Raw genomic sequence first — 86495 nt, 5'->3', positions numbered from 1 at the left:
CAGCCAGCATGGTGAATCAGAAACCGCCTGATTTGGGAATCCCAAATCGATTCAAGCTAACTTCATTCCGCTTTAGTGCGCGGTCCGCCTGGCCTTGGTCGCCTTCTGCTGCCGGTAAGCTTTGAATTGAGTCAGTATCTGCTGCGGATTCAGCTTTTCCGCCTGCCTGACCTGCTCTCTCAACCATTCCAACTCGGCGAGCTGTTCGAGTAGATCAGGTGAAAATAGTTCCAATAATGATCGTCGGTTCCTGGAAATCCGGAGCTTCTGCCGCAATTACGCAACTCCCATACGCACGCGTGCATTCTCTGGATACCTTTTACGCTGAGCTGTGATCGCGATATATCCGGAAAACCACTGCCACTACTTAAGGCTGAGATTCCGCGTTGCAGCGACCGGATATCTCAGGAGCGAGCGGGTTAATCCCCTTCCGTAGTAGCTCCCGCTTGTCGACCTTTCCCGAAACTCGCCGGAAAGGCCAATAGCCCGAACCGGAGGCTTCGCGGATCGAACAGCCCCGTCCGGAGACGGATTGGGAGGGAACTTCGAACCACCAGCAGGTGCCTTCGCTTGCTTGCGGGAGCCACTCTAAGCGATGTCGTCGATATCGACGCGCAGCGCGGCGGCGATCTTCTTGAACGTCTCGATGGTCCCATCTCGCTTACCGGTCTCGAGCTGCGAGATATACGGCGCGGCGAGACCGGTTGCTTCGGCCAATTCCTTCGCGGACATGCCGCGGTACTCGCGCCAAACGCGAAGCTTGTTCTCGCCGTCGATGAGTCGGTCCACGACTTCCGCGGGGATCAATTCCTCTTCGCCGGATGCAAGGCGACGCTTGATCTCGTCAATATCACGCGTATCGGCCGTATCCTCGGCGGCTTCGACCAGGCGCTCATACTCCTCGAAAGGAATGAGCACCATGCGGTCCCCGCTCGGAGTGGTGATAATATTCGGTTTGCTCATAGACCTAGTCCTCGTAAGCGCTGCCGCGCGGACGCACCTTCAATACATCCAGAACAACGCCGTCCTGGGTGAAGATGACGCGCCAATCCCCCACACGCAGCCGGTATTCGTCCTCTCGCCCCTGAAGCTTCTTGACGTTGTTCGCTAAGCTTGCGGGGTCCGCCGCATATTGTCGAATTTTTCCCCGGATCAGTTGGGCCGTGTTGGTCGGCATCTTCATCAGGGCCTTAGCAGCGGCTTTGGTATAGCGAATTTCCATGTGCTAAATAATTAGCATATCGCTAATGTATGTCAATGTAGGTATAGCATATCGCTAATCATCTGAGTGCCGTTCCTCGACATATACGGCTTCCATGGAAGCAGCCGATATCGACTCTTGCAGGCTCGGGCAATGCTCCCGACAGGAGGCAATCAAGCTTTGCCTGCGAGTATCCCATGATGAAAGTGGAGCGGGTGCGAGATTATAGATCCTAGGATCTCGTCGACTCGGTCGCGGTATTCCGGCGGCGGAGTCCAGTTGGATAGCTCTGCCTCCTAGGCGCATCCACAGGCTGCTTCGAAATTCGATCGATCAGAAGTCGGTCACGCGGGCGGATTGCCATTTGTCGAACGCGTACGCTCCGTCCTCCCAAAACCTGTAGAGCGTGCCCTCCCATAGGACAAAAAGATGTCTGAATGCATCTTTTGCAGGGAAGGTACCTTTACGAAGTATCGGCAGCCCTTCATCGACATAGGCTCCGTAGCAGCCAAGATTGATGTAGATTACTTGGTTGGTATCTGGTCGATATTCCTTGCTCAATTTCTTGCTGATCACGCGATCGAGTGCTGCCGGAATTGCCTCGAATCTCTTGCGCCAATCCTCGACCGGGTCCTGCCTTATAGCCGACCCATTTGGTTCATCGCCGCGACGACGTCCATCCATGTCGGCCTCAGTCGCTTCGAACTGATCGATTTGCCCTTTGGTCTGAACTTCGAAGTCCGGTCGGTCGGCGGACACTAATCTGACGGCGTCCGATGACAGTGCGTCAGCGACGCGGCTGGCAATCCAGGCGTCACGCAGAAATGTGAGGCCGGCTTGCCGGAAAAAGATCGATCGAGGGATAGATCGAAGAATCTCATCGAGACGGTGACGGTATTCCGGCGGCTGCATCCAGTTGGCGAGCTCCGCTTCCCAGGTGTCGAGGGTTCGATTTGGAATCCGATCGATCCGCTTCGTCATTTTTCGCTTTCAGTTGCTTGAGGCGTTCGGCTCCGTTTTGCCATCCGATCTGATGCCGAGCACGCAGCCCGTTGGGGTGCACGCAGGACGCTCTGCTCTAGGTCGCCCCATCGTTTTGGGGCAACAGCGGAAGGCCCCGAGGCCCGGGCACCCCACTTTGTAAGTTAGCGAGGCAGTCCTTCATCATTGTCAAAATCGCCTCCTTACTCTCGCGGCCCTTGTCCCAGACGTAGCCATGGGCGAGGCTAATCACGATGCCGCTACTAAGGTGCACCAAGAAGCCACCCGGTATGACGGTGATTAGCAGAACGGTAGCGCCGCTGCGCGCCAGACCTTTCAATGCTGGCTCAATCAGGTCTTGGAGATCATCGTGCTCAGATTTCCTAACCAGGAAATAGGCTCGCCCGAGGGCGATTAGACCAACAAGCGGGGCCACTACGTTGGCGTAGACAATGCCGCTGCATTGAGTCGCCGTGGCCGATGCCACTAATTTGGCCGGGTCGTTCCAGTTGCAGTAGATTGACACGCCGCAAACGTCGCCACCTACAAGCTGAGCCACGTTTACACAATCTAAGTGCTTGAAGTATTCGCTGACTTGATCGGCATGATCGAGGATTATGATCGGCATACCGCGAGCCGTGATTAAGTCTTTCCAATATTCGTTCGCCCAGGTGCCAAGTTGCTCCAGCGCGCCAAGGTCGGGCAACGCCGTGCTAACGGCCTTCCAACTACCCGCAAGGGTATGGCCACCGTCGTAGAGCCTGTGCCAGCTGCCGCCGATGTGTGTGCGAAGATACTCAGCATCCATAGCCTTACTAGCAATGGTCGCGTACTGGTTGCTCAAGTGATCTGCCAGCCAATTGCTGAATTCGCTGTTGTTCTCCAATCGAGCGCGGCCGTATACGCCTCGCCGGCAACAGAGGCCGTCGCGGTCAGTCCGCTTGTTATTGAGCTACGGACGCGTTCCGAGGCCACGCGTCCGGCGTCCCGCCAGCCGGATGTGACTTGCATGGCGCGTTGGCGCCAAGCATCCAGAAAATCCATCTTGCCCCCTAAACGCGAGTGGAATCTTACTGAATGTCAGTCAAAGGCCGGCGGCACCGTCCTTGTGGTCGCGCAATCGGTAAGCGCTCCGAAGAAATGGATATTGCGTGCTAGACAAGCCTTCGAAACCGGGATCGCGAGAACCTCGTGGGTTTCGTTTTCTGCGATGATTCGTGGCAATGCGGTGAACTCAAATTGTGCTCGCCCCATAGATGGATAGATGGATAGATGGCCTCCAATTTTTTCAACTATTGGCTGCTCCTTCGGATGCAGCAACCCTAAAACTAGGTCTCAATCTGATATCAAGCAACGCGCGATGCTGTCGCATCGAAATGTGATCCACCGAACGGGCGTCCGAAAAGGTGGTCAATCAGAGTTCTTTTCTTCAATGACTTTAGTGACCGTTTGGACGATGGCGATCCCGGCAGGATTCGAACCTGCAACCCGCGGAGTAGAAATCCGCTACTCTATCCGGTTGAGCTACGGGACCGTCTTGGCGAGGCATCTCGCCATCAGGCCTTTCTTTAATATAATCATAGGCCTGTCGCCAGCATGGCACAGCGCAAAATAACAGGAAAAACAGAAGGCTGGGGTACCGATTGGGGCCACTGGCCAGCCGTCTTGAAATCCGGCAGGCTGGCCTTCCGAGCCCGGAATGCGCCCACTCGGGGCGAACCGACAGGGCCGAATCGCGGCGTTCACGCATTTGCTGGAAATAGCGCCCGGACATTAAGACCGGGACTCCACGGCTTTAGCCGTCGGTATCATTGGCTGGCTGCATCAGTTACCGGCGCGGCGTCCACCGCAAGGCTCGCAAAGGCCTCCTCCTGCGCCGGACGCAGGTAAGGGCCGCGACCGTAATTCGCACCCGGTCGAATTGTTTCCAAATGTTTCTGACAGTAGGGAGGTGAGCGCTGCCGAAAAAAGCTTGGACGGGAGGGGTCGATGACCTTGATGCAGAGAGTAAAACGCAAGCTGTTCCCGCCTCGCGAAGTCATCGAGGGGTATGAGAGCGAGGAGTTGGTCGAGACGATCTTCCACAAGACCATCGCTTACGATCCTACCGGCGACTGGCCGCTCGTGGCCGGGATCAATTCAGTGCTCGATTTCGGAGGCGGCGCCGGCCTGCATTACAAGCTCGCCCGCAAGCAGGCGCCGGACATCCGCTGGGCGGTGGTGGAAACGCCGGCCATGGCGCGCCGCGCGCGTCAGTTGGCGACCAATCGGCTGATGTTCTTCAGCGATATCCGCGAAGCCGCCGACTGGCTCGGAGACATCGAGCTGATGCACTCGAACGGCGCCATCCAATACGTCCCGGAAGCGATCGAGACCATCCGCACTTTGTGTGCCACGCGGCCTGCGGCGATGGCATGGTATCGCGTGCCGATCAGCGACGCCAATGCCAAGGCAGAGGTGCAGACATCCTTCCTCAGCGACAATGGACCGGGAGCGCTGCCGACGTCGAAGGACAAGCTCGTCAAGTACGCCAGGAACTGGATTCCGGCGCAATCATTCCTCGCTGCGCACGAGGGCTATCGCGTCGCCGAGCACGGTCCGGATCCGCGCGAGCACGGCACCCAGCAGTTCCGCTTCGTTCGACACTAAGGCTGGGTAGCCGCCCAGCCTGCCGATGCGAAAGATCCGATTTTTCGGTAACCCGATCCGAACCATTTTCTCGTATCGGGCGACAAAGCCGTGCGGGTGGAGCGCGGGTTGCGGTCCACGGTCACCGCCTGCCGTGCCGGCGCTCCGCCGGCCGGGGATAATGACTGGTTTGGCAATGCCTGTTTGCGACTTCTTCGCTACGTTGTTTCCGCGCCATCAGTCTGTCACCTTTTCGCGCCCTTTTATTCGTCACGCGGCGTTCGTTCGCTGCCCCGGGAGATCCGTCATGATTGGTTTGGTTCGTGTCGCAGCTTTTTGCGCAGCGCTGGCGCTTGGCCTCGCGACGGCGCAGGCGGCTGACAAGGCGTTCAAGCGCGACGACCTTGCCGATTCCGCGATCAAGCTGGAGGCGCAGATCAAGAGCGAGGCGGGGCCGGTCGCCAAGAGCACGGCGACGCTGAAGACCGATGCGGATGCCGCCTTCCGCCGCGCCGACTTCCGCTCCGGCTTGCAGATCCTCGGCCAGATCGCCGCCACCACGCCGGAGGACAGCAACAACTGGCTGCGGCTCGCCCGCACCATCTTCCAGATCCGCACGTCGACCTCGAGCGAGCAGACCTTCCTGCTCGAGCGCGCCTCGACCGCCGCCTACATCGCCTACCAGCGTGCTGGCAACCAGGCAGAGGAGGCCGATGCGCTGGCCGTTCTCGGCCGGGCATTTTCGGATCGCAAACTGTGGCGGCCGGCGCTCGATGCTTTCAGGATGTCGCTCGACATGCGCGAGGTCGCCGACGTCCGCGGCCAATATGAGAAGATGCGCGACGAGCATGGCTTCCGGCTGCTCGACTACAGCGTGGATTCCGATGGCGCGACGCCGCGGGCCTGCTTCCAGTTCTCCGAGGAATTGGCCAAGCGCGTCGATTTCGCGCCGTTCGTGGCGCTTGCCGGCACTGACAAGCCGGCGCTCTCCACCGAGGGCAAGCAGCTCTGCGTCGACGGGCTGAAGCACGGCGAGCGCTACAACATCAACCTGCGCGCCGGCCTGCCGTCGACCGTGAAAGAGGTGCTGCCGAAGTCGGGCGAATTCAACATCTATGTCCGCGACCGCAAGCCGTTCGTGCGCTTCACCGGCCGCGCCTATGTGCTGCCGCGCACCGGCCAGCGCGGCATCCCCGTGGTCAGCGTCAACACGCCGGCCGTCACCATCAACGTGTTCCGGATCGGCGACCGCAACCTGATCAACACGGTGATCGACAGCGACTTCCAGCGCACGCTGAGCAGCTACCAGCTCTCCGACCTCGGCGACCAGCGCGGGATGAAGGTCTGGTCCGGCGAACTCGCGACCGCGACCACGCTCAACCAGGACGTTGTCACCGCGTTCCCGGTCGACCAGGCGCTCGGCGACCTGCAGCCCGGCGTCTATGTCATGACCGCCGCCGCCAAGGGGCCGAGCAGCGACGATGACGGCACGCTGGCGACGCAATGGTTCATCGTCTCCGACATGGGGCTGACGGCGTTCTCCGGCAATGACGGCATCCATGTCTTCGTCAATTCGCTGGCGTCCACCGAGCCGGTCGCGAAAGTCGACGTGAAGCTGGTCGCCCGCAACAACGAGATCCTGGCCACGCGCAAGACCGATGAGACTGGTCACGTGCTGTTCGAAGCCGGGCTGGCGCGCGGCGAGGGCGGCCTGTCGCCGGCGCTGCTGACCGTGATGAGCGAGAAGGCGGACTATGCGTTCCTGAGCCTCAAGTCCAACGCCTTCGACCTGACCGATCGTGGTGTCGCAGGTCGCGCGGTGCCCTCGGGCGCCGATGCCTTCGTCTATGCCGAGCGCGGCGTCTACCGCTCCAACGAGACCGTCTATCTGACCGCGCTCTTGCGGGACGGGCAGGGCAACGCCATGACCGGCGGCCCACTGACGCTCGTCATCGAGCGACCCGACGGCGTTGAATTCCGCCGCGCCGTGCTGCCCGACCAGGGCGCCGGCGGCCGCACCATGGCCGTCGCGCTCAATTCGGCGGTGCCGACCGGCACCTGGCGCGTGCGTGCGTTCACCGATCCGAAGGGCTCTTCGGTCGGCGAGACCACCTTCATGGTCGAGGACTACATCCCCGAGCGGATCGAATTCGACCTGACCGCCAAGGACAAGGTCATCAAAGCTGAAGTTCCAGTGGAACTTAAGGTCGACGGTCATTTCCTTTACGGCGCGCCGGCTTCCGGGCTGCAGCTCGAAGGCGACATGCTGGTGACGACGGCGGCCTCGGGCCGTCCCGGCTATCCCGGCTACCAGTTCGGCGTCGCCGACGAAGAGAGCGCCAGCAATGAGCGTACCCCGATCGAGAACCTGCCGGAGTCGGACGCCAAGGGCACGGCTGTCTTCCCGGTGAAGCTGGAGAAGGCGCCGACCTCGACCCGGCCGCAGGAAGCGCAGATCTTCGTCCGCATGGCGGAGACCGGCGGTCGCTCGGTTGAGCGGAAGATCGTGCTCCCGGTGGCACCGGCGAGTTCGCTGATCGGCATCAAGCCGCTATTCGGCGACAAGAGCGTGGCAGAGGGCGACAAGGCCGAATTCGACGTCGTGTTCGTCGATCCCGACAGCAAGCAGCTCGCGCGCAACGGTCTGCGCTACGAACTCCTGAAGATCGAGTCGCGCTACCAATGGTACCGCCAGGGCTCGTCCTGGGATTTTGAACCCGTGAAGTCGACGAGCCGTGTCGCCGATGGCGATGTCAATCTCGCCTCCGACCAGCCGTCGCGGCTGTCGTTCGCGCCGCAGCCGGGCCGCTACCGCCTCGACGTCAAGTCGAGCGATGCCGACGGTCCGCTGACCTCGGTGCAGTTCGATGTCGGCTGGTATTCCGACAGCAGCGCCGACACGCCGGATTTGTTGGAGACCTCGATCGACAAGCCGGAATACCAGTCCGGCGACACCATGGTTGTGTCCGTCAACGCTCGTTCGGCGGGGCGGCTGACCGTGAACGTGCTCGGCGATCGCCTGCTGACGACGCAGACCGTTGACGTCAAGGAAGGCACGCAGCAGGTCAGGCTCACCGTCGGCAAGGACTGGGGCACCGGCGCTTATGTGATGACGACCTTGCGCCGTCCGCTCGATACCGCCGCGCAGCGCATGCCGGGCCGCGCGATCGGCCTAAAATGGTTTGGTATCGACAAGAAGGCTCGCACGCTCGCGGTGACGCTCTCGCCGCCGTCGCTGGTGCGGCCGGGCTCGGCGTTGAATATCCCGGTCAAGCTCGACGGGCTCAATCCCGGCGAGGACGCCAAGGTCGTGGTGGCTGCCGTCGATGTCGGCATCCTCAACCTCACCAACTACAAGCCGCCGGCGCCTGATGATTACTATCTCGGCCAGCGCCGCCTGACGGCCGAAATCCGCGACCTCTACGGGCAGCTCATCGACGGCATGCAGGGCACGCGTGGCCAGATCAGGACCGGCGGCGATTCCGGCGGCGCCGAATTGCAGGGCTCGCCGCCCACGCAGAAGCCGCTTGCGGTCTATTCCGGCATCGTCACCGTCGGCGCCGATGGCACCGCCGAGATCAGCTTCGACATTCCGGAATTCGCCGGCACAGCGCGGGTGATGGCGGTCGCATGGAGCGCCACCAAGCTCGGCCGCGCCACCACCGATGTCATCGTGCGCGATCCCGTGGTGCTGACCGCGACGTTGCCGCGCTTCCTGCTCAATGGCGATCACGGCACCATGAGCATGGATATCGACAATGTCGAGGGCGCAGCCGGCGACTACATCATCAATGTCAAGGCGTCCGGTCCGGTGAAGCTCTCGGGCAATCCTGCCACCACGGTAAGACTCGCCGCCAAGCAGCGCACCTCGTTGTCGCTGGCACTCGATGCCGGCGGCGCCGGCGCCGGCAATCTCGACGTCGACATCACAGGCCCGAACGGACTGACGCTGGCGCGCCATTACGCGCTCGACGTCAAGCCGGCGACGCAGGTACTCGCGCGTCGCTCGGTCCGCACGCTGGCGAAGGGCGACAGCCTGACGCTGACGTCTGACATGTTCACCGACCTCGTGCAGGGCACAGGCGGCGTGTCGGTGTCGGCGAGCCTGTCGACTGCGCTCGACGCCGCGACCATCCTCAAGGCGCTCGACCGCTATCCGTATGGCTGCTCGGAGCAGATCACGAGCCGCGCGATGCCGCTGCTCTATGTCAACGACCTCGCCGCCGGGGCGCATTTGGCGATGGACACCGCGGCCGACCAGCGCATCAAGGACGCGATCGAGCGGCTGCTCGCCCGCCAAGGCCCGAACGGCTCGTTCGGTTTGTGGTCGGCCGGCGGCGACGACGCCTGGCTCGATGCTTACGTTACCGACTTCCTGACCCGCGCCCGCGAGAAGGGGTTTGTGGTGCCGGACGTGCTGTTCAAGAGCGCGCTCGACCGCATCCGCAACGCCGTTGTCAACGCCAACGAGCCGGAGAAGGACGGTGGCCGCGATCTCGCTTATGGCCTCTACGTGCTCGCCCGCAATGGCGCGGCCCCGATCGGCGACCTGCGCTACCTCGCGGACACCAAGCTGAACAACCTCGCGACCCCGATCGCCAAATCGCAACTCGCGGCCGCGCTGGCGCTGGTCGGCGACCGGGCGAGGGCGGAGCGGGTCTATGCCGCCGCGCTCGAGGCGCTCAATCCAAAGCCGGTGCTTGAGTTCGGCCGCACCGATTACGGCTCGGCGCTGCGCGATGCCGCCGCGCTGGTCTCGCTCGCCGGCGAGGGCAACGCACCGCGTGCGACCATGATCGGCGCCGTCGCGCGCGTCGAGGCGGCGCGGGGGCTGACGCCTTACACCTCGACCCAGGAGAATGCCTGGCTGGTGCTGGCCGCCCGCGCGCTCGCCAAGGAAACGCTGAGCCTCGACGTCGACGGACAGCCGGTCAAGACAGCGGTGTTCCGCAGCTACAAGGCTGAGGCGATGGCCGGCAAGCCGATCAAGATCACCAATACCGGTGAAGCGCCGGTGCAGGTCGTGGTCTCCGTGTCGGGCTCGCCGGTGACGCCGGAGCCGGCCGCTTCGAACGGCTTCAAGATCGAGCGCAATTACTTCACGCTCGACGGCAAGCCGGCCGGCGTCAGCAAGGCGAAACAGAACGATCGTTTCGCCGTGGTGCTGAAGATCACTGAAGCCAAGCCGGAATACGGCCACATCATCGTGTCGGACTATCTGCCGGCCGGCCTCGAGATCGACAACCCGCACCTCGTATCCTCCGGCGACTCCGGCACGCTCGACTGGATCGAGGACGGCGAGGAGCCCAAGCACACTGAGTTCCGCGATGACCGCTTCACCGCAGCGATCGACCGCGCCAGCGACGCCAAGTCGGTGTTCACGGTGGCCTATGTCGTCCGCGCGGTCTCGCCGGGCAAATACGTGCTGCCGCAGGCCTATGTCGAGGACATGTACAACCCCTCGCGCTACGGCCGCACCGGCACCGGCACCGTGGAGGTACGCGCGGCGAAATGAGTGGTGGTGGGATGAGGGACGGTGCCATGAAGGGGACGGCGTCTCCACAGACACCATCGTCATGCCCGGGCTTGACCCGGGCATCCACGCCTGCCGCGGAGAAGAACGTGGATGGCCGGGACAGGCCCGGCCATGACGTCCGTGGTAGCAGGCGGCGCGTCATACGCATCGCTGCGTTTGCTGCGGCTGTTCTCATTGTCACTGCATCTGCCTTCACCGTCTGGGCCATCTCCCTCGGCCCGTTGCCACTTGCAGACGCGCGCAAGGTCTCCACCACAATCGTCGACCGCAATGGAAAACTGCTGCGCGCCTACGCGATGGCCGACGGCCGCTGGCGGTTGCCGGTCGATGCGAAGACATCAGTCGATCCGACTTATCTGAAGCTGTTGCTCGGCTACGAGGATCGTCGGTTCTATTCCCATCGCGGCGTCGATCCGCTGGCGCTCTCGCGCGCCGCGTTGCAGCTCGTTACCTCCGGCCACATCGTCTCCGGCGGCTCGACCATCACGATGCAGCTCGCGCGGCTGATGGAGCCACGGCGCGAGCGTTCGCTCTACGCGAAACTGCGCCAGATCGTGCGCGCCGTTGAGATTGAACGGCAACTCGACAAAGACGAGATCCTCAACCTCTATCTCGCGCTGGCGCCGTTCGGCGGCAATCTCGAAGGCGTGCGCGCGGCATCGATCGCCTATTTCGGCAAGGAGCCGAAGCGGCTGACGCTGGCGGAAGCGGCGCTGTTGGTCGCACTGCCGCAATCGCCGGAGCGGCGGCGGCTCGATCGCTATTCGGACGCCGCGCGCGAGGGGCGCGACCGCGTGCTCGATCGCATGGTGGAAGGGGGCGTGCTGCCCGTCGATGATGCGGCGCAGGCCAAGTCGGAAGCCGTGCCGAAATATCGCAAGCCGATGCCGATCCTGGCGCCGCATTCCGCCGACCAGGCGCTCGCGACGATGAAGGATGCGAGCCTCATCCGGCTGACGCTCGATGCCACGCTGCAGAAGAATCTGGAATCGCTCGCCCGCGATCGGGCCGTCGCGCAAGGGCCGAACATCTCGGTCGCCATCATCGCGGTCGACAATGAAAGCGGCGACATCCTCGCCCGCGTCGGTTCGCCCGACTATTTCGACGAGCGCCGGGCAGGGCAGGTCGACATGACGCGCGCGGTGCGCTCGCCCGGCTCGACGCTGAAGCCGTTCATCTATGGCCTCGCCTTCGAGGACGGCTTTGTGCACCCCGAGAGCCTGATCGACGACCGCCCGATCCGCTTCGGCTCCTACGCGCCGGAAAATTTCGACATGACATTCCAGGGCACCGTGCCCGTGCGCAAGGCGCTGCAATTGTCGCTCAACGTGCCCGCGATCGCGCTGCTCGACCGCGTCGGCGCGAGCCGGTTGTCGTCGCGCCTGAAGCAGGCGGGCACCAGCCTGGTGCTGCCGAAGGACGAGGCGCCCGGGCTGGCGATGGGGTTAGGGGGCGTCGGCATCACCCTGCAGGATCTGGCGCAGCTCTATGCCGGCTTCCCCCGGCTCGGCACCACCAAGCCGCTCCGCGAGATCATGCTCGATCAGGACGAGCGCGAGCCGATGCGGCTGATGGACCAGGTTGCCGCCTGGCAGGTCGGCAATGTCCTGATCGGCACGCCGCCGCCGGAAAATGGCGTGCACAACCGGATCGCGTTCAAGACCGGCACCAGCTATGGCTACCGCGACGCCTGGTCGGTCGGCTTCGATGGCCGCATCACCATCGGCGTCTGGGTCGGCCGTCCCGACGGCGCGCCGGTGCCGGGGCTGGTCGGGCGCAGCGCGGCGGCGCCAATCCTGTTCGACGCCTTTGCGCGGACCGGCAGGATTCCGGCGGCGCTGCCGAGGGCGCCGAAGGGAACGCTGGTCAGCGGCAACGCCAAGCTGCCGCTCCCGCTGCGCCGGTTCCGTCCCATGGGGGAACTCGTGCGCACGGGCAGCGATCAAGCGCCGCACATCCAGTTCCCGGTGAACGGCTCGCGCATCGATGTTGATCGGGCGGCCGGCGGCGAGGTCACGCCAATGCCGGTCAAGGTCGCCGGCGGTGTCCTGCCGTTAACCATGCTGGTCAACGGGGTCGCGATTGGCGATCTCGATAGCCGCCGCCAGCGCCTGATCGATCCGCCGGGCCCCGGCTTTGCGCGATTGACCGTGATCGACGCCACCGGGGCCGCCGATACGGTGGTCATCCGGGTGCAGTGACCCGGAGCCCACACAGGGGACAAAACGGAACCTCTGCGGTTGTTTGGCCTACGGTTTCATCGTATGCGAAGCCCATGGTTGAGACCGTCAATGTCAGACGTTTCGGAGCAGGGCAACAGCCTGTAAAACCTGCGCATTCCAGCCGCAGGCTGGCGCTCGCATTCGAGTTTGCGACCGCCAATCATAAGCGCTCGGTCCTGTTCCTGGTGCTGTGCTGCCTGATCCTGTTCCTGCCCGGCTTCTTCGCCATCCCGCCGATCGACCGCGACGAGGCGCGCTTTGCGCAGGCGACCAAGCAAATGGTTGAGAGCGGCGATTTCGTCGACATCCGCTTCCAGGACGATGTCCGCTACAAGAAGCCGGTCGGCATCTACTGGTTGCAGGCCGCAGTCGTTGAAACGGCGTCCGCCCTTGGCCTGCCGCGGGCGCAGACACGGATCTGGCTCTACCGGGTGCCGTCACTGATCGGCGCGATCGGCGCCGTGCTTTTGACCTATTGGACCGCGCTTGCCTTCGTCACCCGGCGCGGCGCGGCGCTGGCGGCGCTGATGATGGCAAGCTGTGTGCTGCTCGGGGCCGAGGCGCGTCTGGCGAAGACCGATGCGATGCTGCTGCTGTCAGTCACGGCCGCGATGGGGGCGCTGGCACGGGTATATCTGTCCTGGCAGCGCGGCGAGGATCCCGCGCATCCGCCGTGGGCGCCGCCTGCGATCTTCTGGACTGCGCTGGCCGGCGGCATCCTGCTCAAGGGGCCGCTGATCCTGATGTTTGTCGGGCTCGCCATCGCGGCCCTGGCGATCCTCGACCGCTCGCTGGAGTGGTTCTCCCGCATGCGCCCGGTCTGGGGCCTGATGTGGTGCCTGGTGCTGGTGCTGCCGTGGTTCGTCCTGATCTTCTTGCGCGCCGGCGAAACCTTCTTCGCCGACTCCGTCGGCGGCGACATGCTGAGCAAGCTCGGCGCGCAGGAATCCCATGGCGCGCCGCCCGGGCTCTATCTCGTCCTGTTCTGGATCACGTTCTGGCCGGGCGCGCCGCTGGCAGGTATGGCGGCACCGGCGGTGTGGCGGGCGCGGCGCGAGCCCGGCGCGCAGTTTCTGCTGGCCTGGCTGATCCCGTCCTGGATCGTGTTCGAGGCGGTGCTAACGAAATTGCCGCATTACGTGCTGCCGCTCTATCCCGCCATCGCGATCCTGACCGTCGGTGCGCTGGAACGGCGCGTGCTGTCGCGCTCCGTCTGGCTGATCCGCGGCTCGGCCTGGTGGTTCGCGATCCCCGCGATCGCCGCCGTGATTGCGGTGGCTGGCGCGATCAAGCTGACCCATCAGCCGGCGTTTCCGGCCTGGCCGCTCCTGGCGGGTGCGATGATCTTCGGCCTGGCCGCCTGGTGGATGTTCGAGGACAGCCGCGCCGAGCGCTCGTTCCTGAATGCGGTGATCGCGGCGATGCTGCTTGCGATTGCCATCTATGGCCTGGTGGTGCCGTCGTTGAAGCCGCTGTTTCCAAGCGCCGAGGTGGGGTACCTCCTGCGCTACGCCAATTGTCCAAGTCCGAAGCTGGCCTCGGCCGGCTATCACGAGCCGAGCCTGGTCTTTTCGACCGACACCTCGATCGTCCTGACCGACGGTTCGGGCGCTGCGGATTTCCTGGCGCAGGGCGCATGCCGGTTTGCGCTGGTGGAGGCGCGTTCCGAGCGCAATTTCGTGCAGCGGGCCGAGGCGATCGGTTTGCGCTACAGCGCGGCGATGCGCATCGATGGCTATAACATCTCGCAGGGCAGGCCGATCTCCATTGGCATCTACCGTTCCGAGGACGTGCAGTAGAAAATGTCGGCGCCGGTCGTTCGCCATGAATCCGCAAGCTATCCGGCGCGCTTGGCCACGCTGACGGGGCGGTCGCTTGCCCAGCTTGTGCGCGCGCCGTCGCATTCGCGTCGCGCCGAAGCCGGCCGGCGCGCGGCGCGGCACGGGCTGGCGCTGATCGCGATCATCGGCGCCGCCATCATTGTGCTGATGCTTGCGTTCGATGTGCCTGAGATCAAGCTGATGCCGCCGCGCGGTACCGCAAGCCTGTGGTGGGTCCGCATTCTCACCGATTTCGGCAAGGATGCCTATGTGCTTTGGACCGTGGCTGGACTGTTGATCCTGGTTGCGATCATTGCGCCGGCGCTGCACGGCATTCGGCGATCCCTGCTGTTGGGACTAGGAACGCGGTTGCAGTTCCTGTTCTTCGCGGTGTTGTTCCCGGTCCTGGTCGGCGACCTCCTGAAATGGGTCGTCGGGCGCGGCCGGCCGTTTGTGGGCGGCGAGCCCAACGCCTTCAACTTCTCGCATTTCGCCGGCAGCGAGGCCTATGCGAGCTTTCCCTCCGGGCATGCGACCACTGCCTTTGCGCTGGCCTTTGCGGTCTCCGCACTGTGGCCACGGCTGCGGTTCGTGATGCTGATTTATGCCCTCGTGATCTGCGCCACCCGTCTGGTATTGCTGGCGCATCACCCGAGCGACGTGGTCGGCGGCGCGCTGGTCGGCGTGATCTGCGCCATGGCGGTGCGCTACTGGTTTGCGGCCCGGAGGCTTGGCTTCGCGATCCAGCGCGACGGCACGATCTACCCCCTTGCCGGCCCGTCACTGGACCGCCTCAAAAGGGTTGCCGGGCGCGCTTCCGCCACATAAAAGCGGGCGCCGTCCCGCCCTATCAGGCGGTTCCGGCCGCAAGGCCGTCCAGAGAGCAAAAAATCCAGCCAAGAGTGCCGAATTGCCTTCTTCCGACCAGACCGCGGTGGCCGTCTCCATCGTTGTGCCCGTGCGCAACGAGGCCGAAAACATCGCGCCGCTGATTGCGGAGATCGCCGTCGCGCTCGGCCGCCGCTGGGTCTACGAGATCATCTATGTCGATGACGGTTCGACCGATGCGACCGCGTCGCGGATCGGCGCGGCCATGAAGGAGCGCTCCAATCTGCGCCAGCTCCGGCACGTGGCCTCTTCGGGGCAATCGGCGGCCGTGCGCAGCGGCGTCCGTGCCGCGCGCGGCGCGATCGTCGCGACGCTGGATGGCGACGGCCAGAACGATCCCTCATTCCTGCCGGATCTGATTGCCGCGGTTGAGAACGGGAGCGGCCGCATCGGGCTTGCCGCCGGCCAGAGGGTAGGGCGCAAGGATACCGGCTTCAAGAAACTGCAATCGCGCATCGCCAATGCCGTGCGCGGCGCGATCCTGCGCGACGGCACGCGCGACACCGGCTGTGGATTGAAGGCATTTCCGCGCGAGGTGTTCCTGATGATGCCCTATTTCGACGGGCTACATCGCTTCCTGCCGGCGCTGGTCCGCCGCGAGGGCTTTGAGATCGCCTATGTCGACGTGGTCGACCGTCCCCGCCATTCCGGCGTCTCGAACTACGGCTTCTTCGACCGGCTCTGGATTGGGATCATGGATCTCGCCGGCGTCTGGTGGCTGATCCGCCGCAAGAGGCCGACGCCCGTGGTCACGGAAGTGACCGAGGTGACCGAGGAGCAGTGATGCTGATTCAGTACGGTGAGGCGCTCGGCAACTACCTCTACGACGTCTTCGTCGCCAAGTTCGATTTCTGGCTTGCGTTCGGCCTGGTCGCGCAATTGCTGTTTACCGCGCGTTTCCTGGTGCAGTGGATTTCGAGCGAGCGCGCCGGACAGAGCGTGGTGCCGATGGCATTCTGGTTCTTCTCGATGGGCGGCGGATTGATGACGCTGATCTATGGCATCGCCAAGCGTGAGCCGGTCATCATTCTTGGCCAGGGACTGGCCACGATCATCTATGTCAGAAACATCATGCTGATCGTGAAGAGTCGCGGGAAGGGATCGAGGACGCTGGATCGCTGAGGGAGCCCGGTAACCGCACGACTCTCACTTGAAGCGCTCGATGATCCCGCAAAGACGATCGCAGGATTTCGCCAGGTGCTTGTTTGGCACCGTCGCGATGCCCAGAAGAAGCCCCGATCGTCCGGAATCCGGCCGTGCGTACCAAGTTGATAAAGCGGATGGTGCCATTCCGAACGCGAGGGTTTCCCTGGCGATGGATGTGTCCGGCGCGCCGTCGGGCAATCGTAGCAGCACCGCCAATCCCGCCGTTGTGATGCTGGCAGCCTCGACGTGCGGCCGCAGGCACTCCAGCAAGGCGTCGCGCTGAGCAAAGTAGGCACGTTTGGTGCGCCGAAGATGGCGCAGGTAGTGGCCTTCGCGCATGAATTCGGCGGTCGCGAGCTGCACGGACGGCCCGGGCGGCGGCGCCAGGCACGCGGCGACCTCCGCGAAGCGCGACGAGAGCGAGGCGGGCGCGACGAGGAAGCCGAGCCGCAAGGTCGGACTGATGGTCTTGCTGAAGGAGCCGATGTGGATGACGCGCCCGGCGCGATCAAGTGAGGCGAGCGCCGGCGCGGCTCGCCCCCTGAGCTGCAGTTCGCTCAGATAGTCGTCTTCGATCACCCATACGCTTGCTTGAGCGGCCCAATCGAGCAGACGCAATCGGCGTTCCAGTGATAGAGTAACCCCGAGCGGCGCCTGCTGCCCGGGGGTGACGACAACCAGCTTGGCGTCCGGGGCGTGGCGCAGCCCATGGTCGACATCGATGCCGCTGTCGTCGACTGGTATTGGTACAAGCGATAATCTTGCGAGCTCCAGGCCGTGGCGGGTGAACGGGAAGCCGGGGTCCTCTGTCCAGGCTTTCTGTCCCTCGAGGCCAAGGACGCGGAGCGCCAGTCCGAGTCCGCCGCTGTATCCCCCGGTTATGATGACCTGCGAGGCCGAACATTCGATACCACGGGCGATGGCAAGATAGGCGGCGATTTCCCGCCGCAGTTCAAGTTCACCGCGAGGGTCCGGGTAAATGGGTGCTGCGCGCGCCTCAGTGCGAATGGCATGGGCGCGGATTCGTGCGAGCAGCGTGGCCGGAAATGTTTCCTTTGCAGGTACCCCCATCTGAAAGATGGCCGGTCCCTGGGTCATCTCCCGATACATCTCCATGAACGAGCCCGGATCAGGCGGCTGCTCGGAGCGGGTGACTGCGCGAGGCCGATCCGCGACATGGGTGCCGGCGGCCCGCGAAGCGACGATGAGCTGCGCTGCGGACAGCTTCTCGTAAGCCGCGCGCACAGTGCCGCGGGCGACGCCAAGCTGCGCCGCAAGGTCCTGCCAGGACGGCAGGCGCGCGCCGGGTGCGAGCACGCCGCTCTCGATCGCCGCGCCGATACCCTTTCGGATCTGCTCAGCCAGCGGCGTCTTCGCAGAGCGGTCGAGTTCCAATTTGAGCGGCTTGGTCACGTGGCTCGTAGTACACGATTTTCGTGCGTTCTTGGTGCTTTTTTCCGACCTAAGGGGAGGACATTTAATGGAGCGAAAGGAGAAGAGCCATGAAGATACGAACTGTCATTGCCGCAGCATCCGCTGCCATTGCCATTGCCATTGCATCTGCTTCGCCCATTTCCGCCCAGGATGTCGGCGGCAAGGTCACGACGAACTTCGAGCAGACGATACCCAACATTCCCGGCAAGTCTCTGATCGCGGTGGTCGTCGACTACCCGCCGGGTGGAGCCTCGGCTCCGCATACCCACGCAAAATCGTCCTTCATCTACGCCTATGTCATTTCCGGAAGCATCGAGTCGAAGGTGAACGACGGAGCAACGCGGGTCTACAAGGCGGGTGAGAGTTGGTCCGAACCACCCGGCGCCAGCCATTCTATCAGCCGCAATGCGAGCAGGACCGAGCCGGCAAAGCTGCTCGCTGTCTTCGTCGTCGATACCGACGACAAGGCACTGACCACACCAGTCAAATAGAGCCTGAAGACCAAGGAGAATAACGATGACCAAGCGTCTCGATTACAACCAAGTCGCGCCGAACGGCGTAAAAGCCCTTGGCGGCGTCTATGGCTATATCATGCAGAGCGGTCTTCCCGCCGAGCTGGTTGACCTGGTTTACTTGCGGGTTTCGCAGATCAACAACTGTGCCTATTGCCTCGACATGCACACCCGCGACCTCATCAAGAAGGGTGTGAAGGTCGAGAAGCTTGCGCTGGTGCAGGCTTGGGCGGAGGCTGGCCATCTCTTCAGCGAGCGTGAGCGTGCCGCGCTTGCCTGGGCCGAAACGGTGACACGTGTGTCAGAGACCGGCATACCGGATCAAGCATTCAACGCCGCGCGCACAGTCCTCGAGGAAAAGGAACTGGTCGATCTCACGATCGCGATCGGCTTGATGAATGTCTACAACCGGTTGGCCATCGGCTTCCGGAACACGCCACAGGCAGTACTCGAAAATAACAGGGCTCTCGTTCAGTAATCGACGCCCGGATGTCCATCGCAAAATAGTCACCCGCGCCTGCCAGCGCAGGCATATTGATGCAAGCAAATGGTTCGCTCCCGGTGATCCCCTTATACTTCCCGGTACCGCCGGTGATGATATGAGTGCCGCAATCCATCTTCGCCTGGGACTTGTCGAGATCGCGCGTATCGAAGGTCGAGAAAATCTTGTCGCCCTCACTGTCGGCCAGCACGCAGGCACCGTCAATGTACTTCTTGTCGCCGGCGCGACGTTCAGTGCCACGCAACGTGCTCGCAAAGCGCAGCACGTATTGTCAGTTGTCCTGACGTTATTGCGCCATGCGGAATCTACGCGCTGGTCGATCTCTCATCGGATGAAATTACGTCGGAGATGATTGACGCACTTCTGCGTGGCTCGTAGCGTTTGCGGCCTCACGGTGCACACCTCCGAACGTATGGCAATCGTGTCTTCGGGCGACGCAACCTGTTTCCCAGGTGCGTCAGATCACGTAGAATGCAGTTGCCCTTCAGGCGGGACGTGCCGAAATCACCGTCCGGGGCGAACGAGCAGCACTGGCGCCATCGGCAGGCACGCGCTCTTAAGAGACCGTTTTTTTCGGTTCGCACCACCATTCACCACGAACTTTGCGCGCCGCTTTTGCAGCGGCTCGTTGCGCAACGTCGGGAGAAAAGCGATGAGCAAGATCGATCGAAGGTCCGCGCTGGGAATCGGCTTGGCAGCGGCTTCGGCGGCTATGATGAAGCACGCCGCCGCTCAAACCTCGGGCTACAAGGACACCACGCCGTGGCCAGGTGTCGTGGTCCGTGCCTACGACGGTGAGACACCATCCATCATTCCCGGCTTTAAGACCGTCTCAATGCGCGATGTCATTATGCAGCCGGGATCGAAGACGATGGGTCCCCCGATGATGAATGCCATGATCTGTCATATGCCGGAGGGGGAGCTTCGGATTGAACAGGAAGGAAAGACCTTTACGGCCAAGAAAAACTTTGTCTGGACCTGCAACAAGGACACAAAAGAGCAGGCGTACAACGACGGGAATGTGGTCGCGATAATGCGGATCACGGACCTGAAGGCTTAAGGCTCGCTTGTTCGCAAAAGATCAATTGCAGGAGCGGATGGCGCACGAGACGAGGCGCCATCCGCTCGGAGCCGATCACCTCGTCCCGTGTATGAACGCTTGCATCTCCTCCAGGGTAAGCGTGCCATCTCTATTGCTGTCCATCGCCTTGAAAATCCGTTCGTGAGCTGTCTGAAACTCCTGCAGTGAGATGGTCCCATCGCTGTCGGCGTCCATCAAAGCGAACATCATACGCATCATAAAAGGTGGACCCATCGCGCTCCCACCCATCATGCCGCGCCCCATCATATGTCCTCCCATCATGCCGTGCCCCATCATACCGCCTTGTCCCATCGTGCTCGCGCCGTCCTGGCCGGTGGGATGGGATTGCATTTGTTGCTGATCTGGCTGAGGCGTCATTCGGTCCTGTGCAATCGCACCGACAATGCCGTTCGCCAAAATGAGAGCAGATACCGTGAATCCTAGAACGCGCGTGTACATTTCGAGCCTCCTCGGAAACTTGTGTCCCCCGTCACATTAATACCGCACGAGAGATATTGATCCTCTGATCTCGGCTTCGCCGAGGCAGCTGGAGAGGATGGAAAGTGAAGCAGAGCTCGGACGCAAAGCGCCGCGAGAACGTAGACTCATATCCCGACGTTGCTTGACATTTGAGTCAGACCTCACCCCGTCATTGCGAGCGCAGCGAAGCAATCCATGCCTCCACTTGCGGCGCTATGGATTGCTTCGCTGCGCTCGCAATGACAGCGTCGTTCTGGCGAAAGCGGGGACGAAGCCGGAGTGAGAGCCGGCGGGGTAGGGCCTGACGCAGCGATCAACTACCGCGGCGTCGGCTGTGCCACGGTCCCCGGCAGCGCACCGACATCACTTTCGGTGCTGCGATCGGCGGCGAGTTCGCCGGCGGAGACGAGCGCGGTATAGGCGACCGAGCAGATGTGCGAATGGATGCGGCGGAGGTCGCGCAGCACGTCGAGGTGCAGGGACGTCGTCTCGATGGTTTCTGGGCGACCTTCGCGCAGGCGTTCGAGGTGCCGCTCGGTCGCGGCGAACTCGGCACTGCGCAGCGCGGCTTTTTCCGCAACCAGCTTGCGCGCCTCATTGACGTCGCCCGACATGAAGACGCCGAACGCGATCCGGAGCGAGTCCAGCGTGCGCCTGTGGAACGCCTGCAATTCCTCGGTGCCCTCGGGCGAGAACTGCAGCCGGCGCTTGATCTTCTTGGTGGCGAGCTCGCTCAGGTTCTTGTCGATGATGTCGCCGATATGTTCGAGGTTGATCGCAAACGAGATGATCTCCATCGCGCGTTGGCCTTCGCGCTCGTCGAGACTGCCGCGGGTGAGCTTCGTGACATAGAGCTTGATCGCCTCGTCGAGGCTGTCGACGCTGTTGTCCATCCGCGACACCTGGTCGACCAGCACCCGGTCACCCGTCATCATCGCCGCCATCACCTTGCGCAGCATCTCTTCGACGATATCCCCCATGCGCAGTGCTTCGCGCGCGGCGTCGGCGAGCGCAAGCGACGGCGTCTCCAGCGCACTCTCGTCGAGATGGCGCGGCCGGGCCGGATCGGCATCGCGGACGCGCCTAGGCAGCAGCATTCCGAGCAGCCGTGCCAGACTGTCGAGCACGCCAATGAAGAGAACCGCTGTCGCGACGTTGAAAGCGATGTGGAACAGCGCAGTTGCCTTGGCGAGATCGGGCTGGAAAGCGTACAGATGCGCGGCGATCGGACCGAGGAACGGGGCGACCACGAGGATGCCGATGACGCGATTGATGAGATTGCCGAGCGGCAACCGGTAACTCGCCGGATCGTCGCGCCGCGCGCCTTCGAACAGCGGATTGATCGCGCTGCCGAGATTGGCGCCGAGCACCAGCGCGAACGCCGCATAGGGCGTGATGAACTGCGAATAGGCGAGCGACATCACCAGAAGCACGCTGGCGACGCTGGAATGCACCAGCCAGGTGACGACGGCGCCGATGAAGATGCAGAGCACGGGATCGCCGGTGATCGCATTCATGACGACGCGCACGCCGGGCGCATTCTCCGCCGGCGCCAGCGTGTCGAGCAGGATGTGCAGCGCCAGCAGCATCAGTCCGAGCCCGATCGAGACGCGGCCGATATCCTTGATGCGCGAGCGCGGCCCGCTGCGGAACGCGACGAGCCCGATGATGAAGAGGAGCGGGGCGATTGCGGCGATGTTGAACGACAGGATCTGCACGATCAGCGTGGTGCCGACATTGGCACCCAGCATGATTGCCAGCGCCGGAACCAGGCTCACGAGCCCTTCGGATGCAAACGAACTTGTGATCAGGGCGGTGGCGGTCGAGCTCTGAAGCAGGGCGGTGAGGCCGAGGCCCGCGGCGAAAGCGGTGAATCGGTTGTTCAGTGCTTTTGCCAGCAGGATGCGCAGATCCGGCCCGAATGCGCGCAGAATCCCGCTGTGGACCATGTGCAGGCCCCACAGCAGCAGTGCCACGCCACCCATCAGATCGAGGAGAACCATGCTTCCCATGCTCGTCAGTTTCCTGGAAGTCCGGACAAAGGGTCAGGCTATCGCCAAACGACGGCGGATCAACCCATTTGTTCCCAAGGAATGGATGCGGGAGTTCATCTGTGCCAGCGCGCCGTTTGCCCGAGATTACGTCATTTCGAGGAAAAGGCCCGCAGAGCCGGTAAATGGAGTCTGAAGCCGACAGTTCAACTGCGAGCAGTCCCGCTAGCCGGATTCCAACGATTTCTCGCTACAGCAGAAGAACAAACGGGCTAATCAATGAGCAGGGGCCGGGGTCGACATGTTCGTCAATCGACGTAAGAGCGAGCGTCGTCTGTGCAGGAGTCTCGCCAAGATCCAGTTCGGCACCGGCACCCTGCCGCGGGACTGCATGATCACTGATATCTCCGATGGCGGCGTCAAGGTGATCGCCGAATATGCGGAAATTCCCTCTGAGTTCACCATCATCCTGTCGAACGGCAGCCCGCGCCAATGCCGTCTCGCCTGGCGGATCGGCTGCGAGTTCGGCGCACAGTTCGTCGATTAGACTGCAAGTTGTGCGGCTGTCGATGATGCATGTCGTCGGTAGCAACAAAGGCGCGAAGATGGTTCGATATCGGGTCGAACATCCTGTGTAGCGCGCCTCCTTAACCCGGATTTAGGGTTAAGCTGCGAAGCATTCTGGGCAATCGCCGACCGTGGTCAGGGTACATGTCCCAGAAGTTGCTTCACCGATCTTCCGCCGCAAGGCTCCTCGTCGGCGCGGCAGCATCGGCGGCCCTGGTGCTGGCGCTTAGCGGCTGCCAGACCTCCCTCCCTTCCGACATCACGGGATCGCTCGGCGACACGGCCGAGGACAGCCGGCCAAGCGCCGACCCGCGGCGCGACCTTCAGACCTATCACGAGCGCTTCAAGGCCAATCCGAAGGACGCTGCCGCAGCCTTGCAATACGCCAAGGCCCTGCGCGCCACCGGGCAGCGCGCGCAGGCGGTCGCGATCCTCGAGCAGGCCTCGATGGCGCAGCCGAACAACAAGGCGCTGCTCGCCGGCTATGGGCGTGCGCTCGCCGACAACGGCAATTTCCAGCAGGCCTTCGATGTGCTCGGCCGCGCCCACAGCCCGGATGATCCGGATTGGCGGATCCTGTCCGCGCAGGGAGCCGCGCTCGATCAGCTCGACCGCCACGACGAGGCGCGGCAATACTATGCGAGCGCGCTCAAGATCGCACCCGACGAGCCGTCGGTGCTGTCCAATCTCGGGCTGTCCTACGTGCTGTCGAAGGAATTGCCGCTGGCCGAGGAGACGCTGCGCAAAGCCCGCACCCGCGCGCCGAACGATCAGCGGATCAAGGTCAATTTGGCGCTCGCAGTCGGCCTGCAGGGCCGCGCCGGCGAGGCGGAGAGCATCGTGAAGGCGGATGTGCCGCCGGAGGAAGCCGTCGCCAATGTCGCCGCATTGAAGCGTGTGCTGGCCCGCAAGGAAGGACCGCGGGGAGGTACCGAGAAGATCCCAGTGGCGGCGGTCGGCAGCTCCGATTGACGCGCGGTGCCTACTAGGCTGAGGCGCCTTTCGATCGGGCGCCGACCGCGCGCAATTTCTTCATGATCGGTGACAACAGCGAATTGCGCTGGGCCCTTGTGTCGGCGCGCCCGGTCATCCGTTGCGCGATCTGCAGGAACGTCTTGGTGATGCGATGATTGGAGGCGATCTCCGCGATCATCTGGCCGTTATTGGCGGCGGTGCCGAACAGTTTCGAATCGAAAGGAATGGTGGCGATCGGCTGGCTATCGATGGTCTTGGCGAAGGCGCGCACCTCGATCTCCGGCCGCTTGGTCATGCCGACCTGGTTGAGGCAGTAGAGCGGAGGACGGTCGTTGGGCCGCGCCGCCTTCAGCGTGTTCATCATATTCTTGGTGTTGCGCATGTTGGCGAGATCGGGCTCGGCGACGATCAGGATGTCGTCGGCGCCGATCAGGGCGCGGCGGGTCCAGGCGGTCCATTGGTGGGGCACGTCGAGCACGATGCAGGGCGTCGTCATGCGCAAGGTGTCGAAGATGGCATCGAACGCGTCGGCGCCGAAGTCATAGACTTGATCCAGCGTCACCGGCGCCGCCAGCAGGCTGAGATGGTCGGTGCATTTGGCAAGCAGGCGCTCCATCAGTGCGCTGTCCGGGCGCTCCGGCTGGAACACCGCATTGGCGATGCCCTGGACCGGGTCCTGGTTGTAATCGAGGCTGGCCGTGCCGAATGCGAGGTCGAGATCGATCACGACCGAATCAAGCCCGACGTCGCGCGCGATCGCCCAGGCGATGTTATGCGCGACCGTGGACGCGCCGACGCCGCCCTTGGCGCCGCAGACCGCGATCATCCTGCCGACAGTGATTGCATCGGACGCCGAGAACAGGCCGCAGATCGAGCGCACCACGTCGAGCACCTCGACCGGGCCGACCACATAGTCGTTGACGCCGCGGCGCACCAGTTCGCGATAGGGCGCCTTGTCGTCGGCCCTGCCGATCACGACGACGCGGGTGCCGGCGTCACAGACGGCTGCGAGCTCGTCGAGGCCGGCGAGGAAGTCGCTGCCGCTCTCGGTCTCGAGCACGATGACGTTCGGGGTCGGTGCCGTATGATAGGCGTCGATCGCCGCAGCGATGCCGCCCATATGCACCGAGAGGTGCGCCTTGGCGAGACGGCGGTCCTCGCTCGCGGCCTTCACGGTTGTCGCGGTTGCCACCGTCGCGCAGAACGCCTGCACCGACACGCGCGGGGCAGGAGCGATATAGTCGTCGGCATGCGGCGCGGCGTCGGTCTCGTGGTCCGGATGTTGTGCGCGGCTGATCATTTGCCTGTGTCGCTGAGCTTGGCCTTGTCGGCTTCGGGGTAGGTAGTAGTGGTCGAAACACCCTTGCGGTACCTCTCGAACGCCACGTCACGCCGCGGCGAGTAGGCTGGCGTCTCGACGCGGGGCTGCTCGAGGTCGGCGGGATTGTCGATCATCGCCGCCAGGTTGCGCTGGCTCGCGCAACCCAGATTGTAGTACGGCCTGTTCTGGTTGTAGCCGAAATCGTCGATCGAGGGGCCGAGATCCTCCGGCCACAACCCGCAGGGGCCGGCGACCGCGGCGATCTTCGGATAGCTCAGGCGGATCGTCGCCAGCGTGCGCGGATCGTCGGGATGATAGTTGCGCAGCGTGATGGCGCGCGCGGGCACGCCGCCGGCCGCGAGCAGCGAGCGGATTTCCTGATAGGTCGCGCCGGCCGTCCGCGCGTTCGCCGTATCGACGGGCACCTCGGCGATGATCGCGCCGGTGCCTTCGCGGGTCCAGGTTCGCGCCAGTCCCATCACATCGGCGCGCTGCGGGGCGGTCAGACCGGGCCGGCCGTGCCCGACAAAGACGACCATCGAGCGATCGGCCTCGGTGACGGCAATCGGATGCCGCAGACGGTAGTCGTTAGGAACGGTCGCGGTCGTGAGCTCGTCGCCGCCGCTGCGGCAGGCGGCAAGCGCAACCGACACACCGACAAGGGCGCCCAGCCGGTACAAGGTGCGATGGTGATCTGCTCTGCCCGTCATCGTTGCGCCCCCAAGCTCAGTCAATGATGAAGCCGAAATTGGCGGGATAGGCTCCGACCGGCTCGGCGCGGGCCGCCACGCCGTAGATGCGGTTGATGCGGGCGAGCAGCGTCGATTGCGAGTCGGCGGCCGGCGCGAACCCGTCATCGGGCCGCGACAATTCCTTCTGGGCCACCGCACGCACGACATAGGGCGTGACCAGCACCATCAGCTCGGTCTCGTTGTTGACGAAGTCCTGGCTCCTGAACAGCGCGCCGAGGATCGGCAACTGGTCGACGCCGGGCATGCCGTTGATGGCCTGCTTGGTCTTCTGCTGGATCAGGCCGGCCATCGCCATCGAGCCGCCGGAGGGGATCTCCAGCGTGGTCTCTGCGCGGCGGGTGGTGATCGAAGGAATGGTCAGCGACGCGCCGCCCTGGTTCAGCGTGATGGCGTTGTCGGTGGAGAGCTCGGACACTTCCGTCATGACGCGCAGGCTGATCCGGCCCTCGGTCAGCACCACCGGGGTGAAGTTGAGGGAGATGCCGAACTTCTTGAACTGGATCTGGGTCGTGCAGACATGCGTGACCGGATCGCAGGAATAGCCGGCGGGGATCGGAAATTCGCCGCCGGCGATGAAGGTCGCCGATTCCCCGGAGATCGCGGTCAGGTTGGGCTCGGCCAGCGTCCGCGCCACACCCGCGCTTTCCATCGCACGCAAGGTGGCGGTGACGGTCGGGAGGCCCTTGGCGACCGCCGAGACGGCGGCGCCGTTGTCCGCCACCAGCGGGCGGCCAAAGGCCGTGAACGGGGTGGAGTTGTTGAAGTTCACGATCGCCGTGCCGTAGTTCATGTTGGCCGAAAGATCGACGCCCATCTGCTTGACGATGTCGCGCCGCACTTCGGAAACATTGACCTTCAGCATCACCTGGTCGCGGCCGCGCACCGTGATGGAGTTGACGACCTTGTCGGCGCCGCCGACCAGCCGCGCCGCGAGGTCGCCGGCCTGCTGGGCCTCGATCGGAGACGACACCGAGCCGGTCAGGATCACGCCGTCGCCGACCCCTTCGATCTGGATGCCCGGCAGCGTCTGCTTCAGCGCGGCGCGCACGCCGTTGAGATCGCGCTTCACCGCGATGTCATAGGCGGCGACCTGCTGGCCGTCGGCATCGAAGAACACGACGTTGGTCTGCCCGACCGCCGCGCCGATGATGTAGGCACGCTGCGCGGAGCGAACGACTGCGTTGGCGATCTTGGGATCGGCAACCAGCACGTCCTTCACGTCGCGCGGCAGGTCAATGATCACCGATTTGCCGACGCCGAGCGCCAGGAATCGGGTCTTGGCCGGCGAACCCGCAACCGGTTGCGCGCCTTCGGTCTCGGGATCGGCGGCAATGACCGGCGAGAGAGTCAGTGCGGCCGCGGCCGAAAGCAAGAGGATGCGGACCAGCGAAGACCGCACCGCAAATCTGGTTCGACCGCATTTCATGGCAGGCGTCCTTCTCACTTCTGTGTCGTTGTCGAGCTCGGGACGCCGTAGCGAACCACGTTGATGCTCTGGCCCCGCTTCGGGGGCTGATCTTGTGAGGCGTTGTCGGCCACGTTGACGTCGGCGATGCTGCGTAGCGCGAGCGACAGGACGCCGGATTGGCGCGACCGCGCCAGCGTCTCGGTCTGCTCGGGCTTCAATTCAAGCGTGACGGTCTTGCCGAGCAGGGAATTGGCACCGTCTTTTTCTTTCGGCGCCTGGTCGATGGCGAGCACGCGGATATTGCTCAGGATGATCTCCGAACGGACGAGATCCGCGCTGTGCTGGTCCGGGTTCTTCTCGCGCCTGCTGAGGATGACGTCGACGCGGTCGTTCGGCAGGATGAAGCCGCCGGCAGCAGTCTCTGCCGAGATTTCCGTCGAGACGGCGCGGCTGCCTGAGGGCAGGATTGCCGCCATGAAGCCCGATCCGTCCGCCTTGACGAGCTTCTGCTCCCGGATCGGCTCGCCGGCGATGAGCGGCGCGCGCGCGATCGAGCCGATCACGTCCTTGATGGCATCTGGCCTGTTGTTACGGCGGATGAAATTGTTGCTTGCGGTCGCAGCCGGCCAGGCCTGCCATTGCAGGTTCTCCTGCTTGACCGACTGGCCGAGGCCGATGTCGGACTGCGCGACCAGAACTTCGACGGTCGCCAGTTGCTGCGCGACCGGCGCGGCCGGACCAGGCTTGGTCTCGAACTGGGGAACCAAATAGACCACGCCACCGCCAGCACCAAGCGCGATGGTCAGTACGACGATCTGTGCGGTCTTCATACGCTTGACTGCTTACGCTTACCCCAGACTGCCAACGCAGCACGGCGATGGCAGCCCAACCCGGGAGCATGACTAAGGCAGCAAAGGTGTAAGGGAACTTGATGAGCGGGATGATTTGCCTGACGAGGATTGGAGTTCTTCGTCATGGTGAACGCGCGGTTATTTGGCCGCGCCGAAAGCCCGCAAAATTCCGGTACTTGCGCGCTTACATCGCCGCCTTGAGCGCCGCAAAGCCACGATCGAGATCGGCCTTGAGGTCGTCGATGCTCTCGAGGCCGATATGGAGCCGCAGCGTCGGACCGCCCGGCGCCCATTTGGTAGCCGTGCGATAGTCGCTGCAGTCGAAGGGGATAACCAGGCTTTCGAACCCGCCCCAGGAATAGCCCATGCCGAACAGCTTGACGGTGTCGAGCAGGGCGTCGACTGCTTTCTGTGGGGCCGGCTTCAGCACGATGCTGAACAGCCCGGAAGCGCCGGTGAAATCGCGCTTCCAGATCGCGTGGCCGGGATCGGTTTCGATCGCGGGGTGCAGCACCCGCGCCACTTCCGGACGTGCCTGCAGCCAGCGCGCCATCTCCAGCCCCGAACGATAGTGCTGCGCGAGCCGGACCGAGAGCGTGCGGAGGCCGCGCAGCGCCAGATAGACATCATCAGGCCCGGCGCAGACGCCGAGCAGGCGGATGCCCTCGGCGAGCAGTGGCCACGCCTGGGCATTCGCCGAAATGGTGCCGAACATGATGTCGGAGTGCCCGCCGATATATTTGGTCGCGGCCTGGATGCTGATGTCGACGCCTTGCTCCAGCGAGCGGTGATAGAGCGGCGTTGCCCAGGTGTTGTCGTCGATCACGAGCGCGCCCCGCGCATGCGTGACGGCAGCGATGGCAGGAATGTCAGGCATCTCGAAGGATTGCGAGCCGGGCGCTTCGACCAGCACCGCGCGGGTGTTCGGCTTGAACAGCGCTTCGATGCCGGCACCGATCAGCGGATCGAAATAGGTGGTCTCCACCCCGTAGCGCGCCAGCATGCCGTTGCAGAAATTGCGCGAGGGGCGATAGACGTTGTCGCAGACTAGGAGATGGTCGCCAGCCTTGAGCACCGACAATAGTGCCGTGCTGATCGCCGCGAGGCCGGACGGCGCGAGTCCGACGCCGGCGCATTGCGGCCCCTCCAGCCCCATCAGCACGTCCTGCAGCGCCCGCGTCGTCGGCGTGCCGTGGCGGCCATACTGATACTCACCGCGATGGGCATGGAGGTCGTCCGCGGTCGGATAGAGCACGGTGGAACCGTGGACAACCGGCGGATTGACGAAGCCCTTCTGGGCCTCGGTGTCCCGGCCCGCGGTCACCAGGCGGGTTTCGGGCTGTTGTGGGGGGACCGGTCCGTCGTTGGAAAAGCTCATGCGCTCGCCGTTAAAGACTTTTTGCCGCAGCAGCCATGACGCGTCGGAAGAAGCGGGCCTGGGCCGGGTTTTTAATAACAGGACAGGGAAGAGCTACGTCAACCCCTTGACCCGGCTCGCCAGTCACTATGTGATGCCCCCAACTTCTAGTCGCCGCACGTTGAGGGGCCTGCCGCGACCTTCGATCCAACGCTTGGCTGATTGGCACGCAAGATGCAGGCCAGATCGGCGATTCGCTGGGGATCATCGGTCGGTCCGTTAACGTTTGAGGCGACCGCACGCAAACCTTCCCGGACGACCCCTTGAAAGGCCCTGCCATGAAACGCGTATCGCTGGTTCTCACTCTTGCCCTTGCCGCCGGCCTCTCGGCGCAGGGCGCTTCGGCGCAAACTCTTAAGACGGTCAAGGACCGGGGCATGCTGTCCTGCGGGGTCAGCCAGGGCCTGCCCGGATTCTCGTCCCCCGACGACAAGGGGAACTGGACCGGACTTGATGTGGATGTCTGCCGCGCAATCGCGGCGGCGATCTTCAACGATGGCACCAAGGTCAAGTTCGTGCCGCTGTCGGCGAAAGACCGCTTTACCGCGCTGCAGTCCGGCGAGATCGACGTGCTCTCGCGCAACACCACCTGGACGCTGTCGCGCGATACCTCGCTCGGCGCCAACTTCACCGGCGTGACCTATTATGACGGGCAGGGCTTCCTGGTGAAGAAGTCGCTGAAGGTCAATTCAGCGCTGGAGTTGAACAGCGCCTCGGTTTGCGTGCAGACCGGGACCACGACTGAGCAGAACCTCGCCGACTACTTCAAGGGCAACAACATGAAGTATGAGGTGATCGCGTTCGCCTCAGCCGACGAGACGGTGAAGGCCTATGAATCCGGCCGCTGTGACGTCTTCACGTCCGACGTCTCCCAGCTTTATGCCGAGCGCCTGAAACTCGCCAATCCCGCCGACCACGTCGTGCTGCCTGAGGTGATCTCCAAGGAGCCGCTCGGCCCGATGGTCCGCCACGGCGACGACCAGTGGTTCGACATCGTGAAATGGACGCTGTTTGCGATGGTCGATGCCGAGGAGCTCGGCGTCACCCAGAAGAATGTCGACGAGATGGCCAAATCCGACAAGCCGGAGCTGAAGCGCGCCTTCGGCACCGACGGCAATCTCGGCGAACAGCTCGGCCTGACCAAGGACTGGTTCGCACGGATCGTGAAGGCGACCGGCAATTACGGCGAGGCGTTCGATCGCAACGTCGGCGCGGGCTCGAAGCTCGGCATCGCCCGCGGCCTCAACAACCTCTGGAACAAGGGCGGTATCCAATACGCGCCGCCGATCCGCTGATCCGACAGGCGTGCGGCGATGGCCATCGAGCCCCGGAAACCACCGTCGCAGTTTGTGCTCAAGCTGCAACGTGCGCTTGGCGGCCGTGCAGGGTGGGGAGGATTCGTCCTCCAGCTCCTGTTCGTCGCAGTGCTCGCCTGGATTGCCTATGAGATCGTAGCCAATGCGCGCGCCAACCTGCAGGCGCAGCGGATCACCGCGGGCTTTGGCTTCCTGCAGAACACCGCCGGCTTTGACGTCAGCCAGAACCTGATCCCGTATACGGGCTCGGACACTTATACGCGTGTCTTCTTCGTCGGACTGCTCAATACGCTGCTGGTCTCGGTGATCGGCATCTTCTTCGCCACCGTGATCGGCTTCATGGTGGCGCTCGGGCGGCTGTCGCCGAACTGGCTATTGTCGCGGATTTCCGGCGCCTATGTCGAACTGGTGCGCAATCTGCCGATCTTGTTCCAGATCCTGTTTTGGTATCTGGCGGTGCTCGCGGCCCTGCCCAGTCCGCGGCAGAGCGTCTCCGTGTTCGGGATGTTCTTCCTCAACAACCGCGGCCTGGTGATTCCGAGGCCGATCGGCAATCCCGGCTTCGAGCCGTTTGTCGTCGCGGTCTTGGTTGCGATCGTGGCGGCGCTGGTGCTTTGGCGCTACGCGCGGCGGCAGCTCTACCAGTATGGCAGGATGATCACGATCTGGCCCTACCTGCTCGGCCTCCTGATCGGGCTGCCGCTGGTGACGTCGCTGATCTTCGGCGCGCCCGTGACCTTCGAGATGCCGGTGCTGAGGGGCTTCAATTTCGCCGGCGGCGCGCGCCTGATTCCGGAGTTCGTGGCGCTGACGCTCGCGCTGTCGACCTACACCGCCGCTTTCATCGCCGAGATCGTGCGCGCCGGCATCCTGTCCGTGCACAAGGGGCAGATGGAGGCCGGCTCCTCCCTCGGGCTGCACCGCGGAGAGGTGCTGCGGCTGATCGTAATCCCGCAGGCGATGCGCGTGATCCTGCCGCCGCTCACCAACCAGTATCTCAACCTCACCAAGAACTCCTCGCTCGCGGTCGCGATCGGCTATCCCGACCTGGTGTCGGTGTTCGCCGGAACGACGCTCAGCCAGACCGGCCAGGCGATCGAGATCATCGGCATCACCATGGGCGTCTATCTCCTGATCTCGCTGGTGACGAGCGCGATCATGAGCTTCTATGGCTGGCGGATCAGTCGGAGCATGGGCTGATGAGCGATATCGTCGTTTCCAATTTCGTCCGCGAGGAGCTCGTTCCGGAGCGGCCGGCACCGGTGAGGACCACGGGTCTCGTGGGCTTCCTGCGCACCCGGCTGTTCAATTCGCCGACCAACATCCTGATCACGATCGTCAGCGTGCTCCTGCTGTGGTTCGTGCTCGTCCCCACGGTCAAATTCTTGTTTGTGGATGCGGTCTGGACCGGCAAGGACCGCGCCGCGTGCTTGGCCGAGAATGCCGGGCATCCGGTCGGCGCCTGCTGGCCGTTCATCCACGCCAAGCTCAGCCAGTTTATCTATGGATTCTATCCGGAGCCGGAGCGCTGGCGGGTCAACCTGACGTTCTTCCTGGCGGCTGTGCTGCTATTGCCGCTGTTGATTCCTCGGCTCCCGGCCAAGGGCATCAATGCCAGCCTGTTCTTCCTGGCTTTTCCGGTGGTGGCGTTCTTCCTGCTGCGTGGCGGCGGGCTCGATGGTTTTGCCGTGAGCTGGGTCACGTCGCTATTGTCGGGCTTCAACGACAGCATCGGCGACGGCGGGCGTAAGCTCGCGGCGGCTGGCGAAGCCTCCGCCGTGATCGGGCCGGCGCTCTGGGGACTCGGAAAGCTGATCGTCCTGATCAGCACGGTGATCTCCTGGGTGCTGTTGCCCCTGCAATGGCTGCGCGACCAGATCCAGAGCGGCGGTCAGCCGGTCTGGACTGATTTTGCGCTCACTGCCGCGATCGTCTCGCTGCTGCTGTTCTTCCTCGGCGGCGGCTTCCGCACCGGCTGGCGGCCGCTGGCCGTCAGTCTCGCGACCTTCGCCGGGATTGGTCTGGTGATAGCCGTCATGAAGCTCGACCGCGGCGGCTTCCCCGTGGTCGACACCAGGCTATGGGGCGGCTTGCTGGTGACGCTGGTCGTTTCGGTGACGGGCATCGTCACTTCGATGCCGGTCGGCATTGCGCTGGCGCTCGGCCGACGTTCGACCATTCCCTTGATCCGTATCTTCTCGATCGCCTTCATCGAGTTCTGGCGCGGCGTGCCGCTGATCACGGTGCTGTTCTTTGCGACCTACATGCTGCCGCTGTTCGTGCCGACCGGCTTCACCATCGACGGTCTGGTGCGCGCGCTGATCGGCATTGCGCTGTTCGCCGGCGCCTATCAGGCCGAGGTCATCAGGGGTGGGCTGCAGGCGATCCCGCGCGGGCAGGGGGAGGCGGCAAGCGCGCTCGGCCTGTCCTGGTGGAAGACGACGGCGCTGATCGTCCTGCCGCAGGCGCTGCGCCATGTCATTCCCGGCCTCGTCAACAGCTTCATCGCGCTGTTCAAGGACACCTCGCTGGTGTCGATCGTCGCGCTGTTCGACCTGCTCGGCCAGTTGCGCGCTTCCTTCAGCGATCCTACGTGGGCGACGCCGACCACGGCTTTCACCGGCTTTGCCTTCACCGGGCTGATCTATTTCGTCTTCTGTTTCGGCATGTCGCGCTATTCTCTGTTCGTCGAGAACAGGCTGAACGCGCACCGGCGCAACTGAGTAAATTCACCATGAGTTCGAATCCGATCGTCAGCATCAAGGGCCTCAACAAGTGGTACGGCGAGTTCCACGTGCTGCGCGACATCAATCTCGAAGTGGCCCGCGGCGAGCGCATCGTGATCTGCGGCCCTTCGGGCTCCGGCAAGTCGACGCTGATCCGCTGCATCAACGCGTTGGAGGAGTTTCAGGAAGGCGAGATCATCGTCGATGGCATCGAGCTTGGCCCGAACTTGCGGCGCGTCGACGAGGTCCGGCGCGAGGTCGGCATGGTGTTCCAGAGCTTCAACCTGTTCCCGCATCTGACGGTGCTCGAAAACTGCACGCTGGCGCCGATCTGGGTACGCAACATCCCGAAGAAGGACGCGGAGGCCTCCGCGATGAAGTTTCTGGAGCGGGTGAAAATCCCGCATCAGGCCAGCAAATATCCGGGCCAGATGTCCGGCGGCCAGCAGCAGCGCGTCGCGATCGCGCGTGCGCTCACGATGAATCCGAAGGTCATGCTGTTCGACGAGCCGACCTCGGCGCTCGATCCGGAAATGGTGAAGGAAGTCCTGGACACCATGGTCGACCTCGCCAAGGAAGGCATGACCATGCTGGTCGTCACCCACGAGATGGGATTTGCCCGCGAGGTCGCCGACCGCGTCATCTTCATGGACGCCGGCCAGATCATCGAGTCGAACACGCCGAAGGAATTCTTCGCTCATCCGCAGCACGCGCGGACGAAGCTGTTCCTCAGTCAGATTTTACGGTGACTGTCTCCCTCATGGTGAGGAGCGCGCGATAGCGCGCGTCTCGAACCATAGAGCCCGTGGCCCATCCTTCGAGACGCGGCCTTGCGGCCACTCCTCAAGATGAGGTTCGCGAGTGTTGCCAAGTCTTAGACAAACGGCACGTCGATCTTGGTGCGCTTCTCGAGCCATGCAGGCATCGGCAGGTTCTTCGAGCGCATGAAATCCGGATTGAAGAGCTTGGACTGATAGCGGTTGCCGGAGTCGGCGAGAATCGTGACGATCGTCTTGCCGGGCCCGAGCTGCTTTGCCAGGTGGATCGCGCCGGCGATGTTGATGCCGGTCGAACCGCCGAGGCAGAGGCCCTCATGCTCCAGGAGTTCGTAAATCACGGTGACCGCTTCTTCGTCGGAAATCAGGAAGGCGTCATCGACCTTGGCGGTCTCGATGATGGACGTGACGCGGCCAAGACCGATGCCCTCGGTGATCGAGTCGCCCGGCGTCGATTTGGCTTCGCCATGCTTGAACAGTTCGTACATCGCAAAGCCGTGCGGATCGGCGCAGGCAGTGACGATGGCGTTGTTCTTTTCCTTCAAATAGCGGCTGGTGCCGGCGAGCGTGCCACCGGTACCGACCGAGCAGATGAAACCGTCGACCTTGCCGCCGGTCTGCTGCCAGATCTCCGGGCCGGTCGAGTCGTAGTGCGCCTTGGCATTGTCGAGGTTGTTCCACTGGTCGGCGAACAACACGCCGTTCGGCTCGGTCTTGCGAAGTTCGTCAGCCAGCCGTTTGCCGACATGCTGATAGTTGTTCGGATTGGAGTAGGGCAGCTGCGGCACCTCGATCAATTCGGCACCGCATAGCCGCAGCATGTCCTTCTTTTCCCGGCTCTGGGTTTCCGGGATCAGGATCAGGGTCCGGTAGCCGCGGGCGCTGGCGACAACCGCAAGCCCGATGCCGGTATTGCCGGCGGTCGATTCCACCACCAGCCCGCCCGGCTTGAGCGCGCCACGTTTCTCGGCCTCCAGGATCATCCATTTGCCGGCGCGGTCCTTGACCGACTGACCGGGATTCATGAACTCGGCCTTGCCCAGGATGGTGCATCCGGTCAGCTCGGAGGCACGCTTCAGCTTGATGAGCGGCGTATTGCCGATGGCTTCGACGACGTCGTTGTTGATTGTCATGTCGGGGGTATTCTTTGCCGGTTATTTCGCTCCCGACTGACCCTAGTGCGGGGGCGGCAAAAGGGAAAGGCCCTTGCGCCGCGGTGCGCGACGGCCCGAATCGACCCACCGGTCCGCGGCAATCTGCCTCGCGACTCTCGGTCCGCGAAATGGGCCGCCGGATGGCGTCGGAGCATTGGGGATTTGGGGCAACAGGCGCTCGGAAATCCCCATGAAATCTTCGTAAGATTCCGGCAGCTTCCGGTGCCGACGAAATTGAAGTAAGGCCCGTAACATAAGGACAACTTGCTATTCGGCGGTTCCCTGGTTGAACTTGGCCGGAGTGTCTCGTCGGGTTGGCAGGACTGTCCGCTTGCCATGCCCTCGGAGTAGTATGACGGCGCGGTTCCATTGGAAGCATCACTCCGTGAACGTTCGACAGACCATCCCCCAACGCGTTGCGAACTCATCGCGACTTGATTCGGCGCGCGGAGGAGAACGGAGGTGACCCAACGCATCCGGGGGGCTGCTGTCAGCGCACGGCCGCGCGCGCCTGTGCCAAGCCTGCGAGGCGTGTTGCGCATGTTTGCGGGTTTTGTGATTGCCGCGAGTTCGGCCGGCTGCATCCTAACCAAGGATATTCCCGATCCCGCGCTGGATATTCCCGGCGGCTACAAGGCGGCGCGGCCGGCAAAGGCCTCCGACGCGCCGCCGACGCTCGACTGGTGGCGCGGCTTTCGCTCGACGGAACTAACGACGCTGATGGAAGAAGCCCAGCGGGTCAATCTGGACATTGCGGCGGCAGTGGCGCGTTTCAAGCAAGCGGACGCGCAGGCGCGGATTGCCGGCGCGGCCTTGCTGCCGACGCTCTCCGGCTCTGGGTCCGAGACGTATTCACGTACCTCCGGCTCGAGCGCGAGTGGCCTCAGCATCGGCGGGCGCGAGGTGGTCAATTACAACGCCTCGCTTGCCGCGAGCTATCAGCTCGATTTCTGGGGCCAGAACCGCGATGCCGCGCAGGCGGCCGAAGAGACCGCGGTCGCCAGCCGCTTCGACCGTGAGGTGGTGGCGCTGACCACGCTGACCGCCGTTGCCAACGCCTATTTCCAGGTGCTGACGTCGCAGGATCGAATTCGCACCGCCCAGCGCAACATCGCCAGCGCCGAGCGTGTCCTCAACGCGATCAAGGATCGCTTCAAGGCCGGCACCGGCACCGATCTCGATGTCGCGCAGCAGGAGAGCCTGGTGGCCAATCAGCGCGCGCTGGTGCCGCCGCTGCGGCAGACCCTCGACCAGAACATCAATGCGCTGGCGACACTGGTGTCGCGGCCGCCGGAGAGCGTGCGCGTCACCGGCGGCTCGCTCAACAACATCGCCATTCCCCGGGTGACGCCGGGCTTGCCGTCGGCATTGCTGACGCAGCGTCCCGACATCAGGCGACAGGAGGCGCAGCTCGCCGCCGCCACCGCCAATGTCGGTAGCGCCCGCGCGCAGTTCTTTCCGAGCATCCAGTTGACCGGACAAGGCGGCTATCAGAGTTCGGCGCTGTCGGCACTATTCCAGCCGCATGCCGCCTTCTTCAGCCTGGTCGGCGGCGCGACGCAGCCGATCTTCGACGGCGGGCGGATCCTCGGCAATTTCGAGTTGACGCAGGCGCAGCAGGAAGAACTGCTGCAAACCTATCGCAGGACAGTGGTGCAATCCTTCGCCGACGTCGACAACGCGCTGGTGGCGATCCGCGAGACCACGATCCGGCTGAAGCTGCAGCGTGACGTCGTGGCGTCGTCACAGCGGGCATTCCAACTGGCCGAACAGCAGTTGCGGGCTGGAACTGCTGACATCGTAACTGTGCTACAGACTCAACAGACTCTGTTCCAGGCCGAGGACGCGCTGTGGCAGGCGCAACTGGCGCGGCTGCAGGCGATCATCAGCCTGTATCAGGCCCTGGGCGGCGGCTGGGAGCCAAAGGTGGAGAGATCGGTCGATGCTCTTTAAGCCGGAAGCAAAGGACAACGCGAAGGCTGCGGAGGTGAAGAAGCAGAGCCTGTTGCCGCGCCTGCTCAAGCGGATGGTATCGCTGATCATTGCCGCCGTGATCCTCGGCGGCCTCAGCTATATCGGCTGGCTCGCCTGGCAGCCGAAGAGCGGCGGTCACAACCCCAACGCCCGGCCGGACCTGCCGGTGCCGGTGCTGGCGGCCATGCCGCGCGTGCAGGACGTGCCGGTCTATCTGGACGGCGTCGGCTCGGTGCGTGCGCTGAATACCGTTACGGTTCGCTCGCAGGTCGACGGCAAGCTGATCAAGGTGAACTTTGTCGAGGGGCAGGACGTCAAGAAGGACGACGTGCTCGCCGAAATCGATCCCGCGATCTATCAGGCCCAGTACGATCAGGCCGTCGCCAAGAAGGCGCAGGATGAGGCGCTGCTCGCCAATCAGCGGCTCGACCTCGCCCGCTACCAGCAGCTCGCCCAAACCAACGCGGGTTCGAAGCAGCAAGCTGATACCCAGAAGGCGGTGGTTGCGCAGCAGGAAGCGCTGGTGAAGGCCGATCAGGCCGCGATCGACAACGCGGCGGCGACGCTGAGCTACACCAAGGTCATTGCGCCAATCTCAGGGCGCGCGGGCCTCCGCCAGGTCGACCAGGGCAACATCATTCATGCCTCCGACACCACCGGCCTCGTTGTGCTCACCCAGTTGCAGCCGATCGCGGTGTGGTTCAGCCTGCCGCAGCAGCAGATCGTGCGGGTGAATGCCGCCGCCGGCCAGGGCACGCTCGCGGTCGACGTGTTCGGCAATGACGGCGTGACTGTGATCGATACCGGCAAACTGACCGGCATCGACAATCAGGTCGACCCGACCACCGGTACGCTGAAACTGAAGGCGGAATTTCCCAACGGCAATTTCCAGCTCTGGCCCGGCCAATTCGTCAATGTGCGGCTGAAAGTCGAGACGCTGCCGAAGGCGATCGTGGTGCCGACCTCGGCCGTGCAACGCGGGCCAGCCGGAACCTTCAGCTATGTGATCGGCGAGGACAATATCGCCACTGCAAAACCAGTGACGGTTATTCAGCAGAACGAGCATGACGCCGTGATCGGCAAGGGGATCACGGCCTCCGACCGCGTCGTCACCACGGGGTTTGCCAATCTCGCCGATGGATCGAAAGTCATCATCGGCAAGGACGATGCCGCGCCGACCGCCGATCTCGCGCCGCGCAAGCGCAGCCGCAGCCCGGATGCCAAGAACGGCCAGGCCAAGGATGGTCAACCCAAGGACGGTCAAGCGAAGGACGGCGAGCATCGTTCGCGGCGCGAGCGCACGCAGGGCGAAGGCGATCAGAAGAGCTCGAGCGGGGCAGCAACGGGGGGTGAAACGTCAGGCGGCGCAGCGAAGTCGCAGCCGTGACGCAACGACTATCCCAGAGCATGATCCGGAAAAGTGGAAACCGGTTTTCCGAAAAGATCATGCTCCAGCAAAGAGATCACTTCGCAAGGACGAGTACGCAAAGCCATGGGCGTCTCTGAACCGTTCATCCGCCGGCCGATCGCGACCTCGCTGCTCGGGATCGCGCTTTTGATCGGCGGTGCTCTCGGCTATTTCGCGCTGCCGGTCTCGGCGCTGCCGCAGGTCGATTTCCCGACAGTGCAAGTGTCGACGCAACTGCCGGGCGCCAGCCCCGACGTCATCGCCTCCCTGATTACGGCACCGCTCGAACGCCAGCTCGGACAAATCCCGTCGCTGTCATCGATGAACTCGACCAGCTCGTTCGGCGTCAGCCAGATCTCGCTGCAGTTCGATCTCAACCGCGACATCGATGGCGCGACCCAGGACGTCCAGGCCGCGATCAATGCCGCCGCGGGGGTATTGCCGAAGAACCTTCCGTACCCGCCCGTCTACGCCAAGGTAAATCCAGCGGATGCGCCGGTCATGACGCTGGCGCTGACGTCGGAGACGATCTCGCTGCGTGCGATGAGCGACCTCGCCGACACCATCCTCGGCCAGCGGCTGAGCCAAATTTCGGGCGTCGGCCGCGTCGCCGTATTGGGCGGGCTGAAACCGGCGGTGCGGGTGCAGGCCGATCTGGCGCGGCTTGCAGCCTATGGCATCTCGATGGAGGACCTGCGCAACGCGATTGCCGGCGCCAACGTCTCGGGCCCGAAGGGATCGCTCGACGGCGCGCAGCAGGCCTATACGATCGCCGCCAATGACCAGATCGCGGTGGCGGAAGCCTACAAGCCCATCATCATCGCCTATCGCAACGGCTCGCCGGTGACGATCGGCGACGTGGCCGTGATCGTGGATGGGCTCGAGAACGACCGCACCGGCGGTTGGTATCAGGGCACACCGGCTGTTATTATCGACATCCAGCGCCAACCCGGCGCCAATGTCATCGAGGTCGTCCGCCAGATCCGCGACGAGATCCCGCGGCTGCAGCGGCTGATTCCGGCCGGCGTCAACCTGACCGTCGTCAGCGATCGCACCGTCACCATCCGCGCCTCCGTACGCGACGTGCAGTTCACGCTGATCCTGAGTGTCGTGCTGGTGACGCTGGTCGTGCTGCTGTTCCTGCGGTCACTGCGCGCCACGCTGATCGCGGGCGTCGCGCTGCCGTTGTCGCTGATCACGAGCTTCGGCATCATGTATTTTGCCGGCTTCAGCCTCGACAATCTGTCGCTGATGGCGCTGACGATCGGCACCGGATTCGTGGTCGACGACGCCATCGTGATGATCGAGAACATCGTCCGCCACATGGAGGAGGGCGAGTCGGTGATGGAAGCGGCGCTCAAGGGCGCGAGCGAGATCGGCTTCACCGTGATCTCGCTGACGCTGTCGTTGATCGCGGTCTTCATTCCGCTGCTGTTCATGTCCGGGCTGGTCGGGCGCATGTTCCGCGAGTTTGCGCTGACGCTGACGATCGCGGTCGTGACCTCGGCGGTGGTCTCGCTGACGCTGACGCCGATGATGTGCTCGCGGCTCTTGAAGCGCGTCGACGAGGAATTCGTGCTGCCGGGCCTTGGCGCCATCAGCCGCTTCATCGACCGCATGGTCGAGTTCTACCATCGCACGCTGTTGTGGGTACTGCAGCGCCAGCGCGCGACGCTGCTGGTGACCTTCGCCACCATCGCGCTCACGCTGTTCATGTATGTGATCGCGCCGAAGGGCTTCCTGCCGCTCCAGGACACGTCCTCGATCACTGCGGTAACCGAGGCCGGCCCGGACGTCTCTTTCGCTGAAATGCAGGCGCGACAGAGCAAGGCGGCGGACCTGATCAAGTCGGACCCGGACGTGACCGGCGTGGTTTCCGTGATCGGCGCCGGTTCGGTCAACCCGACCACCAATGTCGGCCGGCTGGTGATGACGCTCAAGCCGCTCGGCGAGCGGCGCGACGACATTTCGAAGGTGGTGGCGCGGCTGAAGCAGAAGACGGCCCTGATCCCCGGCATGACCATCTATTTCCAGCCGGTGCAGGACGTGCAGATTTCGACACAGTCGAGCCGGTCGCAGTACCAGTACACGCTGAACGGCACGGACGCGAAGGAAGTCTCGCGCTGGGCGGGCAAGCTGGTCGCCGAGATGCGGCGTGATCCGATGTTCCGCGACGTGTCGTCGGAGGCGCAGGAGGCCGGCCTGCGGGCGGCACTCGATATCAATCGTCAGCGCGCCGGCCAGCTTGGCGTCAGCCTGCAGGCCGTCAACGATACCCTGAACGACGCGTTCGCGCAGCGGCAGATTTCGACCATTTACGGGCAGGCCAACCAGTACCGCGTCGTGCTGGAGGCGCTGCCGATGTATCAGCGCGATCCGTCGATTCTCGACAAGCTGTATTTGCCCGGCGTGAACGGCGCGCAGGTGCCGTTGTCGGCGGTGGCGACGCTGACGCGTACCACGGCGCCGCTTGCCATCTCGCACCAGGCGCAATTCCCGGCGGTGTCGCTCAGCTTCAACCTCGCGCCCGGCGAGGCACTCGGCGATGCTGTTGCAGCGGTGAAGACGATCGAAACCCGGATCGGCATGCCCAACAGCATCGTCGGAGTCTATACCGGCGACGCCGCGGAATTTTCCAGATCGCTCGCGGGCCAGCCCTGGCTGATCCTCGCCGCGATCATCACCATCTACATCGTGCTGGGCGTGCTTTATGAGAGCTACATCCACCCGATCACGATCCTGTCGACGCTGCCCTCGGCGGGCGTCGGCGCCATCCTGGCGCTGATGCTGTTCGGGCAGGACCTTTCGGTCATCGGCCTGATCGGCATCATTCTCCTGATGGGCATCGTCAAGAAGAACGCGATCATGATGATCGATTTCGCGCTGGACGCGGAGCGCCATCGGGGCATGTCGCCCTACGACGCGATCGTGCAGGCCTGCCTGTTGCGCTTCCGGCCGATCATGATGACGACATTGGCGGCGCTGTTCGGCGCGCTGCCGCTCGCGATTGAAAGCGGCACCGGCGCGGAGCTGCGCTTTCCGCTCGGCATTTCCATCATCGGCGGCCTCCTGCTCAGCCAGTTGCTGACGCTCTACACGACGCCCGTGATCTACCTCGCGCTCGACCGGCTGAACCGCAGGATCGAGCACGCGCTACCGGACCCGGGTCCGCAAGGCCCGCCGGTCGCGGGAGCGACCGAGGGCATGCAGTGATGGCGTCGATCTCGATCTCGGAGCCCTTCATTCGTCGTCCGGTCGGCACCACGCTGATGGCGATCGGGCTGTTCCTGATCGGGATCGTTGCGTATGGGTTCCTGCCGGTGGCGTCGGTTCCGAACGTCGATTTTCCGATGATCAGGGTGTTCGCGTCGCGGCCGGGCGCCGACCCTTCGGTGATGGCTGCGACGGTGGCGGCGCCGCTGGAGCGCCGGCTCGGCGAGATCGCGGACGTGGAGCAGATCACGTCGGTGAGCTCGCTCGGCAGCACCAGCATCCAGGTGCAGTTCGCGATCGGACGCAACATTGATCGCGCTGCGCGCGACGTGCAGGCGGCAATCAACGCCTCGATGGCGGATCTGCCGACCGACCTGCCGACATTGCCGATCTTCAGGAAGGCCAATCCAGCGGCGGCGCCGGTATTCGTGCTGGCGCTGACATCGAAGACGATGTCGACCAGCGCGATGTACGACGTCGCGGATACCGTGCTCGCCCAGCGCATCTCGCAAGTGCCGGGAGTGGGCGAGGTCACGGTCTCGGGCGCCGATCAGCCGGCGGTGCGGATCTCGCTCAATCCGGTCGCGCTGTCGAATGCCGGCATTGCTACCGAGGACGTCCGCCAGGCCATCGTCAACGCCAATCCGCTCGGACCGGTCGGCATCTTCAATGGCGGCCGCCAGAGCGAGACGCTCTCGATCAATCCGCAGATGCGGACCGCCGCCGAGTTCCGCAACATCCTGATCAAGAGCTCGAGCGGCAATTTCGTCCGCCTGTCGGATGTCGCCGAGATCGAAGACAGCGTACGCAACGTCCGCTCGGTCGCCTGGTTCAACAAGCAGCCGGCGGTCCTGATCCAGATCACCAAGCAGGGCGATGCCAACGTCATCGATACCGTCGACCGGGTGACGGCGATGCTGCCGGAGCTGAAGCAGTGGATTCCCGCCGGTCTTGAGATTTCCACCCTCGTCGACCGCACCGGCACCATCCGCGCCAGCGTGCTCGACATGCAACTGACGCTGCTTGCCACCGCCGGGCTGGTCATGGTGGTGGTGTTCGTGTTCCTGCGCCGCTTGACGCCGACGATTGCGGCGGGCGTCTCGGTGCCGCTGGCGCTGGCGGGCACGTGCGCCGGCATGTGGCTCGCCGGGTTCTCGATCGACAATCTGTCACTGATGGCGCTGGCGATCTCGGTCGGCTTCGTGGTCGACGATGCGATCGTGATGATCGAGAACATGTACCGCAATCTCGAGCAGGGCATGGCGCCTTATCCGGCGGCGCTGGAGGGGGCCAAGCAGATCGGCTTCACCGTGGTTTCGATCTCGCTGTCGCTGATCGCCGCCTTCACGCCCCTGATTTTCATGGACGGTATCGTCGGACGGCTGCTCCGCGAATTCTCGCTGACCCTGACCTTCGCCATCCTGGTCTCGACCCTGGTGTCGCTGACGATCACCCCGATGATCTGCGCGCACTACATCAAGGAAGCGACCTCCGCCCGCGCCACCTGGTTCGACCGCCTGATCGAGGGAACTCTGTCGCGCATCGTGCGCTTCTATACGTGGACGCTGCGCGGCGTGCTCGATTTTCCGTTCCTGACCTTGCTCGTGTTCTTTGCCACCATCGCGCTGACCGTGACGCTCTACATTAAGACGCCGAAGGGCTATTTTCCGACCGACGACAGCGGCTTCGTCATCGGCGCGACGCGGGCATCGGCTGACACCTCGTTCCAGGCCATGCTCAAGCTGCAGCAACAGGTGGCCGACATCGTGATGGCCGATCCCGCGGTCGCCGGCATCGGCTCATCGCTCGGGAGCGGCGGGATGGGCGGCGGCGCCAGCCGTGGCACCATGTTCATCAGCCTGAAATCGCCGGAGGAGCGGGGGGGAGTTTCGACACAGCTTGTGATCGATCGCCTGCGCCGCAACCTGTTCATGGTGCCGGGGATCCGCCTGTTCATGTTCGCGGCTCAGGACGTCCGCGCCGGCGGGCGACAGAGCGATTCCGACTACCAGTACACGCTCTCGAGCGCCGATCTCGATTTGTTGCAGAAGTGGGCGCCGATCGTCGCCAAGCGCATGGAGACCGTCGAAGGTATCACCGACGTCTCCAGCGATCGCGACCCCGGCGGATTGCAGCTCAACCTGGTGATCGACCGCAAGACTGCCTCAAGCCTCGGCGTCCGTGTGCAGGATATCGACAACGCGCTCAACAACGCTTTCTCGCAGCGGCAGATCTCGATCGTCTATACCCAGCGCAACCAATACATGGTGGTGCTGGAGATCGATCCGAAATTCCAGACCGATCCGTCCAATCTCGAGCGAATCTACGTGGCCGGCGCCAACGGCGCCCAGGTGCCCTTGTCGGCTGTGGTCCACTATCAGCGAGGGCTGGCGCCGCTCGCCGTCTATCACACGCAGTCCTTCCCCTCGACCACGGTATCGTTCAATCTGCTGCCGAACGTGCCGCTGGAGCAGGCGACGTCGAATATCCAGCGCGCGGTGGATGAATTGCATATGCCCGAAGGCATCCGTGGCAGCTTTGACGGCAACGCCGGCGACTTCAACAAGACCAGCGGAAGGCAGCCGCTCCTGATCCTGGGGGCGCTGGTCGCGATGTATATCGTGCTCGGGGTGCTCTATGAGAGCCTGGCCCATCCGCTCACGATCATCTCGACCTTGCCCTCCGCAGGGCTGGGCGCGCTGCTGGCTCTGCAACTGACCGGTACGCCCCTGACCGTGATCGCCTTTGTCGGCATCATCCTCTTGATCGGCATCGTCAAGAAGAACGGCATCATGATGGTCGATTTCGCGCTGGACGCCGAGCGGCAGCGCGGCCTGTCCTCGGCGGACGCGATCTTCGAGGCCTGCAGCGCAAGGTTCCGGCCGATCCTGATGACGACCATGGCGGCGCTGTTTGCCGGCATTCCGCTGGTGCTCGCCACCGGTCCCGGGACGGAGCTGCGCCGGCCGCTCGGCATCACCATCATCGGCGGCCTGTTCGTTTCGCAGATCCTGACGCTCTACACCACGCCGGTGATTTACCTGTTGATCGACCGGTTGCGGCGGCGCGCCGAACCTGCCGCGCTGGCAGCGCCCGCGGAATAGTTGAATTGGCGGCCGCGTAGCGTATAGCGGGCAGATGACGGAATCAGATCAGACAATCCTTGCCGAGCCGGTCGCGGATTGCCCGCATTGCGGCAAGCCGATGCCGCTGTGCATCTGCGACAGTGTTACGCCGATCGAGAACCGGATCGGGCTCCTGATCCTGCAGCATCCGCAGGAGCAGGATAGGGCGCTCGGCACCGCACGGCTGACCGCGCGCCACTTCGAGGATGCAGTGGTGCGGATCGGACTGTCCTGGCCGAGCCTGTCGAAGGCGCTGGGGCGACCGGTGGCGGACCCGTCGCGCTGGGCGGTGCTCTATCTCGGCTCCGCCAAGGTCGCCGATCTCGACACCGATGCCGAGGTCGTTGCCGTCGACCGCAAGGCCGAGCTGGAGCCGAACCAGCGCAGCATCCTCGGACGCATCGAAGGCATCGTGCTGCTCGATGGCACCTGGAGCCAGGCCAAGGCGCTGTGGTGGCGCAATCCCTGGATGCTGAAATGCCAGCGGGTGATTCTGGGCCCCCGCCAGCCGTCACGCTACGGCCAGCTTCGCCGCGAACCGCGCCGCGATGGACTTTCCACGATCGAGGCGGCCGGCCTGCTGCTCGCCGCGCTCGAAAAGCGGCCGGACATTGCCGAAACCCTGAATGCGAGCTTCGAGCGGATGCTGGCAAGATATCGCCAGGTACAGCGCGCGATGCCGGAACTCGCCCCAAAGCCGAAAAAGCGCGATTTTCGGCGCCGGAAGCGATGAAAGCGACGCCTTATCTATCAGGCGTAAGCCATTGATTGTATGAGTGGAGGCCACGACCAGAATTGAACTGGTGTACACGGTTTTGCAGACCGTTGCGTAACCACTCCGCCACGTGGCCTCAAGCGGGGCGGATCAATACAGAGGTTCAAGGACTTAGGCAACCGGCCCCGAACCGGTTCCTGCAGAATTCTGAAACTCCAGCTGCGTCGCCGGCATTGCGGCGCTCTTTAGCAGGAGGCGTACCAACCATCCGGAAATGGGATGAGCGGCCAGGGCGTTTGGTTGTCATTCGCCGGGCGTGGCGGCGGCTGGAAGCGGGGCAATGGCTGAGCCATGAAATCCTCCTGCGGCGTCGGGGCGACGGCTGCTCGCACAGCGTCCAACACCAGATCAAATTCAGCTTCGCTCATTGCGCTCTCCGGGGGTTGTGAGCGCAACGTCGCAAAATGGGTTTGTGGGCGGATTGAGCGGATCGCTCCAATTTTAGCGATCCGGCAGCCGCCCCCTCACTTGGTTACCAGAGTCTTGCTAGCGCCGTATGAACGCTATTGCCGGCGCGGTCCCACCGCACTGTGAGAAAAATCACATTTGACCAAAATGAATTCGCGTAAGTCCCAATCTCGCCTGCAGTGCAAGCAGGATTGAGCTTAGGGAGACGCGGTCATGAAGGCAAGTGTTACGCGATCGGCAGCCCTGAAAAGCCGCGCCCGTCGCCTGCCTGCGTCGGCAGAAGGCTAGTCTGAGCGCGGTGTGCTCCGCGGTGTTCGAGCAGTGAATCGCGCGCCCCAAACGTCGGGCCATGACTCGAATACAATTTGAGCAGCCGTTGCCCAAACCGCAGGCCCGCTTCATCCAATTTTTTGTACGCCGCCAGACAAGCTTTTGCGGAGCGGTTCCCCGTAGCCTTCGTTCCGAGCTTTGGGACATGGCCGTGGCCATGACAACGTCGGAGGAGCTGGCAACATGCAGAAATGGCTTTGTGGGGAAGCACGGCACGCGTCACTTCCGTGGCGTCGCGCGATTCTGGGCGCGATCGTCGCCGCGGGATTTCTGGTGCCGCTAAGCGCGCAGGCGGCGGCGCCGGCGGCATGCGCGGCGCTTCAGGAGAAATATCCGGACTGGAAGGGCAAGACGCTCGTCAACGCGATCAACCCGCACACGCCGGGCTATGAATCGATCGACCCGAAAGACCCGAGCAAGTATGTCGGCTTCGACATCGATCTCGGCGAAATGATCGGTGAATGCCTCGGCTTCAAACTGACCTACAAGGCCGTGACTTTTGCCGCATTGCTGACAACGCTCGCCAGCGGGCAGGCGGACATCGTGATCTCGGACATCTACGCGACCGAGGAGCGCGCGAAGGCGGCCGACTTCATTACCTATTCGAAAGTGTTCGACGGCGTGCTGGTTGCCAAGGGCAATCCGAAGGGCATCAACGGCATCAACCTGTCGCTGTGCGGCGCGGCGGCGGCCGAAAACACCGGCTTCGTCGAGGTGCCGCTGGTGCAGGCCCTCATTCCCCAATGCAAAGCTGCCGGCAAGCCTGAGCCGACGCTGCAGCTCTATGACAACAACGCCAACTGCATCCAGGCGATCCTGGCCGGCCGGGCCGACACCTACATCAACGACGTCAACACCGTCGACAACGCGGTGAAGGCCTATCCGGACAAGCTCGAGAAGGCGATCGCGGTGACGATCCCGTACTCGGTCGGCATTGCCGTGCCCAAGGACAAGCCGAAGTTTCGCGACGCGGTGATGGCCGCACTGACGGAGATCTACAAGTCCGGCGACCAGCTCGCGCTGCTCAAGAAGTGGGGACTTGATCCCGACAATCTCAAGGAACCGGGCCTGCTGACCGTCAACTGATGTCCCTGTTCCTGCACTATCTCAGCCTGCCTTACCTGCTCGCGGGCATCGAGCTCACCCTGGAGGTGACCGCCCTCGGGCTCGCAGGCGGGCTGATCCTCGGCCTGATCCTGGCCTGGATGCAGCTCAGCCACCTCTGGTGGCTGTCGGCGATCGCGCGTGGCTACACCGTGATCTTCCGCGGCACGCCGCTGATCCTGCAGATGGTGTTCGCCTACGACGCGCTGCCGCATATCGGCATCAAACTGCCGGCCGTGCTGGCGGCCGGCCTCGCGCTCGCCTGCAATGAGGCGCCATTCATTGCCGAGATGCTGCGCGCCGGCGTGCTCGGCGTCGAGCGCGGACAGATATCAGCGGGACAGGCGCTCGGCATGACGCCGGCAGTGCTGATGCGGCGGGTGATCGCGCCGCAGGCGATCCGCACCATGATCCCGGCCTTCGGCAATGAGTCCGTCAGCGCGTTGAAGAATTCGTCGCTGGCCTCCGTGATCGCGGTCCAGGAATTGACGCTGCGAAGCACGCAGCTTGCGTCCTCGACCTTCGATTTCTTCTCGATCTTCTTCGCCTCCGGCTTGATCTATCTCGTGTTGACCGGCGCGATCAGCGGCATTCAGCTCGCCTTGGAATGGTTGCTCGATCTCGATCGTGCCTCACGTAAGCGCACGCTCGCCGATTATCTGCCCTGGCGTCGGGTGGATCTCCTGACCAAGCTGGAGCTTGCGGAGAAGACTGCGCCGCCGGTCGACGTTGCGGCACGCATAGAGCCGTACATTCCGGCGCCGCTGTCGAGGACGCTGACGCCGGCGGAGCGTGCCAGACGCACCGCGACGATCGCGCGCAACAATGTCGCCGTCGAGGTGAAGGATCTGCGCAAGAGCTATGGCGCGCAAGATGTGCTCGACGGCTTGGATCTCACGGTTCGCGTCGGCGAGGTCATCGCGCTGCTCGGACCCAGCGGCTCCGGCAAGAGTACGCTGCTGCGCTGCATCAATCATCTGGAGAATTGGGATGCCGGCACGGTGCGTGTCGGGGACGGCGGCTCGGCTTCGACGACGACGGCAGGCCGCTCTCGCCGCGCGCGATCGCCAATGAGCGCGCCAATGTCGGTGTCGGCATGGTGTTCCAGCAGTTCAACCTGTTCAGCCACCTGACGGCGAAGGAGAACGTCGCGGGTCCCTTGCGCTGGGTCCATGGCATGACACGAATTGACGCCGAGCGTCGCGCGCGCGAACTGCTCGACCGCGTCGGCCTGAGCCATCGCGCTGATGCGCTGCCGCGGCACCTGTCGGGCGGGCAGCAGCAGCGGGTGGCAATCGCCCGCGCGCTGGCGCCGAACCCGAGCGTGCTGCTTCTGGACGAGCCGACCTCGGCACTCGATCCCGAACTCGTCAACGAAGTCTTGGAAGTGATCCGGCGGCTCGCCATCGACGACGGCCTGACCATGATCATCTCGACGCATCAGATCCGCTTCGCCGATGAGGTGGCCGACCGCGTCGCCTTCCTGAGCGGCGGCAGGATCCTGGAGGAGGGGCCGGCGCATGAGGTGCTGTCCAATCCGCGCCATCCCGTCACCGCGCGCTTCCTCAGCGTGATGGAAGCCGACAAGACGCCGGAGCCGGTGAGATGAAGCGTCACGCGCCAGAACTTCGATCGTTCCGATCCCCCGAAGAGGCACTTGCATGAGGCACTTTACCCTGCCGGTCTCGCCGGCCACCGTCCACTGGGGCTACTTCAGCAAGAAGGTCGCGCCGGCGCTGACGCTGCGCTCGGGCGACCGCGCCACCATCGAGACGCTGACCCATCACGCCAATGACGATTACGAGCGGATGATCGCAGGCGATCCCGGCGCCGAGAGCGTGTTCCACTGGACGCGCGAGCATAAGGCCGTGGCGCGCCGCGGCTCCGGCCCGACCGAGGGGCCGTTCATCCGCGGGGCGGGTGAGGGGCTTGGCGTGCATCTTTTGACCGGGCCGGTTGCGATCGAGAACGCCGAGCCCGGCGATGTCCTGGAGGTGCGCATCCTCGACATCAGGCCGCGTCCGAGCTGCAGCGCTTGCCACGCCGGCCGCTGCTTCGGCTCGAACGTCGCAGCCAATTGGGGCTTCCATTATCACGATCTCATCGAAGAGCCGAAGCCGCGCGAGGTGATCACGATTTTCGAGCTCGACGCCTCGGGCGAGCCGTTCGCAAAGGCCGTCTACAACTACGTCTGGACGCCGCAGACCGACCCTGATGGCATCGTGCACGCCACCATCGATTATCCCGGCGTGCGGGTCGACCATGCGACCATCCGCAAGCGTGAGAACATCCTCACCGGCGTCAAGGTGCCGGCGCGGCTGCATTTCGGGACCATGGGGCTGGCGCCGTCGGAGGCCGACTATGTCAGCTCGATCCCGCCGAGCTATACCGGCGGCAATATCGACGACTGGCGGATCGGGAAGGGCGCGCGGATGTATTATCCCGTGGCCGTCCCCGGCGCGTTCTTCTCGGTCGGCGACCCCCATGCCGCGCAAGGCGACAGCGAACTCGGCGGCACCGCGATCGAGACCTCGCTGACCGGGGATTTCGAATTCATCCTGCACAAGAACAATGATCTCGGCGGAACCGCGCTCGAGGGCCTCACGCATCCGATGCTGGAGACCGACCATGCCTGGTCGGTCTATGGCTTCACCTATCCGAACTATCTCGCCGAGCTCGGCGCCGGTGCGCAGACCGAGATTGCCAACCATTCCAGCCTCGACCGTGCGATGCGAGACGCGTTCCGCAAGCTGCGGCGGTTCCTGATGACCGTGCACCGGCTGAGCGAAGACGAGGCGATCTCGTTGATGTCGGTCGGCGCCGATTTCGGCGTTACCCAGGTGGTCGACGCCAATTGGGGCGTGCACGGCACGATCCGCAAGAACGTCTTCAGGTGCGACTAATGCCTTGAGAATGGACCGCTTTTGATCGTGGGTTGAATTTGCCGGCGTCGTTTTGACGCCGCCATTTTGGCGGAGGACTGCGCTTGTCTGGCACGCGGGTTGCTTCGATCGGCTCTGATTGGGTCGAACCGATGAGCTTCCGTCCGTTCACGAGTGAATCCTACGCGCGAGACGACCGCCTGGAGGCATGGCGGGACGTCCTGGCTGCGGTCGGCCTGCAGCCGGCTTCCGCAAGCGCATTCGACGACGGTCACGCGACGGCCTCGCATCGCAACGCCGTAGGCGTGGCGCTGACCCGGATCGCGGCGGGATCGCAGGGGATCGCGCCGCTGCCGCAATCGGGCGAGGGATTGCCGATCGCGCTGCTCCCGATCGAGGACGGCGTGATGCTGCGGCAAGGCGCGAGCCACCGTATCGTTCCCGTTGGCCATCTCCTGCTGCTGCCGCGGCATGGCGACTGGAGCCTGATGTTCCAGCGCGATATGCGCGCGATCATCCTCTCTGTTGCAGCCGAAGCGCGGCACGGCCGCCTCATCGGCAGGCCGATCGCGTCCGAAGCCCGCGTCGTCGCGCCCGCCGGCCTTGCCGATGTGTTCTCGCGATTGCTGGATGCAACCTCCCGCACCCTGGAAACGCTGAGCGACATCGAATGGGCGGCCATTGCGCAAAGCCTCGTCGATCTTCTCTTGACGCTTGCGCACCAGTCCACCTCTCCCGCCTCAGAGGTCGCCGGTACCGCCACGCAAGCGGCGATCCTGCACCGGATTTGCCAGACCATCGAGCGCAACCTCGACAATCCCGAGCTTGCGCCGTCGCGTGTCGCGCAGGCCGAAGGGATTTCCGAGCGCTACCTGCAGAAGCTGTTCGAGGGCGTCGGCGACAATTTCTCGCACTATGTACGCGAGCGGCGGCTGCAGCGCGCCTGGGCTGATCTGTCGAACCTGGCGGAGGCGCATCGATCGATCTCGGAGATCGCCTATCGGTACGGCTTTAGCGACTCCGCGCATTTCAGCCGCGCCTTCCGTCATCGCTTTGGTCTGCCACCGCGCGAGTTTCGCCAGCAGGAGGCCGAGCGCGCGGCGCCGTCGTCGATCGCCGCGGGTCAGCGCGGCTGGCCGCAGGAGGCGCTTGCGCAACTGCGAACGCATCAGCCATCGAGCGTCGGAAGGAATATGGCCGCCGTCGCAACGGGGCCGGCGCACGAAGGCGAACGGGAGCATCGCGCGGCCCACCATCATCTCTCCGTCGACGCGAACCGCGTGCATTGGGGCTACTTCAGCCGCACGCTTGCGCCGCAAGCCGAGATCAATTCCGGCGACACGATCACGATCGAAACCCTGACCCAGCATGCGTCTGATGATCCTGAAAGAATGATCACGGGTGATGCCGGCGCCGAAAGCGTGTTCGGCTGGACCAATGACCGCAAGAACGTCGACCGGCGCGGCGCCGGTCCGATGGATGCCTCGGTGTTCGGGCGCGGCGCGGGCGAGGGGTTCGGCGTGCATATCTGCACCGGCCCGATCGCGGTCAAGGATGCACAGCCCGGCGATGTCCTGGAGGTGCGCATCCTCGATATCGTGCCGCGGCCGAGCCGCAATCCGCATTATGAGGGCAGGGTATTCGGCTCCAGCGTCGCGGCCTGGTGGGGCTATCACTACAACGAGTTGCTCGCCGGCCCCAAGCCGCGCGAGGCGGTGACGATCTACGAAATCTACTTCGCGGGTCACGAAGGTGACCACGACGAAACACCGCATGCGCGCGCGCTTTATTCCTACCGCTGGGAGCCGCAGACCGATCCATTCGGCGTGGTTCATACGACCTACGATTATCCCGGCATTCCCGTCGCACCTGGTTCGGTGAGGCGCCGCCACGCCGTGCTCGACGGCATCCGCATTCCGCTCCGGCCGCATTTCGGCGTGATCGCGGTCGCGCCGCGCGAAGTTGATTTCGTCGATTCCGTACCGCCGTCCTATTTCGGCGGCAATCTGGACAATTGGCGGCTCGGCAAGGGGGCGACCGTCTATCTTCCGGTCTCGGTGCCAGGCGCGCTGCTCTCGGTCGGCGATCCCCATGCCGCCCAGGGCGATGGCGAGTTGAGCGGAACGGCGATCGAATGCTCGATGACCGGCACGTTCCAGGTGATCCTGCACAAGAAAGGCAATCTGGCTGGCCAACCGTTTGCCGATCTCAGCTATCCCCTGATCGAGACCGCGACCGATTGGGTGCTGACCGGCTTCAGCCATCCGAACTATCTCGCCGAGTTCGGCGCGCACGGGCAGAGCGAAGTCTATGCGACGTCCTCGCTCGACCTTGCGATGAAGGACGCCTTCCGCAAGATGCGGCGCTTCCTGATGAACATCAAAGGTCTCAGCGAGGACGAGGCGATCGCGCTGATGTCGGCAGCGGTCGATTTCGGCGTCACCCAGGTCGTCGACGGCAATTGGGGTGTGCATGCGATCCTGAGCAAGCGGTTGTTCGAGGATGCGGCACTGTCGCGATAACAGAAGGATACCGACATTGAAATTCCACATGATCGCAGGCGGGCCAAAGCCCGTCGCGCCCTTCAGCCACGCTGTCGAGGCCGACGGCTTTATCTTCGTCACAGGCCAGATGCCAGACACGCCCGCTAGTCCCGGCGTATTGCCCGACGGCATCGTCGCGCAGACCAAGGCGGTGATGGAAAATCTGCGCGTTGTGCTCGAGGGTCTCGGTCTCGGCTTCGAGCACATCGTGATGTCGCGCATCTATCTTACGCGCTTCAAGGAAGACTACGCCGCCATGAACGAAACCTATCGCAGCTATTTCCCGCCGGACCGCCTGCCGGCACGCACTTGCGTCGGCGTCACCGGGCTTGCTTACGACGCGCTGATCGAGATCGATCTGGTGTGCCGCCGGCCGTGAGTGCCGGCGCATTCACGATTGATCGCGCGGCCCGCCACGCCGTCGTCCTCGCGAAAGCGAGGACCCATAACCACAGGGTGTTGTGGCGCGAGCAAGCGGTTGGAGCGGAGTGCATTACGCACGGAAATAGCGTCCCCGACGCGCGTTCGTCGCAAACGTCCGTTATCTCGCTACATTGCTGGACCGCTCCCCAATGCGGGCCCCTCAAAACACCAGTGAACGGTGCACATGCACCCCCGCCATTGCGCCATCGCCGACCGCAAGCGATACCGAATGCGGTGCTCGCGCGACGTCTCCGCAGGCAAAGGCGCCGCGCACCGTCGTTTGCTTGGTCTCGTCGGTTCGGATCTGGGTGCCGAACGGAGTCGTTTCCAATTCGCAGCCAAGCGTCTCAGCCAATGGCGTGGAGGGCGCGTTGCGCGTTGCCGTGAACAGGCCGGCGAAAGGCAGGACGCGTCCGTCTTGCAGCCTCACGTCTGCGTGGCCTTCGATGCCTGCGATAGGACCTGTCTCGATCACGACGCCCCGCGCAGCAAGCTCGGCGCGGGCGTCCGCGTCCGGCTCGAAGGCACCGTTGAGCATGAGCGTCACGTCTCCCCATTCCGTAAACAGAACGACGTGATGGAGCACGTCGGGGCTCGTGGCGATTACACCGATCCGTCCCTCATTCAGTTCATATCCGTGACAATAGGGGCAGTGAAAGATGCTACTGCCCCAGCGCTCGGCGAGCCCATCAAGATGAGGGAGTGCATCGCTGACGCCGGTGGCAAGGATAAGCCTCTTGCCACGATAGAACTCGCCGTCGGCTGTTGTCACCGCGAAACCATCTTCTTGCCGCTTGGCGTCGGTAGCGGTTCCCTCGAGCCATGTGAGCGTCGGATAGGCCGTGAGCTGTTCTCGTGCAGTGCGCGCGATCTCGGCCGGATCGACCCCGTCCTGACCAAGAAAGCCATGGGATTCCGAGGCGAACCGGTTGCGCCGGACGCCTGCGTCAACGACGAGCACCTTGCGCCGGGCGCGCAACAATTGAAGGGCCGCAGCCATGCCGGCGTAGCTGCCGCCAATGACGATCACGTCATGAAGCATTTCGGTTCCTTTCCTTGTGCGCCACATGACGCCGCGAGAATTCCGCACTGAGATCGGCGATGGTGATGGCGCCGAAGCGATCGAGCAGTAGCGCCTCTGCTTCGGCGAAAGCTCCGTCCAAAACGGCGTTCAGCGCTTCGCCGGGCTCAGCCATGCGCAAAAGAGTATGAAGCACGGAGGAGGAGCGGCGGTCTCGCATCATGTAACTTCGTATATTACATGATGTGCCGAGTTTCAAGGCGCGCTTGGCACAAAGTCATCCCGTTGCATCGAACGCGACGTGACGCTGTGAACGCTATGTGCGCGACGGCGCTATTCTATTGATCTGCAGGGAAGTCGGCGTGCCGTCGTATCGTGGAAAGAGATCTTCTCCCCACTCGGCGATGGTGGGCCATTCAGCAGCACTTGGCAGGGCCGGATGCATTGCGAGATGCGCGCGAATGGAGTCAGGAAGAAAGCGCCAATTCGGCGTGAAAGAAAACAGCAGCGCATCGCGCCGTGAAAGGCTGCGATTTGGATGCGTTCCATGGAGGAGACGATAGTCCACCGCCACTGCATCGCCACGGCGCAGATTGAGCGTGATCTGTCCTTCATGGTTACTGAGAGCAGGGTGGTCGGGCGCCAACTGCTCGGCGGCCGCACTATGCGGCTCGGGCAGGTCGGAGTGGATCGGCAGACTGCGCAGATGAGAACCCGGAAGAACTCGCAATGCGCCCGTCCGGTCACTCGTGTCTGAGAGGTAGCACAGGATTGCGATCTGCGGGGCGGTCGGCGCGAAACTGATGGAGTGGTCCCAGCACCACCAGTCCTGGTGCCATAGCAGCGCAGGCGTAGAGGCGCCTTTGGATGAGATGTAGGCCGAAATCCAGCGCAGGTCGTCAGCCGCGACTGTAGATCTGATCCGACCGAGCACGGATGTCCGGCAGAGCAAGCGCGTGACGATTGGATCATTCCAGCGCAACGGGACGAGATCGTTCCCAACGCGGTTCATCATCGGATCATGCGGCTGTGCGAGCCGGTGGTGAACCTGCTTTTCGATCTCTTGCAAGTCCGGCTCTTCAAAGAGCGCCGGGATGGTTGTGAAACCGTCGACAGCAAATTTGCTCGAACCAGACATGCGGGCTCCATTAGGCGGATGAAATCCCATTAGGAGATTCATCCAACGGCCGAAAGCTGAGCGATCGGCTCAAGCGATTCGAACGCGTGCGCCCTTGACGAAAGGTGCACGCTCATATAGGAACCAATCAGTTCCAGAACTATTTGGTTCCAGATATGCCAACCCAAGACACGTTGAGCGCCACGTTTGGCGCGCTGGCTGATCCGACGCGCAGGGCAATCCTTGCGCGGCTGTTGGAAGGCGAGGCCTCGGTCGCCGAACTGGCCAAGCCGTTCGCGCTGACGCCCCGGGCTGTCTCCAAGCATGTCGCCGTGTTGGAAGCGGCGGGCCTGGTGACGAAGGGCCGCGATGCCCAGCGGCGTCCGTCGCGGATCGTCGCCAGTCCGCTGATCGAGATCGATTCCTGGCTCGCCAACTATCGCAAGCTCTGGCTGCAGCGCTTCGACAAGCTCGAAACCCATCTGGCGAAGCAAACGGGAGGAGAATAATGGAGAGAGGCAAGGTGACCTTGGAGGAGAAGCCGCTGGGCGCCACCATCCAACGCTGGTTTCCGGCCCCGCCCGAGCTCGTCTACCGCAACTGGATTGAAGCCGAACAGATCCGGCATTGGTTTGCAACCGACGGCTACGAGGTCACTGGCTGCGAGATTGACGCACGGCCGGGAGGAAAGTGGCGGGTCGATTTTCGCTCCTCGACCGGGCACGTCTATTTCGAGCGCGGTGAGTTCCGGGAAATGGTGCCGGGGAAGTTGCTCGCGCTGACCCTGACCCAGGTCGATGGCGCCCACTCAGGACCGGAGACTCTGATCACCGTCACCTTCAAGGCTTCACGCGGCGGCACTGACATGACGTTCCATCAGGTTGGCTACGACAGCAGTCTGCGCCGCGACGGCAATGCCGAGGGCTGGCAGGAATGCTTCGACAAACTCGCCGCCCGCCTGACAAGCTCGAACGTCACCACCTGAAAGGAGAAGCATATGATCAGGAATGCAGCGGACGAGCAGGAGCTCCGCGCTCTTTTCGCCGACTGGCTGCGCACTTCATCGGCGCTGGACATCGACGGCGCCATGCGTCCTCTCGATCCCGATATTCACTCCTATGAACATGTCGCGCCACTTCAGTACCGCGGTATCGATGCCATTCGCGAAGTCTGCCAGCAGGGCTTCGACCTGATCAAGGGCGACTTCGAATGGGACATTCCTGATCTTCAGGTGATCGTGCGCGATGACATTGCCATCGCGTGGGGCCTCAACCGCATGCGCTACCGCTCAGCTTCAGCGCCGGAGATCGAGAATTGGTCGCGAAGCACGAGAGTGTTTCAGAAGAAGGATGGGCAATGGAAGATGATCCACCAGCATCTTTCCGTCCCGGCCGATCCAAGGACCGGACAGGCCAGATTCGACCTGAAGCCCTGAAATGGCGATTGCCGAGCAGCCCGGTGGTTCGCGCCGTTATCTCTTCGAACTGTGCGGAGGGGTCCATTTGGTCCTTTGCAAGCTGGGAAGGCTTTGTTATAGGGCTGACCGCAAGCGAAACGCCGGTTTCGCCCATTCCTCGGTAGCTCAGCGGTAGAGCATTCGACTGTTAATCGAATGGTCGCTGGTTCGAATCCAGCCCGGGGAGCCAATCTCTCAATTAAATCGAGCTGTTAGCCGAATTTCCTAAGCTCTTGGTTTCGCGCTTGCGCGGCCCGGCAAGGCGGATTCGCATCCAACCTCCAGATTCGACTCGTCCTGACGGGCGCGACTCAGTCACATCCGCGTGGCGCTTTGCGGATTTGATGCGGACAGCCGCCAAATCGACTCATTCATCGTCGATTTTTGGTTAAGCAGGGCTCCTTGCGAGGTGATTCCATGGCCGTCTTCGACACCGAGGTGCCGAAAACAACACCCTCGATCGTCCCGAGCGATATCCCGACCATGAGCGACGACGAATGCCTTCAGCGGCTCGCGCAGATCGTCGAAGAGCACGATTCCATGTATCTTGACGAAGCTGCGAGGCTGATCGGCCGGCTTGCCGTCGCGATCGAATAGGCGCTGTTCCCCTGCAAGAACGCGCGGGGCCGGTATGGCCCATCGGGCGTGTTGCGTTTTGATCCTGCTTGTTCCAAAAGACGGGCGGTCTCACTCCCGTCGCGGCCGCGCCGCGCGACTTGCAGGTTTCAGCCCATGTCCGGTTTCTCGACCGCGCGCCAGAAAATGGTCGATGGCCAGGTGCGCACCAGTGACGTCACCGACGCGCGTATTCTCGATGCGATGCTTGCCGTGCCGCGCGAGGCCTTCGTTCCCGAAAGCAAGCGCGCGCTGGCCTATCTCGATCTCGACCTCGATGTCAGCGAGGGCGGCGCGACGAAGCGCTACCTGATCAAGCCAGCCGTGATGGCGAAGATGCTGCAGGCGGCTGAGATCAATTCGACTGACCGCGTTCTGGTCGTCGGCTGCGCGACTGGCTACGCGGCTGCCGTGGTCGCACGGCTCGCCGGGGAGGTGTTCGCCACCGAAAGCGAGCCCGCGCTCGCCGACCAGGCCAAGGTCGCGCTTGCGGGGACCGGTGCCGCCAACGTGACCGTGCGCGCGGCGCCGGCGGCGAAGGGCGATGTCGCGGACGCGCCGTTCGACGTCATTTTCCTCAATGGTGCCACCGAGATCGTGCCGCAGGAACTCTACGAGCAGCTCCGCGAGGGTGGGCGATTGGTCGGGGTGTTTGCCTTGTCGCAGCCGCAACGGGCCGCCGTCGTGACACATACCCACGGGGATTTCGGGCATCGGCCGCTATTCGATGCCGTGGCGCCGCTCCTGCCGGGCCTGGAGCGCTTGCCGGCTTTCGTGTTCTAACAAGATGCATCGTCCCGGAGGGAGGAGGGCCTCTTTCCAGGCGTTCCGGCGAATGCGGATTCACAACTAAAGGCGGATTCACGGCCGGCGCGAAGCGAGGGAGTTCGTATGGTGGCGGCTTGGTGGCGATTCGAAGCGTTAAAATCCCGTTCTGAATCAGAAGTGTGGCCCGTTTGCCCCACGTGAAGAGTTTCCACCGGGTTCCGTTGCGAGGTAGTTCCGTCCAGCCTAGCTGCGGAATAAGGTGAGGCGGGACTCACTTCGATCGAAGCGGCGCCCGGTTCATGGTCTCGAGCCGGGTGGTGAATAGCAATGGATGGATTATTGGGGATGCGTGGGGTGAAGGTTGTCACCGGAGCCGCGGCAGCGGTCCTTTTGTTGGCGTGCATGGGACCGACGCCGGCCCTGGCCGACACGATCGAGGCCGCATTGGTTCGCGCCTATCAGACCAATCCGCAACTCAATGCGCAGCGCGCCTTTGTGCGATCCACCGACGAAAACGTGCCGCAAGCGTTGTCGGGCTACCGGCCGAGAGTGTCGATCACGGCGAGCGGCGGTTATCAGTATACCGATGCCATCTCGGGTGGGGTGGCTGCGCATGGAACGCAGGTCCCGCGCGCCGTCGGCGCCACGATTTCGCAGACCCTGTTCAATGGATTTCAGACCGGCAACCGAACGCGGGCCGCAGAGAGCCAGGTCTCCGGCTCGCGCGAAGCGCTGCGGAATATCGAGCAGACCGTGCTGTTCAGCGCTGCCTCGATCTACATGGATTACCTGCGCGATGCGGCGATCGTGGAGGTTCAGCGCAGCAACACACGCGTGCTCGAGCAGACGCTCAAGCAGACCCGCGACCGGTTCAATGTCGGTGAGGTGACGCGCACCGACGTCGCGCAATCGGAGGCGCAACTTGCCGCCGGCCGCACGCAGCAGCTCACGGCCGAATCGCAACTGACCACGACGCGATCCAACTTCCGGCGCATCATCGGCAGCGAGCCGACGAATCTCGCGCCGGGCTCACCGGTCGACCGTTTCCTGCCGCCGACCCTCAATGCCGCCATCGAACTCGCGCTGACGCAGAACCCGAACGTGACCGCGGCGATGTTTGGCGTCGACGTCAACTTCCTCAACGTCAAGATCGCTGAGGGCGCGCTCTTTCCGAGCGTGACGCTGCAGGCGAGCGCGCAGCAGGCCTACGATCAGACGCTGGTCATCCAGCGCCAGTTCCAGGCGTCGGCGATCGCGCAGATTGCGGTGCCAATATACCAGGGCGGTGCCGAATATTCGCTGATCCGCCAAAACAAGGAATCGCTGGCCCAGCAGCGCCTTGTGCTCGAACAGACGCGCGACCAGGCCCGAGCCAATGTCGTCACGGCATGGGGCCAGTTGGTGGCTGGTAAGGCCCAGGTGTCTTCGGCGCAGGCGCAGGTGACGGCATCCGAGATTGCGCTCAACGGCGTGCGCGAGGAAGCCAAGGCCGGACAGCGCACCACGCTCGACGTGCTGAACGCGCAGCAGGCGCTGGTCAACGCCCGCAACGCTCTGGTCATCGCGCAGCATGACCGTGTCGTTGCTTCCTACAGCGTGCTGCAGGCGGTGGGCCGGCTGCAGCCCCAGGTGCTCAACCTGCCGACCCAAACCTACGATGCGAGCGTTCACTACCAGCAGGTGCGTGATAGCTGGGCCGGGGTTCGAACGCCCGACGGCCGCTGATCGTCGCTTCCGCATATTGCTCTAAATAGACAGATGGGCCCGCTTGCTAGCGGGCCCATCGCATTTCTGAGCACTCGTTTGTCCCGCGCGCGACCGCCGACTCCATATGTCGCGTGGCGGTCATGAAGACGCCGCAAAACTTCGAAGCGCGTTGCTTGCAATCGATTGTTGCCCTGACATACCGTTTCCATAGGCAACACAACGATTCGCAACGGCTTTTTGCGTCCATCGCTGCGGATCGGTTGCCGTGAGGGCGAACGCACCGCGTGCAACGCACCGGTAACCGTTGATCTGGGGACAAGTCCGGACTCGAGCGATGAAAAATTCCGGCCGCTTCATCCGGAACCGCCGAATCTCGTGTGGCTTGGTGTAGGATAATTTCGATGTGGAGTCGGAAATGACGCAACCTGCAAAGGTCCAAGAGCCCTCCATGGAGGAGATTCTGGCGTCGATCCGTCGCATCATTGCCGATGATGAGGCCAAGCCCGCTTCCGCGGATAAACCCGCAAACGACAGGCCGGCAAGCATTGCGACGCCGGAGAAACCAGCGGTCGCCGCCGCGCCGGCCCCCAAGCCGGTGGTGAAGGACATTCCGCCGCCGCCGACTCCCGCAGCGGCGAAGTCGGCGCCAGCAGCGCCAAAACCTGCGCCGGCGCCACCACCAGCCAAAACGAACAGCCAGGACGACATCGACGCCATGCTGGCAAGCCTCGATGAGGCGACGCAGGAGGCCGAAGTCAGGCCGCCGCAACCCGACGGCGACGTATTCGAACTGACTGACGAAATGGCCCTGCCGGATCCGGCACCGACGCCGACGCCCAAGCCGCCGCCACCGACCTTTCAGAAAGTTGAACCGCAGGACGACATCGAATTCACGGAAGCCACCAAGCCACCGCCGTCTCCACCGCGGCAGCCAGCCTATGAGCCAGCGACCGAGAGTTCCTCCTATGGTCAGCAGCCAATCCTGTCGCGCACGACCATGAACGCGGTCGAAAGCGCGTTCAATTCGCTGGCCAATACCGTGCTCAGCAACAATGCACGGACGCTGGAGGACCTGGTCAAGGAAATGCTGCGGCCGATGCTCAAATCATGGCTGGACGACAACCTGCCGGGGCTGGTCGAGCGGATCGTGAAAGCCGAGATCGAGCGGGTTTCGCGGGGGCGTTAGCCGCCCGGGCCGCGAAGCCCCCTCAATTCAGCCATCCCTAATGGGTGTTATGGCGGTTTGGACGCGCCAGTCCGGTTGACTTGGCGCGTCCGGACGGCTTTTTAGCGCTCTCAAACATCCCCATTTGTAGTGCCATGATCGAGAAAAACTACCAGCCTGCCGATATCGAAAGCCGGATGTCCCGCGTCTGGGAGGAGAGTGGCGCCTTCAAGGCCGGCCGCCCCGAGCGGCGCGACGCCGCGCCGTTCACCATCGTGATCCCGCCGCCGAACGTGACGGGCTCGCTGCACATGGGACATGCGCTGAACAATACGCTGCAGGACATCCTCTGCCGCTTCGAGCGCATGCGCGGACGCGACGTGCTCTGGCAGCCCGGCACCGACCATGCCGGCATCGCCACCCAGATGGTGGTCGAGCGGCAGTTGATGGAACGGCAGGAGCCGGGCCGTCGCGAGATGGGCCGCGCCAAATTCCTCGACCGGGTCTGGCAATGGAAAGCCGAGAGCGGCGGCACCATCATCAACCAGCTCAAGCGGCTGGGCGCCTCCTGCGATTGGTCGCGCGAGCGCTTCACGATGGATGAGGGCCTGTCGCGCGCCGTCGTGAAGGTGTTCGTCGAACTCCACCGCCAAGGGCTGATCTACAAGGACAAGCGGCTGGTCAACTGGGACCCGAAGCTGCTCACCGCGATCTCCGATCTCGAGGTGCAGCAGGTCGAGGTCAAGGGCCATCTGTGGTACCTGCGCTATCCGCTCGAGGGCAGGGCGTTCAGCCCCGACGATCCCGCAAGCTTCATCGTGGTCGCGACGACCCGTCCCGAAACCATGCTCGGCGATACCGCGGTGGCCGTGCATCCGGACGACGAGCGCTACAGTGCGCTGGTCGGCAGCCACGTGATCCTGCCATTGGTCGGCCGCAAGATTCCGATCGTGGCCGACGATTATTCCGATCCGGAGAAGGGCTCTGGCGCTGTGAAGGTCACGCCGGCGCACGACTTCAACGACTTCGAGATCGGCAACCGCCACGGGCTGCCGCGGATCAGCGTGCTCGACCAGGAAGGCAAGCTCTCGCTTGTTGGCAACGAGGACTATCTGCGCGGCCTGCCCGAGGGCGCGCTGCATTTCGCCGAGGAATTCCATGGCATCGAGCGCTTTGCCGCGCGCAAACAGCTCGTCGCGCGGTTGGAGGATTTCGGCTTTCTCGAGAAGATCGAGCCGAACACGCATATGGTTCCGCATGGCGACCGTTCCGGCGTGGTCATCGAGCCGTTCCTCACCGACCAATGGTACGTCGACGCCAACACGCTGGCGCAGCCGGCGATCGCGGCCGTGCGCGCGGGCGAAACCAGCTTCGTGCCGAAGAACTGGGAAAAGACTTATTTCGAATGGATGGAGAACATCCAGCCCTGGTGCATCTCGCGCCAGCTCTGGTGGGGCCATCAGATCCCGGCGTGGTACGGGCCCGACGGCAAGGTGTTCGTCGCCGAGACCGAGGAAGAGGCCGTGGGCAACGCGCTCGGCTACTACGTCGAGCAGGAAGTCATCACGCCGGAGCAGGGCCACGACATGGCGGTGGACCCCGCCAAGCGCGAGGGCTTCATCACCCGCGATGAAGACGTGCTCGACACCTGGTTCTCGTCCGCGCTGTGGCCGTTCTCGACGCTTGGCTGGCCGGACGAGACGCCGGAGCTGCAGCGCTACTATCCGACCAACACGCTGGTCACCGGTTTCGACATCATCTTCTTCTGGGTGGCGCGGATGATGATGATGGGCCTTCACTTCACGAAGGAGGTGCCGTTCTCGACCATCTATATGCACGCCCTCGTCCGCGACGAGAAGGGCGCCAAGATGTCGAAGTCGAAAGGCAACGTCATCGATCCTCTGCATCTGGTCGACGAATACGGCGCCGACGCGCTGCGCTTCACGCTGGCGGCGATGGCGGCGCAGGGGCGCGACATCAAGCTGTCGACGCAGCGCGTCGACGGCTATCGCAGCTTCGCCACCAAGCTCTGGAACGCCTGCCGTTTTGCCGAGATGAATGGCGCCGCCCTGACGGCCGGATTTGATCCAACCAGCGTGAAGGAGACGCTGAATCGCTGGATCATGCATGAGACCACGCTTGCGGCTCGCGAAGTGACCGAAGCGATCGAGGCGTACCGCTTCAACGACGCGGCAGGCGCGGTCTACCGCTTCGTCTGGAACGTGTTCTGCGACTGGTATGTCGAGCTGACCAAACCGCTGTTGATGGGCGAGGACGGACCCGCGAAGACCGAGACCCGCGCCATGATCGCATGGGTGCGCGACGAGATCCTGAAGCTGCTGCACCCGTTCATGCCGTTCATCACCGAGGAGCTCTGGGCCGTCACGGCGAAGCGCGACGGTGTTCTGGCGCTGGCGCCATGGCCGCGCAAGGCGCGCGCGCTAACGCCTGAGCAGATCGCCACGCTTTCGCTGGCAGGGCCGACCGACGCGCTCATCCCGCCCGTGATCGGCGCGTTGGAAGATGACCCCGAGGAATTCAGCGACCCTGAAGCCGAGGCCGAGATCGGCTGGGTGGTCGATCTCGTCAGTGCGATCCGTTCGGTGCGCGCGGAGATGAACATCCCACCGTCCACGTTGACCCCGTTGGTGCTTGTGGACGCTTCCGCTGAGACAAAGGCGCGGGGGCAGCGCTGGAACGATGTCGCCAAGCGGCTGGCGCGGCTGGCCGACATCTCCTTTGCCGATGCTGCCCCGGAAGGCGCCGTGCAGCTATTGGTGCGGGGCGAGGTCGCGGCGCTGCCGCTGAAGGGCGTGATCGATCTTGGCGCCGAGCGCGCGCGGCTCGAGAAGGAAATCGCCAAGGCCGACGCCGACATCAAGCGCGTCGACGCCAAGCTTTCCAACGAGAAGTTCGTCGCCAACGCGCCAGAAGAGATCGTCGAAGAGGAAAAGGAAAAGCGCGAGGCGGCGCTGGAGCGCAAGGCAAAGATCCTCGAGGCGCTCGAGCGGCTGAAGAAGGCATCTTGAGAGAAGTTGTAGGGAGGGCACGCTGCGCTTTGCCCACCCTACAATCCGTGGCGAAAGCTCGCTTAGACGAACGTGAAGTCGCTCGCGTGGAGCTGATCGAGCGTCGTGTTCCTGATCTCGACCGAGTTGTTGTCGTCGAAGGTGATCACCACGCTCGTTCCGTTTTGTGCCATGTGCGACTGCACGGCGTTGAAATCGGCAAAGACCGTGCGGTTGATCTGAATCAGATCCTGCGCGCCATCGGTGTTCTGGAAGTCGAGAATGACATCCTTGCCGAAGCCGGGGGCGAACATGAAAGTGTCGTTGCCCGCGCCGCCTGACAACGTATCGTTACCGCCGCCGCCATTGAGCCGGTCGTCGCCGCTGCCGCCGTACAGGAGCTCGTTGCCGGTTCCGCCCATCAGCGTGTCGTTGCCGTCATCGCCGAACATCTGGGTCGCCGCCGGACCGCCCTTCATCGAGTCATTGCCGGCGCCGCCGTAAAGGGTGTCGTTGCCGCCGCCGCTGGACAGGTAATCATTACCGTCGCCGCCCTTGATGACATTGGTGGCCCATCCGCCATAGAGCTGATCGTTGCCGGCGCCGCCGTCGAGCAGGGCGCCGGTATCGGCATTGCCGGCCTTGATGATGTCGTTGCCATCGTCGCCGTAGAGTTGATCGGTCGCGGTCGCAATGCCGGGTCCGCCATCGATCGTGTCGTCACCGGCGCCGCCATGGATCACGTCGGCACCGGCGCCGCCGTAGATCACGTCCTTGCCCGGACCACCGTCGATGACGTCATTGTCGGTCGACGCGCCGAAGAACAAGTCCTGGCGGCCGCTCATGTCATAGTGGATCGCCTTGTTCTGATAGAGATTCCAGGTTCCCGGCGAGCTCGGATTGACCGCGTCGGCGGCCGACAGATGCTCGCCGTTAACCGTGATGTCCTTGATGTAGAGGTTGCGGTCGCCACTGGCGCCCGCGATGTCATTGATGAAGGCGAGATCGAGACTTGAGATTGCCGCGGGATTGGCGAACGTGAAAGTGAAGGTCTGGAAGCCGGCTGGATTGGTCGCATTGTGGAACTCGACCGTGTTGCCGACCTGCTGGCCATTGACCAGAAGCTGCATCTGGGCGCCGATGCCGTCGACGACGGAGCTGTAGCCCGTCACCGTGACGGTGGTTTCCGTCAGTTTCGGAATCGTGTCGGGGCCGCCCCTGATGGTATCGTTGCCGGCGCCGGCTTTGATCGTATCGTTGCCGGCGCCACCCGACAGAACGTCATTGCCGCCGCCGGTATCCATCAGATCGGCCGCCGGAGAGCCCGTCAGCGTCTGGCCGGGCGGCTGACGCTCGCCGCCATACCACTCTGTGATGAGCCCCTGCGCCGGCTTGCCCTGCGGCGAGTAGCCGAGTTCCGAATATTTGTTGTTCGCATCCCAGTTCCAGATCGATGCGCCCCTGAACCAGCTCCCGCCTTCCGATCCCCAGACCTGAAAGAAGGCGTTGAACGCGTCATATTGCTCCTGGACATCCGGCGTCGAGCTTCCGGCCCAGCCGCCCGGGCTGATATTGGTGCCGTCCACGCTGCGATAGCCGGTCTCGGTGAAGACCACCTGCTTGCCGTACTGAAGGGCAAGCGAGTGGAAGAAATCGACCGGCGATTTGTGATCCATCACTTTCGCCCAATAGTCATCGGAGGACATGGTGTTCCACGCGTTGACCATTTCCTGGACCGTCGGATCGCGGTCGGTCGTCAGCGGCGGATAGGCGTTGACGCCGATGACATCGACCTTGTCCCAGAAGCTGACATTGATGGCTTCGTCGGTGGCGGCGGCGTAGGTGATTTCGCCGTGATACACGGCGCGCACGGCATTGATGATGTCCACCCATTGGTCGCGATATTCGGGACCGGAGAGCTTGGCGAGCTCATTGCCGATCACCAACATGCTGACGCCGGCTTGCTGGGCGAGTTCCGCCATGTGAACGATTTCGGTCTTGTATGACGCGAAAAAGGCGGCGGGATCGTCCGGTGTCAGCACATGTGCAAGCGAGCCATCGAGGGCCGAGACCATGGGTTTGAGCGAAACCGAAAGGCCGAGCGCCTGCGCATCCGCGATGGCCTTAAGGATGTTGGCGTCGCTCTCGGTCTTGCCGGGATCGGCGAACACGTCGTCCGAATGCCTTGTGTTCGTGAAGAGCCGAGGCGCAAGCTCGATCGAATTTGCATTGGTGTCCGCGATTGCCTGCATGGCATCGCGCGCCGCGCTCGTGACGAATGCTCCATTGTAGTTGGAAGGGAATCCGAATCCTTGGACAGTAAACGGGCCCGCCATCGGTACAGCTCCTTTAGTTTTAGTTTCTATGTTTTCTATTTCGCTGTTTCGGTGGCCAGCATTCTGCGCAGGACTTGTTCACCCGCGTTGTGTTCCGTCTTTTCAGCAGAGCACAATTCATAAGCAACTCACACGCGTGCAGCGAAGCACGCGCGCTCAGTCTGCACACGCAACGTGGGCGCGTCGTGACAGGATTGCGTCGATGTTGCGATTGTTGATGCGCATCTCGTTACGATGGCGCTTCAAGTTCAACTTAAACTGGAAACCGCTTGCTCAGGAATTTCGAGCCCTTCATGCCGTAACGCCAAGGAAGATCGATTGCCTTGGTGATTCCGATTCGCACGCCTGCGACAACTTCGACACTGCCGACGCGCGCGTGCAGCGAGAACGGTGCCTGATCGAGCGGCAGGGCGTTGTGCTCAATCGTTATGCCGAGTGCTTCGGTCAGCTTTCCCGGACCGGAACATAGCGCGTGCACTTCCTTGAGATGGCGCCGCCGCCGCATCGTCGCGATCCCATGCGTGGGCTCCAGCGCGCGGATCAGCACGGCGCTCGCCGAGCCTGCTTCTTCGCAGACCAAGTTCACGCACCAGTGGATGCCGTAAGAGCGATAGACATAGGCAAATCCGGGCGGGCCGAACATCACCTGGTTGCGCGCTGTCGGCCCACGATAGGAATGGGCCGCCGGATCGGTGTGGTGATAGGCCTCCACCTCCACGATGAGGCCGCCGACGCCATTGAAGAGCAGGGTCGCACCGATCAGGTCGGGCGCGACCTCATGCACGCTGCGGCCAAAGAATGAGCGTTTGAGCGTCTTGCCGAGGCGGATCGGTGCTTCGCCTGGCAGTCTGGGATTTTGAACCATTTTGGTGGGAATCAGAGGGAAACGCGGGGGATTGCTGCCCATATGTTGCACGTTCTGCTAGCATGCGCGAGCCGGGTTGCGGGTTCGGGCAATACGGATTAGCTAACAGTTCCAAAGATCCGTAGATTTCCCATGGTCACCCTGATCGACACCATCTCAGCCAATCCGTTGCGCCCGCGCCACCCCGAAAAGGTGAACCGGCCCGACGCGCTGTCGCCGCCGAAGCCGGACTGGATACGGGTGCGCGCGCCGAATACACGCGGCTATGCCGATACCCGCAACATCGTGAAGGAGAATGGCCTCGTCACGGTCTGCGAGGAGGCCGGCTGCCCGAATATCGGCGAGTGCTGGGACAAGAAGCACGCCACCTTCATGATCATGGGGGACACCTGCACCCGGGCCTGCGCGTTCTGCAACGTCAAGACCGGCATGCCCGGCGCGCTTGACGCCGCCGAGCCGGAGCATGTGGCGGAGGCGACCTTCAAGCTTGGGCTCTCCCATGTCGTCATCACCTCGGTCGACCGCGACGATCTTGCCGACGGCGGCGCCGAGCATTTTGCCCAGACCGTCCGCGCCATCCGCGCGCGCTGCCCGAACACCACGATCGAACTTCTTACCCCAGACTTCCTGCGCAAGGAGGGGGCGCTCGAAATCGTCGTGGCGGCGAAGCCCGACGTCTTCAACCACAATCTCGAAACCGTGCCCTCGCGCTATCTGTCGGTGCGGCCCGGCGCGCGCTATTTCCACTCGATCCGCCTGCTGCAGCGGGTGAAAGAGATCGACCCGACGATGTTCACCAAGTCCGGCATCATGGTGGGTCTGGGCGAGCAGCGGCACGAAGTGTTGCAGGTGATGGACGACCTGCGCTCGGCGGATGTCGATTTCCTCACCATCGGGCAATATCTGCAGCCGACGCGGAAGCATCACGCTGTGATGAGCTACGTCACGCCGGACGAGTTCGCAGGCTACGAGAAGGTCGCCTATACCAAGGGGTTCCTGATGGTATCGGCGAGCCCGCTGACGCGCTCGTCCCATCACGCGGGCGACGATTTCGCCAAACTGCAAGCGGCGCGCGTGGCGCGGTCACGCTAACGCCGGATCGCACCGATGCGACGCATTCTTGTGATGGGGTCTTCGGGATCCGGCAAATCGACTTTTGCTCAACGGCTTTCAGCCACTACGGGCATTCCGTTCGTGTCGCTCGACGCGATCTACTGGAAGCCAGGCTGGGTCGCGTCCGATAACGCGAAGTTCCACGAACGCGTGACTGAGGTGGCGCTTCGGCCGCAATGGGTTATGGATGGAAACTATATTTCAAATGGGGCCGGCGAGCTGCGCCGCCAGGTCTGCGATAGCATCATCTGGTTTGATCTTCCGCGTCGGACCTGCATGCTCGGCCTCGCGCGACGGATAGCCCGAAGCTATGGCCAGGTTCGCGCCGAAATGGCCGAGGGTTGCCCGGAACGAATCGATCTTGAATTCTTTCGATACGTCTGGACGTATCGGCAGAAACAGCGGCCGAAGCTCCTCAGATATTTCGAGGGCATGCGACCGGACCAATCACTTGTCTGTTTCACGGATCGGACACAGGCGGGCCGGTATTTGAAGGAGATCTCGCTGATGACTCACGCGGCGAGTATCCACTGATGCCGAGGTTTTCCAGCACGCGGCGGGTCCGTCACTCCGCATCGCAGATGTTCGATCTGGTCGCCGATGTCGAGCGCTATCCGGAATTCGTGCCGCTGTGCCATGCGCTGAAGATCCGGCAGCGCACGCCGAAGGAGGACGGCACCGAGGTTCTCGTTGCCGATATGACCGTGTCGTTCAAGCTGGTGCGCGAGAGCTTCACCAGCCGCGTCACGCTGGACCGGCCGAACCTGAAGATCATGGTTGAATATCTGCGCGGCCCGTTCAGCAATCTCGAGAACCGCTGGACCTTCGAGCCGAAATCCGACACCGAATGTGATGTCGGCTTTTTCATCTCATACGAGTTCAAAAGCCGGATGCTGGGAATGCTGATGGGATCGATGTTCGACGCAGCGTTCCAACGCTTCGCCGGCGCATTCGAAAAGCGCGCCGACGTGATCTACGGCAAGCCGGCTACCGCATCGTAAGCTCTCACCCTCATTGCGAGCGAAGCGAAGCAATCCATCGCGCCGCTTGCGGAGGCATGGATTGCTTCGTCGCTTCGCTCCTCGCAATGACGGAGAGGAAGCTGTTAGGCCCGCGGCGGTCTTCGGCGCTTGACGGCGCTGCGGCGCGGGGAGCGCGCGACGCGGGGACGCAGGCGGCTGGCAGCTTCGCGGCGCGGCTTGGTTGCGGCCTGGGGGCCGCGTGCCAGTTCCATCAACATGCGCAGGGCTTCCACCACGGAGCGTTGCCGCACCGCGCTGCGTCCGATTGCGCCGAAGCGGTGCTCGCGATGCATGATCCGACCATCGCGGGCGGCGACCGCGAAATGCACAAGGCCCACCGGCTTGCCCGGGGTGGCGCCGCCGGGGCCGGCGATGCCGGTGATGGAGACCGCAAGATCAACGCCGGCGCGCTCCAGGGCACCGACCGCCATGGCGGTTGCGGTCTCCTTGCTGACTGCGCCGAAAGTCGAAAGCGTCAGCGCGTTGACGCCGAGCATCGCACGCTTGGCCTCGTTGGAATAGGTGACGAAGCCGCGATCGATGACGTCGGAGGAGCCGGGGATATCGGTGAGCGCGCCCGCGACCAGCCCGCCGGTGCAGGACTCCGCCGTCGCGATGGTCAATTTCCGCATCCGGCACAGATCGAGCAGCGAGCGGGAGAGGGCGCGCGCGTCGCTGCCGCTCATGGTTACTCGCTCCAACCTTTGTCGTTCCAAGGAAGGCGAATGGTGGCGCTCGCGGTAGCTGCGATGCCTTCCTCACGGCCGGTAAAGCCCAGTCTCTCGCTGGTGGTCGCCTTCACCGCGATGCGCGTGATGCTCACGCCCGAGATCTCGGCGATCTTCGCCCGCATGGTGTCGCGCAGCGGGCCGATCTTCGGCCGCTCGCAGATCAGGGTCACCTCGAGGTTGGCGATGCGGCCGCCGCGCGCGGTGACGCGATCGACGGCATATTTCAGGAATCGGTCGGAAGATGCGCCCTTCCACTGCGGATCTACAGGCGGAAAATGCGAGCCGATGTCGCCGTCCGCGAGCGCGCCGAGGATGGCATCGACCAGCGCATGCAGGCCGACGTCGCCGTCGGAGTGGGCGAGAAACCCCTTGGTGTGCGGCACGCGCACGCCGCAGATCATCACGTGATCACCTTCACCGAAGGCATGCACGTCATAGCCGGTGCCGGTCCTGATGTCGCCGAGCAGGCTGGCGAGGCGGGCTTCCTCGCGGACGAAGTCTTCAGGTGTGGTGAGTTTCATGTTCGCAGGATCGCCCTCAAAGGTCGCCACCGTCAATCCCGCCCATTCGGCAATCGCGGCATCGTCGGTGAAATCGCTTCTGCCCTCGCGCGCAGCGCGGCGATGCGCATCCAAGATCACGTCGAAACGAAAGACCTGTGGCGTCTGCGCGATTCGCAGCAGCGCACGGTCGGGCGTCGCTTCGACATCGCCGCTCGCACCGGTCAGCTTGATGGTATCGGTGACCGGGACCACGGGAATGGCAGCACCGGTACGGCCGACCGCATCGATCGCGCGCGAGATCAGCGCCTCGGTCGCGAACGGCCGTGCAGCGTCGTGGATCAGCACGATGTCGGGCTTCTCGCTTGCAAGTGCCTCCAGTCCCGCACGCACGGACGCCTGCCTGGTTGCGCCACCGTTTGTCGGCGGCCGATGGCGAAGGCCGACCACCGCTTCGTTGAAGAGGGCGGCATCATCGGGATTGACGACGGGCTGCACGGCGAAAACATCGGGATGGCGGCTGAACGGCTCCATCGCCCGGAAGATCACCGTCTGGCCGCCGATCACCCGGTACTGCTTCGGCCCGCCTGCGCCGGCGCGAAGCCCGCGGCCGGCTGCGACAAGGATGGCGGCGGTACGCTCAGGTCTAGGCATTGGTCGAAACTGTATACGAGATAGGTTGAGGAGAGGGGCGCCAAGCTTTCCGCCAGCGCACAGCCCTTACCACGCTGGATGCGCAATGACAGAGCTATTCCCATACCCTGTGGGAAAAGCGGTTCTTGTTGCGGTGCACTTGCGCAAATGATAGAAATGTCTAAACCATAGGCATAATGCTTGACTGCACAAGAATTGTGCTCAAAATAGAGGACAGCGGCGCGATGAGGCTGCCGCCAGTAACACGAGAAGCCTGTGACCGGCCTCGCAAGAACGCGTCGTAACTCTTTGAAAATAGGTGACATTACTGTCGCCAACCCGGTGCTTCTCGCCCCCATGTCCGGCGTGACCGATGCCCCGTTTCGGCGTCTCGCAGCGAGTCTCGGCGCGGGGCTTGTCGTGTCGGAGATGACCGCAAGCGACGATCTTGCGCAGGGCAGAGCAATCTCGCTTTTGCGCTGCGAGGCGGCCGGGATCGGGCCGCATGTGGTCCAACTCGCCGGGTGCGAGACCCGCTGGATGGCCGAGGGCGCGAGGATCGCGGAAGCCGCCGGCGCCGACATCATCGATATCAATATGGGCTGTCCGGCGCGCCACGTCACCGGCGGCCAGTCCGGCTCCGCTTTGATGCGCGACCTCGATCACGCGACGAGCCTGATCGAGGCGACGATCGCCGCGGTCAAGGTGCCGGTGACACTGAAGATGCGGCTGGGCTGGGATGATCGCTCGCGCAACGCTCCGGAACTGGCGCGCCGCGCGCAGGCCGCCGGCGTGCAGATAGTGACGGTGCACGGCCGCACCCGCTGCCAGTTCTACAAGGGCGAGGCGGATTGGGCCGCTGTGCGCGAAGTCAGGGACGCCGTCTCGATCCCGCTCGTCGTCAATGGCGACATCACCTCCTTCGAGAGGGTGGTGACCGCGCTCGATAAGTCCGGCGCGGACGCGGTCATGATCGGACGCGGCGCGCAGGGGCAGCCCTGGCTACCCGGGCAGATCGCGCGCCGGCTCGAGACCGGCATCGCCGAGCAGGCGCCGCCGCTCGCCGAGCAGCTCAGCCATATCCGCGAGCTCTATGATGCTGTCCTGAGCCATTACGGGGTCCGTGTCGGGCTCAAGCATGCGCGAAAACATCTCGGTTGGGCGCTGGAGATCGCCGCCCACTGCAGCCGCGCTCCGGCCGCGACGCTGAAGGGCTGGCGGCAAAGCATCCTGACCTCGGACGAGCCCTCGCGTGTGCATCAATCGCTTCAGGATGCTTATGACGATTTTGCATGGAGTGCTGCTGCATGACATCAGCCGCAGAGACTCGCCGGCGCATGCCCTCCGACAGCGAGGCCATCCTCAACGCGCTGCCGAACCCGGTGCTGCTGGTGGCGCCGGATGGCCGTATCGCCGACGCCAACATCGCCGCCGAATCGTTTTTCGAAATCTCCACGCAATTCCTGCAGCGGCAGTCGCTGAAGGAGCTGGTGCCGTTCGGCAGCCCGCTGCTCGCGCTGATCGACCAGGTGCGTACCAGCGGCTCGCCGGTCAACGAATACAAGGTCGACCTCGGCACGCCGCGAATCGGCGGCGACCGCCAGGTCGATTTGCATGTGGCGCCGGTCACGGAACGGCCGGGGCATATCGTCGTGATGCTGCAGGAGCGCACCATCGCCGACAAGATGGACCGGCAGCTCACCCATCGCAGCGCCGCGCGCTCCGTGATCGCGCTGGCGGCGATGCTGGCGCATGAGATCAAGAACCCGCTGTCGGGCATCCGCGGCGCGGCGCAACTCCTGGAGCAGCAGGCGTCCTCCGATGATCGCATGCTGACCCGGCTGATCTGCGACGAGGCCGACCGCATCGTCACCTTGGTGGACCGCATGGAAGTGTTCGGCGACGATCGGCCGGTCGCCCGCGGCCCGGTCAACATTCATTCGGTGCTCGACCACGTCAAACGGCTGGCGCAGTCCGGCTTCGCGCGCAACGTCCGTTTCATCGAGGACTACGACCCGTCGCTGCCGCCGGTTCTCGCCAACCAGGATCAGCTCATCCAGGTGTTCCTCAACCTGGTGAAGAACGCCGCCGAGGCGGTGGCCGATCTCGGCACCGATGCGGAAATTCAGCTCACCACCGCGTTCCGTCCAGGCGTCCGGCTTTCGGTGCCCGGCAAGAAATCGCGGGTGTCGCTACCGCTGGAATTCTGCGTCAAGGACAACGGCTCCGGCGTGCCGGAAGACCTGTTGCCCAATCTGTTCGATCCCTTCGTCACCACAAAACAGACCGGCAGTGGCCTCGGGCTTGCGCTCGTCGCCAAAATCGTCGGCGATCACGGCGGCATCATCGAATGCGAATCCCAGCCGCGGAAGACCACCTTCCGCGTGCTGATGCCGATGTACAACCCCGCCAAACAAATCGACCAAAGCAGCCGCGAGGACGTTCCGGGTACGCCATCGCATGCCTCACAGGACGCAAGATGAGGAAAGACAATGCCCGCAGGTAGCATTCTCGTTGCTGATGACGACACCGCCATCCGCACGGTTCTCAACCAGGCTCTGTCACGCGCCGGGTATGAGGTGCGGTTGACCGGCAACGCGGCGACGCTGTGGCGCTGGGTCAGCCAGGGCGAGGGCGATCTCGTCATCACCGACGTGGTGATGCCGGACGAGAACGCGTTCGACCTGCTACCGCGGATCAAGAAGATGCGGCCGAACCTGCCCGTCATCGTCATGAGCGCGCAAAACACCTTCATGACGGCGATCAGGGCTTCCGAACGCGGCGCCTACGAATATCTGCCGAAGCCGTTCGACCTGAAGGAGCTGATCACCATCGTCGGGCGGGCGCTCGCGGAGCCGAAGGAGAGGGTGACGAGCGCCGCCGACGATTCCGAGTTCGACTCGATCCCGTTGGTCGGCCGCTCGCCGGCGATGCAGGAAATCTACCGTGTGCTGGCGCGGCTGATGCAGACCGACCTCACCGTGATGATCTCGGGCGAGTCCGGCACCGGCAAGGAACTGGTCGCTCGTGCGCTGCACGACTACGGCAAGCGGCGGAACGGCCCCTTCGTCGCCGTCAACATGGCCGCGATCCCGCGCGACCTGATCGAGTCGGAATTGTTCGGCCATGAGCGCGGCGCGTTCACCGGCGCCAATACTCGCGCCTCGGGCCGGTTCGAGCAGGCGGAAGGCGGCACCCTGTTCCTCGACGAGATCGGCGACATGCCGATGGAGGCGCAGACCCGGCTGCTGCGCGTGCTGCAGCAGGGGGAATACACCACCGTCGGCGGACGCACCCCGATCAAGACCGACGTGCGCATCGTCGCCGCCAGCAACAAGGATTTGCGGATACTGATCCAGCAGGGCCTGTTCCGCGAAGACCTGTTCTTCCGCCTGAACGTGGTGCCGCTGCGGCTGCCGCCACTGCGCGAGCGGATCGAGGATCTGCCCGACCTGATCAGGCACTTCTTTGCGCTCGCTGAGAAGGACGGTCTGCCGCCGAAGAAGCTCGACGCCCAGGCGCTGGAGCGGCTGAAGCAGCACCGCTGGCCCGGCAACGTCCGCGAGCTGGAAAACCTCGCACGTCGGCTGGCGGCGCTTTATCCGCAGGATGTGATCACCGCGTCCGTCATCGATGGCGAACTGGCCCCGCCGGCCGTCAACTCCGGCAGCAACACGCAGCACGGGGTGGACAATCTCGGCGGCGCTGTCGAGGCCTATTTGTCCTCGCACTTCTCCGGCTTCCCGAATGGCGTGCCGCCCCCGGGGCTCTACCACCGCATCCTCAAGGAGATCGAGGTGCCGCTGCTGACGGCCGCGCTCGCGGCCACCCGCGGCAACCAGATCCGCGCCGCCGACCTGCTTGGCCTCAATCGCAACACGCTGCGCAAGAAGATCAGGGACCTCGATATTCAGGTCTACCGGAGCGGGGGCTAACCTAGAGATCCGTCATTCCGGGACACGGCGACGCGAACCCGGAATGACGAAACTTCCCGACAAGGGCTGTGGAACCCTGTTCATTCCTGAACAAGCGCCGCGGAAATGTCGCAATTCGGCAACATTGTGATATGATTGCATCAGTCCGCTCGATCAGCGGACGTTGAGGCCTTCAGTTCATCCTTGCCGGAATGACCAGCCCAGAGACCACGGCCCAGCCGTTCGATCCATCGCGTACCGAGAAAAGGGCACTGCCGCTTGCGAAGTGGCTGGCGCTCTTTGCCATCGCGGTTGCGCTTTTGTCGGCGTTCCTGACCTTCGTGGTGCTGACGGGGCTGACTCCGATCGAGCCGACCAAGCACGTCGTCTATTCATTCCTGCTGATCAACGCAGGCACGATCCTGCTGCTCCTCGGGATCATCATCCGCGAAATCTGGCAGGTAATTCAGGCCCGGCGCCGCGGCCGTGCGGCGGCGAGGCTTCACGTCCAGATCGTCAGCCTGTTTTCCATCATTGCGGTGTTGCCTGCGGTGGTGGTCGCGATCGTCGCCAATGTCATGCTCGATCGCGGCCTCGACCGGCTGTTTTCGGGACCGACGCGGGTAGCGATCCAGAATTCGGTGACGATCGCCGGCGCCTACATGCAGGAGCATGCGCAGCTCATTCGCGGCGACGTCCTGGGGATGGCAAACGACCTCGCCCATGCAAGGCCACTGTATGACCAGGATCGCATGACGTTCATGCAGCTCCTGACGGCGGGCGCGGCGGCGCGTAATCTGCCGGTTGCGCTGCTATTGGACAAGGACGGCAACGTCCTCGACAGCGCCGATACCGGTAGTCGTCTGAACTACGCACTACCACCGCTCGAAATTCTCAAGAACATCAACGAGACCGAGCCGGAAATCTCGGTTTTCCCCGAAAGCTATGTCGCGTCCGTGGTCCGGCTGCGGGCTTATGACGACACGTTCCTGTACGTGGCGCGTCTACTTGATCCGACCATCGTTGCCCAGCTCAAGCAGACCCAGGCCAGCGCTGCCGAATATGCCGCGATCGAAGCGCAGAGGCTCGGCATCCAGGTGACCTTCGCGCTGGTGTTTGCGGTGATTGCGCTGACCATTCTGGTCGCGTCGGTGCTGATCGGGCTCAATTTCGCCAACTGGCTCGTGTCGCCAATCCGCAGTCTGATGAGCGCCGCCAATCAGGTGTCGACCGGCGACCTCAACATCCAGGTTCCGGTCCATAGATCGGAAGGCGATCTCGCCCAGCTCGGGCAAACCTTCAACAAGATGACGCAGGAGTTGCGGACCCAGCGCGATGAACTCGTCAATGCCAGCGAACTGATCGACAGCCGCCGGCGCTTCATCGAGGCCGTGCTGTCATCGGCCAGCGCCGGCATCATCGGCGTCGATCCGTCCGGCAGCGTCGGCACCCTCAATCGCTCGGCGGAGAAGCTGATCGGCCACGCCGAATCGGAGACCTTGGGTCATCCGCTCTCGGACGTGCTTCCCGAGCTTGACGAGATGATGAAGACGGCACGGGAGGGCACCCAGCGGCTGGTCCAGGGCCAGATCACCATCACCCGCGACGGCCACGAGCGCAATTTGTCGGTCCGCATCTCCGCCGAGAAGACCAGCCACTCCTGGGACAATTACATCATCACGCTCGACGACATCACCGAACTGGTCTCGGCCCAGCGCACCTCGGCCTGGGGCGATGTCGCCCGCCGTATCGCGCATGAGATCAAAAACCCGCTGACCCCGATCCAGCTCTCGGCCGAACGCATCCGCCGCAAATTCGGCAAGACCATCACCGAGGAGAAGGACAAGTCCATCTTCGAACAATGCACCGACACCATCGTGCGCCAGGTCGACGACATCAGGCGCATGGTCGACGAATTCTCGCGCTTCGCCCGCATGCCGAAGCCGGTGATGGAAGGCGAGGATGTCGCCGACACCGTGCGGCAGGCGGTGTTCCTGATGAAGGTCGCGCACCCCGAGCTCGATATCGAGGCCGACATCAAGCAGGACCCGATGCGGGCGCAGTTCGATCGCCGGCTGATCTCGCAGGCGCTGACCAACATCATCAAGAACGCGACCGAAGCGATCGAGCAGGTGCCGCCGGAAGAGCTGGGCAAGGGGCGGATCGACGTCATCGCGCAGCGCGAGGGCGAGGGCGAGGAGATCATCATCGACGTGATCGACAACGGCATCGGTCTGCCGAAGGTCGCGCGCGCGCGTCTGCTCGAGCCCTATGTCACGACGCGCCAGAAGGGCACCGGGCTCGGGCTTGCGATCGTCGGCCGCGTGCTCGAAGACCATGGTGGCCGCATCGAGCTCAAGGATGCTTCCGACTTCCGTCCCGGGCAGCGCGGTGCCTGGATGCGGCTTCGATTCGCCGTCTCCGGTCAGCCGCCGAACGCGGGGACCAAGGAGCCGCCTCCGGCGGCCGGCCCCGAGTCGCAGCAGTCAAGCGCGCGGGACGAAGAAAAAAATCCGCCGGCGTCCGCGACCAGCGACCCGGCATCCACGACCAATATCCAAGCGAAAATCCAAGCAGCGACAGGCGACTGACAGGCAGGTGTAACCCATGGCAAGTGACATTCTGATTGTCGACGATGAAGCAGACATTCGCGACCTCGTTGCCGGCATCCTCGAAGACGAAGGCTTTTCCTCGCGCACCGCGCGCGACAGCGATTCGGCGCTGGCGGAGATCGCCAACCGTCGCCCGCATCTGGTCTTCCTCGACATCTGGCTGCAGGGCTCCAAGCTCGACGGGCTGCAGCTCCTGGAGCAGATCAAGAAGGACAATGCCGACCTGCCGGTGGTGATGATCTCCGGCCACGGCAACATCGAGACCGCGGTCGCCGCGATCAAGCGCGGCGCCTATGACTTCATCGAAAAGCCGTTCAAGTCGGACCGGCTGATCCTGGTCGCCAACCGGGCGCTGGAGAATTCGCGTCTCAAGCGCGAAGTGAAAGAACTCAAGCAACAGGCTCCAACTGCAAGCGTTTTGACCGGCCGCTCCGCCTGCATGAACCAGTTACGCCAGACCATCGAGCGCGCCGCCAAGGCCAACAGCCGCATCCTGATCGTGGGGCCGGCAGGCTCCGGCAAGGAGCTGGTGGCGCGTACGCTGCACCAGGCATCGAGCCGCGCCGACGGCCCGTTCGTCGTCATCAACGCGGCCGCGATCACGCCCGAGCGAATGGAGGTCGAGCTGTTCGGCGTTGAGGCTTCCAATGGTGAGCAGCCGCGCAAGCCGGGCGCCCTGGAAGAGGCGCATGGCGGCACGCTGTTCATCGACGAGATCGCCGATATGCCGCGCGAAACCCAGAACAAGATCTTGCGCGTGCTGGTCGACCAGACGTTTCAACGCTCCGGCGGCACCGCAAAGGTCCATGTCGACGTCCGGATCATCTCCTCCACGGCGCGCAACCTGGAGGAGGAGATCGCGGCCGGCCACTTCCGCGAGGATCTCTACCATCGCCTGTCGGTGGTGCCGATCCGGGTGCCGCCGCTGTCGGAGCGTCGCGAGGATATTCCCGAACTGATCGACTATTTCATGGACCAGATCTCGGCGGCGACCGGCCTGCCGAAGCGGCAGATCGGCCAGGACGCGATGGCGGTGCTGCAGTCCCATGTCTGGCCCGGCAACGTCCGCCAGCTCCGCAACAATGTCGAGCGGGTGATGATTCTGGCCGGCGGCGGCCCGGAGGCGATCATCACCGCGGACATGCTGCCGCAGGACGTCGGCTCGATGGTGCCGGCGATGCCGACCAGCAGCAATGGCGAGCACATCATGGGATTACCGCTGCGCGAGGCGCGAGAGGTATTCGAGCGCGACTATCTGATCGCCCAGATCAGCCGGTTTTCCGGCAATATCTCGCGCACGGCGGAGTTCGTCGGGATGGAGCGCTCCGCGCTCCATCGCAAGCTCAAGGCCTTGGGGGTCGGCTGAGCCAACCGGTCGCAGATCCATGCAATTGACTGGGAATGATCGCTTTTTTCCCCATGCTTTTGCGGCAATTGCCGATTCTTGTTCATGGGTGGCGCGTCAACCGGCTTGCCTAATGGGCGGGCCTGCCCTCTAATCCTACCGCCGAGCCTGTCAGAGGGGGAACTCAGGATAGGCCGGCAACCGGGGAAAGGCTCCGTCAGAGGGCTCCAACCGGTTCCAACATTCCAATAAGAAGAACCACAAGACGGCGGGACAACAAAAATGGCGGCAGACCGCGCTCAAAATCTACAAGACACCTTCCTAAATCATGTTCGTAAGACCAAGACGCCACTGACGATCTTTCTGGTGAATGGCGTTAAACTGCAGGGCATTGTCACCTGGTTTGACAATTTCTGCCTTTTACTCCGGCGCGACGGTCATTCGCAGCTTGTCTACAAGCACGCGATCTCGACCATCATGCCGGGCGCACCGATCCAGTTGTTTGAAGGCGGTGAAGATACACAGGGGTGAGAGTGAACTGATTGGAGCCCCGTAATCGTGAAGGGGCCGCCGACCGGCCACGGTCGGCGGAGGGAGTTGAGACGGGCCGGGTGATTGTCGTCGGCCCGTACATGCGCATGCGCCGCGGCGAGGCCGAGGCGCAAACGGAGGCCTCTGTCCGCGATTTCGAGGGCCGGATCGAGGAAGCGGCCGGGCTTGCCCGCGCCATCGACCTCACGGTGATCGACAGCGTGATTGCCCCGGTCAGCCAGATCAGGCCGGCGACCTATCTCGGCAAGGGCAAGGTCGAGGAGATCACCGGCCTCGTCGCCGGGCACAATATCGAGCTCGTAGTGATGGATTGCGCGCTGTCGCCGATCCAGCAGCGCAACCTTGAGAAGGCCTGGAACACCAAGGTGCTCGACCGCACCGGCCTGATCCTGGAGATATTTGGCCGCCGCGCCAAGACCAGGGAAGGCGCGCTGCAGGTCGAGCTCGCGCATCTCAATTACCAGCGCAGCCGGCTGGTGCGGTCATGGACCCATCTGGAGCGTCAGCGCGGCGGCTTCGGCTTCATGGGCGGCCCCGGCGAAACCCAGATCGAGGCCGACCGGCGACTGATCAGCGAGCGCATCACCAAGCTCGAAAGCGAGCTGAAGAAGGTTCAGGCGACGCGGCGATTGCACCGCGCCGGCCGCCAGCGTGTGCCGTACCGCGTGGTGGCGCTGGTTGGCTACACCAATGCGGGCAAGTCGACGCTGTTCAACCGGCTGACCCGTGCCGATGTCCAGGCCGCCGATATGCTGTTCGCGACGCTCGATCCGACGCTCCGTGCGCTGCATCTGCCGCATGGTGGCAAGGCGATGCTGTCTGATACCGTCGGCTTCATCTCCAACCTGCCGACGCAGCTCGTCGCGGCATTCCGCGCCACGCTGGAAGAGGTGCTGGAAGCCGATCTCATCCTCCACGTCCGCGACATCTCGCATGACGATGCCGAGGCCCAGGAGCGCGACGTCGAGGCGGTGCTGCGCCAGCTCGGGATCGATCCCGATGCCGACGGCGGCCAGCGCATCATCGAAGTCTGGAACAAGATCGACTGCTTCGATCCCGAGGAGCGCGCGAATTTGCGCAACATCGCCGCCCGCCGTCCGCCGGAGCGGCCGGCCTTCCTGGTCTCCGCCTGGAGCGGGGAGGGCGTCGACGAACTGCTCGCCGCGATCGAGGATCGGCTGGCGGCAAAGCGCATGACGCTGGACCTGTCGATCGATGCCTCCGACGGCGCCGGCATTAGCTGGCTGCACCGCAATTCCGAAGTGCTTGACAAGAAGCTGCATGACGGCCGCTTTGATATGACCGTGCGCGTCGACGAGACGAAGCGCGATATCGTCGTGTCACGCTTCGATGCCGTGCCGCATGTGATGTGAGCGGAAGCCCCGTAGCCCGGATGGAGCGCAGCGCAATCCGGGACCGGTCGAGCCAAACGCAAGAACCCCGGATTTCGCTTACGCTCCATCCGGGCTACGGGCACCTTTCGCTTCGTTCCACAGCGCATCCATCTCTTCGAGAGATGCGTCTTGCAGCGAACGCCCTTTCGCCTCTAGCGCGCGCTCGATATAGGCGAAGCGGCGCTCGAATTTGGCGTTGGTGCCGCGGAGTGCGGTTTCCGGATCGGCGCCGACGTGCCGCGCGAGATTGACCACCGCGAATAGGAGGTCGCCGGTTTCTTCCGCCAGTTCATCGGCATCGGCCCCGTCGAGTGCGGCCTCGATCTCGTCGGCTTCCTCACGGATCTTCTTCAACACCGCGCGCGGATCGTTCCAGTCAAAGCCGACGGTCGAGGCCTTGCGCTGCAGCTCCATCGCGCGCGTGAGGGCAGGCTGGCCGGCCTTGATGCCGGCAAGCAACGATTTGTGCCCGGCCTCTTCCGGCGGCCGGCGCGCTGCACGCTCGGCCTTCTCCTCGGCCTTGATGCGATCCCAGACTTCCTTGACGTGGGAGGGGGCGAGATTGCCGTCCTTGTCGGCGAACACGTGCGGATGCCGCCGGATCATCTTCCTGGTGATCGCCTCCACAACGTCGCCGAACGCAAAGGCGTTCTGCTCCTCCGCCATTTGGGCGTGGAACACGACCTGCAACAGCAGATCGCCGAGTTCTTCCCTGAGATCGTCGAGATCGCCGCGGGTGATGGCATCCACCACCTCATGGGCTTCCTCGATCGTGTAAGGGGCGATGGTCGCAAAGTTCTGCTCGAGGTCCCAAGGGCAGCCGGTCACCGGCGTGCGCAAGGCGGCCATGATCTCGATGAGGCGTGAAATGTCGCGGGAAGGGGTCATGCGGCCACCAGAATTCTGCTTGTCCCGCTTTATGCCGTAAGCGACCGGCCGATCCCAGCGGAACACGCTGAAATATGCCGATTTCCACCGGTTGGCCGCCATCGCTGGCGGTGCTAAAGCGCGCGCCATGAGCGAAGATTTGTCGTCCGAAATCGCGCTGGTGCTGTTCTCCGGCGGGCAGGATTCCACCACCTGCCTTGCCTGGGCGCTCAAGCATTTTGCGCGCGCCGAAATGCTCGGTTTTGGCTATGGGCAGCGCCACGCGATCGAACTCGAATGCCGGGAGGGGCTGATCTCCGGCATCAAGGCGCTGCGGCCGGACTGGGCTTCAAAGCTGGGCGAGAGTCACACGCTGGAAATCCCGACGCTCGCCGAAATTTCCGACACCGCGCTAACACGTGACGTCGCGATCGCGATGGGCGCGGACGGCTTGCCCAATACTTTCGTGCCCGGCCGCAACCTCGTATTCCTCACCTTCGCAGCCGCGCTGGCCTACCGCCGCGGCATCCGCCACATCATCGGTGGCATGTGCGAGACTGACTATTCCGGTTATCCCGATTGCCGCAACGAGACCATCAAGGCACTGCAGTCGGCGCTCAGCCTCGGCATGGCCAAGGATTTCGAACTGCACACGCCGCTGATGTGGCTGAGCAAGGCCGAAACCTGGAATCTCGCTCATGAACTCGGCGGCACCGGCCTGGTCGACCTGATCCGCGAGCATTCCCATACCTGCTATCTCGGCGACCGCGGCGCGCCGCACGACTGGGGCTACGGCTGCGGCGAATGCCCGGCGTGTACGCTGCGGGAGAGGGGATGGCGGGAGTATGCGGCCGCCCAACGCTAGCCCGCAAAATCCTCCGGCCGCAGTTCGATCGGCTTGCCGTGTGGGGTGCGGTCGGCGGCGTGATCCCAGGCGTCGCGGTAGCGGTGGAGGGTGGCGGCAGTGGCGACGCCTTTTTCGGCGACGAGATATTCCAGCGTCGCGAGCCAGTGGCGATAATAAGTCTCGCCGGTGTCGGGATCGCCTTCCGCCTGTGCGCGCTTGATCTGGTCGGCGAGGGCTGCGGCCCATTCGTTCCAGGTGAACAAGCCGCGCTCGTGCAGCGTTAGCGCCATCGCAAAGGCCTGCGCTTCCCAGGGTTCGCGGAACACCGGGCCTTCATCGTCGCGCGGGATGCTCGGGACGGCGGCGGTGGCGCGCGCGGCTGCGGCGCTGTCCATCAGGCACGCTCCAGATATGGCTCGAAGGCGTCGACCGAAATCTTGACGGTCGGATCGGACTCCGGGCCCCACAATTCGGTCCCGTCGAACACCACGGTGTAGAGCCACTGCGGGTTCTCGCCGGCTTCCATTGCGGCGGAGTCCGGAAACACGTGACAGCCATGGTCGCGCTCGACCACGCCGACATGGCCGCGCACATAGCGGGGCAGCCGCGTGTGCGTGAGGGGGTGGATGTTCTTCGCGCGCACCCTGTCGCCTGCCTTGAACTTTGCGGGCGCCGGCGCCGCGCGGCCGAACTTGCCGCGTACCATCACGCGCTCGACGTCATCGAGCTCGAATTTGCCATGCTTGAGCGGCTTTGGCGGCTGCGCGGCATGGCCCGTGTCGACGTCCTCCTTTGCGATGAACCCCTTGTCCAGCAAAAGGTCCTCGAGCCCGAGCAGCCACTTCTTATAATAGGAACTGGCAAGATAGACGTGCGGCGGCAAGGCTTCGCGATAATAGCGCGAGGTGTCGATGTTGAAGGCGCCGGCCGCGCCCATCGCGCGCACCATCGCCATCACCCGCGCTTCCCATGCGGCATGGAACATCGGCTCGTTCGGCTCGGGCTCGACCTTGCCGAACCCGTCCATGCCGCCCATGTCGTGCACGCCGTTCATGATGGCGCTCCCGGCCACTTCGGGAACCCGGTGCCGATCATGGAATCGCGTGTCACGAGGTCCGCAAGCTGCGCCTCGCTCCAGCCCTCGGTGCCTTCGGGCCGCATCGGCAGCACCAGGAAGCGCGTCTCGGCGGTCGAGTCCCACACCCGGATTTCGGTCTCCTTCGGCAGCGTCACGCCGAAATCGGCGAGCACGCCGCGCGGGTCTTTCACCGCGCGCGAACGGTAGGGCGCGGCCTTGTACCAGACCGGCGGCAGGCCGAGCATTTCCCAGGGGTAGCAGGAGCACAAAGTGCACACGACCATGTTGTGGCGCTGCGGCGTGTTCTCGACCACGACGAGATGGTCGCCCACGCGGCTGACATGGCCGAGCGTGCCGACGGCCTTGCTGCCGTCCTCCAGCAGCGCCTGCTTGAACGACGGATCTGTCCAGGCTTTGGCGACGACCCGCGCACCGTTGTGCGGGCCGATCCGGGTCTCATAGGCCTGAATGATGGCGTCGAGCGCGGCCGGCTCGACATAGCCCTTCTCGGTCAAGATCGTTTCGAGCGCGCGCACGCGCAGCTCGGTCTCGGACAGTTCCGAATGGTCGTGGTCGTGATGATGATCGCTCATGGCGGCGAGGATAGGCGAAGAATCCGGGGGATGTCGAGGCATAGAGTCTGCTAGCATTTCGACCATGACAGGGAGGCAATCGTGGCGGAATACGTAAAAATCGAAAAAGGCCTAGGCCCTGAAGGCCGGATCGCGGTCGTCCGCTTCGATCGCGGGGACGGCATCAATGCGCTGTCGCCAGAAGCGCTGCGCCAGCTCACCGATGCGGCCCGCAGCTTCGAGGATGACGGCGCGACATCAGTTGTCGTGCTCACCGGCGGCGCAAAATCCTTCAGCGCCGGCTTCGATCTCAAGGACGCCGAAGGCCGTTCGCGTCGCACCATGGACATCGGCACGCTGCGCCGCCATCTGAAACTGGGGCCGCGGCTGACGCGGGCCTGGCAGGACATGGAACAGGTCACGATCGGCGCAATCGAGGGCTTTTGCATCGGCGGTGGCGTGGCGCTGGCGGTTGCGCTCGACTTCCGCGTCATGGCGCGCGATGCCCATATGCGCGTGCCCGAGATCGGGCTCGGCATGAACATGAGCTGGCAGAGCGTGCCGCGCATGCTGCATCTGATGGGACCGGCACGGACCAAGCAGGCCGTGATCCTCGCCGACGACCGCATCTCCGCCGCGGAGGCCTATGAATGGGGATTGGTGGAGCAGGTGGCCGAACCCGGCAAGGCGCTTGAGGCGGCCATGACGCTTGCGACAAAGATCGCGGCGCAGCCGCCGATCTCGGTCGCCATGACAAAGCTCACGGTCAACCGCCTCGCGCACGCGCTCGATGATCTGGCTAGCCATATGGATGTCGATCAGTTCGCGCTGGCAAGCGTGACCGAGGATCACAAAGAGGGCGTGGCGGCATTCCTGGAACGGCGGAAACCGCGGTTCAGGGGGCGATAGCGCTTCGGGCTACTTTCGCGCTGCCGTCGTAGCATGCGCGTCAGCGGCCATTTCGAGGCAGGTCTGGAGCTCGACATAGCTCGGCGTGCCGTCGATGCTGGACTCGCTGATGCATGCCGCCTTGTCCTTCGCCGTGAACTTGCTCCACTGCCCAGCCACTTGCGTCCGCGCCTGCTCTTCGGCCTTCGTGCAGGACGCCAGGGTCTCTCCGATCCCTACCGTCTCAGCCGTCTCTGCTTTGCAGATTTTGGCGATGTCAAATTTCGGCACCGCGTCCGCCGCGCGCACATCGTGTGATGCTGCAATTGAAGCGGCCGCGCCGAGCGCGGCAAAAATGATGAATTTGCGCATGTTCGACCTCCGGTCGTATCAATCATCATTAGACAAGCTCGTTCGATGTTGACGAAGATCAAGCCGGCGGCCGAGCACGTGAACGTGATCGTTATGACTAGTTCGAGGCCGAGCTGAGCGTGGACCG

At 63.7% G+C, this 86495-nt stretch carries 72 protein-coding genes, 3 tRNA genes and 3 pseudogenes (1 of these 78 only partly in view); 49 read left to right on the top strand and 29 right to left on the bottom strand.

Going from position 1 to position 86495, the window contains the following annotated elements:
* Positions 1–588: 588 nt before the first annotated feature.
* The 5 genes from AC5ZGW_RS16180 to AC5ZGW_RS16160 form a co-directional block, all read right to left on the bottom strand.
* Complete coding sequence (locus AC5ZGW_RS16180) at positions 589–963, bottom strand: helix-turn-helix domain-containing protein (RefSeq protein WP_130223518.1); 375 nt, start codon at positions 961–963, stop codon at positions 589–591.
* A gap of 4 nt (positions 964–967) precedes the next feature.
* Positions 968–1222 (bottom strand): type II toxin-antitoxin system RelE family toxin, encoded by a 255-nt coding sequence (locus AC5ZGW_RS16175; RefSeq protein ID WP_130223516.1) that lies wholly within the window; start codon positions 1220–1222, stop codon positions 968–970.
* A gap of 312 nt (positions 1223–1534) precedes the next feature.
* Positions 1535–2182, bottom strand: a complete 648-nt coding sequence (locus tag AC5ZGW_RS16170) for a hypothetical protein (RefSeq protein WP_130223514.1) — start codon at positions 2180–2182, stop codon at positions 1535–1537.
* A 97-nt stretch (positions 2183–2279) separates the two neighbouring features.
* Positions 2280–3068, bottom strand: a complete 789-nt coding sequence (locus AC5ZGW_RS16165; RefSeq protein WP_130223512.1) for a hypothetical protein — start codon at positions 3066–3068, stop codon at positions 2280–2282.
* 571 nt (positions 3069–3639) lie between these two features.
* Positions 3640–3716 (bottom strand) — tRNA-Arg (locus AC5ZGW_RS16160).
* Between the two features lie 455 nt (positions 3717–4171).
* On the opposite strand from AC5ZGW_RS16160, the gene AC5ZGW_RS16155 reads away from it, so the two are divergent.
* The 7 genes from AC5ZGW_RS16155 to AC5ZGW_RS16125 all read left to right on the top strand — a co-directional run bounded on the left by AC5ZGW_RS16155 (position 4172) and on the right by AC5ZGW_RS16125 (position 16398).
* Positions 4172–4831: a class I SAM-dependent methyltransferase gene (locus AC5ZGW_RS16155; RefSeq protein WP_130223510.1), complete on the top strand. Its 660-nt coding sequence runs from the start codon at positions 4172–4174 to the stop codon at positions 4829–4831.
* A 286-nt stretch (positions 4832–5117) separates the two neighbouring features.
* Positions 5118–10325 (top strand): alpha-2-macroglobulin family protein, encoded by a 5208-nt coding sequence (locus AC5ZGW_RS16150; protein ID WP_130223508.1) that lies wholly within the window; start codon positions 5118–5120, stop codon positions 10323–10325.
* Positions 10322–12547: a penicillin-binding protein 1C gene (pbpC, locus tag AC5ZGW_RS16145; protein ID WP_207230944.1), complete on the top strand. Its 2226-nt coding sequence runs from the start codon at positions 10322–10324 to the stop codon at positions 12545–12547. The genes AC5ZGW_RS16150 and pbpC overlap by 4 nt, the downstream gene beginning before the upstream one ends.
* A 74-nt stretch (positions 12548–12621) precedes the next feature.
* Complete coding sequence (locus AC5ZGW_RS16140) at positions 12622–14367, top strand: ArnT family glycosyltransferase (RefSeq protein WP_130223504.1); 1746 nt, start codon at positions 12622–12624, stop codon at positions 14365–14367.
* A gap of 3 nt (positions 14368–14370) precedes the next feature.
* A complete protein-coding gene (locus tag AC5ZGW_RS16135) occupies positions 14371–15216 on the top strand; it encodes a phosphatase PAP2 family protein (RefSeq protein WP_130223502.1) in 846 nt (281 codons plus the stop codon).
* Between the two features lie 82 nt (positions 15217–15298).
* The gene (locus AC5ZGW_RS16130) at positions 15299–16060 is read left to right on the top strand and encodes a glycosyltransferase family 2 protein (protein WP_130223500.1); all 762 of its coding nucleotides are present in this window, start codon (positions 15299–15301) and stop codon (positions 16058–16060) included.
* The gene (locus tag AC5ZGW_RS16125; RefSeq protein WP_028166827.1) at positions 16060–16398 is read left to right on the top strand and encodes a lipid-A-disaccharide synthase N-terminal domain-containing protein; all 339 of its coding nucleotides are present in this window, start codon (positions 16060–16062) and stop codon (positions 16396–16398) included. The genes AC5ZGW_RS16130 and AC5ZGW_RS16125 overlap by 1 nt, the downstream gene beginning before the upstream one ends.
* Before the next feature lie 24 nt (positions 16399–16422).
* On the opposite strand, the gene pdxR is transcribed toward AC5ZGW_RS16125, so the two are convergent.
* Positions 16423–17835 carry a MocR-like pyridoxine biosynthesis transcription factor PdxR gene (gene pdxR, locus AC5ZGW_RS16120; RefSeq protein ID WP_130223498.1) on the bottom strand — a complete coding sequence of 471 codons (1413 nt, stop codon included), beginning with the start codon at positions 17833–17835 and terminating at the stop codon, positions 16423–16425.
* 89 nt (positions 17836–17924) lie between these two features.
* Between pdxR and AC5ZGW_RS16115 the strand changes: the two genes are divergently transcribed.
* The 4 genes from AC5ZGW_RS16115 (at position 17925) to AC5ZGW_RS16100 (ending at position 19930) form a co-directional block, all read left to right on the top strand.
* Positions 17925–18347 carry a cupin domain-containing protein gene (locus AC5ZGW_RS16115; protein ID WP_130223496.1) on the top strand — a complete coding sequence of 141 codons (423 nt, stop codon included), beginning with the start codon at positions 17925–17927 and terminating at the stop codon, positions 18345–18347.
* A 25-nt stretch (positions 18348–18372) separates the two neighbouring features.
* Entirely contained in the window at positions 18373–18846 is a 474-nt protein-coding gene (locus tag AC5ZGW_RS16110) for a carboxymuconolactone decarboxylase family protein (RefSeq protein WP_130223494.1), read from the top strand.
* A gap of 121 nt (positions 18847–18967) precedes the next feature.
* Positions 18968–19222, top strand: coding sequence for a hypothetical protein (locus AC5ZGW_RS16105; protein ID WP_165435060.1), 255 nt, complete (start codon positions 18968–18970; stop codon positions 19220–19222).
* Positions 19223–19522: 300 nt separating this feature from the next.
* Positions 19523–19930: a hypothetical protein gene (locus AC5ZGW_RS16100; protein ID WP_130223492.1), complete on the top strand. Its 408-nt coding sequence runs from the start codon at positions 19523–19525 to the stop codon at positions 19928–19930.
* Positions 19931–20005: 75 nt separating this feature from the next.
* Here the strand turns inward: AC5ZGW_RS16100 and AC5ZGW_RS16095 are convergent, their stop codons facing one another.
* Positions 20006–20410: an EF-hand domain-containing protein gene (locus AC5ZGW_RS16095; RefSeq protein ID WP_130223490.1), complete on the bottom strand. Its 405-nt coding sequence runs from the start codon at positions 20408–20410 to the stop codon at positions 20006–20008.
* 338 nt (positions 20411–20748) lie between these two features.
* A complete protein-coding gene (locus tag AC5ZGW_RS16090) occupies positions 20749–22443 on the bottom strand; it encodes a Na/Pi cotransporter family protein (protein ID WP_130223488.1) in 1695 nt (564 codons plus the stop codon).
* Positions 22444–22723: 280 nt separating this feature from the next.
* Here AC5ZGW_RS16090 and AC5ZGW_RS16085 point away from each other — a divergent pair, with 280 nt between their 5' ends.
* Entirely contained in the window at positions 22724–22969 is a 246-nt protein-coding gene (locus AC5ZGW_RS16085) for a PilZ domain-containing protein (RefSeq protein ID WP_028166833.1), read from the top strand.
* 164 nt (positions 22970–23133) lie between these two features.
* Positions 23134–23961, top strand: a complete 828-nt coding sequence (locus tag AC5ZGW_RS16080) for a tetratricopeptide repeat protein (protein ID WP_130223486.1) — start codon at positions 23134–23136, stop codon at positions 23959–23961.
* A 13-nt stretch (positions 23962–23974) separates the two neighbouring features.
* On the opposite strand, the gene AC5ZGW_RS16075 is transcribed toward AC5ZGW_RS16080, so the two are convergent.
* The 5 genes from AC5ZGW_RS16075 to metC form a co-directional block, all read right to left on the bottom strand.
* Positions 23975–25264, bottom strand: a complete 1290-nt coding sequence (locus tag AC5ZGW_RS16075) for a CpaE/TadZ family protein (RefSeq protein ID WP_130223484.1) — start codon at positions 25262–25264, stop codon at positions 23975–23977.
* Positions 25261–25995: a CpaD family pilus assembly protein gene (locus AC5ZGW_RS16070; RefSeq protein WP_130223482.1), complete on the bottom strand. Its 735-nt coding sequence runs from the start codon at positions 25993–25995 to the stop codon at positions 25261–25263. Before AC5ZGW_RS16070 ends, AC5ZGW_RS16075 begins: the two co-directional genes overlap by 4 nt.
* A 16-nt stretch (positions 25996–26011) precedes the next feature.
* Positions 26012–27463 (bottom strand): type II and III secretion system protein family protein, encoded by a 1452-nt coding sequence (locus tag AC5ZGW_RS16065; RefSeq protein ID WP_130223480.1) that lies wholly within the window; start codon positions 27461–27463, stop codon positions 26012–26014.
* Positions 27464–27477: 14 nt separating this feature from the next.
* On the bottom strand, positions 27478–28275 hold the full coding sequence (gene cpaB / locus AC5ZGW_RS16060; RefSeq protein WP_130223478.1) for a Flp pilus assembly protein CpaB: 798 nt from the start codon (positions 28273–28275) through the stop codon (positions 27478–27480).
* A 205-nt stretch (positions 28276–28480) separates the two neighbouring features.
* The gene (gene metC, locus AC5ZGW_RS16055) at positions 28481–29674 is read right to left on the bottom strand and encodes a cystathionine beta-lyase (protein WP_130223476.1); all 1194 of its coding nucleotides are present in this window, start codon (positions 29672–29674) and stop codon (positions 28481–28483) included.
* Between the two features lie 317 nt (positions 29675–29991).
* Between metC and AC5ZGW_RS16050 the strand changes: the two genes are divergently transcribed.
* Genes AC5ZGW_RS16050 through AC5ZGW_RS16035 form a run of 4 tightly spaced genes read left to right on the top strand, consistent with a single transcriptional unit; the run spans position 29992 to position 34504 of the window.
* Positions 29992–31008 carry an amino acid ABC transporter substrate-binding protein gene (locus AC5ZGW_RS16050; protein ID WP_028166840.1) on the top strand — a complete coding sequence of 339 codons (1017 nt, stop codon included), beginning with the start codon at positions 29992–29994 and terminating at the stop codon, positions 31006–31008.
* 18 nt (positions 31009–31026) lie between these two features.
* A complete protein-coding gene (locus AC5ZGW_RS16045; RefSeq protein WP_130223474.1) occupies positions 31027–32229 on the top strand; it encodes an amino acid ABC transporter permease in 1203 nt (400 codons plus the stop codon).
* Complete coding sequence (locus AC5ZGW_RS16040; protein ID WP_130223472.1) at positions 32229–33752, top strand: amino acid ABC transporter permease; 1524 nt, start codon at positions 32229–32231, stop codon at positions 33750–33752. The genes AC5ZGW_RS16045 and AC5ZGW_RS16040 overlap by 1 nt, the downstream gene beginning before the upstream one ends.
* Positions 33753–33763: 11 nt before the next feature.
* On the top strand, positions 33764–34504 hold the full coding sequence (locus tag AC5ZGW_RS16035) for an amino acid ABC transporter ATP-binding protein (protein ID WP_130223470.1): 741 nt from the start codon (positions 33764–33766) through the stop codon (positions 34502–34504).
* Positions 34505–34629: 125 nt separating this feature from the next.
* On the opposite strand, the gene AC5ZGW_RS16030 is transcribed toward AC5ZGW_RS16035, so the two are convergent.
* Positions 34630–35664 carry a cysteine synthase A gene (locus AC5ZGW_RS16030; protein WP_130223468.1) on the bottom strand — a complete coding sequence of 345 codons (1035 nt, stop codon included), beginning with the start codon at positions 35662–35664 and terminating at the stop codon, positions 34630–34632.
* Positions 35665–36225: 561 nt separating this feature from the next.
* Here AC5ZGW_RS16030 and AC5ZGW_RS16025 point away from each other — a divergent pair.
* The 5 genes from AC5ZGW_RS16025 to AC5ZGW_RS16005 all read left to right on the top strand — a co-directional run bounded on the left by AC5ZGW_RS16025 (position 36226) and on the right by AC5ZGW_RS16005 (position 46138).
* Positions 36226–37638, top strand: a complete 1413-nt coding sequence (locus tag AC5ZGW_RS16025) for an efflux transporter outer membrane subunit (protein ID WP_130223548.1) — start codon at positions 36226–36228, stop codon at positions 37636–37638.
* Entirely contained in the window at positions 37628–39046 is a 1419-nt protein-coding gene (locus tag AC5ZGW_RS16020) for an efflux RND transporter periplasmic adaptor subunit (RefSeq protein WP_130223466.1), read from the top strand. Before AC5ZGW_RS16025 ends, AC5ZGW_RS16020 begins: the two co-directional genes overlap by 11 nt.
* 105 nt (positions 39047–39151) lie before the next feature.
* Positions 39152–42280, top strand: coding sequence for an efflux RND transporter permease subunit (locus AC5ZGW_RS16015; RefSeq protein ID WP_130223464.1), 3129 nt, complete (start codon positions 39152–39154; stop codon positions 42278–42280).
* Complete coding sequence (locus tag AC5ZGW_RS16010; protein WP_130223462.1) at positions 42280–45384, top strand: efflux RND transporter permease subunit; 3105 nt, start codon at positions 42280–42282, stop codon at positions 45382–45384. The genes AC5ZGW_RS16015 and AC5ZGW_RS16010 overlap by 1 nt, the downstream gene beginning before the upstream one ends.
* Before the next feature lie 34 nt (positions 45385–45418).
* Positions 45419–46138, top strand: coding sequence for a tRNA-uridine aminocarboxypropyltransferase (locus tag AC5ZGW_RS16005; RefSeq protein ID WP_130223460.1), 720 nt, complete (start codon positions 45419–45421; stop codon positions 46136–46138).
* Positions 46139–46182: 44 nt separating this feature from the next.
* Here the strand turns inward: AC5ZGW_RS16005 and AC5ZGW_RS16000 are convergent.
* Both AC5ZGW_RS16000 and AC5ZGW_RS15995 read right to left on the bottom strand, forming a co-directional pair.
* Positions 46183–46256: transfer RNA gene (locus tag AC5ZGW_RS16000), tRNA-Cys, on the bottom strand.
* 109 nt (positions 46257–46365) lie between these two features.
* Positions 46366–46548: a hypothetical protein gene (locus AC5ZGW_RS15995; protein ID WP_028165620.1), complete on the bottom strand. Its 183-nt coding sequence runs from the start codon at positions 46546–46548 to the stop codon at positions 46366–46368.
* A gap of 553 nt (positions 46549–47101) precedes the next feature.
* Here AC5ZGW_RS15995 and AC5ZGW_RS15990 point away from each other — a divergent pair.
* From AC5ZGW_RS15990 to AC5ZGW_RS15965, 6 genes and pseudogenes are all read left to right on the top strand, one after another.
* Positions 47102–48004, top strand: a complete 903-nt coding sequence (locus tag AC5ZGW_RS15990) for an ABC transporter substrate-binding protein (RefSeq protein ID WP_130223458.1) — start codon at positions 47102–47104, stop codon at positions 48002–48004.
* Positions 48004–49631 (top strand): annotated as a pseudogene (locus tag AC5ZGW_RS15985) (amino acid ABC transporter permease/ATP-binding protein). The gene AC5ZGW_RS15990 and the pseudogene AC5ZGW_RS15985 overlap by 1 nt, the downstream one beginning before the upstream one ends.
* A gap of 52 nt (positions 49632–49683) precedes the next feature.
* Complete coding sequence (locus tag AC5ZGW_RS15980; protein ID WP_130223456.1) at positions 49684–50925, top strand: acetamidase/formamidase family protein; 1242 nt, start codon at positions 49684–49686, stop codon at positions 50923–50925.
* A 131-nt stretch (positions 50926–51056) separates the two neighbouring features.
* Positions 51057–52077 (top strand): annotated as a pseudogene (locus AC5ZGW_RS15975) (helix-turn-helix domain-containing protein); the annotation flags it as partial.
* Positions 52078–52154: 77 nt separating this feature from the next.
* A pseudogene (locus AC5ZGW_RS15970) lies at positions 52155–53426 on the top strand (acetamidase/formamidase family protein); the annotation flags it as partial.
* A gap of 16 nt (positions 53427–53442) precedes the next feature.
* Positions 53443–53826, top strand: a complete 384-nt coding sequence (locus AC5ZGW_RS15965) for a RidA family protein (protein WP_130223454.1) — start codon at positions 53443–53445, stop codon at positions 53824–53826.
* Between the two features lie 204 nt (positions 53827–54030).
* Here AC5ZGW_RS15965 and AC5ZGW_RS15960 read toward each other — a convergent pair whose 3' ends face one another.
* The 3 genes from AC5ZGW_RS15960 to AC5ZGW_RS15950 form a co-directional block, all read right to left on the bottom strand.
* On the bottom strand, positions 54031–54912 hold the full coding sequence (locus AC5ZGW_RS15960; protein ID WP_130223452.1) for an NAD(P)/FAD-dependent oxidoreductase: 882 nt from the start codon (positions 54910–54912) through the stop codon (positions 54031–54033).
* Entirely contained in the window at positions 54902–55114 is a 213-nt protein-coding gene (locus tag AC5ZGW_RS15955) for a hypothetical protein (protein WP_130223450.1), read from the bottom strand. The genes AC5ZGW_RS15960 and AC5ZGW_RS15955 overlap by 11 nt, the downstream gene beginning before the upstream one ends.
* 93 nt (positions 55115–55207) lie before the next feature.
* Positions 55208–56029, bottom strand: a complete 822-nt coding sequence (locus AC5ZGW_RS15950) for a phytanoyl-CoA dioxygenase family protein (protein ID WP_165435059.1) — start codon at positions 56027–56029, stop codon at positions 55208–55210.
* 155 nt (positions 56030–56184) lie between these two features.
* Here AC5ZGW_RS15950 and AC5ZGW_RS15945 point away from each other — a divergent pair, with 155 nt between their 5' ends.
* The 9 genes from AC5ZGW_RS15945 (at position 56185) to AC5ZGW_RS15905 (ending at position 64748) form a co-directional block, all read left to right on the top strand.
* A complete protein-coding gene (locus AC5ZGW_RS15945; RefSeq protein ID WP_130223446.1) occupies positions 56185–56517 on the top strand; it encodes an ArsR/SmtB family transcription factor in 333 nt (110 codons plus the stop codon).
* Complete coding sequence (locus AC5ZGW_RS15940; protein ID WP_130223444.1) at positions 56517–56993, top strand: SRPBCC family protein; 477 nt, start codon at positions 56517–56519, stop codon at positions 56991–56993. The genes AC5ZGW_RS15945 and AC5ZGW_RS15940 overlap by 1 nt, the downstream gene beginning before the upstream one ends.
* Positions 56994–57005: 12 nt before the next feature.
* Positions 57006–57443 (top strand): YybH family protein, encoded by a 438-nt coding sequence (locus tag AC5ZGW_RS15935; RefSeq protein WP_130223442.1) that lies wholly within the window; start codon positions 57006–57008, stop codon positions 57441–57443.
* A 136-nt stretch (positions 57444–57579) separates the two neighbouring features.
* A tRNA-Asn gene (locus AC5ZGW_RS15930) sits at positions 57580–57654 on the top strand.
* 227 nt (positions 57655–57881) lie between these two features.
* Positions 57882–58061: a hypothetical protein gene (locus AC5ZGW_RS15925; protein ID WP_130223440.1), complete on the top strand. Its 180-nt coding sequence runs from the start codon at positions 57882–57884 to the stop codon at positions 58059–58061.
* 135 nt (positions 58062–58196) lie between these two features.
* Positions 58197–58862 carry a protein-L-isoaspartate O-methyltransferase family protein gene (locus tag AC5ZGW_RS15920; protein WP_028165629.1) on the top strand — a complete coding sequence of 222 codons (666 nt, stop codon included), beginning with the start codon at positions 58197–58199 and terminating at the stop codon, positions 58860–58862.
* Between the two features lie 330 nt (positions 58863–59192).
* On the top strand, positions 59193–60572 hold the full coding sequence (locus AC5ZGW_RS15915) for a TolC family outer membrane protein (protein ID WP_130223438.1): 1380 nt from the start codon (positions 59193–59195) through the stop codon (positions 60570–60572).
* A gap of 397 nt (positions 60573–60969) precedes the next feature.
* The gene (locus tag AC5ZGW_RS15910; protein ID WP_130223436.1) at positions 60970–61740 is read left to right on the top strand and encodes a PopZ family protein; all 771 of its coding nucleotides are present in this window, start codon (positions 60970–60972) and stop codon (positions 61738–61740) included.
* Between the two features lie 134 nt (positions 61741–61874).
* Positions 61875–64748, top strand: coding sequence for a valine--tRNA ligase (locus AC5ZGW_RS15905; RefSeq protein ID WP_130223544.1), 2874 nt, complete (start codon positions 61875–61877; stop codon positions 64746–64748).
* A gap of 62 nt (positions 64749–64810) precedes the next feature.
* On the opposite strand, the gene AC5ZGW_RS15900 is transcribed toward AC5ZGW_RS15905, so the two are convergent.
* On the bottom strand, positions 64811–67063 hold the full coding sequence (locus AC5ZGW_RS15900) for a glycoside hydrolase family 113 (RefSeq protein ID WP_130223434.1): 2253 nt from the start codon (positions 67061–67063) through the stop codon (positions 64811–64813).
* Positions 67064–67316: 253 nt separating this feature from the next.
* Entirely contained in the window at positions 67317–67928 is a 612-nt protein-coding gene (locus AC5ZGW_RS15895; RefSeq protein WP_130223432.1) for a DNA-3-methyladenine glycosylase, read from the bottom strand.
* Positions 67929–68060: 132 nt separating this feature from the next.
* On the opposite strand from AC5ZGW_RS15895, the gene lipA reads away from it, so the two are divergent.
* The 3 genes from lipA to AC5ZGW_RS15880 are packed head-to-tail and all read left to right on the top strand — an operon-like array spanning position 68061 to position 70042.
* Entirely contained in the window at positions 68061–69020 is a 960-nt protein-coding gene (lipA, locus tag AC5ZGW_RS15890) for a lipoyl synthase (RefSeq protein ID WP_130223430.1), read from the top strand.
* A gap of 15 nt (positions 69021–69035) precedes the next feature.
* Positions 69036–69575 (top strand): P-loop NTPase family protein, encoded by a 540-nt coding sequence (locus tag AC5ZGW_RS15885; RefSeq protein WP_130223428.1) that lies wholly within the window; start codon positions 69036–69038, stop codon positions 69573–69575.
* Positions 69575–70042, top strand: coding sequence for a type II toxin-antitoxin system RatA family toxin (locus AC5ZGW_RS15880; RefSeq protein ID WP_130223426.1), 468 nt, complete (start codon positions 69575–69577; stop codon positions 70040–70042). Before AC5ZGW_RS15885 ends, AC5ZGW_RS15880 begins: the two co-directional genes overlap by 1 nt.
* Positions 70043–70146: 104 nt before the next feature.
* On the opposite strand, the gene AC5ZGW_RS15875 is transcribed toward AC5ZGW_RS15880, so the two are convergent.
* Complete coding sequence (locus tag AC5ZGW_RS15875) at positions 70147–70749, bottom strand: CinA family protein (protein WP_130223424.1); 603 nt, start codon at positions 70747–70749, stop codon at positions 70147–70149.
* A 2-nt stretch (positions 70750–70751) separates the two neighbouring features.
* Positions 70752–71948 carry a bifunctional 2-C-methyl-D-erythritol 4-phosphate cytidylyltransferase/2-C-methyl-D-erythritol 2,4-cyclodiphosphate synthase gene (locus AC5ZGW_RS15870; RefSeq protein ID WP_130223422.1) on the bottom strand — a complete coding sequence of 399 codons (1197 nt, stop codon included), beginning with the start codon at positions 71946–71948 and terminating at the stop codon, positions 70752–70754.
* Between the two features lie 288 nt (positions 71949–72236).
* Here AC5ZGW_RS15870 and dusB point away from each other — a divergent pair, with 288 nt between their 5' ends.
* The 7 genes from dusB to hflX all read left to right on the top strand — a co-directional run bounded on the left by dusB (position 72237) and on the right by hflX (position 81723).
* A complete protein-coding gene (gene dusB / locus AC5ZGW_RS15865; protein WP_130223542.1) occupies positions 72237–73238 on the top strand; it encodes a tRNA dihydrouridine synthase DusB in 1002 nt (333 codons plus the stop codon).
* Positions 73235–74410 carry a two-component system sensor histidine kinase NtrB gene (locus tag AC5ZGW_RS15860; RefSeq protein ID WP_130223420.1) on the top strand — a complete coding sequence of 392 codons (1176 nt, stop codon included), beginning with the start codon at positions 73235–73237 and terminating at the stop codon, positions 74408–74410. Before dusB ends, AC5ZGW_RS15860 begins: the two co-directional genes overlap by 4 nt.
* Positions 74411–74419: 9 nt before the next feature.
* Complete coding sequence (ntrC, locus tag AC5ZGW_RS15855) at positions 74420–75862, top strand: nitrogen regulation protein NR(I) (protein WP_130223418.1); 1443 nt, start codon at positions 74420–74422, stop codon at positions 75860–75862.
* 191 nt (positions 75863–76053) lie between these two features.
* Complete coding sequence (locus tag AC5ZGW_RS15850; protein WP_130223416.1) at positions 76054–78432, top strand: sensor histidine kinase; 2379 nt, start codon at positions 76054–76056, stop codon at positions 78430–78432.
* A gap of 16 nt (positions 78433–78448) precedes the next feature.
* On the top strand, positions 78449–79819 hold the full coding sequence (gene ntrX / locus AC5ZGW_RS15845) for a nitrogen assimilation response regulator NtrX (protein ID WP_130223414.1): 1371 nt from the start codon (positions 78449–78451) through the stop codon (positions 79817–79819).
* 261 nt (positions 79820–80080) lie between these two features.
* Positions 80081–80329 carry an RNA chaperone Hfq gene (hfq, locus tag AC5ZGW_RS15840; protein WP_027578348.1) on the top strand — a complete coding sequence of 83 codons (249 nt, stop codon included), beginning with the start codon at positions 80081–80083 and terminating at the stop codon, positions 80327–80329.
* Between the two features lie 11 nt (positions 80330–80340).
* Positions 80341–81723, top strand: coding sequence for a GTPase HflX (hflX, locus tag AC5ZGW_RS15835; protein WP_130223412.1), 1383 nt, complete (start codon positions 80341–80343; stop codon positions 81721–81723).
* Positions 81724–81801: 78 nt separating this feature from the next.
* Here hflX and mazG read toward each other — a convergent pair whose 3' ends face one another.
* Positions 81802–82632, bottom strand: coding sequence for a nucleoside triphosphate pyrophosphohydrolase (mazG, locus tag AC5ZGW_RS15830; protein ID WP_130223540.1), 831 nt, complete (start codon positions 82630–82632; stop codon positions 81802–81804).
* 127 nt (positions 82633–82759) lie between these two features.
* Here mazG and queC point away from each other — a divergent pair, with 127 nt between their 5' ends.
* Positions 82760–83476 (top strand): 7-cyano-7-deazaguanine synthase QueC, encoded by a 717-nt coding sequence (queC, locus tag AC5ZGW_RS15825; protein WP_496113933.1) that lies wholly within the window; start codon positions 82760–82762, stop codon positions 83474–83476.
* Here queC and AC5ZGW_RS15820 read toward each other — a convergent pair.
* Genes AC5ZGW_RS15820 through nthA form a run of 3 tightly spaced genes read right to left on the bottom strand, consistent with a single transcriptional unit; the run spans position 83473 to position 85129 of the window.
* Positions 83473–83853: a nitrile hydratase accessory protein gene (locus AC5ZGW_RS15820; RefSeq protein WP_165435058.1), complete on the bottom strand. Its 381-nt coding sequence runs from the start codon at positions 83851–83853 to the stop codon at positions 83473–83475. The two genes, queC and AC5ZGW_RS15820, sit on opposite strands and share 4 nt — an antisense overlap.
* Positions 83853–84512, bottom strand: a complete 660-nt coding sequence (gene nthB, locus AC5ZGW_RS15815; RefSeq protein ID WP_130223410.1) for a nitrile hydratase subunit beta — start codon at positions 84510–84512, stop codon at positions 83853–83855. The genes AC5ZGW_RS15820 and nthB overlap by 1 nt, the downstream gene beginning before the upstream one ends.
* Positions 84509–85129: a nitrile hydratase subunit alpha gene (nthA, locus tag AC5ZGW_RS15810; protein ID WP_130223536.1), complete on the bottom strand. Its 621-nt coding sequence runs from the start codon at positions 85127–85129 to the stop codon at positions 84509–84511. Before nthA ends, nthB begins: the two co-directional genes overlap by 4 nt.
* Before the next feature lie 81 nt (positions 85130–85210).
* On the opposite strand from nthA, the gene AC5ZGW_RS15805 reads away from it, so the two are divergent.
* Positions 85211–86017, top strand: a complete 807-nt coding sequence (locus AC5ZGW_RS15805; protein ID WP_130223408.1) for an enoyl-CoA hydratase/isomerase family protein — start codon at positions 85211–85213, stop codon at positions 86015–86017.
* A gap of 9 nt (positions 86018–86026) precedes the next feature.
* Here the strand turns inward: AC5ZGW_RS15805 and AC5ZGW_RS15800 are convergent, their stop codons facing one another.
* Together AC5ZGW_RS15800 and AC5ZGW_RS15795 are read right to left on the bottom strand one after the other, a co-directional pair.
* On the bottom strand, positions 86027–86368 hold the full coding sequence (locus tag AC5ZGW_RS15800; protein WP_130223406.1) for a hypothetical protein: 342 nt from the start codon (positions 86366–86368) through the stop codon (positions 86027–86029).
* Positions 86369–86465: 97 nt separating this feature from the next.
* A protein-coding gene (locus AC5ZGW_RS15795; protein WP_130223404.1) for an ABC transporter permease crosses the window boundary here: on the bottom strand, positions 86466–86495 show its end. The gene runs 1098 nt beyond the window's last position; the window shows 30 of its 1128 coding nt (coding positions 1099–1128); its start codon lies off the right edge, out of view — the gene reads right to left on this strand; it ends in the stop codon at positions 86466–86468.

This window comes from Bradyrhizobium sp. Crot121 (genome assembly GCF_059512385.1).
The sequence above is the reverse complement of the archived record's forward strand: the minus strand, read 5'-3'. Positions and strand labels throughout refer to the sequence as shown.

What these genes read in the sequence shown, in the direction of transcription:
- AC5ZGW_RS16020 (WP_130223466.1), top strand. Translation starts at nt 37,628, where the DNA reads ATGCTCTTTAAGCCGGAAGCAAAGGACAACGCGAAGGCTGCGGAGGTG.
- cpaB (WP_130223478.1), bottom strand. Translation starts at nt 28,275, where the DNA reads ATGAAGACCGCACAGATCGTCGTACTGACCATCGCGCTTGGTGCTGGC.
- AC5ZGW_RS15910 (WP_130223436.1), top strand. Translation starts at nt 60,970, where the DNA reads ATGACGCAACCTGCAAAGGTCCAAGAGCCCTCCATGGAGGAGATTCTG.
- AC5ZGW_RS16135 (WP_130223502.1), top strand. Translation starts at nt 14,371, where the DNA reads ATGTCGGCGCCGGTCGTTCGCCATGAATCCGCAAGCTATCCGGCGCGC.
- AC5ZGW_RS15920 (WP_028165629.1), top strand. Translation starts at nt 58,197, where the DNA reads ATGTCCGGTTTCTCGACCGCGCGCCAGAAAATGGTCGATGGCCAGGTG.
- queC (WP_496113933.1), top strand. Translation starts at nt 82,760, where the DNA reads ATGAGCGAAGATTTGTCGTCCGAAATCGCGCTGGTGCTGTTCTCCGGC.
- AC5ZGW_RS16155 (WP_130223510.1), top strand. Translation starts at nt 4,172, where the DNA reads ATGACCTTGATGCAGAGAGTAAAACGCAAGCTGTTCCCGCCTCGCGAA.
- AC5ZGW_RS16090 (WP_130223488.1), bottom strand. Translation starts at nt 22,443, where the DNA reads ATGGGAAGCATGGTTCTCCTCGATCTGATGGGTGGCGTGGCACTGCTG.
- AC5ZGW_RS15850 (WP_130223416.1), top strand. Translation starts at nt 76,054, where the DNA reads ATGACCAGCCCAGAGACCACGGCCCAGCCGTTCGATCCATCGCGTACC.
- AC5ZGW_RS15935 (WP_130223442.1), top strand. Translation starts at nt 57,006, where the DNA reads ATGATCAGGAATGCAGCGGACGAGCAGGAGCTCCGCGCTCTTTTCGCC.
- AC5ZGW_RS15990 (WP_130223458.1), top strand. Translation starts at nt 47,102, where the DNA reads ATGCAGAAATGGCTTTGTGGGGAAGCACGGCACGCGTCACTTCCGTGG.
- hfq (WP_027578348.1), top strand. Translation starts at nt 80,081, where the DNA reads ATGGCGGCAGACCGCGCTCAAAATCTACAAGACACCTTCCTAAATCAT.
- AC5ZGW_RS16085 (WP_028166833.1), top strand. Translation starts at nt 22,724, where the DNA reads ATGTTCGTCAATCGACGTAAGAGCGAGCGTCGTCTGTGCAGGAGTCTC.
- AC5ZGW_RS15895 (WP_130223432.1), bottom strand. Translation starts at nt 67,928, where the DNA reads ATGGTTCAAAATCCCAGACTGCCAGGCGAAGCACCGATCCGCCTCGGC.
- AC5ZGW_RS15915 (WP_130223438.1), top strand. Translation starts at nt 59,193, where the DNA reads ATGCGTGGGGTGAAGGTTGTCACCGGAGCCGCGGCAGCGGTCCTTTTG.
- AC5ZGW_RS15955 (WP_130223450.1), bottom strand. Translation starts at nt 55,114, where the DNA reads ATGATGCGAGACCGCCGCTCCTCCTCCGTGCTTCATACTCTTTTGCGC.
- AC5ZGW_RS16170 (WP_130223514.1), bottom strand. Translation starts at nt 2,182, where the DNA reads ATGACGAAGCGGATCGATCGGATTCCAAATCGAACCCTCGACACCTGG.
- AC5ZGW_RS15945 (WP_130223446.1), top strand. Translation starts at nt 56,185, where the DNA reads ATGCCAACCCAAGACACGTTGAGCGCCACGTTTGGCGCGCTGGCTGAT.
- AC5ZGW_RS16030 (WP_130223468.1), bottom strand. Translation starts at nt 35,664, where the DNA reads ATGACAATCAACAACGACGTCGTCGAAGCCATCGGCAATACGCCGCTC.
- AC5ZGW_RS15980 (WP_130223456.1), top strand. Translation starts at nt 49,684, where the DNA reads ATGAGGCACTTTACCCTGCCGGTCTCGCCGGCCACCGTCCACTGGGGC.
- AC5ZGW_RS16070 (WP_130223482.1), bottom strand. Translation starts at nt 25,995, where the DNA reads ATGACGGGCAGAGCAGATCACCATCGCACCTTGTACCGGCTGGGCGCC.
- AC5ZGW_RS16150 (WP_130223508.1), top strand. Translation starts at nt 5,118, where the DNA reads ATGATTGGTTTGGTTCGTGTCGCAGCTTTTTGCGCAGCGCTGGCGCTT.
- AC5ZGW_RS16035 (WP_130223470.1), top strand. Translation starts at nt 33,764, where the DNA reads ATGAGTTCGAATCCGATCGTCAGCATCAAGGGCCTCAACAAGTGGTAC.
- AC5ZGW_RS16080 (WP_130223486.1), top strand. Translation starts at nt 23,134, where the DNA reads ATGTCCCAGAAGTTGCTTCACCGATCTTCCGCCGCAAGGCTCCTCGTC.
- AC5ZGW_RS16105 (WP_165435060.1), top strand. Translation starts at nt 18,968, where the DNA reads ATGAGTGCCGCAATCCATCTTCGCCTGGGACTTGTCGAGATCGCGCGT.
- mazG (WP_130223540.1), bottom strand. Translation starts at nt 82,632, where the DNA reads ATGACCCCTTCCCGCGACATTTCACGCCTCATCGAGATCATGGCCGCC.
- AC5ZGW_RS15860 (WP_130223420.1), top strand. Translation starts at nt 73,235, where the DNA reads ATGACATCAGCCGCAGAGACTCGCCGGCGCATGCCCTCCGACAGCGAG.
- AC5ZGW_RS16005 (WP_130223460.1), top strand. Translation starts at nt 45,419, where the DNA reads ATGACGGAATCAGATCAGACAATCCTTGCCGAGCCGGTCGCGGATTGC.
- AC5ZGW_RS16115 (WP_130223496.1), top strand. Translation starts at nt 17,925, where the DNA reads ATGAAGATACGAACTGTCATTGCCGCAGCATCCGCTGCCATTGCCATT.
- nthB (WP_130223410.1), bottom strand. Translation starts at nt 84,512, where the DNA reads ATGAACGGCGTGCACGACATGGGCGGCATGGACGGGTTCGGCAAGGTC.
- AC5ZGW_RS15925 (WP_130223440.1), top strand. Translation starts at nt 57,882, where the DNA reads ATGGCCGTCTTCGACACCGAGGTGCCGAAAACAACACCCTCGATCGTC.
- AC5ZGW_RS16025 (WP_130223548.1), top strand. Translation starts at nt 36,226, where the DNA reads ATGTTTGCGGGTTTTGTGATTGCCGCGAGTTCGGCCGGCTGCATCCTA.
- AC5ZGW_RS16040 (WP_130223472.1), top strand. Translation starts at nt 32,229, where the DNA reads ATGAGCGATATCGTCGTTTCCAATTTCGTCCGCGAGGAGCTCGTTCCG.
- AC5ZGW_RS15905 (WP_130223544.1), top strand. Translation starts at nt 61,875, where the DNA reads ATGATCGAGAAAAACTACCAGCCTGCCGATATCGAAAGCCGGATGTCC.
- AC5ZGW_RS16015 (WP_130223464.1), top strand. Translation starts at nt 39,152, where the DNA reads ATGGGCGTCTCTGAACCGTTCATCCGCCGGCCGATCGCGACCTCGCTG.
- AC5ZGW_RS16050 (WP_028166840.1), top strand. Translation starts at nt 29,992, where the DNA reads ATGAAACGCGTATCGCTGGTTCTCACTCTTGCCCTTGCCGCCGGCCTC.
- AC5ZGW_RS15950 (WP_165435059.1), bottom strand. Translation starts at nt 56,029, where the DNA reads ATGTCTGGTTCGAGCAAATTTGCTGTCGACGGTTTCACAACCATCCCG.
- AC5ZGW_RS16045 (WP_130223474.1), top strand. Translation starts at nt 31,027, where the DNA reads ATGGCCATCGAGCCCCGGAAACCACCGTCGCAGTTTGTGCTCAAGCTG.
- AC5ZGW_RS15875 (WP_130223424.1), bottom strand. Translation starts at nt 70,749, where the DNA reads ATGAGCGGCAGCGACGCGCGCGCCCTCTCCCGCTCGCTGCTCGATCTG.
- AC5ZGW_RS16065 (WP_130223480.1), bottom strand. Translation starts at nt 27,463, where the DNA reads ATGAAATGCGGTCGAACCAGATTTGCGGTGCGGTCTTCGCTGGTCCGC.
- AC5ZGW_RS15940 (WP_130223444.1), top strand. Translation starts at nt 56,517, where the DNA reads ATGGAGAGAGGCAAGGTGACCTTGGAGGAGAAGCCGCTGGGCGCCACC.
- AC5ZGW_RS16175 (WP_130223516.1), bottom strand. Translation starts at nt 1,222, where the DNA reads ATGGAAATTCGCTATACCAAAGCCGCTGCTAAGGCCCTGATGAAGATG.
- AC5ZGW_RS16075 (WP_130223484.1), bottom strand. Translation starts at nt 25,264, where the DNA reads ATGATCAGCCGCGCACAACATCCGGACCACGAGACCGACGCCGCGCCG.
- metC (WP_130223476.1), bottom strand. Translation starts at nt 29,674, where the DNA reads ATGAGCTTTTCCAACGACGGACCGGTCCCCCCACAACAGCCCGAAACC.
- AC5ZGW_RS15870 (WP_130223422.1), bottom strand. Translation starts at nt 71,948, where the DNA reads ATGCCTAGACCTGAGCGTACCGCCGCCATCCTTGTCGCAGCCGGCCGC.
- AC5ZGW_RS16125 (WP_028166827.1), top strand. Translation starts at nt 16,060, where the DNA reads ATGCTGATTCAGTACGGTGAGGCGCTCGGCAACTACCTCTACGACGTC.
- lipA (WP_130223430.1), top strand. Translation starts at nt 68,061, where the DNA reads ATGGTCACCCTGATCGACACCATCTCAGCCAATCCGTTGCGCCCGCGC.
- AC5ZGW_RS15880 (WP_130223426.1), top strand. Translation starts at nt 69,575, where the DNA reads ATGCCGAGGTTTTCCAGCACGCGGCGGGTCCGTCACTCCGCATCGCAG.
- AC5ZGW_RS15900 (WP_130223434.1), bottom strand. Translation starts at nt 67,063, where the DNA reads ATGGCGGGCCCGTTTACTGTCCAAGGATTCGGATTCCCTTCCAACTAC.
- AC5ZGW_RS15820 (WP_165435058.1), bottom strand. Translation starts at nt 83,853, where the DNA reads ATGGACAGCGCCGCAGCCGCGCGCGCCACCGCCGCCGTCCCGAGCATC.
- AC5ZGW_RS16180 (WP_130223518.1), bottom strand. Translation starts at nt 963, where the DNA reads ATGAGCAAACCGAATATTATCACCACTCCGAGCGGGGACCGCATGGTG.
- AC5ZGW_RS16095 (WP_130223490.1), bottom strand. Translation starts at nt 20,410, where the DNA reads ATGTACACGCGCGTTCTAGGATTCACGGTATCTGCTCTCATTTTGGCG.
- nthA (WP_130223536.1), bottom strand. Translation starts at nt 85,129, where the DNA reads ATGAGCGATCATCATCACGACCACGACCATTCGGAACTGTCCGAGACC.
- pbpC (WP_207230944.1), top strand. Translation starts at nt 10,322, where the DNA reads ATGAGTGGTGGTGGGATGAGGGACGGTGCCATGAAGGGGACGGCGTCT.
- AC5ZGW_RS16140 (WP_130223504.1), top strand. Translation starts at nt 12,622, where the DNA reads ATGGTTGAGACCGTCAATGTCAGACGTTTCGGAGCAGGGCAACAGCCT.
- AC5ZGW_RS16110 (WP_130223494.1), top strand. Translation starts at nt 18,373, where the DNA reads ATGACCAAGCGTCTCGATTACAACCAAGTCGCGCCGAACGGCGTAAAA.
- AC5ZGW_RS15800 (WP_130223406.1), bottom strand. Translation starts at nt 86,368, where the DNA reads ATGCGCAAATTCATCATTTTTGCCGCGCTCGGCGCGGCCGCTTCAATT.
- AC5ZGW_RS15995 (WP_028165620.1), bottom strand. Translation starts at nt 46,548, where the DNA reads ATGAGCGAAGCTGAATTTGATCTGGTGTTGGACGCTGTGCGAGCAGCC.
- ntrC (WP_130223418.1), top strand. Translation starts at nt 74,420, where the DNA reads ATGCCCGCAGGTAGCATTCTCGTTGCTGATGACGACACCGCCATCCGC.
- ntrX (WP_130223414.1), top strand. Translation starts at nt 78,449, where the DNA reads ATGGCAAGTGACATTCTGATTGTCGACGATGAAGCAGACATTCGCGAC.
- AC5ZGW_RS15960 (WP_130223452.1), bottom strand. Translation starts at nt 54,912, where the DNA reads ATGCTTCATGACGTGATCGTCATTGGCGGCAGCTACGCCGGCATGGCT.
- AC5ZGW_RS16100 (WP_130223492.1), top strand. Translation starts at nt 19,523, where the DNA reads ATGAGCAAGATCGATCGAAGGTCCGCGCTGGGAATCGGCTTGGCAGCG.
- AC5ZGW_RS15885 (WP_130223428.1), top strand. Translation starts at nt 69,036, where the DNA reads ATGCGACGCATTCTTGTGATGGGGTCTTCGGGATCCGGCAAATCGACT.
- AC5ZGW_RS16010 (WP_130223462.1), top strand. Translation starts at nt 42,280, where the DNA reads ATGGCGTCGATCTCGATCTCGGAGCCCTTCATTCGTCGTCCGGTCGGC.